General features: G+C 42.4%; 122 protein-coding genes, 1 riboswitch and 1 other annotated feature (1 of these 124 only partly in view). Of the genes, 2 read left to right on the top strand and 120 right to left on the bottom strand.

The annotated features are described in order from the left end of the window. From AC20OE_RS13195 to AC20OE_RS12880, 64 genes are all read right to left on the bottom strand, one after another. Window positions 1–157, bottom strand: partial view of a chemotaxis protein CheD gene (locus tag AC20OE_RS13195; RefSeq protein WP_039178568.1) — the 5' end (the start) only. 344 nt of this gene lie to the left of the window's left edge; 157 of the gene's 501 nt are visible here — the first part of the coding sequence; the start codon lies at window positions 155–157; the stop codon falls past the left edge of the window. Next, window positions 157–783, bottom strand: coding sequence for a chemotaxis protein CheC (locus tag AC20OE_RS13190; protein ID WP_024424156.1), 627 nt, complete (start codon window positions 781–783; stop codon window positions 157–159). The genes AC20OE_RS13195 and AC20OE_RS13190 overlap by 1 nt, the downstream gene beginning before the upstream one ends. Window positions 784–795: 12 nt before the next feature. Beyond that, window positions 796–1,257 (bottom strand): chemotaxis protein CheW, encoded by a 462-nt coding sequence (locus AC20OE_RS13185; protein WP_059375114.1) that lies wholly within the window; start codon window positions 1,255–1,257, stop codon window positions 796–798. Window positions 1,258–1,281: 24 nt separating this feature from the next. Then, window positions 1,282–3,309: a chemotaxis protein CheA gene (locus tag AC20OE_RS13180; RefSeq protein ID WP_039178565.1), complete on the bottom strand. Its 2,028-nt coding sequence runs from the start codon at window positions 3,307–3,309 to the stop codon at window positions 1,282–1,284. Window positions 3,310–3,314: 5 nt separating this feature from the next. After that, the gene (locus AC20OE_RS13175) at window positions 3,315–4,388 is read right to left on the bottom strand and encodes a protein-glutamate methylesterase/protein-glutamine glutaminase (RefSeq protein WP_039178562.1); all 1,074 of its coding nucleotides are present in this window, start codon (window positions 4,386–4,388) and stop codon (window positions 3,315–3,317) included. After that, complete coding sequence (locus AC20OE_RS13170) at window positions 4,385–5,290, bottom strand: MinD/ParA family protein (RefSeq protein ID WP_440601634.1); 906 nt, start codon at window positions 5,288–5,290, stop codon at window positions 4,385–4,387. Before AC20OE_RS13170 ends, AC20OE_RS13175 begins: the two co-directional genes overlap by 4 nt. Next, window positions 5,284–6,402 carry a flagellar biosynthesis GTPase FlhF gene (gene flhF / locus AC20OE_RS13165; protein ID WP_366204752.1) on the bottom strand — a complete coding sequence of 373 codons (1,119 nt, stop codon included), beginning with the start codon at window positions 6,400–6,402 and terminating at the stop codon, window positions 5,284–5,286. The genes AC20OE_RS13170 and flhF overlap by 7 nt, the downstream gene beginning before the upstream one ends. After that, window positions 6,402–8,435, bottom strand: a complete 2,034-nt coding sequence (flhA, locus tag AC20OE_RS13160) for a flagellar biosynthesis protein FlhA (protein WP_039178556.1) — start codon at window positions 8,433–8,435, stop codon at window positions 6,402–6,404. The genes flhF and flhA overlap by 1 nt, the downstream gene beginning before the upstream one ends. Window positions 8,436–8,464: 29 nt before the next feature. Beyond that, the gene (flhB, locus tag AC20OE_RS13155) at window positions 8,465–9,553 is read right to left on the bottom strand and encodes a flagellar biosynthesis protein FlhB (RefSeq protein WP_039178554.1); all 1,089 of its coding nucleotides are present in this window, start codon (window positions 9,551–9,553) and stop codon (window positions 8,465–8,467) included. Further along, the gene (gene fliR, locus AC20OE_RS13150) at window positions 9,550–10,329 is read right to left on the bottom strand and encodes a flagellar biosynthetic protein FliR (RefSeq protein WP_212042662.1); all 780 of its coding nucleotides are present in this window, start codon (window positions 10,327–10,329) and stop codon (window positions 9,550–9,552) included. Before fliR ends, flhB begins: the two co-directional genes overlap by 4 nt. Before the next feature lie 6 nt (window positions 10,330–10,335). After that, window positions 10,336–10,605, bottom strand: a complete 270-nt coding sequence (fliQ, locus tag AC20OE_RS13145) for a flagellar biosynthesis protein FliQ (RefSeq protein WP_003211206.1) — start codon at window positions 10,603–10,605, stop codon at window positions 10,336–10,338. A 16-nt stretch (window positions 10,606–10,621) separates the two neighbouring features. After that, window positions 10,622–11,287: a flagellar type III secretion system pore protein FliP gene (fliP, locus tag AC20OE_RS13140; protein WP_008354479.1), complete on the bottom strand. Its 666-nt coding sequence runs from the start codon at window positions 11,285–11,287 to the stop codon at window positions 10,622–10,624. Beyond that, the gene (gene fliZ / locus AC20OE_RS13135; RefSeq protein ID WP_212042664.1) at window positions 11,280–11,939 is read right to left on the bottom strand and encodes a flagella biosynthesis regulatory protein FliZ; all 660 of its coding nucleotides are present in this window, start codon (window positions 11,937–11,939) and stop codon (window positions 11,280–11,282) included. Before fliZ ends, fliP begins: the two co-directional genes overlap by 8 nt. 18 nt (window positions 11,940–11,957) lie before the next feature. Next, the gene (cheY, locus tag AC20OE_RS13130) at window positions 11,958–12,320 is read right to left on the bottom strand and encodes a chemotaxis protein CheY (protein WP_007499584.1); all 363 of its coding nucleotides are present in this window, start codon (window positions 12,318–12,320) and stop codon (window positions 11,958–11,960) included. A 27-nt stretch (window positions 12,321–12,347) separates the two neighbouring features. Further along, window positions 12,348–13,466: a flagellar motor switch phosphatase FliY gene (gene fliY, locus AC20OE_RS13125; protein WP_039178540.1), complete on the bottom strand. Its 1,119-nt coding sequence runs from the start codon at window positions 13,464–13,466 to the stop codon at window positions 12,348–12,350. Beyond that, on the bottom strand, window positions 13,456–14,454 hold the full coding sequence (gene fliM / locus AC20OE_RS13120) for a flagellar motor switch protein FliM (RefSeq protein ID WP_024424167.1): 999 nt from the start codon (window positions 14,452–14,454) through the stop codon (window positions 13,456–13,458). The genes fliY and fliM overlap by 11 nt, the downstream gene beginning before the upstream one ends. A gap of 32 nt (window positions 14,455–14,486) precedes the next feature. Next, on the bottom strand, window positions 14,487–14,915 hold the full coding sequence (gene fliL / locus AC20OE_RS13115; RefSeq protein WP_024424168.1) for a flagellar basal body-associated protein FliL: 429 nt from the start codon (window positions 14,913–14,915) through the stop codon (window positions 14,487–14,489). Then, window positions 14,912–15,127: a swarming motility protein SwrD gene (swrD, locus tag AC20OE_RS13110; protein WP_008344794.1), complete on the bottom strand. Its 216-nt coding sequence runs from the start codon at window positions 15,125–15,127 to the stop codon at window positions 14,912–14,914. Before swrD ends, fliL begins: the two co-directional genes overlap by 4 nt. A gap of 37 nt (window positions 15,128–15,164) precedes the next feature. Beyond that, window positions 15,165–15,956: a flagellar basal body rod protein FlgG gene (gene flgG, locus AC20OE_RS13105; RefSeq protein ID WP_041084857.1), complete on the bottom strand. Its 792-nt coding sequence runs from the start codon at window positions 15,954–15,956 to the stop codon at window positions 15,165–15,167. Window positions 15,957–15,973: 17 nt separating this feature from the next. Beyond that, complete coding sequence (flgD, locus tag AC20OE_RS13100) at window positions 15,974–16,420, bottom strand: flagellar hook assembly protein FlgD (RefSeq protein ID WP_039178531.1); 447 nt, start codon at window positions 16,418–16,420, stop codon at window positions 15,974–15,976. Next, window positions 16,420–17,745, bottom strand: coding sequence for a flagellar hook-length control protein FliK (locus tag AC20OE_RS13095; RefSeq protein ID WP_487268893.1), 1,326 nt, complete (start codon window positions 17,743–17,745; stop codon window positions 16,420–16,422). The genes flgD and AC20OE_RS13095 overlap by 1 nt, the downstream gene beginning before the upstream one ends. Beyond that, window positions 17,746–18,447, bottom strand: a complete 702-nt coding sequence (locus AC20OE_RS13090) for a MotE family protein (RefSeq protein WP_099663252.1) — start codon at window positions 18,445–18,447, stop codon at window positions 17,746–17,748. 12 nt (window positions 18,448–18,459) lie between these two features. Beyond that, entirely contained in the window at window positions 18,460–18,903 is a 444-nt protein-coding gene (fliJ, locus tag AC20OE_RS13085; protein ID WP_058837796.1) for a flagellar export protein FliJ, read from the bottom strand. 8 nt (window positions 18,904–18,911) lie between these two features. Continuing rightward, window positions 18,912–20,228 (bottom strand): flagellar protein export ATPase FliI, encoded by a 1,317-nt coding sequence (gene fliI / locus AC20OE_RS13080; protein ID WP_487268892.1) that lies wholly within the window; start codon window positions 20,226–20,228, stop codon window positions 18,912–18,914. After that, window positions 20,225–20,989 (bottom strand): flagellar assembly protein FliH, encoded by a 765-nt coding sequence (gene fliH / locus AC20OE_RS13075; protein WP_212042669.1) that lies wholly within the window; start codon window positions 20,987–20,989, stop codon window positions 20,225–20,227. The genes fliI and fliH overlap by 4 nt, the downstream gene beginning before the upstream one ends. Continuing rightward, window positions 20,982–21,998, bottom strand: coding sequence for a flagellar motor switch protein FliG (gene fliG / locus AC20OE_RS13070; RefSeq protein WP_058837706.1), 1,017 nt, complete (start codon window positions 21,996–21,998; stop codon window positions 20,982–20,984). Before fliG ends, fliH begins: the two co-directional genes overlap by 8 nt. 11 nt (window positions 21,999–22,009) lie before the next feature. Next, window positions 22,010–23,602, bottom strand: a complete 1,593-nt coding sequence (gene fliF, locus AC20OE_RS13065; protein ID WP_039178517.1) for a flagellar basal-body MS-ring/collar protein FliF — start codon at window positions 23,600–23,602, stop codon at window positions 22,010–22,012. Between the two features lie 49 nt (window positions 23,603–23,651). Further along, complete coding sequence (gene fliE / locus AC20OE_RS13060) at window positions 23,652–23,969, bottom strand: flagellar hook-basal body complex protein FliE (protein ID WP_039178515.1); 318 nt, start codon at window positions 23,967–23,969, stop codon at window positions 23,652–23,654. An 11-nt stretch (window positions 23,970–23,980) separates the two neighbouring features. Continuing rightward, window positions 23,981–24,433, bottom strand: coding sequence for a flagellar basal body rod protein FlgC (flgC, locus tag AC20OE_RS13055; protein WP_024424179.1), 453 nt, complete (start codon window positions 24,431–24,433; stop codon window positions 23,981–23,983). Then, window positions 24,433–24,822: a flagellar basal body rod protein FlgB gene (gene flgB, locus AC20OE_RS13050; protein ID WP_039178512.1), complete on the bottom strand. Its 390-nt coding sequence runs from the start codon at window positions 24,820–24,822 to the stop codon at window positions 24,433–24,435. Before flgB ends, flgC begins: the two co-directional genes overlap by 1 nt. Before the next feature lie 288 nt (window positions 24,823–25,110). Next, window positions 25,111–25,890: a GTP-sensing pleiotropic transcriptional regulator CodY gene (codY, locus tag AC20OE_RS13045; protein ID WP_007499612.1), complete on the bottom strand. Its 780-nt coding sequence runs from the start codon at window positions 25,888–25,890 to the stop codon at window positions 25,111–25,113. Between the two features lie 34 nt (window positions 25,891–25,924). After that, the gene (gene hslU / locus AC20OE_RS13040; protein WP_039178511.1) at window positions 25,925–27,325 is read right to left on the bottom strand and encodes an ATP-dependent protease ATPase subunit HslU; all 1,401 of its coding nucleotides are present in this window, start codon (window positions 27,323–27,325) and stop codon (window positions 25,925–25,927) included. 16 nt (window positions 27,326–27,341) lie between these two features. Continuing rightward, window positions 27,342–27,887 (bottom strand): ATP-dependent protease subunit HslV, encoded by a 546-nt coding sequence (gene hslV, locus AC20OE_RS13035; RefSeq protein ID WP_024424181.1) that lies wholly within the window; start codon window positions 27,885–27,887, stop codon window positions 27,342–27,344. A 14-nt stretch (window positions 27,888–27,901) separates the two neighbouring features. Beyond that, the gene (gene xerC / locus AC20OE_RS13030; RefSeq protein WP_099663251.1) at window positions 27,902–28,819 is read right to left on the bottom strand and encodes a tyrosine recombinase XerC; all 918 of its coding nucleotides are present in this window, start codon (window positions 28,817–28,819) and stop codon (window positions 27,902–27,904) included. A gap of 62 nt (window positions 28,820–28,881) precedes the next feature. Further along, window positions 28,882–30,186 (bottom strand): FADH(2)-oxidizing methylenetetrahydrofolate--tRNA-(uracil(54)-C(5))-methyltransferase TrmFO, encoded by a 1,305-nt coding sequence (gene trmFO, locus AC20OE_RS13025; protein WP_024424183.1) that lies wholly within the window; start codon window positions 30,184–30,186, stop codon window positions 28,882–28,884. A 70-nt stretch (window positions 30,187–30,256) separates the two neighbouring features. Further along, on the bottom strand, window positions 30,257–32,332 hold the full coding sequence (topA, locus tag AC20OE_RS13020) for a type I DNA topoisomerase (RefSeq protein WP_058837708.1): 2,076 nt from the start codon (window positions 32,330–32,332) through the stop codon (window positions 30,257–30,259). 193 nt (window positions 32,333–32,525) lie between these two features. Beyond that, window positions 32,526–33,428, bottom strand: coding sequence for a DNA-processing protein DprA (dprA, locus tag AC20OE_RS13015; RefSeq protein ID WP_487268891.1), 903 nt, complete (start codon window positions 33,426–33,428; stop codon window positions 32,526–32,528). A 63-nt stretch (window positions 33,429–33,491) separates the two neighbouring features. Then, on the bottom strand, window positions 33,492–34,394 hold the full coding sequence (sucD, locus tag AC20OE_RS13010) for a succinate--CoA ligase subunit alpha (protein ID WP_007499624.1): 903 nt from the start codon (window positions 34,392–34,394) through the stop codon (window positions 33,492–33,494). A gap of 22 nt (window positions 34,395–34,416) precedes the next feature. After that, a complete protein-coding gene (gene sucC / locus AC20OE_RS13005; protein WP_024426972.1) occupies window positions 34,417–35,577 on the bottom strand; it encodes an ADP-forming succinate--CoA ligase subunit beta in 1,161 nt (386 codons plus the stop codon). Between the two features lie 176 nt (window positions 35,578–35,753). Further along, window positions 35,754–36,029: a FlhB-like flagellar biosynthesis protein gene (locus AC20OE_RS13000; protein ID WP_003211418.1), complete on the bottom strand. Its 276-nt coding sequence runs from the start codon at window positions 36,027–36,029 to the stop codon at window positions 35,754–35,756. Beyond that, window positions 36,026–37,765 (bottom strand): glycosyltransferase, encoded by a 1,740-nt coding sequence (locus tag AC20OE_RS12995; RefSeq protein WP_099663249.1) that lies wholly within the window; start codon window positions 37,763–37,765, stop codon window positions 36,026–36,028. The genes AC20OE_RS13000 and AC20OE_RS12995 overlap by 4 nt, the downstream gene beginning before the upstream one ends. 26 nt (window positions 37,766–37,791) lie before the next feature. After that, window positions 37,792–38,556 carry a ribonuclease HII gene (gene rnhB / locus AC20OE_RS12990; protein WP_059375079.1) on the bottom strand — a complete coding sequence of 255 codons (765 nt, stop codon included), beginning with the start codon at window positions 38,554–38,556 and terminating at the stop codon, window positions 37,792–37,794. A gap of 76 nt (window positions 38,557–38,632) precedes the next feature. Next, a complete protein-coding gene (ylqF, locus tag AC20OE_RS12985) occupies window positions 38,633–39,481 on the bottom strand; it encodes a ribosome biogenesis GTPase YlqF (protein WP_024424188.1) in 849 nt (282 codons plus the stop codon). A 90-nt stretch (window positions 39,482–39,571) separates the two neighbouring features. After that, window positions 39,572–39,919, bottom strand: coding sequence for a 50S ribosomal protein L19 (gene rplS / locus AC20OE_RS12980; RefSeq protein ID WP_008354510.1), 348 nt, complete (start codon window positions 39,917–39,919; stop codon window positions 39,572–39,574). Between the two features lie 137 nt (window positions 39,920–40,056). Continuing rightward, entirely contained in the window at window positions 40,057–40,791 is a 735-nt protein-coding gene (gene trmD / locus AC20OE_RS12975; RefSeq protein WP_059375076.1) for a tRNA (guanosine(37)-N1)-methyltransferase TrmD, read from the bottom strand. Beyond that, window positions 40,788–41,312, bottom strand: coding sequence for a ribosome maturation factor RimM (gene rimM, locus AC20OE_RS12970; RefSeq protein ID WP_058837711.1), 525 nt, complete (start codon window positions 41,310–41,312; stop codon window positions 40,788–40,790). The genes trmD and rimM overlap by 4 nt, the downstream gene beginning before the upstream one ends. 8 nt (window positions 41,313–41,320) lie before the next feature. Continuing rightward, entirely contained in the window at window positions 41,321–41,707 is a 387-nt protein-coding gene (locus tag AC20OE_RS12965; RefSeq protein ID WP_024424191.1) for a YlqD family protein, read from the bottom strand. A 103-nt stretch (window positions 41,708–41,810) separates the two neighbouring features. Continuing rightward, a complete protein-coding gene (locus AC20OE_RS12960; protein WP_024424192.1) occupies window positions 41,811–42,056 on the bottom strand; it encodes a KH domain-containing protein in 246 nt (81 codons plus the stop codon). Further along, entirely contained in the window at window positions 42,056–42,328 is a 273-nt protein-coding gene (gene rpsP / locus AC20OE_RS12955) for a 30S ribosomal protein S16 (RefSeq protein ID WP_008344841.1), read from the bottom strand. The genes AC20OE_RS12960 and rpsP overlap by 1 nt, the downstream gene beginning before the upstream one ends. 105 nt (window positions 42,329–42,433) lie before the next feature. Continuing rightward, a complete protein-coding gene (gene ffh, locus AC20OE_RS12950; protein WP_024426967.1) occupies window positions 42,434–43,774 on the bottom strand; it encodes a signal recognition particle protein in 1,341 nt (446 codons plus the stop codon). Between the two features lie 13 nt (window positions 43,775–43,787). Continuing rightward, a complete protein-coding gene (locus AC20OE_RS12945; protein WP_012009935.1) occupies window positions 43,788–44,120 on the bottom strand; it encodes a putative DNA-binding protein in 333 nt (110 codons plus the stop codon). A gap of 143 nt (window positions 44,121–44,263) precedes the next feature. After that, complete coding sequence (ftsY, locus tag AC20OE_RS12940; RefSeq protein WP_024424194.1) at window positions 44,264–45,250, bottom strand: signal recognition particle-docking protein FtsY; 987 nt, start codon at window positions 45,248–45,250, stop codon at window positions 44,264–44,266. 21 nt (window positions 45,251–45,271) lie between these two features. Then, a complete protein-coding gene (smc, locus tag AC20OE_RS12935; RefSeq protein ID WP_372555900.1) occupies window positions 45,272–48,832 on the bottom strand; it encodes a chromosome segregation protein SMC in 3,561 nt (1,186 codons plus the stop codon). Between the two features lie 105 nt (window positions 48,833–48,937). Then, on the bottom strand, window positions 48,938–49,681 hold the full coding sequence (rnc, locus tag AC20OE_RS12930) for a ribonuclease III (RefSeq protein WP_008344850.1): 744 nt from the start codon (window positions 49,679–49,681) through the stop codon (window positions 48,938–48,940). A gap of 181 nt (window positions 49,682–49,862) precedes the next feature. After that, on the bottom strand, window positions 49,863–50,096 hold the full coding sequence (acpP, locus tag AC20OE_RS12925) for an acyl carrier protein (RefSeq protein ID WP_008344853.1): 234 nt from the start codon (window positions 50,094–50,096) through the stop codon (window positions 49,863–49,865). 81 nt (window positions 50,097–50,177) lie between these two features. Beyond that, window positions 50,178–50,921, bottom strand: coding sequence for a 3-oxoacyl-[acyl-carrier-protein] reductase (gene fabG, locus AC20OE_RS12920; protein WP_039178486.1), 744 nt, complete (start codon window positions 50,919–50,921; stop codon window positions 50,178–50,180). Then, complete coding sequence (gene fabD / locus AC20OE_RS12915; RefSeq protein ID WP_058837715.1) at window positions 50,921–51,865, bottom strand: ACP S-malonyltransferase; 945 nt, start codon at window positions 51,863–51,865, stop codon at window positions 50,921–50,923. The genes fabG and fabD overlap by 1 nt, the downstream gene beginning before the upstream one ends. A 15-nt stretch (window positions 51,866–51,880) precedes the next feature. After that, window positions 51,881–52,879 (bottom strand): phosphate acyltransferase PlsX, encoded by a 999-nt coding sequence (gene plsX, locus AC20OE_RS12910; protein ID WP_024426965.1) that lies wholly within the window; start codon window positions 52,877–52,879, stop codon window positions 51,881–51,883. Between the two features lie 15 nt (window positions 52,880–52,894). Then, the gene (gene fapR / locus AC20OE_RS12905; protein WP_024424199.1) at window positions 52,895–53,461 is read right to left on the bottom strand and encodes a transcription factor FapR; all 567 of its coding nucleotides are present in this window, start codon (window positions 53,459–53,461) and stop codon (window positions 52,895–52,897) included. Between the two features lie 112 nt (window positions 53,462–53,573). Then, on the bottom strand, window positions 53,574–55,622 hold the full coding sequence (recG, locus tag AC20OE_RS12900) for an ATP-dependent DNA helicase RecG (protein WP_058837716.1): 2,049 nt from the start codon (window positions 55,620–55,622) through the stop codon (window positions 53,574–53,576). Next, window positions 55,600–56,502, bottom strand: a complete 903-nt coding sequence (sdaAA, locus tag AC20OE_RS12895; RefSeq protein WP_024424200.1) for an L-serine ammonia-lyase, iron-sulfur-dependent, subunit alpha — start codon at window positions 56,500–56,502, stop codon at window positions 55,600–55,602. The genes recG and sdaAA overlap by 23 nt, the downstream gene beginning before the upstream one ends. Window positions 56,503–56,522: 20 nt before the next feature. Beyond that, complete coding sequence (sdaAB, locus tag AC20OE_RS12890; RefSeq protein ID WP_024424201.1) at window positions 56,523–57,185, bottom strand: L-serine ammonia-lyase, iron-sulfur-dependent subunit beta; 663 nt, start codon at window positions 57,183–57,185, stop codon at window positions 56,523–56,525. 148 nt (window positions 57,186–57,333) lie between these two features. Continuing rightward, the gene (locus tag AC20OE_RS12885) at window positions 57,334–59,007 is read right to left on the bottom strand and encodes a DAK2 domain-containing protein (protein WP_059375070.1); all 1,674 of its coding nucleotides are present in this window, start codon (window positions 59,005–59,007) and stop codon (window positions 57,334–57,336) included. A 15-nt stretch (window positions 59,008–59,022) separates the two neighbouring features. Beyond that, complete coding sequence (locus tag AC20OE_RS12880; RefSeq protein ID WP_008344871.1) at window positions 59,023–59,385, bottom strand: Asp23/Gls24 family envelope stress response protein; 363 nt, start codon at window positions 59,383–59,385, stop codon at window positions 59,023–59,025. 271 nt (window positions 59,386–59,656) lie between these two features. On the opposite strand from AC20OE_RS12880, the gene rpmB reads away from it, so the two are divergent. Further along, window positions 59,657–59,845 (top strand): 50S ribosomal protein L28, encoded by a 189-nt coding sequence (rpmB, locus tag AC20OE_RS12875; protein ID WP_003212514.1) that lies wholly within the window; start codon window positions 59,657–59,659, stop codon window positions 59,843–59,845. A gap of 69 nt (window positions 59,846–59,914) precedes the next feature. Here the strand turns inward: rpmB and spoVM are convergent, their stop codons facing one another. From spoVM to AC20OE_RS12790, 17 genes are all read right to left on the bottom strand, one after another. After that, window positions 59,915–59,995, bottom strand: a complete 81-nt coding sequence (gene spoVM / locus AC20OE_RS12870; protein WP_008354550.1) for a stage V sporulation protein SpoVM — start codon at window positions 59,993–59,995, stop codon at window positions 59,915–59,917. 71 nt (window positions 59,996–60,066) lie between these two features. Beyond that, complete coding sequence (locus tag AC20OE_RS12865; protein ID WP_058837717.1) at window positions 60,067–60,711, bottom strand: thiamine diphosphokinase; 645 nt, start codon at window positions 60,709–60,711, stop codon at window positions 60,067–60,069. Window positions 60,712–60,771: 60 nt separating this feature from the next. Next, a complete protein-coding gene (gene rpe, locus AC20OE_RS12860) occupies window positions 60,772–61,422 on the bottom strand; it encodes a ribulose-phosphate 3-epimerase (protein WP_058837718.1) in 651 nt (216 codons plus the stop codon). A gap of 3 nt (window positions 61,423–61,425) precedes the next feature. Next, entirely contained in the window at window positions 61,426–62,322 is an 897-nt protein-coding gene (gene rsgA / locus AC20OE_RS12855; protein WP_058837719.1) for a ribosome small subunit-dependent GTPase A, read from the bottom strand. Between the two features lie 12 nt (window positions 62,323–62,334). Continuing rightward, entirely contained in the window at window positions 62,335–64,290 is a 1,956-nt protein-coding gene (gene pknB / locus AC20OE_RS12850; protein WP_059375066.1) for a Stk1 family PASTA domain-containing Ser/Thr kinase, read from the bottom strand. After that, a complete protein-coding gene (locus AC20OE_RS12845; protein ID WP_029706534.1) occupies window positions 64,284–65,054 on the bottom strand; it encodes a Stp1/IreP family PP2C-type Ser/Thr phosphatase in 771 nt (256 codons plus the stop codon). Before AC20OE_RS12845 ends, pknB begins: the two co-directional genes overlap by 7 nt. A gap of 3 nt (window positions 65,055–65,057) precedes the next feature. After that, entirely contained in the window at window positions 65,058–66,140 is a 1,083-nt protein-coding gene (gene rlmN / locus AC20OE_RS12840) for a dual-specificity RNA methyltransferase RlmN (protein ID WP_024424208.1), read from the bottom strand. 3 nt (window positions 66,141–66,143) lie between these two features. Next, window positions 66,144–67,487, bottom strand: a complete 1,344-nt coding sequence (gene rsmB / locus AC20OE_RS12835) for a 16S rRNA (cytosine(967)-C(5))-methyltransferase RsmB (protein ID WP_058837721.1) — start codon at window positions 67,485–67,487, stop codon at window positions 66,144–66,146. Continuing rightward, entirely contained in the window at window positions 67,474–68,427 is a 954-nt protein-coding gene (gene fmt, locus AC20OE_RS12830) for a methionyl-tRNA formyltransferase (RefSeq protein ID WP_059375060.1), read from the bottom strand. Before fmt ends, rsmB begins: the two co-directional genes overlap by 14 nt. 5 nt (window positions 68,428–68,432) lie before the next feature. Next, window positions 68,433–68,915, bottom strand: coding sequence for a peptide deformylase (def, locus tag AC20OE_RS12825; protein ID WP_039178446.1), 483 nt, complete (start codon window positions 68,913–68,915; stop codon window positions 68,433–68,435). Between the two features lie 15 nt (window positions 68,916–68,930). Further along, on the bottom strand, window positions 68,931–71,339 hold the full coding sequence (gene priA, locus AC20OE_RS12820; protein ID WP_099663246.1) for a primosomal protein N': 2,409 nt from the start codon (window positions 71,337–71,339) through the stop codon (window positions 68,931–68,933). Continuing rightward, entirely contained in the window at window positions 71,336–72,553 is a 1,218-nt protein-coding gene (coaBC, locus tag AC20OE_RS12815; protein WP_059375053.1) for a bifunctional phosphopantothenoylcysteine decarboxylase/phosphopantothenate--cysteine ligase CoaBC, read from the bottom strand. The genes priA and coaBC overlap by 4 nt, the downstream gene beginning before the upstream one ends. A 117-nt stretch (window positions 72,554–72,670) precedes the next feature. Then, window positions 72,671–72,874 (bottom strand): DNA-directed RNA polymerase subunit omega, encoded by a 204-nt coding sequence (gene rpoZ, locus AC20OE_RS12810; protein WP_003211647.1) that lies wholly within the window; start codon window positions 72,872–72,874, stop codon window positions 72,671–72,673. 3 nt (window positions 72,875–72,877) lie between these two features. After that, window positions 72,878–73,492 (bottom strand): guanylate kinase, encoded by a 615-nt coding sequence (gene gmk / locus AC20OE_RS12805; protein ID WP_024424214.1) that lies wholly within the window; start codon window positions 73,490–73,492, stop codon window positions 72,878–72,880. 9 nt (window positions 73,493–73,501) lie between these two features. Beyond that, complete coding sequence (remA, locus tag AC20OE_RS12800; protein ID WP_008344898.1) at window positions 73,502–73,771, bottom strand: extracellular matrix/biofilm regulator RemA; 270 nt, start codon at window positions 73,769–73,771, stop codon at window positions 73,502–73,504. 76 nt (window positions 73,772–73,847) lie between these two features. After that, window positions 73,848–74,723: a YicC/YloC family endoribonuclease gene (locus AC20OE_RS12795; RefSeq protein ID WP_058837724.1), complete on the bottom strand. Its 876-nt coding sequence runs from the start codon at window positions 74,721–74,723 to the stop codon at window positions 73,848–73,850. Between the two features lie 83 nt (window positions 74,724–74,806). Beyond that, window positions 74,807–77,482: a calcium-translocating P-type ATPase, SERCA-type gene (locus AC20OE_RS12790; RefSeq protein ID WP_099663245.1), complete on the bottom strand. Its 2,676-nt coding sequence runs from the start codon at window positions 77,480–77,482 to the stop codon at window positions 74,807–74,809. A gap of 165 nt (window positions 77,483–77,647) precedes the next feature. Between AC20OE_RS12790 and AC20OE_RS12785 the strand changes: the two genes are divergently transcribed. Next, window positions 77,648–79,357 carry an Rqc2 family fibronectin-binding protein gene (locus AC20OE_RS12785; RefSeq protein ID WP_099663244.1) on the top strand — a complete coding sequence of 570 codons (1,710 nt, stop codon included), beginning with the start codon at window positions 77,648–77,650 and terminating at the stop codon, window positions 79,355–79,357. Window positions 79,358–79,392: 35 nt separating this feature from the next. Here AC20OE_RS12785 and AC20OE_RS12780 read toward each other — a convergent pair whose 3' ends face one another. The 39 genes from AC20OE_RS12780 to spoIIGA all read right to left on the bottom strand — a co-directional run bounded on the left by AC20OE_RS12780 (window position 79,393) and on the right by spoIIGA (window position 115,302). After that, window positions 79,393–79,896 (bottom strand): precorrin-2 dehydrogenase/sirohydrochlorin ferrochelatase family protein, encoded by a 504-nt coding sequence (locus AC20OE_RS12780; protein ID WP_099663243.1) that lies wholly within the window; start codon window positions 79,894–79,896, stop codon window positions 79,393–79,395. After that, the gene (locus AC20OE_RS12775) at window positions 79,877–80,662 is read right to left on the bottom strand and encodes a sirohydrochlorin chelatase (RefSeq protein ID WP_064498421.1); all 786 of its coding nucleotides are present in this window, start codon (window positions 80,660–80,662) and stop codon (window positions 79,877–79,879) included. The genes AC20OE_RS12780 and AC20OE_RS12775 overlap by 20 nt, the downstream gene beginning before the upstream one ends. 77 nt (window positions 80,663–80,739) lie before the next feature. Next, window positions 80,740–81,495, bottom strand: coding sequence for a uroporphyrinogen-III C-methyltransferase (gene cobA / locus AC20OE_RS12770; RefSeq protein ID WP_047202132.1), 756 nt, complete (start codon window positions 81,493–81,495; stop codon window positions 80,740–80,742). Window positions 81,496–81,524: 29 nt separating this feature from the next. Further along, window positions 81,525–82,118, bottom strand: coding sequence for an adenylyl-sulfate kinase (gene cysC, locus AC20OE_RS12765; protein WP_099663242.1), 594 nt, complete (start codon window positions 82,116–82,118; stop codon window positions 81,525–81,527). 14 nt (window positions 82,119–82,132) lie between these two features. Continuing rightward, on the bottom strand, window positions 82,133–83,269 hold the full coding sequence (gene sat / locus AC20OE_RS12760; RefSeq protein ID WP_039178416.1) for a sulfate adenylyltransferase: 1,137 nt from the start codon (window positions 83,267–83,269) through the stop codon (window positions 82,133–82,135). A gap of 57 nt (window positions 83,270–83,326) precedes the next feature. Then, window positions 83,327–84,391, bottom strand: a complete 1,065-nt coding sequence (gene cysP / locus AC20OE_RS12755; protein ID WP_047202130.1) for a sulfate permease — start codon at window positions 84,389–84,391, stop codon at window positions 83,327–83,329. A 13-nt stretch (window positions 84,392–84,404) separates the two neighbouring features. Next, window positions 84,405–85,106: a phosphoadenylyl-sulfate reductase gene (locus AC20OE_RS12750; protein WP_047202129.1), complete on the bottom strand. Its 702-nt coding sequence runs from the start codon at window positions 85,104–85,106 to the stop codon at window positions 84,405–84,407. 45 nt (window positions 85,107–85,151) lie between these two features. After that, on the bottom strand, window positions 85,152–85,256 hold the full coding sequence (locus AC20OE_RS12745) for a DUF2292 domain-containing protein (protein WP_369810469.1): 105 nt from the start codon (window positions 85,254–85,256) through the stop codon (window positions 85,152–85,154). Between the two features lie 116 nt (window positions 85,257–85,372). After that, a riboswitch (SAM riboswitch) is annotated at window positions 85,373–85,475 on the bottom strand. 161 nt (window positions 85,476–85,636) lie between these two features. Beyond that, the gene (gene pyrE, locus AC20OE_RS12740) at window positions 85,637–86,275 is read right to left on the bottom strand and encodes an orotate phosphoribosyltransferase (RefSeq protein WP_039178408.1); all 639 of its coding nucleotides are present in this window, start codon (window positions 86,273–86,275) and stop codon (window positions 85,637–85,639) included. A 7-nt stretch (window positions 86,276–86,282) separates the two neighbouring features. Next, window positions 86,283–86,987: an orotidine-5'-phosphate decarboxylase gene (gene pyrF, locus AC20OE_RS12735; RefSeq protein ID WP_099663241.1), complete on the bottom strand. Its 705-nt coding sequence runs from the start codon at window positions 86,985–86,987 to the stop codon at window positions 86,283–86,285. Next, complete coding sequence (locus AC20OE_RS12730; RefSeq protein ID WP_047202127.1) at window positions 86,959–87,891, bottom strand: dihydroorotate dehydrogenase; 933 nt, start codon at window positions 87,889–87,891, stop codon at window positions 86,959–86,961. Before AC20OE_RS12730 ends, pyrF begins: the two co-directional genes overlap by 29 nt. Then, window positions 87,885–88,661: a dihydroorotate dehydrogenase electron transfer subunit gene (locus tag AC20OE_RS12725; RefSeq protein ID WP_099663240.1), complete on the bottom strand. Its 777-nt coding sequence runs from the start codon at window positions 88,659–88,661 to the stop codon at window positions 87,885–87,887. The genes AC20OE_RS12730 and AC20OE_RS12725 overlap by 7 nt, the downstream gene beginning before the upstream one ends. Beyond that, window positions 88,658–91,873 carry a carbamoyl-phosphate synthase (glutamine-hydrolyzing) large subunit gene (carB, locus tag AC20OE_RS12720; RefSeq protein WP_099663239.1) on the bottom strand — a complete coding sequence of 1,072 codons (3,216 nt, stop codon included), beginning with the start codon at window positions 91,871–91,873 and terminating at the stop codon, window positions 88,658–88,660. The genes AC20OE_RS12725 and carB overlap by 4 nt, the downstream gene beginning before the upstream one ends. Next, window positions 91,858–92,952: a carbamoyl phosphate synthase small subunit gene (locus tag AC20OE_RS12715; RefSeq protein ID WP_047202124.1), complete on the bottom strand. Its 1,095-nt coding sequence runs from the start codon at window positions 92,950–92,952 to the stop codon at window positions 91,858–91,860. The genes carB and AC20OE_RS12715 overlap by 16 nt, the downstream gene beginning before the upstream one ends. Continuing rightward, window positions 92,949–94,235, bottom strand: coding sequence for a dihydroorotase (locus AC20OE_RS12710; protein WP_059377076.1), 1,287 nt, complete (start codon window positions 94,233–94,235; stop codon window positions 92,949–92,951). The genes AC20OE_RS12715 and AC20OE_RS12710 overlap by 4 nt, the downstream gene beginning before the upstream one ends. Next, window positions 94,219–95,142 carry an aspartate carbamoyltransferase catalytic subunit gene (locus AC20OE_RS12705; protein ID WP_047202122.1) on the bottom strand — a complete coding sequence of 308 codons (924 nt, stop codon included), beginning with the start codon at window positions 95,140–95,142 and terminating at the stop codon, window positions 94,219–94,221. The genes AC20OE_RS12710 and AC20OE_RS12705 overlap by 17 nt, the downstream gene beginning before the upstream one ends. 130 nt (window positions 95,143–95,272) lie before the next feature. Next, window positions 95,273–96,601, bottom strand: a complete 1,329-nt coding sequence (locus AC20OE_RS12700; RefSeq protein WP_039178389.1) for a solute carrier family 23 protein — start codon at window positions 96,599–96,601, stop codon at window positions 95,273–95,275. Between the two features lie 155 nt (window positions 96,602–96,756). Next, a complete protein-coding gene (gene pyrR, locus AC20OE_RS12695) occupies window positions 96,757–97,299 on the bottom strand; it encodes a bifunctional pyr operon transcriptional regulator/uracil phosphoribosyltransferase PyrR (protein WP_024424234.1) in 543 nt (180 codons plus the stop codon). A gap of 170 nt (window positions 97,300–97,469) precedes the next feature. Further along, window positions 97,470–98,384: an RluA family pseudouridine synthase gene (locus AC20OE_RS12690; protein ID WP_039178386.1), complete on the bottom strand. Its 915-nt coding sequence runs from the start codon at window positions 98,382–98,384 to the stop codon at window positions 97,470–97,472. Continuing rightward, window positions 98,381–98,848 (bottom strand): signal peptidase II, encoded by a 468-nt coding sequence (lspA, locus tag AC20OE_RS12685; protein ID WP_024424236.1) that lies wholly within the window; start codon window positions 98,846–98,848, stop codon window positions 98,381–98,383. Before lspA ends, AC20OE_RS12690 begins: the two co-directional genes overlap by 4 nt. Window positions 98,849–98,942: 94 nt before the next feature. Then, entirely contained in the window at window positions 98,943–99,317 is a 375-nt protein-coding gene (locus tag AC20OE_RS12680) for a TraR/DksA family transcriptional regulator (RefSeq protein ID WP_059377074.1), read from the bottom strand. 161 nt (window positions 99,318–99,478) lie between these two features. Continuing rightward, a complete protein-coding gene (gene ileS, locus AC20OE_RS12675; RefSeq protein WP_059377073.1) occupies window positions 99,479–102,244 on the bottom strand; it encodes an isoleucine--tRNA ligase in 2,766 nt (921 codons plus the stop codon). A gap of 59 nt (window positions 102,245–102,303) precedes the next feature. Continuing rightward, window positions 102,304–102,540, bottom strand: a binding site (T-box leader). Window positions 102,541–102,599: 59 nt separating this feature from the next. Beyond that, the gene (locus AC20OE_RS12670) at window positions 102,600–103,094 is read right to left on the bottom strand and encodes a DivIVA domain-containing protein (RefSeq protein ID WP_008344947.1); all 495 of its coding nucleotides are present in this window, start codon (window positions 103,092–103,094) and stop codon (window positions 102,600–102,602) included. 26 nt (window positions 103,095–103,120) lie between these two features. Beyond that, on the bottom strand, window positions 103,121–103,897 hold the full coding sequence (locus tag AC20OE_RS12665; RefSeq protein ID WP_059377071.1) for a YlmH family RNA-binding protein: 777 nt from the start codon (window positions 103,895–103,897) through the stop codon (window positions 103,121–103,123). Window positions 103,898–103,950: 53 nt separating this feature from the next. After that, window positions 103,951–104,232: a YggT family protein gene (locus tag AC20OE_RS12660; RefSeq protein WP_059377070.1), complete on the bottom strand. Its 282-nt coding sequence runs from the start codon at window positions 104,230–104,232 to the stop codon at window positions 103,951–103,953. Window positions 104,233–104,238: 6 nt separating this feature from the next. Further along, window positions 104,239–104,697 carry a cell division protein SepF gene (gene sepF / locus AC20OE_RS12655; protein ID WP_003212271.1) on the bottom strand — a complete coding sequence of 153 codons (459 nt, stop codon included), beginning with the start codon at window positions 104,695–104,697 and terminating at the stop codon, window positions 104,239–104,241. Window position 104,698: 1 nt separating this feature from the next. Further along, complete coding sequence (locus AC20OE_RS12650; RefSeq protein ID WP_039183105.1) at window positions 104,699–105,388, bottom strand: YggS family pyridoxal phosphate-dependent enzyme; 690 nt, start codon at window positions 105,386–105,388, stop codon at window positions 104,699–104,701. A gap of 6 nt (window positions 105,389–105,394) precedes the next feature. Next, window positions 105,395–106,258, bottom strand: a complete 864-nt coding sequence (gene pgeF, locus AC20OE_RS12645) for a peptidoglycan editing factor PgeF (RefSeq protein WP_039178375.1) — start codon at window positions 106,256–106,258, stop codon at window positions 105,395–105,397. 211 nt (window positions 106,259–106,469) lie between these two features. Next, window positions 106,470–106,706 carry a YlmC/YmxH family sporulation protein gene (locus AC20OE_RS12640; protein WP_008344958.1) on the bottom strand — a complete coding sequence of 79 codons (237 nt, stop codon included), beginning with the start codon at window positions 106,704–106,706 and terminating at the stop codon, window positions 106,470–106,472. Window positions 106,707–106,785: 79 nt separating this feature from the next. Continuing rightward, entirely contained in the window at window positions 106,786–107,562 is a 777-nt protein-coding gene (locus AC20OE_RS12635) for an ABC transporter ATP-binding protein (protein WP_039178373.1), read from the bottom strand. A 130-nt stretch (window positions 107,563–107,692) separates the two neighbouring features. Then, complete coding sequence (locus AC20OE_RS12630) at window positions 107,693–108,049, bottom strand: PTS glucitol/sorbitol transporter subunit IIA (protein ID WP_007499733.1); 357 nt, start codon at window positions 108,047–108,049, stop codon at window positions 107,693–107,695. 26 nt (window positions 108,050–108,075) lie between these two features. Then, a complete protein-coding gene (gene srlE, locus AC20OE_RS12625; RefSeq protein WP_024426936.1) occupies window positions 108,076–109,086 on the bottom strand; it encodes a PTS glucitol/sorbitol transporter subunit IIB in 1,011 nt (336 codons plus the stop codon). A 13-nt stretch (window positions 109,087–109,099) separates the two neighbouring features. Further along, window positions 109,100–109,630, bottom strand: a complete 531-nt coding sequence (gene srlA, locus AC20OE_RS12620) for a PTS glucitol/sorbitol transporter subunit IIC (protein ID WP_003210918.1) — start codon at window positions 109,628–109,630, stop codon at window positions 109,100–109,102. Window positions 109,631–109,648: 18 nt separating this feature from the next. Then, complete coding sequence (locus AC20OE_RS12615) at window positions 109,649–110,080, bottom strand: transcriptional regulator GutM (RefSeq protein WP_039178369.1); 432 nt, start codon at window positions 110,078–110,080, stop codon at window positions 109,649–109,651. 12 nt (window positions 110,081–110,092) lie between these two features. Continuing rightward, window positions 110,093–111,337, bottom strand: a complete 1,245-nt coding sequence (locus AC20OE_RS12610; RefSeq protein WP_039178366.1) for an NAD(P)H-dependent oxidoreductase — start codon at window positions 111,335–111,337, stop codon at window positions 110,093–110,095. Between the two features lie 244 nt (window positions 111,338–111,581). Next, window positions 111,582–112,520, bottom strand: coding sequence for a sugar-binding transcriptional regulator (locus tag AC20OE_RS12605; protein ID WP_039178363.1), 939 nt, complete (start codon window positions 112,518–112,520; stop codon window positions 111,582–111,584). A 151-nt stretch (window positions 112,521–112,671) separates the two neighbouring features. Then, entirely contained in the window at window positions 112,672–113,451 is a 780-nt protein-coding gene (sigG, locus tag AC20OE_RS12600) for an RNA polymerase sporulation sigma factor SigG (protein WP_024424250.1), read from the bottom strand. A 143-nt stretch (window positions 113,452–113,594) separates the two neighbouring features. Further along, window positions 113,595–114,314: an RNA polymerase sporulation sigma factor SigE gene (gene sigE, locus AC20OE_RS12595; protein ID WP_007499746.1), complete on the bottom strand. Its 720-nt coding sequence runs from the start codon at window positions 114,312–114,314 to the stop codon at window positions 113,595–113,597. Window positions 114,315–114,372: 58 nt separating this feature from the next. Further along, the gene (gene spoIIGA / locus AC20OE_RS12590) at window positions 114,373–115,302 is read right to left on the bottom strand and encodes a sigma-E processing peptidase SpoIIGA (RefSeq protein ID WP_039178359.1); all 930 of its coding nucleotides are present in this window, start codon (window positions 115,300–115,302) and stop codon (window positions 114,373–114,375) included. Window positions 115,303–115,343: the final 41 nt, after the last annotated feature.

Genomic DNA, 115,343 nt, shown 5'->3' with positions numbered 1-115,343 from the left:
GCATAACATGGACAAGGCCTGCCAGCTTTTTCTCTTGATCAAACAAGACAAGCCCTACGCAAGAACCAAGACCTGATGTCCGAATGCGGTCCGGTGTTTTGACAAGCTGAACATCCGCAATACCAACCTTTACAACTGCCGGAATTTGCACGTTCATTATAGGTTACCTAATGCTTTGAATAGTTTTTCAAACGATTCAAAGTCTGGTAATAGAAACATATTTCCTTTCAGCTCTTGTTTATTTTGATCATCAAAAATAGATGTATCAATCACAATTGCCTGATCACCAAGAGGACTGAATTGCATTAACCCTTCACTAATGACAGCTCCGAACATATCGAGCGTGACATCTGGAACACTTGGGTAAAGCTGCAATTTTGTTAAATCGGCAAGGGCTGATAAATAAGAGCCCGCTAAAATATTTCCCAGTTCATGAAGTGCTGACGTCCCCATCTCATGTTCATGAATCGTATCAATATCAAATGCCGGATCCTGGACAAGCTCTCTTACAAATTGCTCCGCTTGCTCAAACGGCATAATGAAAAAGATTGACCCGGTTAAATCCCCTTCCATTCGCAGGAAAATGCTTGCAACGGGAAGATCTGCACCGCCAAAGAAATCCATTAAATCTTCAAACGAGAGAACCTTGACAAAAGGAACAGCCATATCAATTTTGCGATCCAATAGGTTGGCAAGAGCAGACGCTGCGTGGCCTGCCCCGATATTACCAACCTCTCCTAAAATATCTAGCTGTTCATCTTTAATTTCGTTGAAAATGCTCATTTCACATCCCCCTTAATGAACAGGTGCACCTTGAACGCTCTTGTCGAGGACAGCACCGGCATGAATGATATTGAAAAGACGCTGATCATGCTTAATAATACCTGTCACCCATGACTGTCCTTCTTTTTCAGCTGATTCAGGAGAAGATTCTACTTCTTCCTGATGAACGGTTATGACATCATTTGCTTCATCAACAATCCAGCCGACTTCAATTTCACCAACTTGTACAATGATCATTCTTGTTTCATCTGTAATCTCGTTGTCAGTAGAACCAAGTCTGACTCTCAGGTCAATGACAGGTGTCACGACACCGCGTAAATTAATAACACCGCATATATAAGGGGCAACGCCAGGAACTCTTGTCGGCTGCTGCCATTTTTCAATGGACTTTACTTCTGATACTGAAATGGCGTATTCTTTTTTGTTTACGATAAACACAATCATCTTTTCGCCAGTTTTGATATCTGTACTCATTTCAGACCGCTCCTCTATTGTTTTTTACTTGATCAGTGCATTACAGTCAACGATGAGTGCAACTTGACCGTCACCTAGGATCGTTGCGCCGGATATCGCAAATACGTTTGGCAGATAATCTCCTAGTGATTTCAATACAACCTCTTGCTGACCAATAAATGAATCGACCACAAATGCTGTCAGCTTGTCTCCTTTACGAACAACAATGATGTGCAGCTCTTCCTCTAATTCATTCGCATTTGGTACGTGGAATTGTTTCTTCAAGTACACGACCGGTACGATAAATCCGCGGAAATCAATCACTTCACGATCATGCGTTTGCAGGATGTCACTTTTCTTAATGACAGCCGTTTCAATAATAGAAGAAATCGGAATCGCAAATGTTTCCTCTTCCAGTTTTACAAGAAGAACGGAAATAATCGATAGTGTCAGCGGAAGCTGGATCGAGAATAGGGAGCCCTGTCCCTCTGTTGAGTTAATACTCACAGATCCGCCAAGTGATTCCAGCTTGTTTTTCACAACGTCAAGACCTACACCGCGGCCTGAGATGTCAGAAATCGTGTCAGCTGTAGAGAATCCTGCTGCAAAGATCAATGAATCAATTTGATGATCTTCAAGCGTTTCTGCTTCTCTTTCTGTAATAACTCCGCGCTCTAATGCTTTTTCAAGCACCTTTTTACGGTTAATCCCGCCTCCATCATCCTCTACTTCAATGAAGACATGGTTTCCGCTATGATACGCTTTTAATAGAACCGTACCTTTTTCCGGCTTGCCTTTTTTCACACGTTCTTCTGGTGATTCAATCCCGTGATCTAGACTGTTTCTAAGTAAGTGCAAGAGCGGATCTCCAATCTCGTCGATCACTGTTCGATCAAGCTCTGTCTCAGCACCCTCAATAATAAGTTCAATTTTCTTATTAAGCTCTTTCGTCAATTGACGAATCATACGCGGGAATCTGTTAAAGACAGTTTCCACAGGTACCATTCTCATGTTCAGGATGATTGATTGCAGGTCTCCAGAAATACGTGTCATTCTTTCGACTGTGTCTGTGAGTTCGTTATTTTCTAGTTCTTTGGCAATCTGTTCTAATCGGCCTCTATCAATCACAAGTTCTTCAAATAGATTCATTAGAGAATCTAGACGGTCGATGTTGACACGAATTGTTTTTGTTCCGCCGGCAGCTGCACCGTTATTGCCATTTGCTTTTGGTGCATCATTTGCTGGCGCTTTCGCAGCAGGAACGGAGACTTCTTCTTTTTTCTGTTCAGGCTGCGCCTCTTGTTTTTCAGCCGGAGCTGCTTCATCAAATGCGGAGACTTCAGAGATCTCAACCTTCTCAACCTCTGAGATCGCCGTGACGATTTTCTGCACTTCGTCCATCGGCAGTTTAGAAAGATAAGAAATGCTGAATTCTGATTCGAAATCTTCTGATTCTAACAGCTCTGCATTCGGAACGGTTTTGACAACCTCGCCTGCTTCATTTAGTCTTTCAAAAATCATATAGACACGAACGGCTTTTAGTAAGCACGCTTCGCTTAATGTCACGTTGAGTTCATAGCATTTAAAGCCTTGCTCTCTCGCTTCATCAAGAACCGTTCGTTCAAATTCGTTATAATCTAAGTCATTAGCAGCTGCTGATGCATCTGCTGTTTCAACGCTAGAAGCTGCCTCAGCATGGCTTCCTGTCACATCTAGCTTTTTACTAATCTCAGTGACATCACGTTTCCCGTCTCCTCCTTCTGCAATCGATTGAACCATTGCTTCAAGATGATCGAGTGCTTCGAACATCGTATCCATTGACTCAGGAGTGACAATCATTTGTTCATTACGGATAGCATCAAACATGTTTTCTAAATGATGCGTTAAGTGAGCCATATCATCAAAGCCCATCGTTGCACTCATGCCTTTCAATGTATGAGCTGCTCTGAATATATCATTCACTAGCTGCAAGTCGGTTGGGTTCTTTTCTAAATCAAGAAGTTTTTCATTACAAGTTTGTAAGTGTTCTCTGCTTTCATCTAAAAAGATATCTAAGTATTGGTTTACATCCAACGTGTTCACGCCCTCTCTTTTTTCATGGAGCTTATAATTGCATGTGCGATGTCATCCACATGCCTTGTTTCATGTGCAAGGCCTGCTTTAATGACTGATTTAGGCATTCCGAAAACAACACATGATTCTTCTTTTTCTGCAATGACTTTCGTATGACCGCTTGCGACCATTTTTTTGACACCTTCCGTACCGTCACTGCCCATGCCTGTCATAATGACAGCGATTTTCTCGTAACCCTTTATATTGCTGATGGATTCAAATAAATAGTTAACAGATGGTTTGTGCCGGCTTTCCGTGTCTTCAGGGGACAGCCTGATAACAAGTGATCCCCCTTGGTCATGAAGTGACATATTCATTCCACCAGGAGCTATGTAAGCCACTCCATTTTTCGCGATGTCTCCATCTTGCGCTTCTTTAATCGTAATTTGTGATAAATGGTCTAACCTAGCAGCAAGTGATGCCGTAAATCCTGCCGGCATATGCTGCACAATCAATATAGGTGCCTCTATGTCCTTAGGCAGCTTCGTTACGACTCGTTGAAGTGCCCTTGGCCCTCCTGTAGATGTTCCGATAGAAATAATCTTTCGGAGTGAGGCGCCTTTTACTGTTTGCAGACGGGGTGCAGCCACTGGACTTGGCGGCTTTATCACCGGCTTAGGAGACACCTTCTCTTCAGTGCGTTTCCTTGACAGTCCTGCCGCAAGTACCCGCTCTACAATTTGCCCTCTCACTTTGTGCAAATCGAGCGAAATACTTCCCGAAGGTTTTGTCACAAAGTCGAAAGCACCGAGTTCTAAGCAATGGATGGTTAAATCTTTTCCTTGCTTTGTCTGGCTTGACACCATAATTACGGCAAGGTCGTGTTCAGCCAGAATTTGTTTTAATGCTTCTGTTCCATTTAAAACAGGCATTTCCACATCTAATGTGACAACATCTGGATTCAGTTCCTTGATCCGTTTTAAGGCATCTTCCCCATTTCGCGCCGTTCCGACGACTTCAATTTCTTGCTCAGCACTTAGAAAATCACTAATGAGTTTTCTCATAAAGGCCGAGTCATCTACTACTAGCACTCTAATCATGAGTCCACCTTCCTCCTTTTAAAAAAAGAGGACAACTTATCTATAAACGTATGCTGTTCTCTCCGTGCCTCTCTTATCTGCTGATGATATAGTGTTTCTGCCAGCATCTTAATGGTTTTACTCAGCCTTGAATGAGGCTGCTTCATATAAAATGGAATTTGTTCTGATACTGCTTTAGGAACCGCAGGATCATCAGGCACAGCGCCAGCGAATACAAGTTTTCTGTGAAGAAAACTTGTGACCACTCCTGCTAATTTCCGGTAGGTTTCAGACCCTTCTGACGGGGTTTTACACCGGTTGACAATGATTTGCACAGACCGTTCAAACTGATGAATGGCTAAGTGTTTAATTGCGCTGTAGGCATCCATGATGGATGTTGGCTCTGGCGTAGTCACAACGACTACTTCTCCTGCTGATAAGACAAATGGCAGCTGATCTTTTGACAGCCCGGCACCCATATCAAAGAATATACAATCGAAGCCCTGCATCATTTTTTCCATCTCTTCCAAAAAGAACGACCATTGATCTTTATCTAAAGAAAACAGCTGTTCAAGGCCGCTTCCGCCAGAAATGTAATATAGGTTATCCGTTCCTTTTGTCATAGCTGCTTGGAAGGATTTTTTTCTAACGAGAACATCTAATATAGAGCTAGTCGATGTTTTCCCTAGTAAAATATCAATATTCCCCATCCCAAAATCAAGATCGATTACTAACACTCTTTTGCCTGTGCTTGCGATAGACAGTGCCATATTCAGTGTCAAATTCGATTTACCTACCCCGCCTTTGCCGCTCATAACGGCAATGGTTTTTGCCTGTCCGCTGACGTTATGAGGAGCCGGTGTGATCATTTGACTCTGCTGAACTAGTTTTCTTAGCCCTTCTGCTTGGTCGGGCTTCATGATTGTAAAACCATCCTTGTAAGTTCACGAGGAGAACCTTCAAGAATATCCTCAGGCACATTTTGGCCATTTGTTAAAAAACCAAGTTTGATTTGAGAGTCAGCAATGATTTGAAAAATGGTTCCCATCGTGTCCGTTTCATCTACTTTTGTAAAAATGAATTGATCGATTGGAACGTGTTCAAAGCGCTTGACCATGGCTTTCATGTCTTGATATTTTGATGTAGCACTCATCACGAGAAAACTTTGAATGCTCTCATCAAATGGAATAATGTCGGTCAGCTCTTTGATATACGCTTCTTCTTTAAAGTTACGGCCTGCTGTATCGATGAAAATATGATCATACTCTTTAAAGGTCTCTTGAGCTTTTACAAAATCCTCTCTCGAATAACAAACCTCAAGCGGTGCATTCAGCAGTTCAGCATATGTTTTCAGCTGTTCGATCGCTGCAATCCGGTACGTATCAGTTGTAATAAAAGCGATCTTTTTTTGCTGCTGAATGGCCGTTTTAGCAGCCAGCTTTGCAATCGTTGTCGTTTTACCAGCTCCAGTTGAACCGAACAGTACAATGTATTTTGAAGAAATCATCGGCTCATCAGAGGTTTTAGCTGGTAGCATATCTGTCAGCAGTTGTTCAAGTTCTTTTTCTATGTGATCTTCTTTAACCGCGCCCTTTGTTAAAAGACCTTTCAGGCATTCGTCTCGAATAGCATCATCAAGACCTTGATCCTTTAGCTTTTGATCGATTGCTACGAGAGGTTCAGGCAGAATACCAGCATGCCGTTCATTCCTCACATATTCTAAAGGCTGAGTATGAGTAGGCGCTGGTTTCGCCGCTTTGGGAGCAAAGGATGGCTCTTCGGGCTGCTTTTGAACTTGTTCCTTTTTTGGTAACACTGGAAGAGGAGGCGCAGGGTTTAACCCTTTACCAGCTCTTTCTTCGAAATCTTGATCCAGCACTGCAATCACTTCGACCATTTGCTGTTTCTTTAAACCAAACAGTTTGCGTTTGACAACGGTTTTGGAATTTAAAATAACGGCATCTTTCCCAAGCTGCTGCCTGATTTGAATCGTTGCCTCCTGCATAGAATTTGCTGTGATTTTTTTCATTTTCATTAGATATCCACCACTCCGATGCTCTGTACTTCCACATTCGCTTCTAGTTCGTTATAAGATAGTACCGGTAAATCTGGGAAATATCTTTCTAACAACTGCTTCACGTACATTCTTATAGGAGGAGAGCATAATAGAACCGGCGTTTCCTGACGAAGCGAAAGCTGTTCAATTTCTCTCGCCACTGATTGAATCACACTTTCAGAGGATTCTGGATCTAACGATAAGTAGTTGCCATGCTCTGTTTGCTGAACGCTGTCTGCAATCACCTTTTCTACTCGGCCTGAACATGTCACGACTTTGAGTGATTCATCTTCTCTTGCATACTGTGCGGTAATCTGTCTTGCCAGCGCCTGTCTGACATACTCTGTTAATAAATCTGTATCAGTCGTTAATTTTCCGTAGTCTGCAAGCGTCTCAAAAATGGTGACAAGGTTTCGGATAGAGACCTTTTCTTTCAGCAGCTTCGCCAGTACTTTTTGAATATCACCGACTGCCAGCGGATTTGGCGTTACCTCATCCACTAAGACAGGATAACTTTCTTTCAGATGATCGATTAATTGCTTCGTTTCTTGGCGTCCGAGCAGTTCGTGTGTGTTTTGTCTAATCTTCTCTGTGATGTGAGTAGACACGACAGATGCTGGGTCCACAACCGTATAGCCTAGCATCTCAGCCTGATCTTTTTCTGCTTCGGATATCCATTTAGCCGGCAGTCCAAAGGATGGTTCGATTGTTTCAATCCCTTCAATTGGATCATCATCAGGCGTTGGGGACATCGCTAAGTAGTGATCAAGCAGCAGCTCCCCTTTTGCTACTTCGTTCCCTTTAATTTTCAATCGGTATTCATTTGGGTTCAGTGCAATATTGTCCCGGATCCGGACGACTGGAATGACAAGACCCAGTTCGAGGGCAAGCTGCCTTCGGATCATCACAATTCGGTCTAACAGGTCACCGCCCTGGTTTGCATCAGCGAGCGGGATGAGGCCGTAGCCAAATTCAAATTCAATGGCATCCATTTGCAGGAGATGAATAACGCTTTCTGGACTTTTCATCTCTTCTACCTCTGCCTGTTCCTCCAGTACCTCTTCAATTTCTTCTTGGTCTTGTTTGTTTTTCGACATCATGTATGCGCCAAGTGCAAGTAAACCTGCGATCGGCCCTGTCAAAAGTATGCCGATTGGCGTAAACAGCCCAAGAAGGAAGATCGTGCCCGCTGTCACATAAAGCATGGCTGGGAATGCGAAGAGCTGACCTGTAATGTCTGACCCAAGGTTTCCATTAGAAGCTGCTCTAGTCACAACAATCCCTGTCGCCGTTGAAATGAGGAGTGCCGGAATTTGCGAAACGATTCCGTCTCCTACCGTTAATAGGGTAAAGTGTGAAGCTGATTCTTGAATCGACATGCCTTGCTGAAGCATCCCGATAATGATTCCAAATATAATATTGATGATGACGATGATAATACCTGCGATGGCGTCCCCTTTTACGAACTTACTGGCACCATCCATTGCTCCATAAAAGTCTGCTTCTCTCGCTACTTTTTCACGGCGATTTCTTGCTTCACTTTCTGTCAGCATTCCTGCATTTAAATCTGCGTCAATACTCATTTGTTTACCTGGCATCGCATCGAGTGTAAATCTTGCCGCAACCTCTGATACACGCTCTGCCCCTTTTGTGATAACAATAAACTGAATGATGATCAGGATAAGGAAAACAACAAGACCAACGAGGATATTTCCTCCAACAACAAATGAACCGAACGTTTCAACAACTTTCCCAGCATCTCCTGTTGAAAGAATAGAACGTGTTGTAGAGATGTTAAGCCCTAAACGAAACAGCGTTAAGAGCAAAAGCAATGATGGAAAAATTGAAAATTGCAGTGGTTCTTGCATGTTCATTGTGGTGAGAAGCACGATAAGCGCAAGAGAAATATTAATAATGATTAAAATACTTAATAAAACGGGCGGAAACGGTATGACCAGCATCGCCACAATTAAAATAACACTGAATAAAACAGATAAATCTCTTGCTGACATGCCTGTTCTCTCCTTTTAAAACCAAAAATTCATAAAATCTTTTGTTTCGTTTTATAGACGTAAGCTAAAATTTCTGCGATGGCCTTAAAGTATTCTTCTGGCACCGCTTGGTCGATGTCGACCTGATCATAGAGCGCGCGGGCAAGCGGCCTGTTCTCTACAGTCATGACATCATGTTCTTTCGCAATCGTTCTAATTTTCAAAGCCAAAATATCCGTTCCCTTTGCTACAACATAGGGCGCGTCCATTTTTTCTTCGTCATACTTTAAAGCAATGGCATAGTGGGTTGGGTTTGTAATGATGACGTCCGCTTTTGGGACTTCCTGCATCATCCGTCTCATGGCCATTTCCCGCTGACGCTGTTTAATCTTCGATTTGATGAGCGGGTCACCCTCAGATTTTTTATACTCATCTTTGATGTCTTGTTTAGACATCCGCAAGTTTTTTTCATAATCAAATTTCTGATACATATAATCAAGCCCTGCCAAGATCAGAAGAGCACCAGCAGCATACAGCCCCATAATCAAGGTCATATTTGCGACGAAATGAAGGGTTTCCTCTGCTGTTAATAAAGGAAGCCGCAGAATTTCATCAAAGTGCATCCAAAGAGCAATAAATGTCGCAAAGCCAACAAAGCCAATTTTCAAAATGGATTTTAATAGCTCTACGAGGGCTCGAATACTGTATATTCGTTTAAATCCTTTGATTGGGTCAAGCTTTTCTAATTTCGGTTGAATCACTTCTGTCGAAAAGAGAAAGCCGACTTGTAAATAGTTACTGAGAACGCCTGCCAGCATACCAACACCAAGGATTGGCATAAGGAGGATCCCTGTTTCTTGAAGCAATTCCAAGAATAATTGATGAATATTAGATGTGCTAACCTTCATTAGCATGGTTGTTGAATAAAAACGTTCAATGAGCGCGATAATCCGCTCTTTCATAAAAGGCCCAATAAAAAAGAATGATAAAAAGATTAATAGAAATGAGATGGCTGTATTGACGTCGGTACTTTTGGCAACCTGTCCTTTTTTACGTGAATCCCGTCTTTTTTTCGGCGTTGCTTTTTCTGTTTTTTCACCTGCGAAAAATTGCAAGTCTAGTCTAAGCCTTGTCATCATGACGAACCACCGACCAATGCTAAGAAATTCCTCATGGTGAGTACAATCGTTTCAAATGTATTTTGGACAACACCGAAGATGACGCCCATACAGATGATAATCATAATAAAACTCACACCCATTTTAATAGGAAGTCCGACCACAAATACGTTCATTTGCGGAACTGTACGTGCCACAATTCCCAGTGCCAAATCGACTAAAAACAGACTTGCCACTACAGGTGCCGAGATTTGAAAGGCAATGATAAACATTTGGTTGAAGCTCTTTGCGATAAAGTAAGCAAAGGATTCACTGCCGAAATTCAGCGCGTATTGATCAACTGCAATGTATTGAAAGCTGTAATAGATTCCATCAAGCAGCAGGTGATGTGCGTTTGTTGCCAGCATCAACAGCAATGTGACCGTATAAAAAAACTGTCCCATCAGCGGCGTCTGCGCCCCTGTTTGCGGATCGATAATATTGGCAATCGCAAAACCCATTTGAAAATCAATGAATGAGCCGGCAATTTGAACAGCAGACACCATGATGTATGCAATCAGCCCAAGCAGCAGACCGACCATTGCTTCTTTCACCGCAAGCATCATATAAAGACCGTCTATGTCGAGTGCTGGCGGTTCTTTTATAGTGCTAAAACTAATGACAGCTAAAAACAGTGAGAATCCAACTCTGTGTACAGCTGGGATCGTTCTATGCGCTAAAAGCGGTACTGTCACAAAAAAAGCGGTGATCCGAATAAAAACTAATAGAAAAGTAGGAAATAATTCTATGATAGACATCGCTGGTTAACCTGCAAATCGATCTAAATTCGAGAACAGCTCTGTCGTAAAGGACACGATTGTTGAAAGCATCCATGGACCAAACACAACAAGTCCAATGAGTACTGCAACAATCTTAGGAATAAACGCAAGCGTTTGTTCTTGAATTTGGGTTGTCGCCTGAAACACACTGACAATCAGTCCCACAATGAGTGCGAGCGCTAGAAGCGGCCCACTCACAAGCAATACTACATACACTGATCTTTCAGCCATCGTAATGACAAATTCTGAACTCATGTTTTAAGCACCTACTCTAAAAGCTTTGCAGCAAAGATTTAACTATCAAATACCATCCATCGACTAAAACAAATAACAATATTTTGAAAGGGAGTGATATCATAACCGGCGGAAGCATCATCATCCCCATTGACATCAGAACACTTGCGACCACCATGTCAATAATTAAAAATGGAATAAAGATCATAAAACCAATTTGAAATGCCGTCTTTAATTCTGAGATGGCAAAAGCGGGAACCATCGCCGTTAATGGAATATCTTTAATCGATTCAGGTGTATCCATTTTTGCGTAGCTAAGAAATAAAGCCAAATCTTTCTGTCTTGTATGTTTACTCATAAACTCTTTAATCGGCACTTCGGCTTTTTCATATGCCTGATTTAACGTGATGTCATCATTTAAAAGCGGCGTGAGCGCCTCTTTATTAATCTGTGAGAACGTGGGTGCCATGATAAAAAATGTGAGAAACAAAGCAAGTCCAACAAGCACTTGGTTTGGCGGCATTGAGTTGGTTGCAAGTGATGTTCTGACAAATGAAAGAACAATCACAATCCGTGTAAAACACGTCATTAAAATGAGAATGCCCGGTGCAACCGAAAATACAGTTAAAAGTAATAGAAGACGGACAGATGTGCTAATATTTCCTGCACCGCTGGAATTAAATAAATCGATAAACTCATTCATTTTGTTTCGGGCCTTTCTTTCTGACTTCTGATTGGGTCTTTTTCAATTCGGCTAGCTGCGCCTTTAAATTGGCTGAAAAAGAAGAAGTGTTCGGCTGATCATGTTTCTTTACCTGCGAGGTGAATTTTTGAACCATTTTTGGTAAATCGGTCTTACTCTCCATCGCTTCTTCATATTGTTTTACGATTGCTTCACATTCTTGTTCATCATCAATTTCTTTTAGCAGCTGGATTGAATCTGCTACGCCGACAACTAATATTCGTTTGCCCACCTTGATCAGCTGGACTGAACGGTTTTGTCCGACTGTCGTTCCGCCAATATTTTCAACATAGCGAAATGGTTTGAGTAAGCGGTTTTGCTTACCAACAAATCTCACCAATCCATAAATAAGCAGGATGACAAATAGTAAGGCACCAATCATTTTGACAAAATCCATAATGGAGACAGAAGAAGAGGGAACTTCTTCTGCCGGATTCGTTTGATTGTCAGTGGTTTTCTTCTCTGTATCCTTTTTGCTTTCTTTCTCATCTTTGAGCCAGTCATTCACTGTGCCATTCTCAGGATCTTTCGTTTCAGCAAACAGTGAGGCAGGCTGCATCGTCAAGAAAAGCATAAAACTGATCATTGCTATACATATCAAACGTTTTTTCAACAAATCTTACACCCTTTTTTAGCCTAACGTTTTATTAATTGCTTCAAGTACACGGTCTGCCTGGAATGGCTTCACGATAAAGTCTTTTGCGCCTGCTTGGATCGCGTCAATAACCATTGACTGCTGTCCCATTGCAGAACACATGATGATTTTTGCAGAAGCATCGATTTGTTTAATTTCTTTTAGTGCAGTGATTCCGTCCATTTCTGGCATTGTGATATCCATTGTGACAAGATCAGGAGATGTTTCTTTGTATTTTTCAACTGCTTGTGCGCCGTTTTCTGCTTCTCCTACTACATCAAATCCGTTTTTTACAAGAATATCCTTGATCATCATTCTCATGAATGCTGCATCATCTACGATTAATACCTTAGTAGCCATTTACTTATTCTCTCCCTGTATGTTTGTTTATTTTAAATTAGAAAGTCTTTCTGACTGGCTTAGAATGTCAGTCACACGAACACCAAAGTTTTCATCAATGACAACGACTTCCCCTTTGGCGACGATTCGTTTGTTAACTAGAATGTCTACTGGCTCACCAGCAAGTTTGTCCAGTTCAATGATACTTCCAGCTGAAAGCTCAAGAACTTCTTTCACACTGCGCTGAGTTCTTCCAAGTTCCACCGTAATGGAAAGCGGAATGTCCATCAGCATATCAAGATTTCCAAGCTGGCTTGTTGTATGCTGAGGCTCACTGAACGCTTCAAATTCGACTGGCGCCACATTTACAGGTGCTGCCGGCTTCGCCTGTCTTTTCGGCGGTGCTGCTTGCTGCGCTGGGGCAGACTGCGTTTGCGTTGCTGCCGGCTGAGGTTCAGGTGTGCTCACTTGAGCTTCTTGAACAGGCTCTTCTTCTTGCGCAGGGACTGTTAATTCTGCGATTAAATCCTTCGCAAATGTAATAGGATAAAGCTGCATAATATTTGAATCGATCAGTTCACCTATTGTTAATCTGAAGGATACTTTGACAAGCATTTCTTCAGCTGGAATGCGGTCTGTCCCTTCTCCTTCTTTCACATCAAGTAATTCGACGCGCGGCGGAGAAATATCAATCTTTTTATTAAAGACTGTCGACATAGACGTCGCAGCAGAACCCATCATTTGGTTCATCGCTTCTTGCACTGCACTTAAATGAATTTCGCTTAAAGAAGGGTCAGCATTTGTCCCGTCTCCGCCCATCATTAAGTCCGCAATGACTGCTGCATCTGTTTGCTGGATAACAAGCAGGTTACTTGCGCTGAAGCCTTCCGTATAATTCACTTCAATAGCGACATACGGATGAGGAAATTCCTCATTCAGCTTACTTTTTTGAATCACTGTAACCGTTGGAGTTGTAATCTCCACTTTTTGATTTAATAGGGTTGAAAGTGCTGTTGCAGAGCTGCCAAATGAAATATTACCGATTTCTCCAATGGCATCTTGCTCCATTGCAGAAAGGATTGTATCAGGCTCTATATCGTCATTGCTGCCTCCTTTAAGGAGCGCATCGATTTCGTCTTGTGATAATTTACTTCCGTTATTCTCCATCTTCTTCACCTCTTATGTCGTGATCTAGAATTTGAATCGCCTGTTTCCGATTCACGCGGCCGGCCTGTCCCAAGAATTTCGGTTTATTTCCGACCATAACAGTAAGAGGCGCATTTACTGGTTTGTCCAAGGCAATACAATCACCAATTTCCAAATTCAAAAACTCTTCCACCGTCATTTCCGATTGTCCCAGCTCTGCGACTACCGGTATTTTTGCCTTCATAATCCGCTTTTCAATGGCCTTTGTCTCTTGCTGTTTTGGTTCATTTCGTTCAGACTGCATCCAGTAGTGTACAGACAGCTTCGGAATAATAGGCTCTAATACAACGTGAGGAATACATAGGTTAATAACCCCGCTTACCTCGCCAATCTGTGTATTAAGAGAAATGACGACAACTGTTTCGTTTGGTGACACCATTTGAACAAACTGGGGATTTACCTCGAAATCTGCCATTTCAGGCTCGATGTCGGTTATGGACTGCCACGCTTCTCTGTAATTTTCCAAAGCTCCCTCAAACATGTTTGAGATAATCTTTGTTTCAATTTCTGTAAGTGATTCTGTCTTATTATGACTAATGCCAATCCCGCCCATCAGCCTGTCCATCATCGCATAGCCGATTGTTGGGTTCACTTCAAGCATGATTCTTCCTTCAAGCGGGCTGACATAAAATAAGTTTAATAATGTCATATTAGGAATCGAACGAATAAATTCTTCGTATGGTACTTGGTCAACCGAGCTGACAGTAATTTGAATATATGATCTTAGCTGCGCTGAAAAGTGAGTGGTGAGCAGTCTAGCGAAGTTATCATGAATCCTTGTTAAACTTCGAATCTGGTCTTTTGAAAAGCGCAGTGCACGTTTAAAGTCATACACTTTCACTTTTTTCGTCGTTTCTTCTTTTTTCAGCTCTTCTGCATCCATTTCGCCTGTTGAGATGGCGGATAATAATGCGTCGATCTCATTCTGGGAAAGCACTTCTCCTGACATTTCTTCACCTCCGTCGCGTTAATTAATCGCCTCTATTGCAGATTAAAGGAGGTTATATATACTTCTTTCACCTTGCCATCTTGCAAATAGTTATTCACTTTGTTTTTGACTTGTGTTTTAAAATGTTCTCTGCCTTTTTTGCCATCAAGTTCATCTGCATTCGTGTCTGATAAAATGTCGATTACAGCATCTTTTACTTGGAAACTTCTTTTCTCAAGCTCTGATTTTGCTTTTTCAGAGTCCGTTTCAATATTCAGGACAAGTTTGACAGCATTTCCTTCAGATTTTAAATTGGTGATAATCTCAGGAATTTCAACAGAAGCTTTTACGACTTCATCTGCTGTTGGCTCTTTTTCAGCTTTTGCTTCGTCTGACCCATTCAGCAGAAAAAAGATGCCTGCTCCAATTCCGACGATGGCAATAATCATGATTAGCATTACTACGACTAATTTCTTCTTCATTCAAATTCCTCTATTCCTTGATTCAATGAAATGACTTGGATTTTTCTGTAGAAAGAAATGATTTTCTCTTGAAGCTGCTCTTCATCTTCTTTCACAACGAATTTCTTTCCATTGGCCAAAGTAATGGTCGTGTCTGGAAAACTTTCGATTTGCTCGATATGGAGAGCGTTCAGCATAAATCCTTTGCCATTTAATCTTGTCACTTCAATCATATTAAGCAGAGAAGCGATCATCCGCTCCCCCTACCTCCTATCGTTTCAGATTCACAAGCTCTTGCAGAATTTCATCAGAAGTTGTGATAGTCTTTGCATTCGATTGGAATCCGCGCTGCGCGATAATCATTTCGGTAAACTCGTCTGTTAAATCAACATTTGACATTTCAAGTTTCCCTGTTTGGATCACGCCAGTTCCTTGTTCACCAGGTACGATAGGGTTACTTGGTGCACCTGAGCTTAACGTTTGGCGGTAAAGATTGTCGCCAACTTTGTCTAATCCTGCTGCGTTACTAAAAGATACGAGTGAAATCTGTCCAACATTTCTAGATACGTTGTTTTCAACAACCGAAATGGTTCCATCTGGACCAACACTGACACTTGAAATGCCATCTGGAATCGTTATCTTTTGTCCATCCATTCCAAGAAGGTAATTTCCATCAGTAGTGGTTAAATTCCCCTCTGAATCACGTCTAAAGTTCCCTGTTCTTGTATAAAGAACTTCTCCTTGACTTTCAATACGGAAAAATCCATCTCCATTGATATAGAAGTCGTAAGGTTCATCTGTATTTTGAGAAGATCCCGCTGACATAACTTTATCAATAGAAGATAAAGCTGAGCCTAAACCAACTTGTTTTGAGTTGATTGAACCAGAGTTGTTTGTTGGTCCACCAGAGCTTGCAATTGTCTGACTGACCATATCTTTAAACGTGATACGGCTTTTTTTGTATCCGTGTGTATTGACGTTGGCTACGTTATTGGCTACCACATCTAATTTTGTTTGGAAGTTTTTCATTCCGCTAATTCCTGAGTAAAGTGAGCGTAACATTTATTTTCCTCCTCGAATTACTTCGTTTTTTCTCCAACTGCTGTAACGTCCCAAGGGCTGATTTTCGTTCCATCTTCCAAAATAAGCAAGTATTCATTGTCTATGTTTTTAACAGACTTCACAGTGCCCGATATCTCTTTATCATCCAGCTTGCCCGATACTTCTTTACCAATCCAGCCTACATACGTCGTAAACGGATCTTGGTGTGCAACAAATGTAGACATGAGCTGATTCAGCTTGGTGATCGAATCGTTCATATTGGTTTGCTGTTCTAAAGATGAAAAAGTGGCAAGCTGCGTGACAAACTCACGGTCATCAAGCGGGTTTGTCGGATCTTGGTTTTGAAGCTGTGTGAGCAAAATTTTCAAGAATTGATCTTTGCCGAGCGTATCTGTTTTCTTTTCTGCTTTTGAAGAAGTGTCTGTTTGTGCGGCTGTTCTATTCGTAGCATCAACTGTTGCCATTAGATCTCCTCCTCTTCTTCATCTGACCCAACAAGAGCATCCAGGACATCTTGGAATTCTGCTTCCTGTTCATCAGTCTGCTGGAAATTCTGTCCTTTTGGCTGCTGCTGCTTGTTTTCTTCACTAAACTGTCCAAATAACGGCTGCTCATTTGATTGAAGCGGTATATGGAAACGGTCCACTTGAACCGACATATTCGGAAGCGCCTGCTTGAGCTGCGGAAGGTGATGCTCTAACAGCTCTTTTGCTGCTTGCGTTGAGGCAGTAATTTTACTCGCATACATACCGTTTTGTTTCGTTAGCTGAATGGTAATAAATCCAAGATTTTCAGGATTTAATCGAACGGTAAACCGTCCGCTTGAATTGCCAAACGGCGTGAATTTCATTTGCTTCCACGTGTTTAGAATTTGCTGATCAACTGTTCCTGGCTTTTCATCAGTCGTTTGTGTCTGCTGAACAGGAGCCGCTGACTGCAGTTGGAAAAACTGCTTATGACCTGGCAGAAGCGAGTGGGTCATTATTTTTTCAGAAGCTGGCGCAGCAGTGCTTTGTCCTTTAACGACTTCTTTTTTGATGAGCCACTCAAGAGATGCATTCCCTTTTGCCGGAGAAGCGAGAGTAGATTCTTGTTTTGGAGAGACCAGATCCTTCAACTCTCCTAGTGAAATTTTCCACTCTTTGTCAGATCCTTTCGCACTCGCCATCATATGATCGATTAACTGATTAAAGTGCTTTAGCTCACTTTGAGTCATCGAATTCTGCTTTGGTGCTGAACCCTGCGAAAAGAACTGCTCTTTTACTTGCTGAACGAGTTTGTCATCTACCCCGTTTTTCGAAAGAAAGTCGATGAAGTCTTGACCTTTTCCTTCAATATCCTGCACAAGTTTCGCATCAAAGCTGAGCGGCTGTTGATTAAGCAATTGATAGATGAAAAAGTGGACTTGTATGAGCTGTTCACTATGTTCAGAACCTGGCTTTTCAGCTTGATCACCGTAAATGGAAGATTCCATTTTTTGAAATAATTCTTCAAGTGACTTGAGATCAGTTGCTTCAAGTGTTTGACCTTGTAGTGTTTGAAGCGCACTTAGTAGGTCTGCGCTCATTCCTTCTTCAGGTGATTGCATCCATTTTTCAATAATCTGCATCGCATCATTGATAGAAAGAGAGGCAGCAGCGGCTGTCTCAGTATTAACAGGACCGCTTTGGGCGCCTGCTCCGCTAAGTAATTGTTTAAACAAACCGCTGGCAGTTGCCGTGCCGCCTCCCTTTGTTCCCGAGAGACCTTGAGAAGATTGCTGTAAGGCTGCAATATCCAATAGCTTCACTTATTGTCCACCCCCATTTTCACGTTCTTCTTTTTTGGCAAGCTCTTTTGTAAACGTTGCTGCCTTCTGAGGTGTCAGTTTTGCTAATATGTCTGTCAGTTTATTTTTGCTCAGCTCTTCAAGGATTTTTAACGCCTCTTTATCACTTAGTTCTGATAAAATTTTGGCGGATTTCCCTGGGTCCATGCTTTCATAAATGCTAGCGATCTTTCCTTTTGTCTGCTGATTAGAGGATGCCGCTGCATCAGAGGACTCTGCTGCCGAGTTATTACCTGACGTATTATTTGATGAGCTGTTATTCGATGAACTGTCATTGGCTGACGTATTCTTTGCATCATTTTCAGATGTTTTTTCAAGTGAGTTGATTTTTTGATTCAGTCTTTTAATCTCTTCATCACTTGTTTTCAAATCTTTTTGTGCAATTTCGAGCTCATTTTTTTGCTCTTTAATGGTCTTTTTCAGTTCTTTCAACTCTGCATCGTTTTGATCATTAGGTGAAGATGACGTTTTTGAGGTGTCATCTGAACCAACTAAGCTGCTGATCACCGGAATGTTTTGGAGCGGCTTCTTTAGATCAAAACCTGCCATATAAAGGATCGTGCCAGTGACAATCACAAGCACAATCAATGGGATGATGACAATAAACAAGATCCATTGAAATTTCCCGCCGCCTGATTCCTTTGTTTTTTCCTTCTTAGGCATTCATCTCGACTCCTAATGTCCTTGAAACATGAATTGGCTGATAGAGATATCATCCATTTCTTTCATTTCAATTGCCTTATGTTCAAGGGAAAACTTTTCAAATTGCTTTTCTTTCATTTTTTCAAACTTTTTAAACTCAATGTTTTTTTCAGTTAAATCAGATTGTTTTTCATTCATTTGATGACGTTTCATGATCACAAGCTGCTGATAATGCTGAATGGTGTTATCTAAGTTGGTCACAAATTGCTGGTAATGACGCATTTCTTGAACACTCATTCCACTTTTCAGCTTTTCTTCTTTGCTTTTTTCCATTAGCTCTTTTTTACTCATATTTTCATAGAGTTTTTCAGCGACTTGCTCAAATGCCGAAACGGATTGTTGGTACGCTGCGAGTGACTTGTCTTTTTCACTTTCTTTCAGTTCTAAGAGCTTTTGAAATTTGTATTGATATCTCACTGTTTTTGTCAATCCTCTCTATTCATCAAACTGAGCAATAAACTCACACTGTCTTCAATAGATACAGCCTCTTCTACATCCTGCTTCAAAAATGAAATCAGATGAGGGTAAGCCTGCATGGCCTCATCAATATCTTTAGAGGAGCCTTTTTTATATGCTCCAATATTAATGAGGTCTTCAGCGTTTTGATAAGTGGATAAAAGCTGGCGGAACCGGTTAGCCGCTTCCTTGTGATCATGACTTGCGATATTGCTCATGACACGGCTGATACTTTTCAAAATATTAACAGCGGGAAATTGTCCTTTGTTGGCTAAAGCACGATCAAGTACAATGTGGCCATCCAGGATCCCCCTCACTGTATCAGCGATCGGTTCATTCATATCGTCCCCATCAACAAGAACTGTGTAAAACGCTGTGATCGAACCAAGCTGATTTGTCCCAGTTCGTTCGAGCAATTTTGGCAGTATAGCGAACACTGATGGTGTATATCCTTTTGTTGTTGGCGGCTCGCCAGTTGCAAGACCTATTTCCCTTTGCGCCATGGCAACCCTCGTAACAGAATCCATCATGAACATGACATTTTTGCCTCTGTCTCTGAAATATTCCGCAATGGCTGTTGCAGTATAGGCAGCTTTCAGTCTCGTCAGAGCAGGCTGGTCAGAAGTTGCGACGACAACAATTGATCGCTTCAGTCCTTCAGCACCTAAATCCTTTTCAATAAACTCACGAACTTCACGGCCACGCTCTCCAACAAGGGCAATCACATTGAGGTCTGCTTCTGTCTGCTTTGCAATCATCCCCATTAAGGTACTTTTTCCAACACCACTTCCGGCAAAAATCCCGATCCTTTGACCAGTGCCAACTGTGAGCAGACTATCAATGACTCTAACGCCGACACCCATCTTTTCTCGAATAGGCGGTCTGTCCATCGGATTTGGGGGTGATTGATCTGTCGAAACAGGTGCAAGTCCTTTCGGAAGCATACTGCCATCAAGCGGATCACCGAAGGCATCAACGACTTCACCAATTAATCCAGTCCCTACTTTGACCTTCAGCGACTCACCCGCCGCTTCCACAAGACTTCCTGGTGAAATATTGGATGCTTCTACATAAGGCATGAGCAGAATGTTTTCATCTCTAAACCCTACGACCTCTGCTTTGATCGGATGGTGCTTGCTCCCTTTTTTATGAATGAGGCACACGTCACCGATCGAACTCTCCGGCCCCTTAGATTCAATCATCAGCCCAACCACTCGGTTGACTTTTCCAAATCGTTTATAAGGATCAGCGGTTTCAATCGTTTCTTTTAACACATCCATTTTCATTTGTGATCACCTGAATCAATGACTTCTAATAATTTTTCTTTCAGCTGATTCAATTGGGTATCAACACTCGCTTCCACTTTTCCAAAACTTGTTTCTACGTAACAAGTTCCTTTTGGCGCTTTTTCATCCGAGTAAATGGCAAGATGTGTATCCTTTTGAAGGATTCTAATCAATTCGTCTTTATATTCCATCACATGCTCGTAATGTTCAGGGTCAACATAGATGGAAATATCGTCATATTCTTTCACTTCTGAAATGACCTGCTTCACAAGAGCCAAAAATTGATCTTTCGTCTCCTCAGCTGCATTCCAAACGCGTTTAGCGAGTTCAAAAGCAAGTTCCACAATTTGCTCAGCAGAGCTTTCAATTTTTTCTTCGTAGTCCTGCCTTGCAAGACCGGCGATGTCATTTGCTTGATCAAGAATAGCTTGGTACTGCATATTCGCATCTGCTTCGCCCTTTTGAAAGCCGTCTTGATAACCTGCTTGTTTCGCTTCTTCAATGAGCTGTATTCTTTCTTCTTCAAAATCAGTTCTGCGCTGATTGATCTCAGCCATTGTTTTTTCCAGCTCACTGTTTGCTTGTTCTAATATGCGGCTCGCCTGATCTTCTGCATCACTAAGTACAAGCTGCGATGCTTCGGTTTCATTGACAAGCTCTTCTTCGTGATGTTCTCTTTTAAACTCCACTTGCTGTAAAGGAATCGTTTGCCGTCCTTGTTCAGGAATAACAGATGTTTCATGTTTGATAATCCTAGACAATGATATCGTCTCCTCCGCCTCGAGCTATGACGATTTCTCCAGCTTCCTCAAGTCGTCTTACGATGCTGACAATACGGGTTTGTGCTTCCTCGACATCTCTAAGCCGGACAGGCCCCATAAACTCCATTTCTTCTTTGAATGTTTCGACCATCCGCTGTGACATGTTGCGGAAGACAATTTCTTTGACCTCTTCGCTTGCCACTTTGAGTGCGAGCAATAAGTCATCATTTTCAACATCTCTGATGACGCGCTGAATCGCTCTGCTGTCAAGAGTGACAATATCTTCAAAGACAAACATACGTTTCTTAATTTCATCAGCAAGTTCAGGATCTTGAATTTCAAGTGTGTCTAAAATGGTCTTCTCCGTAGCACGGTCTACACCATTTAGCACTTCCACAACCGCTTCGACTCCGCCTGTTTGCGTATAGTCCTGCGTAAAGGTTGAAGACAGCTTTTGTTCAAGAATGCGTTCCACCTCATTGATGATCTCTGGAGATGTGCGATCCATTAAGGCAATACGTCTTGCAACCTCAGTTTGTACTTCCTCGCCTAACTCAGATAAAATTTGCCCAGCCTGCACTGGATCCAGGTAGGAAAGGATGAGCGCAATCGTTTGTGGATGCTCATGCTGGATAAAGTTTAAAATTTGTTCTGGTTCAGCCTTTCGAGCAAAATCAAATGGTTTGACTTGAAGAGAGGATGTTAATCGGTTTAAGATACTGTCCGCTTTGTCCTCACCAAGCGCTTTTTCAAGCACTTGTCTTGCGTACAAAAGACCGCCCTGCGATATGTAGTCCTGCGCGATGGCAATGCTGTGAAACTCTTCGATGATTTCATCTTTTTTAGCAGTATCTACACTTCGTACATTGGAAATTTCTAATGTTAATTTTTCTATTTCGTCTTCAGACAGATGTTTGTATACAGATGCTGACACGTCTAGCCCTAAGGAAATCATTAGGATTGCTGCTTTTTGTCTGCCTGTTAGTCGATTTGGATCTTTTCTCGACATGTGTATTCCTCCTAATCCTCGGACAGCCAGCTGCGTAGCAATTTAGCAAAGTCTTCTGGTTTTTCTTTTGCCATTTTTTCAAGCTGATTTTTTCTCACCATTTCTTCTGTTTCTGGTTCAGTGTCGATATCAGGAACATCGATTGGTGTACGTTCATCAAACTCAAACTCTTCTTCCTCATCTCTTCTACGCTTACGTACAAGAAGAATGATAAGAGCGATAATTGCAAGTAGGAGCACACCGCCTACAATATAAACCCAGATTGGAATATTGTTTGAAGGGTTATCTGCCGCAGTTTGCTGTTTACCGTCTAATTTTGATACTGATAAAACGATTTTGTTATCTAAGTCTGCTTGAGTGAGCGCTTGACCATTTGTGTATTCTTTATCAATCGATGTGCTAATGATCGTTGAAAGAATCTTTTTGATATCATCTTGTCTTTCAGCTGTTAAAGAGTTTGCATCGTTTGCAGTTGGTGGTTCGACCAACGCTTGAATGCCAACATCTCTAATTTTATAAGGGCTTTCTTTGATATCTTTATGAATGCGGTTGACTTCATAATTGATACGATCTTCACTCTTTTCGTAATCTCCGCTTCCATTCGCTCCATCGGCACCTTGATAATTTGTGACATCATCGTCACCTGTTCCAGCGGTGCCTCCAGCTGCTGCTCCATTGCCTGAATATGTTTCAGCAATCTTTTCAGCGCTGACAGCAATCCCCTGCATGTTTTCTTTATCAACAGGTTCTACAAGGTCTTCTTTTCTTTTTTCTTCAGTAAAATCAATGTCTGTTGTGACCGATACAGCCACTTTATCTTGACCCATCATTGTTCCGAGCAGCTGCTGAATTTTTCTTTGAAGATTCTTTTCGATTTCTTCTTTTTTCTGCTGCTGTGCATCCATTCCACTTGCATAAGAATCGGAACTGGTGTTTAAGTCGTAGTAGTTGGAATCTTGGTCCATAATGACAATGTTTTCTGTTTTTAAATTCGGCACACTTTTTGAAATAAGATGATAAAGGCCTTTTACTTGCTGCGGCGTAAGCGTGTAGCCAGGCTCAACTTGCAGCACAATGGATGCTGATGCATTACTTTGCTCTTCTCCAACAAAAACGGAATCTTTTGGCAGGTTAATCATCACTTTTGAATCTTTAATCCCATCAATTGTATTGATCAGATTAGATAGTTCTGTCTGAGTTGCGTCTACTTTCAGAACATCAAATTCATTATCTGTTAAACCGAAGCCTGAATTGTTTGCAAAGAAGGAATAATCAATGTTGCCTGTCTTAGGAAGCCCTTCAGATGCGAGTGTTACTTTTAAAGAGTCTGCTTGCTTTTCTGGAACGAGAATCGTTGTTCCATTGTTTGCAAGTTCCGATTTAACGTTTTTGCCATCTAGTTCCTGTTTGATTTGTCCAGCTTCTGCCTCAGACAAGTCTCTAAAGAGCGGAACCATTTTTTCAGAAGAAGCAAAGATGCTAACAACCGTAATAATGATTGCTAGGGCAGCAACGCCGCCAATCATGAGTATTTTTTGTAATTTTGATCGATTTCGCCAAAACTCAACTGTTTTTGTTCTTAATTGCATTAAAGTACGATTCATCTTAACCCCCGGTCATTCCATTCAGTCTTTTTTTGTCCACCAGCACCTCCTACATCTGCATTCTCATAATCTCTTGGTACGCTTCGACTGCTTTATTTCGAAACTCTGTCGCAGCTGTGAGTGTGACACTCGCTTTTTGTGAAGCAATCATGACTTCATCGAGATTGACATCTTTTCCTTGTGCAAGCGCATTTGTATACTGGTCTGATTTCAGCTGTGATTGATTTAATGCCTCAATGGAATTCTTCAGCACATCAGAGAAATTCGTTTGACTTTTAGGTGCAGCCGCCTGCAAGGACGATGCATTCGTCAATTCACTTGCTTGCTGAGCGGTTTGAAGCTGGAAAGGAGATATTGCATTAACCAATTCTTTTCACCTTACTTTCCTATTTCTAAAGCTTTCATCAGCATGCTTTTGTTCGCATTTAGAGCAGTCACGTTTGCTTCATATGATCTTGAGCTGCTGATGAGGTCGACCATTTCTTTTAATGGATCGACATTTGGTGTTTGAACATATCCATTTTCATTGGCATCGGGATTTGTAGGATCATATTGAAGGTTGAATGGAGTTTCGTCTTCTGTAATCTTTGTTACTTTGACGCCGTTTCCTAATTTGCCGCTCGAATTCATACTTGAGTTCAATATAGATGAAAATGATTCACCTGACGGCTGTAATGTGACAAGTTTACGTCTATAAGGCTCCCAGTTGCCATCAACCTGTTTAGCTCTTGTTGTATCCATATTTGCAAGGTTTGAGGATACAACGTCCATTCTGAGCCTCTGTGCCGTTAATGCTGAGGCCGAAGCGTTCACTCCTGAAAAAATCGACATCACTTACCTCCTGTCAAAACTGTTTTAAGAGAATTAAATTTCCCGCTCATTCTTTCCACCAAAGCATTATACTGAATTTGGTTTTTAGCGAGTTCACTCATCTCTTGATCAATATCGACATTATTTCCGTTTTCTTGATATGAAGTACGGTTGCTAGAAACAACTGAATAATTAGACCCTGTTTTTGAAAAATCAATGTGACCTTGGTATGTTTTTTTAGCATCTAATTTGTTCGATGCATCATTTAGCATGTCATGGAATGCGACGTTTTTCGACTTGTAGTTCGGTGTGTCTATATTCGCGATATTATTGCTTATGACTTTTTGCTTAACATTCGCTCTGCCCAAGGCATTCTCAAGGTTGCTTATCGTTCCAGAAAATATATCCAAAACCATATACCTCCAATCATATGTATTTCATTCCATTTAATCATGTCGAGATTTGTAAAACCATATGTTCATTGTAAGAAATAATAGGATTAAAGTCTATGATGTATATGTAAAAAAAACTCGTAATATATATCTATTTTACGAATAGGTATAAAGGCCTAGATTCAAAGCACTACAGATTTGTAAGGGGTTTCTTGGAAAAAAGAGTGACATTTTTCGGACAAATCCTCATTTTTTCACATAAAAAAACCCTTTTCAGCATTTATTTCGGCCAAAAAGGGTTTTTGATTAATGAGATTTTAAATTTTCGAGTTCAATTAAAAATTTGTTGTTTAACACTTTGATGTACGTTCCCTTCATTCCAAGAGAACGAGATTCGATTACGCCTGCACTTTCTAACTTACGTAAGGCGTTTACGATCACTGAACGAGTGATCCCTACACGGTCTGCAATTTTACTTGCGACAAGTAGACCTTCGTTTCCATCAAGCTCTTCAAAAATGTGCTCAATCGCTTCAAGCTCACTGTATGATAGAGAGCTAATCGCCATTTGGACAACTGCTTTACTTCTTGCTTCTTCTTCGATTTCCTCTGCTTTCTCGCGAAGAATCTCCATTCCAACAACTGTTGCCCCGTATTCAGCAAGAATTAAATCATCATCTGTGAATGTATCTTGTAAGCGGGACAGGATTAACGTACCTAAACGATCTCCTCCGCCGATAATTGGAACAATTGTTGTTAAACCTGATTGGAATAAGTCACGGTTCTCAATCGGGAAAGCTGTATATTCACTGTTAATATCAAGGTTTGAAGACGTTTCTGGGACATTGAATAGACTCTTTGTATATTCTTCAGGGAACTGACGATCTTCAAGCATTTTTTTCATACGTGCATTTTCGATCTGTTGATTAATGGAGTAACCAAGAAGCTTTCCCCTTCTGCTTAATACGAAAATGTTTGAATCAATGACATCTCTCAGTGTTTCTGCCATTTCTTTGAAATTAACTGGTTTCCCCGCTGCATCTTGCAGCATTGAGTTAATAATCCTTGTTTTTTGTAGTAACGCCATAATAATGATCCTCCTAGATTACTTTATTCATTTGTTAAAGTATAAATTGACTTAAATCTTTGTTATTTGCAATCTTTCCTAGCTTCTCTTCAACATACTGAGGGGTAATGGTCACTGTCTCCATTGTAATATCAGGCGCCTCAAATGAAAGCTCTTCAAGCAGCTTCTCAAGTATGGTATGAAGCCTTCTTGCACCGATGTTATCTGTCTCCTGATTGACATGATAAGCCACTTCGGCAATCTTATGAATAGCATCGTCAGAAAATTCAAGAGATATACCTTCTGTTTCAAGTAAAGCTTTATATTGCTTTAATAATGCATTATCTGGTTCCGTTAAGATTTTCACAAAGTCTTCTATACTTAATTTATCTAATTCTACACGAATTGGGAAGCGTCCCTGAAGCTCAGGAATCAAATCTGATGGCTTTGCCATATGAAATGCACCTGCTGCAACAAAAAGCACATGATCTGTTTTAACGGCACCATATTTCGTCATCACAGTTGAACCTTCTACAATCGGTAAAATATCACGCTGAACCCCTTCACGAGAAACATCTGCAGATGATGCACCACCGCTTTTGGCGATTTTGTCGATTTCATCGATAAAAATAATTCCTTGCTGCTCTGCTTTGTAGACTGCTTCCTGACTGACTTCATCCATATCAATCAGTTTTGAAGCTTCCTCAGCCGTTAACGCCTTTCTTGCTTCTCTAACAGTCAACTTTCTGCGTTTTTTCTTTTTAGGCATGAGATTGCCAAGCGCATCCTGCATGTTCATACCCATTTGCTCCATACCCGAGCCTTGAAGCATATCAAACATGGAAGGCTGCTGTTCTTCTACTTCGATCGTGACGTAATGATCTTCAAGTTCTCCCATCGCCAGCTGATGAGCGATTCGCTTTCTTGTCGATTCGAGTTCCACTTCTTCATTTGAATGATCTCGATCACGGTCATCTTCATCAGAACCGCCAAACAGCATCTCAAAAGGATTTTTCACAGACTGGCTTTTTTTCTTACCAGGAACAAGTAAATGAACAAGACGTTTATTTGCTTGTTTTTCTGCTTCATCTTGAACATCTTTCATTTTTTCTTCTTTGACGAGTCTAATCGCTGTTTCAACTAAATCTCTCACCATTGACTCTACGTCACGGCCAACATAACCCACTTCAGTAAATTTCGTCGCTTCCACTTTAATAAAAGGCGCACCAGAAATTCGAGCAATTCTTCGGGCAATTTCTGTTTTCCCCACACCTGTAGGGCCGATCATTAAAATATTTTTAGGAACGACTTCATCCTTTAGCTTATCATGTAAAAGACTTCTTCTGTAACGGTTTCTTAAAGCCACCGCCACTGCTTTTTTCGCATCAAGCTGACCAATGATGTATTGATCAAGCTTTTCAACTATCTCTCTTGGGGTGAACGGCTTTTTCTCCATACGTCTCATGTCCTTTCTATTCAAGCTCTTCTAAAGTGATTTGATCGTTCGTGTAGACACAGATTTCTCCGGCCGTTTCAAGAGCGGCCTTTGCAATTTCTCTCGCTGAGAGATGATCACCTGCATGGGTTTTGAGTGCTCTCCCTGCGCTAAGGGCATAGTTGCCGCCTGAGCCAATGGCCAAAATCCCATCATCTGGTTCAATGACCTCTCCAGTTCCAGAGACGAGCAGGATGCTCTCTTTGTTCATGACGATGAGCATGGCCTCAAGCTGCCTTAGCATCTTGTCACTTCGCCATTCCTTCGCTAGTTCTACGGCTGCCCGCTTTAAGTTGCCACCATATTCTTCAAGCTTTGTTTCAAACTTTTCAAAGAGTGTAAACGCATCTGCTACTGAACCTGCAAAACCTGCAAGCACCTTGCCTCCGAAAAGACGGCGCACTTTTTTTGCTGTGTGTTTCATCACGACAGCCTGCCCGAAAGTAACTTGACCGTCGCCAGCCATTGCACTTTTTCCTTTATGTTGAACGGCAAAGATGGTTGTTGCATGAAATGATGACATGAAAAAACCTCCTTTTAGGATCGTTTAAAAGCCCTTGGGTGATGAGACATGTACGTGTTTCTTAAAGAATCTTTTGATACATGCGTGTACACCTGTGTAGATGATAAATTTGAATGACCGAGAAGTTCTTGAACACTTCTCAAATCCGCCCCCGCGTTTAAGAGATGCGTGGCAAAGGTGTGCCTTAACATGTGAGGATGGATATGTAATGTACCTGACGCCTTTTTCATTAATTCAGTGAGAATGAATCGAACACCTCGGTCTGTAAGAGGCGTCCCGCGCTGATTCAAAAACACATGTGCATCAGCGCGGTCTTTCCCCTTAGATTTCAGCTTCTGCCTTCCATCCTCTAAATAAGTAATGAGCGCTTCATGAGTATATGACCCGAAAGGAACATACCGCTGCTTGCTGCCTTTCCCATGAACGAGCACTGTATCCATCGATAAATCAAGATCAGATTCTTTTAATGAACATAACTCACTGACCCTCATACCTGTTGCATAAAGAAGTTCTAAAATGGCTTGATTTCTTTGCCCCAGCGGTGTGCTGACATCAGAAACTGTAAAAAGCTCTTTTAGTTCCTCCTCATACAAAAATGAAGGAATCCGCTTATCCTGTTTTGGTAAGCTAACGAGTAAAAAAGGATTTTCTTTCACAAGCTGTTCCCTTAATAAAAATTTATAAAAGCTGCGAAGCGCAGAGACTTTCTTACTAATCGTTCTTCTTGTCAGGCCTTTTTCATAAGCTTCTGTTAAATAAATTCTCGTATCTTGATAGGATACCTCTTCAAAACCGTCTATTCCTTGAATGTTCATAAATCTGACAAACTCTTCAATGGCTTCTGTATATCCTGAGATCGTTAAAGCTGAATAGTTTTTTTCAATTTGCAGATATTCAATGAATAAGTGGACAAGACGCTGTTTATTCGTCATTTTTACACCTCTTTAAGGCTTTTAAATGGTATCACATATCTTGCTTTCCGCGCAATGTTTTACTACAGAGATTTCGAAATAGTTTGAATAGTTTCGATTGCGCGCTTAGCGTACTCTGCATAACGTTCTTGTTTGTTTTTAATTCGAACACCTAGATCTTTCAGCAAACCAAAATTCGCATTCATCGGCTGGAAGCTTTTCTTGTTTGTCGACGTGATGTAGTGAGCCATACTGCCAATCGCCGTTTCCTCAGGAAGTGTCACAAGCTCTTCCCCTTTAACAAAACGAGCGGCGTTAATGCCAGCCACAAGTCCGGAAGCTGCAGACTCGACATACCCTTCAACGCCTGTCATTTGTCCGGCAAAGAATAGATCATCTCTATTTTTAAACTGATAAGTCGGTCTTAAAAGGCTTGGCGAGTTAATAAATGTATTACGGTGCATTACCCCGTAACGAACAATCTCTGCTTCTTCAAGGCCTGGAATCAAACGGAATACTTCCTTTTGATCGCCCCACTTTAGATGTGTCTGGAAGCCAACGATGTTATATAAAGTACCTGCTGCATCATCCTGTCTTAATTGAACAACAGCGTAAGGTCTTTTTCCTGTTTTCGGATCTTCCAGTCCTACTGGCTTCATCGGGCCAAACAGCATCGTTTTCTTTCCTCTTTTCGCCATGACTTCAATTGGCATACAGCCTTCAAAGAAGATTTCTTTTTCAAATTCTTTTAATGGCACAGTTTCAGCAGAAATGAGCGCCTCATAAAAACGATCGAATTCTTCTTCTGTCATTGGACAGTTTAAATAAGCGGCTTCTCCTTTGTCATAGCGTGATTTCAAATACACCTTATCCATATCAATGCTATCTTTCTCTAGAATAGGTGCCGCTGCATCGTAGAAATAGAGATATTCTTCTCCTGTTAACGATTTTAATTCTTTTGAAAGTGCTTCTGATGTCAGCGGGCCAGTTGCGATAATTGTCGGACCTTCTGGAATGCTTTGCACTTCTTCTTGAAAGACCGTAACATTCGGATGATTTTTCACGCGATCTGTCACGTTTGCTGCAAATTCATGACGGTCTACTGCAAGCGCGCCGCCCGCAGGAACTGAGCTTTCATCTGCCGCTGCGATAATGGCTGAATCTAAATGACGCATTTCTTCCTTTAATACACCTACTGCATTCGTCAAAGCGTTCGCACGCAGTGAGTTGCTGCATACAAGCTCCGCAAATTTATCTGTGTGGTGAGCCGGCGTTTGTTTCACAGGTCTCATTTCATATAAATTGACTTTAATTCCTCGTTTAGCGATTTGCCATGCAGCTTCACTTCCAGCTAAACCGGCTCCGATCACATTTACAAATTGACTCATTGGACAACTCTCCTATTTCGTAAGTTCTGTTTGATGACATAAAAAAGCAGGTGAACAAGGTTGCTCACCGCTATTTTTGTTGTTCCTCTTTATAATCACAGTTCACACATTGAACTTGAACGCCTTTTTTCAGCTTTTTCTCTACAAGCATATTTTCGCATTTTGGACACTTTCTTTCAATTGGTTTGTCCCAAGAAACGAATTCACACTCTGGAAAACGATCACAGCCGTAAAAAATGCGGCGTTTCTTCGATTTTCGTTCAACGATGTTTCCTTCATGACATGACGGGCATTTAACACCGATATCTTTGACAATTGGTTTTGTGTTACGGCAGTCAGGAAAGTTCGAGCACGCCATGAACTTGCCGTATCTACCCATTTTGTACACCATCGGATGTCCGCACTCTTCACAATCAACACCTGCGTATTCCGGCTCAATCTCAACTTCTTGCATCTCTGCTTCAGCTTTTTCTACCCGTTTTGCAAAGTCTTGATAGAAGCTGTCGATAATACGAACCCATTCGATCGTACCTTCTTCAACACTATCAAGTTCCTTTTCCATTTTCGCTGTAAATTCAACGTTAATGATTTCAGGAAAGAATTCGATGATTAAGTTGAGTACAATCTCTCCAAGCTCTGTCGGAGTAAATCGTTTATTATCAAGTGCGACATAACCGCGCTTTTGAATCGTATCTAATGTTGGTGCATACGTAGATGGACGGCCTATACCGAGCTCTTCAAGTGTTTTGACCAATCTTGCCTCTGTGTAGCGAGGAGGCGGCTGTGTGAAGTGCTGTTCAGGTTCGATATCTTTTGAAAGAACTGTATCCCCTTCTTTCAGATCAGGAAGCATTTTGTCCTTTTCCTCGAGCTGGTCGTCCTTTCCTTCTACATAAACCTTCATAAACCCAGGGAATTTCACTTTACTTCCATTCGCACGGAAAGTAAGACCATTATGATCAAGATCCACACTCATTGTATCAAGAACAGCCGGCGCCATTTGGCTTGCCACGAATCGTTCCCAAATCAATTTGTACAGGCGAAGCTGATCACGGCTTAGCACATGCTTGACATCTGCCGGTTTTCTTAACGTAGAAGTCGGACGGATGGCTTCGTGAGCATCTTGTGCGTTTTCATTCTTTTTAGCCGTTCGTTTTGTTGTATTTAAGAAATTCTTGCCGTACGTCTGATCAATGAAAGCAGATACTTCTTCAATCGCCGTATTTGAAATACGTGTTGAGTCCGTTCTCATATAAGTGATGAGACCGACTGTACCTTCTTTACCAAGATCAATTCCTTCATATAATTGCTGTGCAATCATCATCGTCTTTTTTGCACGGAAGTTTAATTTTCTTGCAGCCTCTTGCTGTAAAGTAGAAGTCGTAAACGGAACAGCTGGATTACGTTTACGTTCTTTTTTCGTTACTTTCTCTACAGAGAATTTGTTTCCTTTTAATTTCGAAAGGATTTCTTTTACATCTTCTTTTGTTTTCAATGGATGTTTTTTGCCATTGAGACCAAAGAAACTTGCTTCGAAGCTTTCTTTTCCTTTGAGGAATGTACCGTCAATTGTCCAGTATTCTTCTGGTTTAAATTCATTAATTTCATTCTCGCGATCAATAATGAGTCGGAGTGCAACTGATTGAACACGGCCAGCACTTAAGCCCTTTTTCACTTTCTTCCATAAAATCGGACTGATTTTATACCCAACGAGACGATCTAAAATTCGTCTTGCCTGCTGTGCATCAACTAAGTCCATATCGATCATACGAGGATGCTTAAAGGAATCTTTAATCGCATCTTTTGTAATCTCGTTAAAAACAACACGGCAGTCAGAAGAGAGGTCAAGGTCAAGGCTATGTGCTAAATGCCAAGCAATCGCTTCTCCCTCTCTATCGGGGTCAGCCGCGAGAAAGACTTTCTTTGCTTTTTTCGCCGCTGTTTTTAATTCCTTTAAAACTGGGCCTTTCCCGCGAATCGTAATATATCTCGGTTCGAAGTCATGCTCAGTGTCAACACCGAGCTGACTTTTCGGTAAATCCCTGACGTGTCCCATTGAAGCCTTTACTTTATACTTTTTTCCTAAATAACGCTCAATCGTTTTCGCCTTTGCTGGCGACTCAACGATGACTAAATAATCAGCCATACTCAAAATCCCCCTTAAGAGGTGTTCTCTCTTTATACATTTCACAATTCATATTTATGTTAATTGCACCTATCTAACAGGCAATCGTTAAAAATTCTTTATGATGAACATCATTATAAACACGAAAAACAAAGTGTAAACTTAAATCCTCACTATTATTAAATATTCCGATGTCTTTTGTCAAACGATATTTTTATGAGAGTTCAGTATATTGAACGCTGCGGAAGGAGAATTCCTCTAAAATATCCTTTGTAGAATGAACAAGCTTTGCTCCCTGCTGAATGAGTCTTGCCGGTCCTGTGGAATTAGGATCAAAGATGGAACCGGCAACCGCAAATACTTCTTTTCCTTGCTCAAGTGCTTGATAGGCTGTAATAAGAGAACCGCTCTTTTCTTTGCACTGAATGACAATGGTTCCTCTCGTCAACGCACTAATTAAACGATTTCTCATTGGAAAATGCCACTTTTCTGGTTTGGCATAAGGCGGATGCTCTGACAAAAGCAAATGATGCTCGCCCATGTATTGAGCCATTTGCGCATGCTCTTTTGGGTATAAATGCTGAAAGCCACCGGCTATAATGCCAATCGTTTTCCCTTTTTTCCTGATGCACTCTTTATGTGCCAGTCCATCGATTCCTTTAGCTAGCCCACTAACAATCATCCACTCTTCTTTGACAAGCTCACCAACAATTTTTTTCACACATGCTTCTCCATAAGATGATGGAAGTCGCGTGCCGACTACACCTAAACTTTTTTCTTCATTTAAATATGATACGTTTCCTTTTAGGAATAACACAGGGGGAGGATCATAAATATTTTTTAGAGTGCTTGGATATAAGGGTGATGTGATGGGAATCATGTGAATGTTTTGCTTTAAATAGGCTTGAACGATGTGTTGAAAAATGGGGAATTCATTTTCTTCAGCTTGTTTTAAGCGGGTAAAGTCGATCGTTTGTAATGCTCGATCCTGTTTAAAATGATGTGTTTCTTCATTTATATATAGCTCAGGATCGACTTTCCACCATTTTGTAAGTAATGAGGGTGAGATGAGGCCTTTTAAGCGGTGAAAAATCATTCTTTCGGACACGTTGTACATACCATTCCTCCAGTTTAAGATAGAAAGAAGAAGACTTGTCAAAGAACAAGTCTTCTTGTGTCATTAATGCGTTTTACAAGCTTCGAAGAGATTCTTCTCTTTTAATACTTTAATCAACGTTTCTCCCATGACAGATGGTGTTTCTGCCACTTCAATTCCACATTCACGCATTGTTTTTACTTTTTCATCAGCTGTTCCTTTACCACCAGAAATAATGGCACCAGCATGTCCCATACGTTTTCCTGGAGGCGCCGTTTTACCGCCAATAAAGCCTACGACTGGTTTAGTCATATTTGCTTTTACCCATTCAGCTGCTTCTTCTTCAGCCGTACCACCGATTTCACCGATCATAATCACAGCATGCGTTTCAGGATCTTCATTGAATGCTTTTAACACATCAATAAAGTTTGTCCCATTTACCGGGTCCCCCCCGATGCCTACAGCTGTCGATTGACCAACGCCAGCTTCTGAAAGCTGATGTACCGCTTCATATGTAAGCGTTCCAGAACGAGAAACAACACCCACATGACCTTTTTTATGAATGTAGCCAGGCATGATACCAATTTTACATTCTTCAGGTGTGATGACACCTGGGCAGTTTGGTCCAACAAGTCTTGTTTTCTTACCTTCCATGTAACGCTTCACTTTGACCATGTCCAGAACTGGAATATGTTCTGTGATACAAATGACGAGATCGACTTCTGCGTCAACAGCCTCTAAAATGGCATCTGCCGCAAATGGTGCTGGTACATAGATAACAGAAGCGTTCGCTCCAGTTGTCTGAACTGCTTCAGATACAGTATTAAATACAGGAACTCCTTCTACTTCAGTTCCACCTTTTCCAGGTGTGACACCGCCAACAATATTTGTTCCGTACTCAATCATTTGTTTTGTATGGAACAATGCGGTTGAACCGGTAATCCCCTGAACAATTACTCTCGTATTTTTATTAATAAATACACTCATTTAGGTTCCCTGCCTTTCTGCTCTACTTGACTAAAGATACAATCTTTTCTGCCCCGTCAGCCATAGACTCAGCAGAAGTGATATTTAAGCCTGAATCACTCAGGATTTTCTTCCCTAATTCAACGTTTGTTCCTTCCAGACGTACAACAAGTGGTAATGTTAAGCCGACTTGTTTCGTCGCTTCAACAACACCTTCTGCAATGACATCACATTTCATGATGCCGCCAAAAATGTTCACGAAAATCCCTTTTACATTTTGATCAGATAAGATGATTTTAAATGCTTCCGTTACTTTTTCAGCTGTTGCACCGCCGCCAACATCTAGGAAGTTTGCAGGGTCCCCGCCGTAATGCTTGATGATATCCATTGTAGACATCGCAAGACCTGCTCCATTGACCATACAGCCAATATTTCCATCTAGAGAAATGTAGCTTAAGTCATATTTAGATGCTTCAATTTCTTTTGGATCCTCTTCATCAAGGTCACGGTATTCTAATATATCTTTTTGTCTATATAAGGCATTGCTATCAAAGTTTAATTTTGCATCAAGTGCCATGACTTTTCCATCGCCTGTTACAACCAGTGGATTAATCTCAGCAATTGAACAATCTTTTTCAATAAACGCATTGTAAAGGCTTGTCATAAACTTAACAGCTTGGCCAACTAATTTTGTTGGAATATTAATTTTAAATGCTACTTCTCTCGCCTGATAGCCTTGCAGGCCAATCGCTGGATCGATAACAACTTTCACGATTTTTTCTGGCGTTTTTTCTGCTACTTCTTCAATTTCAGTACCGCCTTCTTCAGATGCCATCAATACAATTCTTGATGTCGCTCTGTCCAAAACTAGTCCAACATAGTATTCCTTTTGAATATCGCAGCCTTCTTCAATAAGTAAGCGTTTTATTTCGCGCCCTTCAGGCCCTGTTTGATGTGTGACAAGTGTCTTGCCGAGCAATTCCTCTGCAAACCCTTTCACTTCATCTTTCGTTTTTGCAATTTTTACCCCGCCTGCTTTACCACGGCCGCCTGCATGAATCTGTGCTTTTACGACATATACAGAGCTCCCTAGCTCTTCTGATGCTTTCACTGCTTCATCAGGTGTAAATGCTACTTTACCATTTGGAACTGAAACCCCATATTTTCTTAGGATTTCTTTTCCTTGGTACTCATGGATATTCATTTCCCATCCTCCCAACATATGTAGAAACAAAAATTATAAAATAGACTGCGCTTTCATTTTAAAGAATAAAAAAGAGAATGTCTAGGGTTCTATGTAAAATCGTAAAATCCTTCTAAACATTCAAACTTTTATTTTATTAAAAATATAAATTTTTCAGTCAAATCACTTATTTTACCTTATTTTTTCATTTTTTGATCTAACCTGTAGATAAACGAAAAAATTTCTGCTACAGTATCGTATAACGCTTCAGGGATCTCCTCATCTAACGTTAAGTGGCGCATGAGTTCGACTAAATTACGGTCTTCCTGGATAGGGACTCCCGACTTTTTTGCTTCTTCAATAATATGATCTGCCACATAGCCGCTGCCTGTTGCAACGACTTTTGGCGCCTTTTGTTTTTCTTCATCGTAATGCAGAGCGACCGCTCTTCTAAGCGGTTTTGAATCCTTCATACTCGTAAGTCCAGCCCTTTCTCGCTGATTTTATGAAAGTGTTCATCTAGAAATTGAGACGGATCTACCGACTCTTGTCTCTTTTTTGCTGTAATTCCCGTTAAACTGTATCCTAGAGCATTTAAATTCTCCCGAACAGCCGGAATCATCGGATTAATGGTTCCTTGCAGTTCATGAGCTGTCTCGACAGTAATGGACATGACCTTTTGCTGAATCGTACAGTCTATTAAGGTTTCTTCAAGGTTTTCCATGTTTAAATAAAACATCAGGCGGCACTGAGAAATATCAATAGAGCCATCTTTTTTCTTATGTCCCTTCAGTATAAAGGTTAAATCTTGAACACTATGTTTTGAGAAAAGAGGATAGGAAACCATCATTTGACTGACGGTTTGGTTCTCCTGCTGCACAAATAACTGTCCATTCAATCTATGAAATAATTGATCCACTTCTTTTTTAACGTGCTCTGGTAAATCAGCCTGTCTCACATCATTTAAGGTAAGCTTTAATTGGTGCAGCTCCTGACTTTTGACATCCTGGCTGCCTTTTTCAAGCAGTTTCAGCATACCAATTTCTTCACGCACACCGATTGCCTTTTTCATCGTCATTAGTAAATCGAGCACATCAGTTTTATTGCTTAATGTTGGTTCAGTCTGCTGCACCGCCTGAGCCAATGCTTTCGCCTCCGGTTTCGAAAGGAATGGGAACTCTTTTTGCACTACAGCTGCTTTTGCGTCAGGCTGAGTGCCTGCCTGCTGGAGTCCGTGCAGCAATGCTGTGAGCTGTTTTACGTTGGGTTCTTGCTGCCCATCTGCACCTTGTTTCATCAAGCTGGCCAGTATCCGCTCAATTTGCTGAAGCGGGATTTGCAGCTCTTTTGGACTTGTTGACTGCTGCTGCACGTTTGGCTGAAGAACTTGGGACGGCTGACGCTCTTGAACGATTGGGGCATGGCTATTTTCTTTTTGCTGAGACGGATTGAGCAGTGTCGTTACTGGTAAACTACCGCCTTGCTTCGCCTCGCCTTCTCTCGCTGCTAGAAGGACTGATAAGAGCTTTTCTGCATGGACGGCTGTCTCTGCATCTACAACTGACCGAACGGCTTGTGTAAGGGTCTGTGTAGCATCTGTGTGCTTCGGAAGCTGTGTTAATTGATTTAGCAGCGCTGTTATATCCTGATGAAGAGCAGAGGATGATTTTACGGCTAAAATAGATTGAAGCACCCCTTGCTGGATCGGTAAATCTTTCTTTAAAGCAAAGAGGAGTGCTTGGAGCCCTTTCTTCACATCAGCTCCTTGAAGCTGTTCGATCCATTTCACTGCCGTTTTTAACTCTCCTTCGTTAATGACGGACTTTTCCTTTAAAAAAGCTGTAGCTGTCAGCATGTTTTCAAGCCCATTTTTCAGTGAAAGTCCTTCTAATAGTTTAGCTGCTGCATCCTTTAACGTCTTAGGATCTTGATCAAATTGCTGAACGGATCTTAGTTTATTGAGGCTGCCTCCGCCCTCTTGTTCAAATTGGAACCAATAAAATGCGTCTGCTTTAAGCTGGGCCGCCAGCTGCGCTTTTATTTTCGTTGAGCCTATTTGAACAAGGGCTGTATCATCTCCAAGCATTTTTAGTACTTTACCGAGAATCAGCCGATGAACATTTTCCTTCCCTTCGGTGTTTAATGGAACAGATTCAGCCGTATTCAGCCGGCTATTCAGTGCTGTATGTATATCCTCAACTCTTGTCATCACAGGCAGCCTCCTTAGATTAAAATTTATGATATAACAGATTTCACTGGCGCAAACGATAATCGGTGGATTGGGGCCGCACCATGTGTTTTTATCGCAGCCAAGTGCTCTTTCGTTCCGTACCCTTTATGTTTTTCAAATTGATACTCAGGATACTTACGCCCATACTCTTCCATCATCTGATCCCTTGTCACCTTCGCAATACATGCACCTGCTGCAATGGATGCACTTTTTGCATCTCCTTTGATGATATTCTCTTGGTGAGTTGAAAGCGGGAGTGTCATGGCATCTATGAGTAGATAATCTGGTGTATGAGTTAACTGTTCCACAGCTCTCACCATCGCCAGTCTTGATGCTTCGTAAATATTGATTTCGTCAATCGTAGCCGCATCAACAATGCCGATTCCGATATCAAGTGCTTCTTTTTGAATTAAATCATAATAAGCCAATCTTTTTTTCTCAGATAATTGCTTTGAGTCGTTTAAACCGAGCAGGACTGTATCTTCCTTTAATATGACGGCTGCTGCCACAACTGGGCCGGCGAGCGGTCCTCTTCCTGCTTCATCTATTCCAGCAATACATGTGTATCCCTGCGCCTTTGCTTTGTTTTCAAATTGCAGCATATCATCCCATGCCACGCGAAGTGCTTGCTGCTTTTCTCTCTCTTTGTGCCACTTTTCTATGAGTTTTTGGACACTTTTTCTCGTATCATCTTTCACAAGCTCACGAATGTATGACTCATCGCCTGCATGCTTTTCTATTAGTTCTTTTATTTGTTTCACCGTGTACATAGGCTTTTTCGCAGCCTCCTTCTTTATATCGGCAGTTTTTCGCAAAAAATAAAGACCCGCATGAGCTGCGTGTCTTTTAGCTTTCAGGCTTCTCAAAAGTGAGGGGACCAAATTTTTCTGTTCGAATATCCCGAATAATGATTTCGGTGGTTTTGTCATAGTTTATGAATCCCCCGCTCATTAGACAGCCGCGCTTAGTGCCAATTGCATCAAACAGCTCAACCGTATCTTCAGGTATCTCCGCTAGGTCATAGCGTTTTTTTAATCGCTCTGGGTAGTTCTCTTCTAGAAAACGAAGTGCATACACAGCGACATCCTGTAAGTTGATGATCGAATCTTTGATCGCTCCGGTCACCGCAAGTCTGAGTCCTACTTGCTCATCTTCAAACTTCGGCCAGAGGATTCCAGGGGTATCGAGCAGCTCTAGTTCTTTCCCTACCTTTACCCATTGCTGTGATGTCGTAATACCAGGACGGTCTCCTGTTTTGGCAATGTTCTTTTTCGCTAAACGATTGATTAAGGTCGATTTTCCGACGTTGGGAATCCCGATAATCAGTGCTCGAATGGCACGTGGTTTGACGCCTTTCGCTTTCATGCGGTCGAACTTTTCTTTTAAAATTTCTTTTGAAGTTGTGATGATCTGATTTAACCCTTGTCCATCGACAGAGTTAATAGCCAGTGACCGAACGCCTTGCTGCTCAAAATGCGCCTGCCACTCCTTTGTCATACGAGGATCTGCTTTATCAGCTTTGTTTAATAGCATGATTTTGGGTTTATTTTGAAGGATTTCTTCGATCATTGGGTTTCTAGAGGACATCGGAATTCTTGCATCGGTTAATTCAAATACGATGTCGATGAGCTTTAATTTTTCTGTGACTTCACGTCTTGCTTTTGCCATATGGCCTGGAAACCATTGAATCGTCATATGTGCACCTTCTCTCTTCTACCTGTTATCTTTATACATTGTACAAAAAAAGAGCCTGTTACAGGTAACAAGCTCTTTCCTTTGATATCATTATCGTCTGATTTCTTTGATACGAGCCGCTTTACCGCGAAGTTCACGTAGGTAGTAAAGTTTCGCACGACGTACCTTACCGTGACGTACAACTTCGATCTTAGCGATTTTTGGTGTGTGTACAGGGAATGTACGCTCAACGCCTACACCGTAAGAGATCTTACGAACTGTGAAAGTTTCGCTGATTCCACCACCACGACGCTTAATTACAACACCTTCAAAGATCTGGATACGCTCACGAGTACCCTCGACAACTTTAACGTGTACACGTAAAGTGTCACCAGGACGGAACGCAGGAAGATCAGTGCGTAATTGTTCTTTTGTGATTTCTTCAATCAAATGTTGCATCGTTTTCAACTCCTTCCAACAGATGCTCATGTCCTCTTTCTTCATTGCAGCGGAACATCGTTTTCAAACTTGGATCAGCAAGCCGTCCAAGTCACAAGTAGTATCATACCATACCTCTATGCCGTGTGCAATACAATCTAGTCATTATGAAGCTGCCAAAGCCATCTTTTTTCATCATCCGTTAATGTTTTGCACGAATCGATCAAATCTGGCCGTCTTGTATAAGTTCGCTTCAATGATTCTTTGCGCCGCCACTCTTCTATTTTGGCATGATTTCCAGAGAGGAGCACATCCGGCACTTTTAGTCCTTTATAATCCGCTGGCCTTGTATAGTGCGGGTGCTCAAGCAGACCTGTACTGAATGAATCTTCGATGTGAGATGCTTCTTTTCCAAGCACATGAGGCAAAAGCCTGACCACACTGTCTGCAATCATCATCGCTGGCAGCTCTCCGCCTGTGAGGACGAAATCTCCGATTGAGATCTCATCTGTGACAAGATGCTCCCTGATGCGCTCATCGTAGCCTTCATAGTGGCCGCAAATGAACATAAGATGCTCTTCTTTTGCAAGTTCTTCTGCCTTCTTTTGTGTATATCTTTCCCCTTGAGGACAGACAAGAATAACTCGGGGCTTCTTGCTTGCTTTCTTCGTTAAATCTTCTACCGCATCAAATACGGGCTGTGCTTTCAGTACCATACCAGCACCGCCGCCATACGGATAGTCATCCACTGTTTTATGCTTATGATCCGAATACTCTCTAAAATTGACAACATGAAATGAAACAGCTTCTTTCTCCTGTGCTTTTTTTAAGATCGATGAGTGAAGCACACCTTCGAACATTTCAGGAAAAAGGGTTAAAAAGTCGATTTTCATTCGTCAATGAGTCCTTCCATCATTTCAATGCGAACAGTTTTGGATGAGATATCAATGTTTTTGACGACAGATGGAATATATGGAATGAGGGCATCTTTTTTGCCTTTTCTTCCAACCACCCACACATCATTTGCCCCTGGCGTAAGGATTTCTTTGATTTGGCCGATCAGCTTGTCCTCTTCATCGTATACTTCACAGCCAATGATTTGGTGAAAATAAAATTCTCCTTCGTCTAATGACCCAAGATGTTCTTTTTCTACCTTTAAGATTGACTCTTTCAGAAGCTCTGCTTCATTTAATGAGTTGATTTCTTCAAATGTGAGCAAATCAAACTGTTTGTGCTGGCGATGTGATGCGACAGTCACTTTCAGCGGCTCTTTTTGACCCTGTTTAAAAATATAGAGCACGCTTCCCTTTTTGTAACGCTCTTCTGGGAAATCCGTCTTTGACACGACGCGTACTTCTCCGCGCACTCCGTGTGTATTGACGATCTTTCCAACATTCAACCATTCTAGCTCCATGTTCTCAATCACCCCTGACGTATTTCCACAATGGTGCCGTCTTTCACGACGATGACATTATCTTGCATTTTGTCATCCCATTTATCACCTATTTTTACTTCAACCAGTGCATCCACTTCTGTTTCTTTCATCTCACTTCCAAGCGGCAAAATATGAAGCTGCTCTACTTGAAAATCAATCTGCCTAATTTTCTCTTGCCTTTTATCGATCGCTTTTTGAAATTGAGGGATGGCTTCTTGCTGATGTGGTTCTTTTTCATGTTTTTTTAGTTGAAAATATAATTGATTGCATTCACGTTCTAGTCTTTCTTTTTTCTCCAAAAAAGTCGTTAACAGTTTGTCCTTACTGCTTTCAGTTAATACTTGCATCACGGTGACATGTTGAATGATCTGCATCTTCCTTTTTGTCCCCCTATCCGAAGGCATTTGTCCTCTACAGTATAACGAAAAATAGATTTAAACGTGTAAAAAAAGGGGAGGTCCTAAGCCCTCTCCCTTTTTAGTCAGCAATCTCAAGTTGAACTTTCTTAGAAGACTCTGCACTTGCTGCAAAAATGACTGTTCGTATCGCTTTTGCTGTACGTCCCTGCTTTCCGATCACTTTTCCGGTATCTTCAGCATTGACAGACAGTGTGTAAATCACCTGCTCATCTTTTTCTAATGAAGATACGTGAATATCTTCAGGGAAATCAACAAGTGGCTCGACGATGGACACAATCAATTCTTCCAAGGACAGCTCATTCATTATTTGCTGTTTTTCGCATTATGAAATTTTTCAAGAATTCCTTGGCTTGAGAAAAGGTTGCGAACTGTATCAGATGGTTTCGCACCATTTTGAAGCCATTTAAGCGCTAATTCTTCGTTGATTTTCACCTCAGCTGGTGATACCACTGGGTTGTAAGTTCCAACTGTTTCGATGAAACGACCGTCACGTGGTGAACGAGAATCTGCTACAACAATACGATAGAAAGGAGATTTTTTTGCTCCCATACGTTTTAAACGAATTTTTACTGCCATTTTACTAGCACCTCCGAAAATATTTCAACAAGATAGTATATTAACAATGATAAAAGGGTTTGTAAAGTGTTTTTTCTTAACAACGGTTTTATCATGTATAACCAATTACATAAATGGTAATTTAAAGCCCTTTTTCTTTCCTTTGGACATGTTGGTCATTTGCTTCATCATCTTTTTCATTTCATCAAATTGCTTTAAAAGGCGATTGACTTCCTGTACAGATGTTCCGCTTCCTTTTGCAATCCGTTTTCTTCGGCTTGCATTGATGACCTCTGGCTGTTCTTTTTCCTGAGTCGTCATTGATTTAATGATCGCTTCGATGTGATTGAGCTGCTTTTCGTCCACTTGGACGTTTTTGAGCCCTTTCATTTTACCGGCTCCCGGCATCATTTGGATCAGTTCATCAAGAGGACCCATATTTCGAACTTGGCCAAGCTGCTCGAGGAAATCATCGAGCGTGAAGCTCATTGTCCGCATTTTTTGCTCAAGCTCTTTCGCTTTATCTTGGTCGACGTTTGCCTGTGCTTTTTCGATAAGGGTCAGCACATCTCCCATGCCAAGAATTCTTGATGCCATCCGCTCCGGATGGAATGGTTCAATTGCATCAAGCTTTTCTCCTAGTGCAGCGAATTTAATCGGAGTATTGGTGACAGCTCGAATAGAAAGGGCTGCACCGCCTCTTGTATCACCGTCTAGTTTTGTGAGAACAACACCTGTTAAACCAAGCTGTTCATTAAAGCTTTTTGCGACATTGACAGCATCTTGACCAGTCATAGAGTCAACAACTAGGAAAATTTCTTCTGGATTCGCTACTTCTTTTACTTTTTGAAGTTCATCCATTAATTCTTCATCGATATGAAGACGTCCTGCTGTATCTAAAATGACATAATCATGGTGTTCTTCTTTCGCTTTTTCAATTGCCTGTTTGGCAATTTCGACAGGGCTGACTTGATCACCTAATGAAAACACCGGCATATCAAGCTGTTTCCCAAGCGTTTGAAGCTGCTGGATCGCTGCTGGTCTATAAATATCAGCAGCCACCATCATCGGCTTGCGATTATGTTTTTTGCGAAGTAAATTGGCAAGCTTCCCAGTTGTGGTTGTTTTACCTGCCCCTTGAAGACCAACCATCATAATGACTGTTGGAGATTTTTTCGCTACAGCGATCTTACTCTCTTCTCCGCCCATTAATTCAGTGAGTTCTTCTTTTACAACTTTAATGACCTGTTGTCCAGGGGTAAGGCTTTTCATGACCTCTTGTCCAACTGCCCGCTCACTTACTTTTTTCACAAAGTCTTTGACTACTTTAAAATTGACGTCAGCTTCAAGAAGGGCAAGGCGTACCTCGCGCATCATTTCTTTTACATCTTGCTCTGACACTTTTCCTTTGCCGCGGATTTTTGAAATCGTCTGCTGCAGTCGGTCGGCTAATCCTTCAAATGCCATACTGTGCCGCCTCCTAATCTAATTTCTCAAGCGATTCAATTAAAGCTTCTGCTTCTTCCGTTTGCGCAGAATCAGCTACAAGCTCTCTCATTTTTTTGAGAAGTTCTTTACGCTCTTTAAATTTCTTAAACAAGAGCAGCTTTTCTTCATATTGTTCAAGCATCGCTTCAGTCCGTTTAATATTATCATAAACAGCCTGTCTTGATACTTCATATTCATCCGCAATTTCACCGAGGGAAAAATCGTCTAGGTAGTAAAGCGACATGTAGCTCTTTTGCTTTGCGGTCAACAACGATTGATAGAAGTCAAACAAGTAATTCATTCTCGTTGTTTTTTCAAGCGTCATGGGCTCTCTCCCCTTTGTTAAGTTCATTCCCTTTACATCAACTAAGTTTACACGGTTCTCTGCTGTGTGTCAAGTTTTTATCTTGTCACTTCATGAAGCTACGTATAAATAAAAATGCCAGCAGTTTTGCCGGCATTTTTTTGTTAGTCTTGTTGATCAATTACGTCTGAGAATAATCCATACACATACGATTCTGCATCAAACTCTTGCAAATCGTCCACCTTTTCACCTAAACCGACAAGCTTTACTGGAATGTTCAGCTCATTTCGAATCGCAAGAACAATTCCGCCTTTTGCAGTACCGTCAAGCTTTGTTAAAGCAATCCCTGTCACATTTGTCGCTTTAGAAAATTCCTTGGCTTGTGCCATGGCGTTTTGACCTGTTGTCGCATCAAGAGCGAGCAATACTTCATGAGGTGCATCTGGAACCTCGCGTTCAATGACTCTCTTGACTTTCTCCAGCTCTTTCATCAAGTTGACTTTGTTTTGAAGTCTTCCTGCTGTATCGCAGATGAGGACATCTGCATTTTTCGCTTTTGCTGATTGGACGGCATCATAGATCACCGCTGCTGGATCAGAGCCTGCTGTTTGTTTGACGACAGGAACACCTGAACGCTCTCCCCAAACTTCAAGCTGCTCGATCGCACCGGCACGGAACGTATCACCTGCTGCTAAAATAACGGATTTCCCTTCATTTTTCAGCTTGTTTGCAAGCTTACCGATAGTCGTTGTTTTCCCAACACCGTTGACGCCTACAAACAAAATGATATTCAAACGCCCGTCTTCAATGTTCAGCGCAGAAATTTGTTCCTCTCCGCTATTGTAGATGTCAACCAGTTTTTCAGAAATCACCGCTTGTACTTCACTTGGGTCTTGAATGTTTCTTAATTTCACTTCTTTTTTCAGCTCATCAATCAGTTCCATCACAGTTGTGAAACCGACATCAGCACCGATTAGAACCTCTTCCAGCTCTTCAAAAAAGTCTTCATCGACTTTGCGGTAGCGAGAAATCAGTTCATTTACTTTTCCTTGGAAGGAGTTTCTCGTTTTTTCGAGTCCATCTTTAAACTTTTCTGATACTGAATCGGTTTGCTGCGTAAATTTTTCTTTTAATTTCTTAAAAAAGCTCATTGGTTCAAAAACCTCCTTTAATTACTGGACAAGCTCTTTCGTTTCTTCTAATTTGACAGATACAAGCTTAGAAACACCTGATTCCTGCATGGTCACACCGTAGAGCACATCGGCTTCTTCCATTGTTCCCTTGCGGTGCGTAATGACAATGAACTGTGTTTCCTGGCTGTATTTCTTTAAATATTGCGCAAAACGGAAAACATTCGCTTCATCAAGCGCCGCTTCTACCTCATCTAATACGCAGAATGGAACAGGTCTCACTTTTAAAATAGAGAATAGTAAAGCGATCGCTGTTAAGGCTCTCTCTCCGCCTGAAAGCAGGCTTAAGTTTTGCAGTTTTTTCCCTGGCGGCTGCGCGACAATATCAACGCCAGAGTTGAGCAAATCATTTGGATCTGTCAGCTTAAGATCAGCTCTTCCGCCGCCAAATAATGCTTGGAATACAGATTCAAAGTGCCCGCGAATTTGAGAGAATGTCTCAGAGAAGCGCTTTGTCATCTCTTGATCCATTTCTTCGATGACTTGGAATAATGTATTTTTCGCTTCTGTCAGATCATTTCGCTGCTCTGTTAAGAAGAGATAGCGTTCATTGACACGTTCATACTCGTCAATGCTGCCTAGATTTACTGTTCCAAGCTCTTCAATCGCTAGTTTGATCAGCTTCACTCGTTTTCTTGCTTCATCTGGCGATAACGTCAACTGATACATCTCTTTTGCTCCTTCAAACGAAAGAGAATATTCATCGTTCAGATAAGCAATCAGGTTATCAAGCTCGACTTCCATACGGCCTAGCTTAATCTCTTCATCTTTTAAGCTTGTGGTGAGCTGCTTGTACAAACGCTTTTGTTCTTTAAGTTCACGTTCAGCGAATTCTAATGTTTCAGAAAGAGCAAGACGCTGCTTACGACGCTCTGAAATGAGTGCGGTTGTTTTGTTTTTGTTTTCCAGCTTCTCTTTCGCCGCTTCTTCCAGTTGTTCGGCTCCGCTTGAACTAGATGACATTTCACTTGTTAAGAGTGACAGATCTTCTTTTGTTTCCATCAGCGTCTGTTCAGCCTCTTCTAATTCAGCCATTAAGCTCGAAAGCTTTTCTTGTTCATTGGCTAAGGACTGATCTTTTTTGGCAAGCGAGATTTTCAGCTCTGTTAATTCGGCAGAAATGGTTTCTTTCGTTGAGCTTTGCGTCTGCTTACGCTTTGTTAATGTATTGATCTCTTGATCAAGAGCCGTCAATTTTTCACCTATAGAGGCTTCAAGAGTAACCTGCTTTTTGTCCTTATCCGCAAGTTCAGTAGAACGCTGCTGCAATTCTTCTTTTTCTTGATCATAGAGCTCAAGATGAGCATTGATATTTTTTTCTGCAACTTGCAGTTCGTATAGCTTTCCTTTGAGTTCTTGCTGCTTTTCACGAAGCGTTTCGCCGCGCTGGCGCAGTTCGTTTAATTGGCTTTCGTTTGCTCCGATCAATTGCTTCGTTTCTTTTGTTTCTTTTTCAAGGATCGTTGTTTTCTCTTCCATTTCAACGAGCTGCTTTGTTAACGTTTCGATCTCCCGGTTTCTTGAAAGAAGAGAGTTGTTCTTTTTCTTTACGCCGCCACCGGTCATTGAACCGCCGGGGTTTACGACATCTCCATCAAGAGTCACGATACGGTAACGATGTCCAAGCATTTTTGCCAATTCATTGGCGCCTTTTAAGTCTCTAACGATCAGCACAGTTCCAAGTAAATTCTGAATCACCTTTTGATACTTTTCGTCAAAGGAAACGAGGTGACTCGCTACACCGATAAATGCAGCGTGCTGCTCTGCTGTTTGGACATCTCTGAGCTGAATGGTTCTTTCTTTGATGACGTTCATTGGCAGGAAGGTTGCACGTCCAAAGGAATGCTGCTTTAAGTATCCAATCGCTTGTCTCGCAGCTGCTTCATTTTCTGTGACGACGTGCTGCGTTGCTGCACCTAGCGCAATTTCAATCGCTGTCTCATACTGCTGATCCGTTTGAATCAGCTCTGCAATAGCACCGTGAATACCGCCTAACCGTTCTTTTGCCTTTAAGACCTCTTTCACTCCTTGGAAAAAGCCTGAGAAGTCTTCCTGCATGGATTCAAGCATCTCTTTTTTGGATTTTGCCTGCTGTACGTATTGATAGGCTTGGTAAAGAGCCGTTTCTTTTTTCTCGTATTGACGTTTCATTTGCTCAAGCTTTTGTTCTGCTTCTCTAAAACGTTTGACTTGTGCCAGAATGTCTTCTTCCAGTGCTGAAAGCTGCTGCTCAGCCTCTGTTTTCTTTTCTTTGACAGACACTCTTTCTTCGATATGTTTTTGGTTATTTTGCGTCAGTCGCTCTAGCTGCATCGCCGCTTGGCGCTGCTGTTCTTCTAGTAATTTACGTTCATTACGGATGGAAGCCTGTTCATTGAGCAGATCAAAATAATCGCTTTTCAGCTGTTCAATTTGAGCTTCCACATCTTCACTATGAAGCGACAGTTGATGCTGCTTTGTGCTCACTTCATCTTTTAGCTGCTGCACTTCTTTTTGCAGGCTGTCCCGCGTGATTTTCTGCTTTTCAATCTTTTCGGTTAACAGTGCCTGCTTTTCAGTTAAGCGAACGAGCGTTTCTTCTAGCTGCCCTTGGTTTGCGGCAGCATTTTTTTTCCGTTCTTTTAGCACTTCTTTTTTTCCTTCAAGTTTTTCTAACTCTTCACTTGTGAAAAGAAGAACTTCTTGCAGGTCATTAATTGATTCGTCAAGCGCTTGAATGCGGTCTCTCGATTCTTCAATTTTGGCTTCTTTTGCTTGGATATCTGTAGACTGCTTCATTTCATCTTGTTTGAAGCGCTCGACTGCTTCACCAAGTGTTGTCCATTTTTCATGAAGTGCTTCGATGTCATGGACAGTGAGGGCGATTTCGACATTTTCAAGCTCTTCTTTTTTTTGCAAATAGTCTTTTGCAATAGAGGCTTGCATTCTTAATGGTTCTACTTGATCTTCTAGTTCATGCAGAATATCTTCTACTCGGTTTAAGTTGTCCTGCGTTTCAAACAGTTTATTCTCGGCTTTTTTCTTTCTTGTTTTATATTTCAAAACACCAGCCGCTTCTTCAAAGATGCTTCTTCTCTCTTCTGCCTTACTTGATAGAATTTCTTCTACCTTTCCTTGACTGATGATTGAAAAAGCTTCTTTTCCAAGACCTGAATCCATGAAAAGATCAATAATATCCTTTAAGCGGACAGATTGATTGTTGATGAGAAATTCACTTTCTCCTGAACGATAAACCCTTCTTGTCACACTGACTTCGTGAAAATCGATCGGTAAAAAGTGGTCTTCGTTATCTAATGTTAAAGTCACTTCTGCTAGATTGACTCTTTTCCTTGAGTCACTGCCTGCAAAAATGATATCTTCCATTTTTCCTCCGCGGAGGCTTTTCGCTGATTGTTCTCCAAGTACCCAGCGGATGGCATCGGTAATATTGCTTTTGCCGCTTCCGTTTGGTCCAACAACAGCTGTGACCCCTTTGACAAAGTCCACGGTCACTCGCTGTGCAAATGATTTGAATCCTATCACGTCTAAACGTTTGAGGAACATGAGAGTGATCCTCCTTATGTATTTAAAGTACTATCATCTTACCATATGAAGTGTAAAAAGATGATGGAAAACAGAGTGAAATCCCCCTGAATAACGAGGGGGATTTTATTGGTTCATATGATGTTTCTGCAATTTAGCAAGTGCTTCCTGTGCAGCGTGCTGTTCTGCTTCTTTTTTAGAGCGTCCATTTCCGATTCCGAGCACTTCACCTCGAAGGGATACATTTGCTTCAAATTCCCGGTTATGTGCAGGGCCTTTTTCATGCAGGATACGGTATTCAAGCACACCTTTTCCATCGCGCTGCACAAATTCTTGCAGTTGGCTTTTAAAGTCCATGACGTGCGAGAACGCTCCATCATTAATTTTCGGATAAACGTACGCTTCTAGGAACCGTTCAACTGGCTCCAGTCCTTGATCTAAATAAAGTGCGCCGATAAACGCCTCGAATACATCCGCTAAGAGTGCTGGACGTTTTCTACCGCCTGTCATTTCTTCGCCTTTTCCTAAAAGAACAAGGTCTCCGAAGGATAGCTCATGTGCTAGTGATACAAGTGACGGTTCACATACGATCGCCGCTCTTAGTTTCGTTAAATCTCCCTCGCTCATCGCTGGATATTTTGCAAATAAGAATTGAGAGATGGTCAATTCTAAAACAGCATCTCCTAAAAATTCAAGTCTTTCATTGTCCTCGTATGGCTTTTTCCGGTGTTCATTCACATAAGAGGAATGGGTAAAAGCTTGATATAGAAGCTTTTCATTTTTAAAGTGTACAGAAATGCGCTGCTGGAATTCTCTAAATTGCTCTAGTTTTTTGCTCTGTTTCTGTTTGTCTTTATATTGTTTTGGCATAGCAACCTCCAGGTAGGCGTAATCGCCTTTAAGGATACTGATTATATGGAGTCTCTCTTTCTACATGCAGGGAAACATTGCTCCCAGCATCTGAAAAAGGCTGACAATTGATCAGCTGAATGTGTTGAAACTAACATAAATTTTCAAAGTCCCGTCGAAAGTAGACGGGACTTTGTTACGCTTATTGCTGGTTATTTATGTAGTTCACAGCGTCACCGACTGTTGCAATTTTTTCAGCATCTTCGTCAGAAATTTCCATATCGAACTCATCTTCAAGTTCCATAACTAGCTCAACTACATCAAGGGAATCAGCGCCTAAATCTTCTTTAAATGAAGCTTCCATTTTCACGTCAGCCTCATCAACGCCAAGGCGGTCTACAATAATTTTTGATACACGCTCTAATACGTCTGCCATTGCCTTTCACCTCCCCTCAAAGTATTATAGTTGATTCGTTTTTAAAAAACTAGAGAAAACCTAATGAAATTTTGATATTTCTTAGGACATGACCATTCCGCCATCTACTTGGATGGTTTGGCCTGTAATATAACCTGCTCCTTCTGAAGCTAAAAAGACAACAACATTGCTAATATCTTCAGGTGCACCAAAGCGTGCGAGCGGGATTTGTTTAAGCATTTCCGTCTGTACATTGTCATCAAGCTTGTCTGTCATATCTGTTGAAATAAAGCCTGGTGCTACTGCATTCACTGTAATGTGACGAGTTGCCAGCTCTTTAGCTGTTGTTTTCGTTAATCCGATGACGCCAGCTTTTGCTGCAACATAGTTTGCTTGTCCAGGGTTTCCACACACACCAACGACTGAAGCCAAATTGATAATTCTTCCGCTTCTTTGCTTCATCATTTGACGTGTCACGGCTTTTGTACAGTTAAAGACACCCTTTAAGTTTATGTTAATGACATCATCCCATTCATTCTCTTTCATTCTCATAAGCAGGTTGTCCTTTGTGATGCCTGCATTATTCACAAGAATGTCAATTGAACCAAAGGTATCAATCGCTTGTTTCATCATGGCTTGTACTTCTTCAGCATTTGAGACATCAGCTTTCACAGCAAATGCCTGCTGGCCGAGTGCTTTGATTTCATCGACGACTTCATTTGCTTTTGCTTCGTTTCCAGAATAGTTCACGACAACATTTGCACCACTTTTCGCTAGATCGATCGCGATGGAACGGCCAATCCCGCGTGATGCTCCTGTTACAACGGCTGTTTTATTTGTAAGCATCAAGAATCCCCCTTGAGTGTTTGAATGGCTGCTTCAATTGTTTCTTGATCTGAAACGGAAATCGTCGTCAGGCGGCGATTCACTTTTTTCACAAGACCTGAAAGCACTTTGCCAGGACCAATTTCAATAAATGTTGTGACGCCTAGATCAATGAGGCGTTCCACACTTTCTTCAAAACGAACTGGAGAATACAGTTGTTCAATGAGCTTTGTCTCAATGTCATCACGAGATGTCACGATGTCTGCTGTTACATTTGAGATGACTGGAGTTTTGGCATCCGCAATATCTAGCTTTGACAAAACATCTGTAAATTTTTCAGCAGCTGGTTTCATTAATGCAGAATGGAAAGGTCCGCTCACTTCAAGAGCAATTGCACGTTTAGCGCCTTTTTCTTTCGCTTTCTCTGAAGCAAGTTCTACCCCTTTTGCTGTACCAGAGATGACGATTTGACCAGGACAGTTTAAGTTAGCGAGCTCTACAAGGTGACCGCTCTCTGTCACTTCTTTTGTCACTTCGACAAGTGCCGCTTTGTCTAAGCCGAGAATCGCTGCCATGGCGCCTTCTCCTGCTGGAACAGCTTCATTCATTAATTCTCCGCGCTTTCTGACTGCATAAACAGCATCTTTAAACGAAAGTGCGCCTGCTGCAACGAGGGCAGTGTATTCGCCAAGACTGTGTCCTGCTGCATAATCGGCTTTGATTCCGCTCTCTTCAAATTTCTTTAAGATGGCGATACTTGTCGTTAAAAGAGCTGGCTGCGCGTTATAAGTGAGCGTCAGTTCTTCTGCATCCCCTTCAAAAATCATAGAAGATAAATCAAACCCGAGGGTATTGTCTGCTTCTTCAAATACAGCTTTAGATACTGTTTCTTGGTCAAATAAATCTTTTCCCATGCCAATTTTTTGAGAGCCTTGGCCAGGGAATAAAAATGCAATTTTAGTCATGCTGCTTTACCTCCATTAAGACTCTTTCGTCGTTTCTTTTTGGACTTCTTGATGAATGATAGCTGAAACGTCTTTTTCTACGATATCACGCGCCTGACGAATTGCATGGAAAATGGCATTTTCATCAGAGGAGCCGTGCGCTTTAATAACAGGTGCCTTTAAACCAAATAAAGCGGCACCGCCATATTCGGAGTAATCCATTTTAGATTTCATCTGCATCAATTTCGGCTTCATCATGCCTGCTGCTATTTTTGCTGTGAAACTGGATGTTAATGTTTCTTTCAGCATTTTAAAGACAGAAAGGGCTGTGCCTTCAATTGTTTTAAGCGCAATATTTCCTGTGAAACCATCTGTGACAACAACGTCAGCAACACCTTCTAATAAGTCACGGGACTCTACATTTCCTACGAAATTCAAGTCTGATGCTTTTAATAATTCAAAGGTTTTTTTCGTTAAATCGTTGCCTTTTTTATCTTCTGTTCCTACATTTAACAGTCCAACACGCGGATTGCTCTTTGGGAAGACACGCTCTGCGTAGATGGATCCCATCATGGCATATTGCACGAGATGTTCTGGTTTTGCATCAACGTTGGCACCAACATCTAGTAATAAGAAGCCGCTGCCATCCAGTGTTGGCAAAGTTGGGGCAAGGGCTGGTCTGTCAATACCGTCAATTCTGCCTACGATAAACAGCCCAGCTGTCATGAGGGCACCGGTATTTCCTGCTGAGATGCAAGCATCTGCTCGTCCCTCGGAAACTTCCTGCGCCATTTTCACCATGGATGAATCCTTTTTACGTCTAACTGCACGCACTGGTTCATCCGTCGGTTCAATGACTTCTTTTGCATCTAAAATCGTGATGCGATCGTTGTTTGTTATGTATGGTTTGATTTTGTTTTCATCGCCGACAAGTGTAATCTCGATATCTGAAAATGCTGTTAAGCTTTTTTGCACACCGTCAATAATGGCTTTAGGGGCATGATCTCCCCCCATTGCATCGACTGCAATTCTCATATTACGTGCCACCTTTTACTTTTGTTTTGAGCGATACATGACGAAGTCACCTGAGAAGACAACTTCCTCACCAACATAGCTGTTTACTTCAACTACGGTTCTTCCTTTTTCTTTATCATGTGAGGCTACTTTGGCTTTAGAGACGACTCTTTCGCCTTGTTTCACCTGCCTTGTAAACCTGATATTCGCTTTTGCTGTCAAAGCCAGTTCATCGTCGATGACGGCAACTGCCAGCGAATTTGCCTGGGCGAAGAGATGATGTCCCCTGGCAATTTGGTTGCGGCTGAATACATGCTCTTTTCTCACTTCTAAAATGGAAATGGCTTGGTCATCAAGTTCTACATCAATCATTTCTCCAATCACTTCATCCAGTGGAAGTGATTTTACTTCATCCTCTAATGTCTTTTCGGCCACATGCTTAATTCTTTCGCGTAATTCAGGGATCGACAGCTCTAAACGATCAAGACGAACCGTTTGTATGCTGACACCGAATTTACTTGCCAATTCTTCATCAGTAATGAATGGAGTCGAGCTGATCGTTTGCTGGAGGAGCTTTTGACGTTCTTTTTTATTTAGTTTCATATGCAGACACCATCCGTACATTTATGACTAGGTACTAATAGTAGTATATAATCTCATAGATGATAAATCAATCCTTGTTTCAAAAAGACAAGAAAATTCCTCCAGCGTTTGATCAGCTTAATTTATCTCCTCCCAGCACACCGCTGTCTATCAGCGTTTGCCGGAGTTCTTTGTATTCGGGATCAGTCCAAAAGACGTCCGATTGGACAAGGTCTGCCGCATCTTTTCTAGCCGTTTCCAGCGCTCTATAGTCGTGAACCATATCTGCTACCTTAAATTCGGGCATACCGCTCTGTTTTTTACCGAAGAAGTCGCCGGGTCCTCTTAGTTCTAAGTCCTTTTCAGACAGCTCAAAGCCATCGGTTGTTTCGGACATGATCCGCATCCGCTCTTTTCCCGTTTCTGACTTTGGATCAGCCATTAAAATACAAAATGATTGATGCTCTCCTCGGCCGACCCGCCCTCTTAGCTGATGAAGCTGAGACAATCCGAAGCGGTCTGCATCATAAATAACCATGATGGTTGCATTCGGCACGTTGACCCCGACTTCAACGACTGTGGTCGAAACGAGAATTTGCACTTCATTTGCGGTAAAGGCTCTCATGACCTGATCTTTTTCATCACTTGCCAGCTTCCCATGCATTAAGCCAATCGACCACTTACCGCGGTATGCTTCAGTCAGCATGCTATGGACATCAAGCGCATTTTGGACATCCAGCTTGTCTGATTCTTCAATGAGCGGACAAATAATATATGCCTGTCTGCCTTTTCTCAGCTCTTTATCCACAAAAGCAAGAATTCTCTCAAGCATGTCATGCTTCACCCAATACGTTTCGATTTGTTTTCTGCCAGCTGGCAATTCATCAATGACGGATACGTCCATTTCTCCAAAGACAGTGATCGCAAGTGTTCGCGGAATAGGTGTAGCAGTCATAAACAAGACATCCGGATCCTGCCCTTTACTTCGCAGTTTTTTCCGCTGCTCTACGCCAAACCGGTGCTGCTCATCTGTGATGACTAGACCGAGCTGCTGAAATTCGACTTCGTCTTGAATGAGTGCGTGCGTGCCGACTAAAATGTCAATCTCACCTTCTTTTAGACGTTCCAGCAATTCTCTGCGGCGCTTTCCTTTCACAGAGCTTGTCAAAAGGGCGATATTCAGTCCCCATTTTTCAAACAGCTGGTAAAGCGAATCCGCATGCTGTTCTGCCAAAATTTCTGTTGGGACCATTAATGCACCTTGAAAACCTGATAAATGAGCGGCATAAAGCGCAATGGCTGCAACAGCTGTTTTCCCTGAACCTACATCTCCTTGGAGCAGCCGGTTCATTCGATATGGAGACGCCATGTCTGACATGATTTCATCAAGCACTCTTGATTGTGCCTTTGTCAGTGGAAATGGCAGACTGTGAACAAACTCAAAAACAGCTTCTTTGGAAAACGGATGCTGGATGCCTGATGTTCTCTCTCGTTCTTTCTTTCTAATCGCCTGCATCTTCAGCTGAAAGATGAGAAATTCCTCGTACACAAAACGTCGTCTTGCTTGCTTGAGCGAGTCTCTTGTCTCTGGGAGATGAATGGTTTTTAACGCTTCCTGATAGGACATGAGCTTATAAGCAGAGACAAGCTGCTTTGGCAATGGATCTTCAGCTTTGTCTGCATAAAGTGACAAAGCTTGTTTCACAAAGCGTCTCATCATTTTCACGGTCACATTTTCTTTTACTGAATAAACGGGTTCTATACTGCCATCTTGCTCGTGTGTCCCTTTTTTAAATTCCTGTACCATGATAGATTGGCGGTTTTTATCCCATTTTCCTGTGACGGAAACTGTATCACCTAACACAAGGTTTCGTTTTAAATATGGACGATTGAAACAAATCGCTGTAATGAGAAAACGCCCGACAAGCAGCCTGAATGTCAGCCTGCTTCGTTTTTTTCCATAATAGGTGAGAACGGGCTCACTATGTACTTTCCCTTCAACTGTGACACGCTCGTCATGCCTTACTTCTTCTAAGTTACGAAGCTCATAGTCGTCATATCGATAAGGAAAGTAGCCGAGTAAATCGGCTACTGTGTAGATTCCAAGTTCATTGAGTGTTTTTTCGGTTTCCTCTCCAATCCCCTTCAGGACAGAGACATTATCTTGCAGTTTCTGTATCACGAGATGAGGTCACACCTCCGAAAATCTTCTTTTCAAGCTCTCTTGCTGTCGGTGTCGCAGCGAGTCCGCCTTGGGCTGTTTCGCGAAGAGCTGTTGGCATCGTTTGACCGATTTTGTACATCGCATCAATGACTTCATCACAAGGAATGCGGCTTGTGATGCCGGCAAGCGCCATGTCTGCTGCGATCATGGCGTTAGATGCACCCATTGCGTTTCGTTTCACGCAAGGTACCTCGACAAGTCCCGCTACTGGATCGCAAACAAGTCCAAGCATATTTTTCAGTGTAATCGCCATTGCTTCTGCAGATTGCTGCGGTGTACCGCCTGCCATCTCGACAATCGCTGCTGCCGCCATACCTGATGCAGAACCTACCTCTGCCTGACAGCCGCCTGCTGCACCAGAAATGCTGGCGTTATTCGCCACAACAAAACCAAATGCACCAGAAGTAAACAGGAATCTGACCATTTGTTCCTTTGTTGGCTTTAATGTTTCTTTCACTGCAAATAACGTACCTGGTACAACACCTGCTGAGCCTGCTGTAGGCGTTGCACAAATGGTTCCCATTGCGGCATTGACTTCATTTGTTGCAACAGCCTTACTAACAGCATCTAATATCGTATGACCAGACAGCGTTTTGCCTGATGCGATATAGGCTTGAAGTTTGACTGCATCTCCGCCTGTTAACCCTGATAATGATTTCACACCCTTCAGCCCGTTTTCAACAGCCTGCTCCATCACTTCTAGGTTGCGGTACATCTGGGAGAAAATTTCTTCACGTGACTTCCCTGTCACTTCCATTTCTTGCACAATCATAATTTCTGAAATGGAGGTATTCCGTTCTTCTGTTAGCTGCACGAGTTCTTTGACGTTTTTAAACATCATTCATAACCTCCTTGTTGTTACTCTGCAATTTGTGTGACTTGAATAATGTTTGGCAATGTTTCAAGCTCTGATAGGACCGCTGGGTCAATATTTTGATCTACTTCAATCGTCATCAGTGCCTCTTGCCCGACATCTTTACGTGCCACTTCCATATGACCGATGTTGATGGCGAATTTCGCTAAGACATTGGCAACTGCCGCAATCGTCCCGTAGCGATCGTTATGAACCACAAGAATGGCAGGATGATTCCCTGAAAGCCTGAGCTCAAAGCCATTTAATTCTGTGATTTCAATTTTACCTCCGCCGATAGAAATGCCAATTAATTCAAGGCTTCCGTTCGCATCTGAAATCTCTACTTTTGCTGTATTTGGATGCGCCGGCACTGCCTCTTCTTCTTTAAATTCAATATCGATCTCTTTGCTTTTAGCAATATCGATCGCTGTTTTGATTCGTTCATCAAATGTATCAAAATCAAGAACACCGCCGATAATGGCGACATCTGTACCGTGTCCTTTATACGTATCTTTAAAGGAACCATAAAATGAAACGACAATTCGTTTCGGCTCTCTTCCAAATAAGCTGCGAGCTACTCTCCCGATACGAGCCGCACCCGCTGTGTGCGAACTTGATGGCCCAATCATGACAGGTCCAATAATATCAAACACACTTCTAAATTTCATAGGTCTTCCCCTCTCATCACCACTCACGTATGGTTTGGTTCTTTCTTTAGACTAATGGATTCATTCGTTTCCCGCAACTCATTTCACCGTGGAATGGCTAGTAAAAAATTGCAAAAGAAGAAGAAGGGCTTTATTTGCCCTTCTTTCGTTATTCAACCGCCAAAATATATGAATAAAGCGGCTGTTTTCCATCGTGGACTTCAACTTCTACATCTTCAAATGTTTCTTCAATAAAGGCTTGTAACGCATCCAGCTCATCAGTTGATGCATCTTCCCCTTTAATGATGGTGACAATCTCATCATCTTCTGTCACCATTTTGGCGAGAAGTTCTTTTGCTGCATCTAATTGATTTTTCGATGTTAAGGTGATTTTCCCGTTGAACAGACCCATATAGTCACCTTTCGCAATGTCGATTCCATCAATTTGAGTATCTCTTACTGCAAAGGTAATTTGCCCGCTTTTCACATGGTCAATCGCTTCTAGCATCGCTCTTTCGTTATCTTCATTTGAAGCTGCTTCATTGAGAGAAAGAAGTGCCGACATTCCTTGAGGAACGGTCTTCGTCGGAATGACAACGACCTCACGGTTTGAGACAGTTGCCGCCTGTTTAGCTGCCATGACAATATTAGAATTATTAGGTAAGATAAAGACGGTTTCGGCATGTACGCTTTCTATTGCTGTGACAATGTCTTCTGTGCTCGGATTCATCGTCTGCCCGCCTTCAATGACGACGGAAGCTCCGATGCTTTTGAACAAGTCAGCAATTCCTTCTCCCATTGCGACACTGACGACGCCAAAGCGCTGTTTTTCAGCAGCAGGTGCTTTTGGTGCAGCAGGTGCATGTTCTCTTTCTTCGTTTACGATTGAGCTATGCTGCTCTCTCATGTTTTCAATTTTCATATTAATCAAGCTGCCGTAGCGCTGGGCATATGATAAAACATCTCCCGGCTGCTCTGCATGAATATGAACTTTCGCAAGTGTATCGTCAGACACTACAAGAAGTGAATCTCCGAATTCACTTAAGTCTTCTCTGAAGGCATTCTCATCAAAGGACTGTTTGTCTTCTTCAAATTTCACCATAAATTCAGTACAATAGCCAAATTCGATATCTTCTGTGTTCATATGGCTTTGCGCACTTTTATGATGCTCTGCACTGACAAGTTCTTTTAGCGTCGGTAAAGAAGCCGCTTTAGGAGGAAGCTCTTCTCCTCTTAATGAAGCAAGGAAACCTTCATATACGCATAGAAGTCCTTTACCTCCACTATCGACAACACCCACTTCTTTTAAGACAGGAAGCAGATCTGGCGTTCGATCAAGTGATGCTCTTGCTTCCTCAATCGTCAACTCTAGAACGCGGTCAATTTGATCTTCTGCCGCTGAAACAGCAACCGCTTTCTTTGCTGCATCCTTTGCAACCGTTAAGATGGTTCCTTCAATCGGTTTCATCACGGCTTTATATGCTGTATCAACACCCGCCTGTAAGGCAAGAGCAAATTCTTTTGCATCAATCGTTTCTTTTTGTTCAATATGTTTACTGAAACCTCTAAAGAGCTGTGACAGGATCACGCCTGAGTTTCCTCTTGCGCCCATCAATAACCCTTTCGAGAGAGCCACGCCGACCTTCCCAATATGATCGGTATTTGTTTCTTCAACTGCTTTTGCCCCTGAAGTCATCGACAAATTCATATTTGTCCCCGTGTCTCCGTCTGGCACTGGAAAAACATTTAACGCATCCACAATTTGTGCGTTTTGAGAAAGATGGTGAGCACCTGCAAGAATCATTTTTGCAAATGAGCGGCCATCAAGATTTCTAATAGACAATATATTTCCTCCTTACTACGGGTTCGTAACTTTTACTCCTTGTACATAAATGTTGACCGAGTCAACAGAAAGTCCAATTGTGTGATGAATCGTGTATTTGACTTTCGTTTGAACATTATGTGCGACTTCTGATATTTTTGTACCGTAGCTGACGATGATGTACATATCAATATGAATGCGGTCTTCTTTTTGACGCACAAGAACACCCCGGCTGAAGTTCTCTTTGCGGAGAATATCCGTCAAACCGTCCTTGATTTGATTTTTGGACGCCATGCCAACAATACCATAGCAATCGATCGCAGCGCCTCCTGCCACCATTGCAATGACTTCATTTGATATATCAATTTGTCCGTATTTCGTTCTAAGTTCAATGGACACATTGGTTCCCCCTTTTTGAGAAATTGCCCTGAGTTATCACTATTTTACTATAAGACCCTTCTTTTTAAAAGAAATCATTCAATCCGACCCAATCCTACTTATACTATAGCCTTGATTTTTTATCAAGATGTCAAGGTATTTTTCTTGAAAGAGGAGTAAACAATCCTTGCAAACCCCTTGAAGCTGTGGTAAATTATTAAAGTATCTTGAGGCATCTCTAAGTACGTATATGAAGAATATGATGATGTTTTCGCAGTTAGGAGGGAAACAAATGGCACGTAAATGCGTTATTACAGGCAGAAAAACAAAAGCTGGGAACAACCGTTCTCACGCAATGAACTCTACAAAACGTACATGGGGCGCGAACCTTCAAAAAGTTCGTATTCTAGTGGACGGTAAGCCTAAAAGAGTATATGTATCAGCTCGAGCTTTGAAATCTGGTAAAGTTGAGCGTGTATAAGCAAGAGTAAACGCCTGCTACAATAAACTGTAGCAGGCGTTTTTATGTGGAAATAAAGGAGATTACTCATTAATCTTTTTTAAATGAACCAAGCATCGCACGGACAATGCCGCCAAGAAATCTAGGCAGTTTGATTGTATAAAATTTCATTTTGTCCCCCTCCTAAAAGTACCGCTTGCAGCACAATTGAGCTTAATCAGCCATCCACATTGATAGGTTGGTCAATCTTTGCTTCTTACCATTATTAATATGCCTTCATGAAAAGAAAAAGTACCATTTGAGTGGATGAGTTCGTTACTAATACATAGTGTGGAACCAGGCTCAATATGACAATTTTTCAGAGGATATTTGAAACCTTTTAATGTCAGCTTTTCAACCGATGTACCAAAGGGCAGAAACGACACATATTTTTTATCAGGGTCTTCTTTGATTTCGTATGTACCAGGCCCAAACATTTGAATGATATTTTGTTTATCTACAAGAGTCATGTTCTGCTTGTGCTGAATGCCTTGATATAGAAGGTGAATATTTCCTAGAAAATGATCAGCCCTTCCTCCTGTAATGCCGTAGATGTAAATATGCGCTGGATGCTGGCGCATGGCCCAGTTCAGCGCAAGCTCTAAATCGGTTTCATCCTTTTCAGCCTGAAATACATTCAAGGCAGGCAATTTCTTTTTCAGCTCGCAAAGCTCTTCTTCTGTCACACTGTCAAAATCACCAAAAGCCTTGGCAGGCATGATGCCATGCTCTAGTAAAAAGAGCGTTCCCCGGTCTACACCAACCCAGAGAATATCATCCTGTGATGCTTCATGTTCAAGGGGCGGAATGTATTCAAAAGGACCGCCGGCTACGATATGTATGTGCATGATATACGCTCCTCTCCATGTAAAAAGAACCAAAGATCAGAGTGACTTTGGTTCCTTTTTTTACGCTTCTCGAATGGCCTGAATAGCAGCTGCACGGTTGTCTTTACCGTATACCGCTGAGCCGGCCACAAGTAAATTAGCGCCCGCCTCTTTACAGCTCTTTGCAGTCTCTACATTGACACCGCCGTCTATTTCTATGAGTAAGTCTGATAAGCCCTTTTGTTTACTAAGGGACTTCACTTCTTTTACCTTCGTGAGGACAGAAGGAATAAACGCCTGTCCGCCAAAACCAGGATTCACCGTCATGAATAAGACAAGGTCTACATCCTCTAATACATGCTCAATCTGAGAAACAGGTGTGTGCGGGTTCAAGACGACACCTGCTTTTACACCTTGTTCTTTTATGTGCTGTATCGTTCGGTGCAAGTGCGGACAAGCCTCAACATGGACAGAAATAATGTCAGCACCTGCTTTGGCGAATGCAGGAATATACCGGTCTGGCTGCTCAATCATTAAGTGAACATCAAGCGGCAGCTTTGTATGCGGTCTGATTGCTTCCACAACATTCGGCCCAAATGTGATATTCGGTACAAAATGGCCGTCCATCACATCGATATGAATGTAATCCGCTCCGCCTTGTTCCACATCACGGATATCTTTCTCCAAATTGGCGAAATCTGCTGATAAAATGGAAGGGGCAATATAAACCATGATTTAGTACCTCGGCTTTCTGTCTTTGATTTCAGTTAAAAACTCTAAATAATGCTGATAGCGATACTCTTTGATTTGCTCTTGTTCGACCGCATCTTTTACCGCACAGCCTGGCTCTTTCACGTGCAGGCAGCCTCTAAACTTACAATCTGCACTCCGCTCTTTGATTTCTAAAAAGTAAAGACCTAAATCTTCCGCTTCGATGCCGGTAAATTCAAGTGAGCTAAAGCCAGGTGTATCTGCAATAAGCCCTTCTGCTGTACGAATGAGTTCGACATGTCTAGTCGTATGCTTCCCTCTTCCAAGATGGGAGGAAATATCATTGGTTTTCAGCGCCAGATCAGGACTCATCGCATTTAAAAGGGAGGACTTGCCTACACCAGACTGACCAGCAAATACAGTGATCTTATTGTGAAAATGCGGGGTCAGCTTTTCAATTCCGTCTCCCTCGATCGTGGATGTTAAATGAACATCATATCCAATTTGCCGATAGTCCTCTGCATAGCCTTGAATACTTTCACGCTCTTCATCTGTTTTCAATAAATCCACTTTTGTGATACAGATAATCGGCTCAATATCATTTGCTTCTACAAGCACTAGAAATCTGTCTAAAAGCGATGTGCTGAAGGTTGGTTCTGTCGCAGAGAAAACGAGCACCGCTTGATCGACGTTACTAATAGGCGGACGAACAAGTTCATTTGTCCGCTCTTTTACTTCTAATAAGTAGCCTTCTTTATCGTTGTCTGCTTGATACACAACATAATCTCCAACAAGAGGTGTGATTTTGTTTTTACGAAAAATGCCTCTTGCTCTGCACTGAATCACTTTTCCACTTTCTAAAGACTCATCAAGCACATAATAAAATCCGCTTAATGCTTTAATAATTTTGCCCTCAGGCATAAAGTCCCTCCTTTATTCATCTTCAGGGTATTCAATTGTTTTAGAGCTTACGACTTTATCATCAACCGTCACTTGATAGTATCCTTTTTGACCTGGTTCAATCTTAAATTTAATGGTCCGTTCGGTTGGTGCAGTGATGTTAAAGGTTTCATATGAATCAGAAATGCTATGCTCAGCATCGTCAATGGAAATCTGAACGGTCATCTCTTGCCCTTCTGTTACTGGTTCATACGGGATGGCAATCTTCTCAGTCACTGTTTTAGCCGGTTTTTTCTTCGGTCCGAGTGAGAAGGTGATCTTAACCGTATCACCTGGTTTCACAGCAGTACCAGCTCCTGGCTCCTGTTTCATCACTTCACCTTTTGGCACATCATCAGAATACGCTTCTTTTTCATCAAGCTTTAATCCGTTATCCTCTAAATAATTCGATGCAGCCTGTTTACTATATGTCGTTAAATCCCGCAAAGTAATATCGGCAGGACCTATGCTGACCGTCAACGTCACTTCTTCATCTGCTGCCACAAGCTCAGTACTCGCTGAAGGTTTCTGTTCCATGACAATCCCAGATTCGGTGTCATTATCATTTACTTCCTCCACAACAACTTGCTTAAACCCTTTTTTCGCTAATAATTCTTTTGCTTTATCGACCTTTTCACCTGTTACATCAGGTAATTCGGTCTTTTCCTTGCCCGTACTTTGGTAAAGCTGAATCTCGGTTCCTTCTTTTACCTTTGTGCCGATTTTCGGGTCTGTTTTGACGACAAGCCCTTTTTCAATTTTTTCATCAGCGATCTCAATTGGATCAGAGGCGACGGTAAAGCCGGCGTTCTTCAAGGTGTCCTCGGCTTTATCAATCGTCATGCCAGATACATCAGTGACCTCCACATCTTTTGGAAAAAGCAGTCCCGGAAACACAGTGATGGCTAAAATAGTCGCAGCAGTCAGAATAAATAGGATGGATGCCACAATCCAAGGCCATTTTTTCCGTTTCTTTTTCGTCTTTTGTTTCTCTTTTTTCTTCGGTTTTTGCACTGGATGGACAGCTGTTTTTTCATTGTCTTGATCGACTTGATGATCTTGAATGATTGGGATCGCTTTCGTTGCTTCATGATCTTCTTCGATCACAAAGCGTTTTTCTTTTAGCCTTGAAGGGTCGAAAGCAGTTTGTAAATCTTTTTGCATTTCAGATGCATCTTCATATCGATAAAAAGGATCTTTGGCCATCGCCTTTAAAATGATGTTTTCCACGCTTTGTGGAACAGAAGGATTCCACCTTCTCACAGATGGCGGCTCTGATTGCAAATGCTTCAGCGCAACACTGACAGCTGATTCCCCTTCAAATGGCATGCGGCCAGAAATGAGTTCATAGAGCACAATGCCAAGTGAATAGATGTCTGATTTTTTCGTCGCAAGACCTCCGCGTGCTTGTTCTGGAGACAAATAGTGCACGGATCCTAGGACCGAATTTGTGTGGGTGATGGTCGCTGAGCTGAGTGCTATGGCAATCCCGAAATCAGTGACTTTAATATTCCCCATGTTGTCTATTAATATATTGTGAGGCTTAATGTCCCGGTGGACGAGCTGTTTCGCATGGGCTTCTTCCATCGCCGCAACGACTTGCTCCATAATGCGAACGGCTTCTTTCGGATGAAGCGGGCCATTGGCGTGTATGTATTCTTTTAGCGTCATCCCCTCGACATATTCCATGACAATATAATAAATGTCATCTTCTTCCCCTACATCGTAGATGCTGACAATATTTGAATGATCTAAGCTTGCGGCTGATTGCGCCTCGCGCCGGAAACGTCTAATAAAATCATCATCGCTTGCAAAGTCAAAGCGCAAAATTTTAATCGCGACTTCGCGATCTAAAATCATATCCTCCGCCAAATAAACGTTTGCCATTCCGCCTCCGCCTATGACGCGAAGAATCTGATAACGGCCGCTGATCCGTTTTCCGATCAACACTTGCTGTCACCCTCCTCTGGCTGGGAGGAGATTTCTAACAATACTGCTGTAATGTTATCTTCACCGCCGTTGTCATTCGCTGTTTGGATTAATGCTGTTACTTTTTCATCTGGTGCGGTCGTTTGGTTTAAAATATGAATCAAATTCTCTTCTTCTACTTTATTTGATAATCCATCTGAGCAAAGCAGGATTTGATCTCCTGGGTCCACTTCAAAAGTATGTGCATCGATTTGAACGTGTTTATCTGTTCCCAATGCTTTTGTAAGCACATTTTTTCTTGGATGATATTCTGCATCCTCTTTAGAAATTTCACCTGTTTTCACAAGCTCATTTACAAGTGAATGGTCATCTGTTAGCTGGGTCAGTGCTCCTTCTCTTAGCAAGTAGCAGCGGCTGTCTCCAATATGGGCAATTGTGACCGTTTGCAAATGAACGAGCGCACAAACAATGGTTGTCCCCATTCCTTGGCACTCCTCATTGTTTTTCGCATGTTCATATACTTGATCATTAATGTCACTAATTTTTGAGATTAACCAGCTTTCTTGCTCTGCTGGTTTTGCTGGGATTGAAGATGTTTCTTCCCAGTATTCTTTTAAAGAAGAGACGGCCATCCTGCTGGCGACATCACCAGCAAGATGACCTCCCATTCCATCAGCTACAACAGCTAGAAGGGTGTCTTCTTTTGCTTCAAAAATACCTGCATCATCTTCATTATGCTGACGGACTTTTCCTGTATCGGTTTGAAAGGCTGCCCTTATCAACATTCGTCACCTCGTCTCTTCCTGACGCTCCTTCGCTCTTAGCTGACCGCAAGCAGCATCAATATCATGGCCTTGCTCTCGTCTAATCGTTACGTTTACGCCGCGTTCTTTCAGCGTTTTTTCAAATAGGAAGATTTGTTCTCTCGGTGTTCTTACATAATCCCTTTCCGGTACATAGTTCACCGGAATGAGGTTCACGTGGCACTTGATTCCTTTTAATAAGTCTGCAAGCTCTTCTGCATGATGAACTTGATCATTTACTCCGCCAAACAGGCCGTATTCAAAGCTGACACGTCTTCCTGTTTTTTGAATGTAGTATTCAATGGCTTCCATTAATTTCGGCAGCTTATATGCCTTATTGATCGGCATTAGACGGCTTCTGATTTCTGTGTTTGGTGCATGCAGGGAGACAGCAAAATTGATTTGCATTTGCTCATCAGCGAATTGATAGATCTTTGGAATGATTCCGCTTGTCGACACTGTAATATGACGCGCGCCAATATTTAAGCCGTTGTCATGGTTGATGATTTTAAGGAAAGCAAGCATTTCGTCAAAGTTATCAAATGGTTCTCCAATTCCCATGATAACAACCGAGCTGACTCTCTCATCTGTTTCGTCAAGTGCCTGTTGCACTTTCAATACTTGAGCAACGATTTCTCCTGCTTCAAGGTTTCGTTTTAACCCGCCAAGTGTAGATGCACAGAATGTACAGCCAATTCGGCAGCCAACCTGAGTTGTAACACAGACAGAGTTTCCGTATTCGTGGCGCATCAACACTGTTTCAATGGTATAACCATCATGTAATTCAAATAAAAACTTGATCGTTCCGTCTTGAGACGTTTGTTTGATCACGGTTTTTAATGTGGTGATCGCAAATTGATTTTTTAATTTTTCTCTTAAATCCTTTGAAAGGTTAGACATATCGTCAAAGGATGTCACACGTTTCTCATAAAGCCACTCGAAAATTTGAGCTGCGCGGAAAGGCTTTTCGCCTTGTTCTTTTAACCATTCTTTCATTTCGTGAAGCTCAAATGAGTAGATCGACGGCATTTCTGTCTTCAGTTCTTTTCTTACTTTTTGTTCTGTCATTTTTTATCCCTTCTTTCTCATGCTGCAAATAAAGAAACCATCTGTTCCGAAATAATGAGGAAGAATTTGTACACTTCCGTTTTGAACAAACGGAGCAACCTGCTCAGGCAGCCGTTCATTAAGAGATAGATCGGGTTCGAAGTCTTGGTGTTCTTGTAAAAACGCATGAATCACTTGTTGATTTTCTGTTGGATCCATTGTACATGTACTGTATACAAGGGTTCCGCCCGGTTTTAAAAGCGGGGCCGCTTCCTTTAAAATGGCCTGCTGGATAGCTGCAAGCCTTGCTGAGTCTTCTTGTGACTTTGTATATTTCATATCTGGTTTTCGTCTAATGACGCCAAAACCGGAACACGGCGCATCAATGAGAATACGGTCAAACGAAGCTTCGCTGTAATAGTCTGCCGCTTTCCTTGCATCAAGTGCTTTTGCCTCAATGTGAGTAAGGTTCAGACGTTTTGCTGCTTGTTTGATGAGTTTCACTTTATGTTCATGTAAGTCGAGTGAAACAATTTTCCCCTCATCATTCATACGTTCTGCAATATGAGTTGATTTTCCGCCAGGAGCCGCACAGGCGTCAAGCACCGTTTCTCCTGGCTGAGGGTCAAGCGCTCTTGCAACAAGCATCGAGCTTTCATCTTGAATCGTAACATAGCCTTCTTGAAAAGAAGGGGTTGAGACGATGGACCCTTTCATGAGCTTAAGTGCATCTTCAGATAAGTCGCCAAGCTCCGTTTCGATGCCTGCATCCATTAGTTTTTGCTGCAGTGCCGTCCGGTCAGTTTTCATTCGGTTGACGCGAAGGGTTTGCTTTGGCGGGACTAAATGAATGCGGCACATGTTTTCTGCCGCTTCAAATCCGTACGCCTGAACCCATTCCTGCACAAGCCATAATGGGTGGCTTGTCTCAATGGACAGCCGCTTTACTGGATCTTTGATCACATCAAATGACGGAATGCCTTCTCTTTGTACGGAACGAAGAACACCGTTCACAAGTGAAGAAATGCCTTTGTGCCCGCGCTTTTTCGTTAGCTCGACAGCTTCATGAATGGCTGCACGATCTGGGATTTTTTCAAGGTACACCATTTGATAAAGTGACATCCGTAAAAGCTGCATCACCCACGGAGCCACCTTTTGCGGTTTTTTCACAAAGGGCGCAAGCATATAATCTAATGCCAGCTTATTTTGCAGTGTACCATACACAAGCTCTGTTAACAGCGGTTTGTCTTGATCAGCTAAGTCTTTATCTTTCATGACTGACTGCAAAAGCAAATTACTGTAAGCTTGGTTTTGTTCGAGTTTGATTAAAGCGTCCAGCGCTACTTCTCTCACATTACTTTTCTTCATTCATTAACCCTAATTTCTGCCCAATTTCGATATTTGCGCCTCTTAAGAAGTCTTCGCCGCTCATTTTTTTCTTACCAGCTGGCTGCACACCTGTTAACAAGAGGCCTTGCTTATTACCCGTTCCAATGACCGGACCTTCTTTTTGAAGCTCAATCACTTTCCCAGGTTCTTCTTGCGCTTGTAGCGGAACCTTTTTCGCTTCCCATACTTTTAGATGAGCGCCGTTCCATTCAGTATAGGCAACTGGCCATGGATTTAGCCCGCGAACTTGGTTGTAAAGCTCTTCACCGGTTTTTGTCCAGTCTAACCTTTCTTGCTCCCGCTTAATATTTGGTGCGTATGTGGCCGCTTCTTCATTTTGCGGAATCGGAGAAATAGACCCGCTCAGAACATTTGGCACCGTATCTTTTAGAAGTGCGGCACCAGCTGTACTTAATTTGTCATGCAGTGTTCCAACATTGTCTAATTCATCGATTTCCACTTCTACTTTACTGATCATGTCACCTGCATCGAGCCTTTCCACCATGTACATGATCGTAACGCCTGTTTTCTTTTTGCCTTGAAGGATCGCATAATGAATCGGCGCGCCGCCTCTTAGTTCTGGCAGGAGCGAGGCATGAACATTGATACAGCCAAACTTAGGTTCATCGAGTAACCGTTTAGGTAGAATTTGTCCAAATGCCGCTGTGACGATTAAATCCGGCTCTAATGCAAGCACTTTATCAATTTCTTCATCTAGGCGTACCTTTTCAGGCTGCAACACAGGAATGCCGTGTTTTAAGGCTTCCACTTTCACAGGAGGCGGTGTGAGCACTCGCTTTCTTCCTTTCGGGCGGTCTGGCTGCGTGACGACCCCTACCACTTCGTATCCTTCTGTTATCAGTGTTTGCAGCACAGGTACTGAGAAATCAGGGGTTCCCATAAATACGATACGTGCCATTTTCTTCACCCTTCCATTTCCGCAAGTTCTTTTTCTGTATAGGTTTCAATGATTTTTGACGTAAATAAAATGCCGTCTAAATGATCAATTTCGTGCAATAAAGCTCTTGCTAAAAATCCATCTGCTTCTATTGTAAATGGTTTGCCTTTCTTATCAAAGGCTTTTACCTTCACATAGTTCGGTCTCTCTACAGTACCGTATAAAGATGGAAAGCTCAGGCAGCCTTCAATATCTGTTTGGCTTCCTTCAACTTCAAGCACCTCGGGGTTCACTAAATCAATTCTGCCAGATTCTTCTCCAATATCTACAACAGCGATTCTTTTTGAAACACCGATTTGTGGTGCTGCTAGTCCAACTCCATCCAGCTCAAGCATTGTATCATACATATCATCCAGCAGTTTTTTAAGCTTTTTATCGAACGTATCGACACGCTCTGTCTTTTGTTCAAGCACTTCTGCCGGATGTATGACTATTGGTTTTACTGCCACTTATAGCCCTCCGTTTTACATCATCATATATGGATTCATATCTATTGAAATCATCAATTGTTTTTGTTCCATTTCCTTTTGATAATGGTCTTGTATTTTCCGTAGTAAACTTGCCAGTTCATTTTCCCTTTTGTATTTTATCACGCATTGATAGCGATATCTATCTTTGATCTTAGCGATTGGTGATGCAGCCGGACCAAGGATTCGAGTATTCGGTGCACAATTCATTTTTAGGAACTGGACAATTTGATCAGTCACATGTGCTGCCTTCGTCACTTCTTCGTGTGACACTGTCACCATCGCCAAAAAGTAATACGGCGGATAGGACTGGTGGCGGCGATGCAGCATCTCCTGTTCATAAAAGGCTTCGTAGTCATGCTGCTTCGTTAATTCAATACTATAGTGAGAAGGCGTATACGATTGAATAATGACCGAGCCCGCTTTTTCATGTCGCCCTGCCCTGCCGCTGACCTGCGTGAGAAGCTGAAATGTTTTTTCACTTGAACGGAAATCAGGGATGTGAAGGGATGTATCCGCACTGAGAACACCAACAAGTGTGACATCTGGGAAATCCAGTCCCTTTGCAATCATTTGCGTCCCGAGCAAAATGTCCGCTTCTTTATTGCCAAAAGAGGTAAGAAGCTTTTCATGAGCACCTTTACGAGACGTTGTATCCACATCCATTCGGATGACTCTTGCCTCTGGCAGTACTTTTGTCAGCTCTTCTTCTACACGCTGCGTCCCCGTACCAAAATAGCGAATATGCTCACTGTGGCATTCTGGACATTCAGCAGGTACTGGTGCTTCGTGACCACAATAATGGCACTTCAGCCGTTTTTGATAGCGGTGATAGGTGAGAGAAATTTCGCAATGAGGACATTGCTCTACATATCCACAATCACGGCACATGACAAAGGATGAATAGCCTCTTTTGTTCAGAAATAAAACGGCTTGCTCTTTTCTTTCAAGCACTTCCTTTAACCTGAGCATTAATTCCTCTGAAAACATGGAGCGGTTGCCATTTCTTAGTTCTTCTCTCATATCAATTAACGAAACGTGCGGCAGCTGCTGCTGGTTGACGCGATGTTTGAGCGACAGCAATGTATAGACGCCTTTTTTCGCACGTGCATAGGTTTCAAGTGAAGGTGTTGCACTGCCTAATACGACTGGACATTGATGCCGCCCTGCTCGTTCAATGGCGACATCCTTGGCATGGTAACGAGGCATTTCTTCTTGTTTATAAGAGGATTCGTGCTCTTCATCTATAATAATCATGCCTAGATTTTCAAATGGAGCGAAAACAGCAGATCTTGCGCCAACGACAAGCTTGACTTCCTTGCGATGGATTTTCCGCCATTCATCATATTTTTCTCCTGTCGATAAGCCGCTGTGAAGAACGGCCACATTTGAGCCAAATCGTTCTTTAAATCGCTGCACCATTTGAGGGGTTAACGAGATTTCAGGAACTAAAACGATCGCTTCTTTTCCTTTTTGAAGAACATGATCGATTGTCTGCAAGTAAATCTCCGTTTTGCCGCTTCCTGTCACTCCGTGCAAAAGAAAAGTTTCGTGCTGATCATCACTCACTGCTTGATGAATATGCTTGGCCGCCTCTCTTTGCTCTGGCGTGAGATCTAGTGGAGCAGATGGTGTAAACTCCCGATCACGATAAGGATCTCGATAGATCTCTTCATAGCTTTCTGTTAACAGCCCTTCTTGAATAAAGGTTTTAAGCGTTTGAGAACTTGCGCCTGTTTGCTGCTGCAAGTCTTTCGCTAAAAAGGTTGTCTCTCCCGCTTCAAGCAGATAGGAGATCAGTGCTTTTTGTTTTACCGCATTTTTCTTTAGCTGCTGCTGTTTTTCTGCAAGTTTTTCTTTCGATACAGCCACCTGGAGCATGCGGACCTTTTTCTTTCCAGATTTTTGCGAGACATGGTATCTCACCTCTAGATGACCTTTTTGGACATGCTTTTGAATTTGTTTTAATTGTTCAGCCGGGATGTCAGCATAAAGAATGCTTTCTCGCTGACCGAAAAGCTCTTTCAATGACTGCGGAAGTTCTTCCTCTGAAAGCACTTGAATTTCTTTTTCATACTTTGCCTTCATGGCTGCGGGCAGCATCGATTGAAGTGCCGTGATATGATAGGACAATGTTTTTTCCGTCAGCCAGTGGGAAAGCTCCAATAGCTCATCTGTCAGAACAGGTGATAAATCAAATAAATCGACAATCTCTTTGATGTTTCCTGTCTTGATGTCTGTTTCATCTTTGACTTTTGTCACAAACCCTTGAATCTTCCTCGGGCCAAAAGGAACGACCACCCTCATTCCCGCTTTGACGAGATCTTTGAATCGATCTGGTACACGGTAATCAAATGGCCGGTCAATGGCTTTCGTTGTGACATCTACGATGACTTCAGCAATCATGCTCGATCACGCTCTTCTGGAAGCAGCTGTATTGCCTCCTTTAAAATTTCAAAAGCGAGATCTTTTTTGCTCATCATCGGCAGCTCTTTTTTCGTTCCATCTGCTTTGATCATCGCTGCCACATTGGTATCTGTGCCAAAGCCTGCACCCTCTTTTGTGACGTTATTGGCAACAATCATATCTAAATGCTTGGATTCAATTTTCTTTTTCGCATAATATTCTACATCCTGCGTTTCAGCTGCAAAGCCGACCAGCACTTGATGCTCTTTTCTTTTCCCCAGCTCTTTTAAAATATCTTTTGTCCGGGTGAATTCAATGTCCAGAGCGCCGTCCTGTTTTTTCATTTTATGAGCATAGGTCGTGACAGGGGTGTAATCGGCGACAGCTGCTGATTTAATAACAAGATCAGCTTCCCCATATACCTCTAGCACAGCTTGATACATCTCTTCAGCTGATTCAACGTGCACTACATGTACATGATCAGGTTCAGTTAAAGAAACAGGTCCAGAAATCAGCGTAACATCTGCCCCCATTTGCTGAGCAGCCTCTGCAATCGCATAGCCCATTTTTCCACTAGAACGATTTGTAAAGAACCGGACAGGATCGATGACTTCACGTGTAGGACCTGCTGTCACCACGACTTTCTTTCCTGAGAGCGGTAAGCTTTTTGGCTCTTCAAAAAAAGCACGGATGTGTTCCACAATTTTTTCAGGCTCTTCTAATCGCCCTTTTCCAATGTACCCGCAGGCTAAATAACCTTCACTTGGCTCAATAAAGCGGTAGCCGTCTTCATATAATGTGCGAATGTTCCGTTTCACAGCCGGGTGATCGTACATATGCACATTCATCGCTGGAGCGATCCATACAGGCGCTGTTGAAGCAAGCAAAGTCGTCGTCAGCATATCATCTGCAAGTCCAGCGGCCATTTTACCAATTGTATGTGCTGTTGCAGGGGCAACAAGAATGAGATCGGCCCAGTCAGCTACGTCAATATGCGCAATGACTCTTGGATTGTTTTCTTTGAATGTATCCACATATACCTCATGCCTAGACAGAGCTTGGAAGGTAAGCGGAGACACAAACTCACGAGCAGATTCCGTCATAATCACTCTGACATTTGCGCCTGCTTGTACGAGTTTACTAGTAAGTGCTGCTGCTTTATATACGGCGATTCCTCCGCTGACACCGAGCAAAATATTTTTTGACTGTAACATTTGTTTGTCCCCCTTAACGGCCTTTTTCACAAATTCGTCTACAATTCAAAAAAGTCAAAACCAATCATAGTTTTGACTTTTTTGAACGTATCGTATCTGCATTGCAGAAGCGATGTGTTATTCTTGATCCTCTTTTTCAAATGTCAAAAGACCAGCGTCGATTTCTTCTAGTGCTTTGCCTACAAATTTGTAAGACTTTGTGTTTTCAATCTGCTGATCTTGGTGGATCTGCATTTCACGTGCACGGCGTGCAGACACTGTTACAAGTGTATATTTTGAATCAAGTTTGTTCATCAATGAGTCAATTGAAGGATCTAACATGGTTTATTCTACCCCCAGCATTTTTTTATATCTCGGTGCGACTCTGTCTCTGCGCAGGTGTTCTGCAAGGACGATCGCTTTGATTCTTTCACAAGCAAGCTCGACATCATCGTTTTCAACGACATAGTCGTAAGCATCCATCATTTCAATTTCTTCTTTCGCAGCGGCCATTCGGTTTCGAATGAGCTCCTCAGATTCTGTACCGCGTGTAATGATGCGGTTTTGAAGTTCTGAAAGACTAGGCGGTGCAAGGAAAATAAAAAGACCTTCCGGGAATGCTTCTCTTACTTGAAGTGCACCTTGCACTTCAATTTCAAGGAAAACATCTTTTCCTTCGCTTAATGTCTGTTCAACATAGTCAACAGGCGTGCCGTAGTAATTCCCGACGTACTCTGCCCATTCTAACAGCTTTTTGTTTTCAATCATATGTTCAAATTCTTCCCTGGTTTTAAAGAAATAATCGACACCATTTCTTTCACCTTCACGCGGTTTGCGTGTCGTCACAGAAATAGAGTATTCAAATTTCGTATCTTCCTGGGAGAAAATGGCTTGTCTGACCGTTCCTTTTCCAACTCCCGAAGGTCCAGAGAGAACGATTAAAAGTCCTCTTTCTTTCATAATGGCGTATTACCCCTGCCCTTCATCTATGATTTCTTCTTTTACAGAAAGTCTTTGCGCGACAGTCTCAGGCTGAACGGCAGATAAGATGACATGGTCACTGTCCATAATGACAACAGCACGGGTTCTTCTTCCGTATGTAGCATCTATGAGCATGCCTCGATCTCTTGCGTCTTGTATCATTCGTTTAATCGGTGCTGATTCCGGACTGACGATCGAAATCATCCGATTCGCTGAAATGATGTTTCCAAATCCGATATTGATCAACTTTATGGTCATCTTCTTTCGTCCCCCTGTAATATAAACGTCTCTAGTCTCGCCGAAAGAGACGCACTGTAAACAGCATACACAATGACTATTCTATATTTTGCACTTGTTCTTTTATTTTTTCAATAGCACTTTTCATTTCAACCACCAGCTTTGTTAAATGGTGATGGTTCGCTTTTGATCCAATGGTGTTCACTTCACGGTTGAGCTCCTGTACAAGGAAGTCAAGTTTTCGGCCGGCAGCACCGCCTTGCAGCAAGATTTGCTGAAATTGCTGAAAGTGACTTTTTAATCTCGTAATCTCTTCTGTAATGTCGCAGCGGTCAGCAAAGATGGCAGCCTCTGTTGTCAGTCTGCTCTCGTCAAGCGCCTCACCGATCCATTCTTGCAATCGCTGATTCAATCGTTCTTTGTACTGACTCACAACCTCTGGTGCAAAGACTTTGATTTCTTCTGTATAGGCCTCTAGTTCAGAAAGCCTTAGTTCACAGTCTTTTTGAAGTGATGCTCCCTCTTGCTCTCTCATGAAGCAAAGCTCCTTGACAGCATCCTCGCAAGCTTCCATCAGCAGCTGCTCTAGCTGTTCATTTCGGCTGGCTGACTCTTCCACCTGAACGGCAAGCTCAAGCCCCAATAAGTCATGTGCATGCTGAATGCCTGAAATGTGATAGCGTTCCTCGAGGTCTTTTGCGGCTTTCATGTATTCATCAAGCAGCGGCCAGTCGATCTGTAAGGACCGGCTTGCTAGTTTACCGCCTTCAATCGTGACAAACAGCTCAATTCTACCGCGCTGCACGTGACGAAGAATGATCTTTTTTAATGTATCTTCGAAATATAAAAGCGGCCTCGGCAAACGGGCATGAACCTCTTTAAAACGGTGATTGACCGATTTTAGCTCAACTGACACTGTCAGTTCTCCATCCGTTTTACTCGCTTGGCCGAATCCCGTCATACTGCGTATCATGTTAAAACACCCAATTCTTTCATATTAATAAAATGAAAAAGGTAATAGCAGACACTATTACCTCAAAATTATACCATAATGAATTATTTTTTTCTTGTCAAAAGTGATCCTGCCAGTAAAAAAGTTGGCAGTGCAGACATCCCGATAATCAGCAGCCAATCAATTGGTGCAATCGCGACCGTTTTGAAAATTGGCTGAAGCGGCGGGTAATAAATGACCACAAGCATGAGTAAAAGTGATGACAAAACCGCACCGATCAAATAAAGGTTCCCAAATGGATTACGTTCAAAAATGGACCGTTCACTGCGGCAGTCAAATACATGAATGAGCTGCGCCAAAACAAGCGTACTAAATGCGACAGTCTGTGCATATTGCAGGTTGTTTGGATCGCGGTGATACACAAATATAAATGCCAAAAGGGTCGCAAGCCCGATGAGGAATCCTCTTGAGATGACCTTCCAGCCAAGCCCCCTTGCAAAAATGCCCTCTTTCACATTCCGCGGCTTTCTCTTCATGACATCGCCTTCTGGCTTATCCATGCCAAGTGCCATAGCCGGTAGACCATCTGTGACAAGGTTTACCCATAAGATTTGTATAGGAACGAGCGGAAGCGGAAGCGCGAGGAGCATCGCAAACAGCATGACCAAAATTTCTCCGACATTTGATGCCAGCAAATAGCGGACAAACTTACGAATGTTTTCATAAATATTTCGGCCTTCTTTAATGGCGGATTTAATGGTCGCAAAGTTGTCGTCAAGTAAAATAAGAGAAGACGCTTCCTTGGCTACGTCTGTACCAGTGATGCCCATGGAGATGCCGATATCTGCTTGTTTAATGGCAGGCGCATCATTGACCCCGTCACCTGTCATCGCTACAACATGACCATTTTTTTGATAGGCTTTGACAATTCTCAGCTTATGCTCAGGAGAAACCCGGGCAAAGACATATACATTTTCAGCCGTTTGCTCAAGCTCTTTGTCGCTCATTTGATCAAGCGCTTTTCCGTCGAGCACCTGTCCTTGCTTCGGTAAAAGGCTTAAGTCTTTTGCGATCGCTTTGGCCGTTTCCACGTGGTCCCCTGTAATCATGACCGTTTTAATGCCAGCATCCCGGCACTCTTTAATCGCTCGTCTGACTTCAGGACGCGGCGGATCGATCATGCCCTCTAATCCGATAAATGTTAAATCAGCTTCAGCCTGCTGGACAGAGGTGATTTTCTCTGTCAAACCGACTTTTTTATACGCAATAGCAATGGTTCTAAGCGCCTGTCTTGCTAAACCTTGAATCGCAGCTTCTGTTTCTTGCCTGTGAGTGGCTGAAAAAGAAGCTGTGCGTCCGCCGTGCATGATATGACTTGAACGGTTCATTAGTACATCCGGCGCACCTTTTGCAATAACATACCGCTCTTTTTGATTTGTTTCAACGACGACTGACATCATCTTTCTTTCTGAGTCAAAAGGAAACTCCTCGATAACATGAAATCCAGCTTCGATGAATTGCTCTGTAAAACCCGCTTTACGTGCTGCGGTAAGGAGCGCTCCCTCTGTCGGATCTCCATCAAGCCTCATCTCCCCGTCTTTTTCAACGATGGTTGATGTATTACAAAGCGCCCCGTATAATAACACCTTTTGCAGGCTTGGATGCTTGTCGGCATGGACGATTTCCCCGTTTAAGGTAAAGTCACCGGATGGCTCGTAGCCTGTGCCAGAAATATTCCACGTTTTTCCCTCTGCCCACACATGGGTCACAGTCATTTTATTTTGCGTCATGGTTCCTGTTTTATCAGAGCAAATGATTGACGCGCAGCCGAGTGTTTCCACTGCCGGGAGCTTTCTGACAATCGATTTTTGTTTGATCATCCGCTGTACCCCTAGGGAAAGGGCGACAGTGACGATCGCCGGCAGTCCTTCTGGAATCGCCGCCACAGCAAGAGATACACCCGCTAGGAACATATGATACAATTCATGTCCTTGCACTACACCAAGAACAACAACGAGCACCGTTAAAAATAAAGCAGCCACAATCAGAATTTTTCCAAGCTGCTCGAGACGCCTTTGCAGCGGCGTTTCCATATTACCTGCTGCATCCAGCATGCCGGCAATTTGTCCCATCGCTGTATTCATTCCTGTACCAATGACAACCCCTACGCCGCTGCCTCTAGTAACAAGCGTCCCCATAAAGGCCATGTTCGTCAAATCCCCGAGCGAAACATGGCCGCTTGAAAGTGGACTTGCGTGTTTGACCGCTGGGATAGACTCACCAGTGAGAGCGGACTCCTCAATTTCTAAGCTCTTTGTATCTAGTAACCTAATATCTGCCCCAATCCGGTCTCCGCTTGAAAATTTCACAATATCCCCTGGCACGAGATGTTTAGACGGGATCTTGACCCATTCATTATTTCTCCTTGCATACACGTGCGGAGTTGATAATTCCTTTAACGCTTGAAGGGATTTTTCCGCCCGGCGTTCTTGATAAAAGCCGAGTACACCATTAATCAAAACAATGGCCACAATCGCAACAGCATCAATGTATTCTCCTAAAAAGGCAGAAATGATTGTTGCAGCAAGCAAGATTAACACCATGAAATCTTTAAACTGTGCTAAAAAAATGATCAGAGCCGACGCCTTTTTTCCTTCCTGCAATTCATTTGATCCATGTTTTTCAAGCCGCTTTTGTACATCTTTTTCTGACAGTCCGTCACCTATCGATGTATTCATTGTTTTTAATAAATCGGTTTGGTTCAGTTCATGCCAATTCATTTGACCTCGTCCACTCCTCTTTTGTTCTCTCTCATATGCAGTGTTCTATAAGCCAGTTTATTCAGACTCGTCCTAAATCATGCTATAATAATAAGACTGCCTAAAGAACGAGAAAACGGAAGGTTCTTTCAGTAGATTTGTGTGAAAGAAGAGGGTGTATCCAACATGTCATTTGACGGCATTTTTACATATGGTATGACTAATGAATTGCAAAAGGCATTAACTGGCGGAAGGATTTCAAAAATCCATCAGCCATATAAACACGAGCTGATTTTTCATATTCGAGCAAACGGGAAAAATCATAAGCTCCTTTTATCGGCTCATCCGAGCTATGCAAGAGTGCAGCTCACCGAGCATCAATACGACAATCCAAGTGAGCCGCCAATGTTTTGTATGCTTCTCAGAAAGCATCTTGAGGGCGGCTTCATTGAACGTTTTGAACAGATTGGATTTGACCGGGTGATCGTGCTTCATGTGCGAAGCCGAAATGAAATCGGCGATGAGCAGACGCGTAAGCTTTACATTGAAATCATGGGACGTCATAGCAACTTCATTCTTGTAGAGGATGGAACGCAGCAGATCATTGATGGTCTGAAACACCTTTCTCCATCTGTAAACAGCTATCGAACGGTGCTTCCTGGTTATGAATACCTACTGCCGCCTGCGCAGCAAAAATTGAATCCTTTTGACGTGACAAAGGATGATATTTTGAAGCATTTACGCTTTCAAGAAGGAAAGATCGCCAATCAAATTGTCGATACCTTCTCTGGGGTTTCCCCGCTGTTTGCAAAGGAAGCAGTACACCGGGCCGGTCTTGCCAATCAAGAAACGATCCCAAATACACTGCTCGACATGTTTCAGCTCATTCGCATGCATTCTTTTACACCGCAGCTTACAAGAAAAGACGGGAAAGAGTATTTCTATTTATTAGAACTTCAGCATGTCCAAGGCGAGATGAAGACATTCGACTCACTCAGCCAGCTGCTTGACCGCTTTTATTTTGGAAAAGCTGAGAGAGACAGAGTCAAACAGCAGGCGGCTGACCTTGAACGGTTTGTCGTCAATGAAAAAAAGAAAAATGAAAACAAGCTAAAAAAGCTAAAAAGAACCCTTGAAGAATCTCAAGATGCACACAAATATCAGCTCTATGGTGAATTGTTAACAGCCAATTTATATGCGATCAAAAAAGGAGATAAAGAAGCGACTGTCATCAATTATTACGATGAAGACGGCGGAGAAATCACGATCCCGCTTAAAACAAACAAAACCCCTTCTGAAAATGCACAAGCATACTTTACAAAATATCAAAAGGCAAAAAATGCAGTAGAAGCTGTAAATGAACAAATTAAGCGGACACATGAAGAAATTACTTATTTTGAAGAGCTGATTCAGCAGCTGTCCTCTGCTTCGCCGAAGGATTTAGAGGAAATGAGAGAAGAGCTTGTTGAAGGAAAATATTTGCGCGCCAAACAAAAGCGTCACGCCAAAAAGAAAAAACCGACGGCCATTCAGCTCGAAACGTACGAGTCGTCCCAAGGCATTCCAATTTTAGTCGGAAAAAACAACAAACAAAACGAGTATTTGACTACAAAGGCAGCTGCTCGTGATGATATTTGGCTGCATACAAAGGATATTCCTGGATCACATGTCGTCATTCGTCACCAAGCACCTGATGAACAAACGCTGCTTGAAGCGGCTCAAATCGCCGCCTACTTTTCGAAAGCAAAAGAGTCCGGTTCCGTTCCTGTCGACTATACAAAAATCCGGCATGTGAAAAAACCGAACGGAGCAAAGCCTGGCTTTGTTACGTATGATCAGCAGCAAACATTATTTGTCACGCCTGACGAAGATCTTGTGCTCAAGCTGAGAAAATAAATAAGAAAAAGCCGATAAAATCCTGACATGAGGATTTATCGGCTTTTTCTTTGTCGTTTTTTTCTTTCGATATAAAGGGCATCAAGTGCGTCAATATCCTCTTGTTCAAGCAAGGATTCAATTGCCGCCGCCAGCTGTTTTGTCCGGGCGGGGCTTGCACCGCTTGTAGAGACTGAAATCGTCACTTTTCCTGCTTTGACAACCTTCGGCACCATCACATTGCCTAGCTCTGATTGGCTCACACAATTCACGAGTTGGTGAGGCTGTGCTGTTTGTGCAATCCATTCATTTACCGAAGGGTCATTTGTCGCAGCTACAATGAAAAATGCATCCTTCAAATCTTCAGCATCTACCTTCTTTTCCTTCCAATTCAATTGATATGTATCAATGAGGTGTGCCATCTCTTCAGAAAGATTAGGACTGACAACGATTATATGGCAAGGCTCCGTGCACAGCGCCTTTGCTCGTCTTAACGCCACCGATCCGCCGCCGGCAATGACCACTTGTTTATTGGTTAAATCAAGATGGACTGGAAGCATGGCTTTCTCCTTGGAAACGAAACGCATCGTCTTTGTTTAACATGGTTTCTTGCACGCGTTCAATATAAGCCGCTTTAACATGCGGATGAAAGCCAATATACCGGCATACCCGGACATCTTTCAGCTGATTTCTCGCCTGAGCGGCTTCACTTTCAATTTCTTTCATTAAAATTCCGGTAAACAGCAAGTAAGGAACGATATAGACAGGCCCATCGTCATCTGCTGATAACTGCGCGAGAACATCTCGATAATTGGGCTCACATGCTGTAATAAAACACGGAAAAACCTCTGCATGTGGAAGCAGACTTCTGACATCGTCTGCAATGCCAAACACATCTCGCTTCACATCCGGATCAGAGCTCCCGCGGCCAATTAAAAGAATCCGCGCCCGCTCGCCTTGATATCCTGCTTCTTCAATTCTCGCGGCAACCGCTTTTGTTACTTCTTGATTCACCCCGATTGGCTTTCCATATGTGACCTTCACTTGCGGAAATCGCACGCGCACTTTATCAATTTCGACCGGTATATCCGATTTGGCATGCATGGCAGTTAAAAGGAGGAGCGGGACGATGGCAATGTGTGTCGCTCCTTTTTTCACACAGGCCTCAAATCCTTCTTCTATAGAAGGATCCGTCAGCTCTAAAAAACAAATTTCTTGTATATCTGCTTTCACTAACGGCATACAGCTTTTCATAAAAGAAATGGCCTTATCTTGCGCCTCTTTTACTCGGCTTCCATGCCCAACATAAAGGACAGCTTGTTTCATGCGGCTCCTCCCTCTCACTTATTTCATCAGACGAAAAGACACGATGTATGTACGTACGTGTCTTTTCTCTATCATTCTCATTTCTCGATTAATGCGGGTTCAAACCAGTTCAGTTTTTGATGAAAATGAACGACATCTCCAACAACAATTAAACTTGGATGCTCGATCCCTTCTTTTTCAACGGTTTCAGACAGTGTCGCCACAGTGCAGCAAGTTGTCTTTTGCCTCGTCGTGGTTCCCCAGTGTATAAATGCAGCGGGTGTTTCTGGATCCCGTCCATTTTTTAAAAGCAGGCGCTGCACTCTTTCCACGTTTTTGACACCCATGTAAATCACAAGAGTATCAATCCCTGTAGCCAGCGCCTCCCACTTTTCTTCAAAATGTTCATCCTTTTGATAGTGACCCGTGACAAAAGCAACATTTGAGCTGAATTCACGGTGTGTCACAGGGATGCCCGCATAAGCAGCCGCTGCAATACCAGAAGTAATTCCTGGGACAACCTCATACGGAATTCCGTGCTCAGCTAAGCATTCGATTTCTTCACCGCCGCGGCCAAAGACAAAGGGGTCGCCGCCTTTCAGCCGAACGACAACGTTCCCTTCCTTTGCATGAGCCACAAGCGCTTCATTGATGGCTTCCTGTCTCATTGTATGATGATTTGGCAGTTTTCCGCAATAAATCAATTCCGCCTCTGGTTTGGCGTGGGCGAGAATGTCTTGATTGACAAGACGATCATATAAGATGACATCTGCCTGCTGTATCGCCTTATGGGCCTTTAATGTGATTAAATCTGGGTCTCCGGGTCCAGCACCCACAATGTATACTTTCCCCATCTTGCTTTTCTCCCCCTGCCATCAGGCGATTATTTCGTTGTTGCTTTTACATAATCAACAAGACGCTGTTTGGATTCCTCACGGGATAATTCCCCTGTATCTAAGACGAGCTCAGGCTCAGCTGGCTCTTCATATGGTGAATCGATTCCAGTGAAAAATGGAATTTCGCCGTTTCTCGCTTTTTTATATAACCCTTTTGGATCACGCTCTTCACACACGTTCAGATCACATTTGACAAACACTTCGTGAAATTCCCCATCTTCGACTAACTGTCTGACAATGTGGCGGTCTTCTTGAAATGGAGAAATAAAAGCAGTGATGACAATCGTACCTTGTTCCACAAATAATTTTGCCACTTCTCCGATTCGGCGGATGTTTTCTTTTCTGTCGTCATCTGAAAACCCTAGATCTTTATTGAGTCCGTGCCGCACGTTATCGCCGTCAAGAACGGTGACTTGATAGCCTTGTTCAAACAGCTCTCTTGCAGCTGCATTTGCAATCGTTGATTTACCTGATCCGCTTAAACCTGTAAGCCAGATAATGCCGCTCGTATGATTGTTTTTCTGTTGATATTCTTTTTTTGTAATAGATGCATCATGCCACACGATATGTTCGTTGCTCATGTCATACCCTCCCTTTAAGATACCGTCGTTTTTAATCCTTCGATTAATGTTTCAATGACTTCTTTTCGGCTGAACGTGCTTGGTGGTAATTCACCGTTTCTCAGCATCGTTCGAACTTTTGTACCTGAAAGAATGACATGCTCGCTTTTGTCGTGAGGACACGTTTTTGGTGTGGCCATCGCTTCACATGTATTACAGTAGAAGCTGTGTTCAAATTTTAATGGCGTAATACCGATTTCTTCGCTTGTAAATTGATCAAATAGTTCCTGCGCCTCGTATGTGCCGTAATAGTCACCAACACCTGCATGATCTCTTCCGACAATAAAATGGGTGCAGCCATAATTTTTACGAACAAGCGCGTGAAATATCGCTTCTTTTGGTCCAGCATAACGCATTGCAGCAGGAAAAACACCTAAAAAGACGCGGTCTTTTGGATAATAACCATTCAATAACACTTGATAGCTTTTCATTCTCACATCTGCCGGGATATCGTCAGATTTTGTTTCACCGACAAGCGGATTTAAAAATAAACCATCGACCGTTTCTAATGCTGTTTTTTGAATATATTCATGCGCACGATGAACCGGGTTTCTCGTTTGGAAACCAACAATGGTTTTCCAGCCATTTTCTTTAAAATGGCGTCTTGTTTCTTCTGGCTCATACGTAAATTGAGGGAATGGTTTTTCACTGCGTTTCGTCAGTGTAATTTTCCCGCCAATGTAAGTATCACCGCGTTCAAATAATTTTTTCACGCCTGGATGATTGCGGTCATCAGTTTTATAGATATTTACCGCTTCTTTTTCCTTATCTGGTGTGTATTGATCCTCTACTTCAATGACCCCATATACAGTTCCATTATAGGATAAGCGTACGATATCGCCTTGATGGATTTCCGCCGCCTTTTCTTTTGTCACTGGCAGTGTAATAGGAAGAGACCAAACGACACCACTTGCTAGCCGCATACTGCTCACAACTGCTTCATAATCAGCTTTTGTTAAAAACCCTTCAATTGGACTATATCCGCCAATTGCAATGAGTTCAAGGTCTGCAAAGGAGATCGCATCTAGTTCAATTTCCTTTGCAGCTGTGCTGAGATCATATTCTTCATTTACTCGATTAATTAATACGCCACCATGTGGTGTTAAACTCATTTGTTCATCTTCCTCTCAATGTTCATATTTATTAGATGTTAATAGTCGGATTTGTGATTAAATCCCGCCGCCCTGTTCATGAATAGAGCTGCTCTCATTTTTGACTGCCTTCATCAGACTCAGCGCACCAAGTGAGGCAAGCAGTACACTCATCATGATAAAGATAGAGTAATAGTCTCCTTTTAAGAAAAGGCTCACCAGCAAATACGATAGGCTGAGTGATAAGAAGGGTGACACCACCCACACTTTCAGCATTTTTTTCACAACATGTTTGTGAAAAATGTTTGGCCCGCCTTTTGCCATTCCAAGCCCGATAATAGACGAGGAGGTGATTTGCGTAAGCGGAACAGGCAGCCCAAAAATAGAGCTGACGATGACAAGCCCAGCACCGGTACTCGAAAGTAAAATCCCTTCGCCTGTTTGATAGCGGGTGATTTTCTTTCCGTTTGTTTCTAGTACCCTTCTCCCAAGCAAAAGGGCACCAAGTGCAACAAAGATCCCGCCGTAAAGAGTTCCTTGCCCGACTGACAAAACGCCTGACGCGACAAGCGGGCCGACCGCATTTGCGACATTGTTCATACCAGCTGAAAACGCCTCTAGAAATCCGCTGAGGATTAATACGACAGATAAAATAGCTGTGCCTTTTTTAGACAGCTTCCGTTTAGGGAACATTCTGATGATTTTGACGACAGCAAAGGTAAAAAGAAAGGCGAAAATCGGGATGATCACCCAAAATGCCACAATCACTAAAATGGATTTCACAAACAATACTTTATACGCGACTGCCACACCAACCACAGCCCCTACTGTGACCTCACTTGTTGATAAAGGGATCGCCATCAGATTCGCTATAAAAAGTGATAGTGCAGCAGAACCAATGATAATACAAACGATTTCAAGTGTAATGACTGATTCTGGCATAATACCAGAGCTGATCGTTTTGACGACCTCACCGCCGCCAATCACTGAACCTGCTAAAATCCCAACTGCACAAACGCTGAGCGCATAAATGGGCTTTTGAATCGCACCTGACCCGTACGCAATGCCCATAGAAGCAGCTGCTCCGCTTGCGCCTATGTTTAAAGCAAAGAATAGACTAAATAAAATTGCGGCGATTTCCATACATTATGCTCCCTTACTCATGTAATCCGCACTCTGTCTTTGCTGTGCCTGACCATCTGCCAGAACGCAGATCATCTGCAGTAAATGCTGGCTGTGTACACGGTGCACAGCCGATACTTGGATATCCTTGGTCATGCAGCGGATTATAAGTAAGTTCCTCTCTAGATGCATATCTCCATATGTCCTTCCACGTCCAATGGATAAGCGGACATACTTTCACTGATTTGAATTTTTCATCCTTATTTAAGAAATTCGTCCCTGCTCGTTTTGGTGACTGCTCTCTTCTTAAACCGGAAAGCCATGCTGGATAACCAGATAGGGCTTCTTGCAAAGGAATGACCTTACGCATATGGCAGCAGCTTTGAGGATTTGTTTTCCATAATTGTTCACCGTGCTGCTCATTTTGCTGTTCAACCGTCAGCTCAGGCGTTTTCAGTTCAATGTCTAAGCCCGGGTATCTTTCCTTTACCGCATCAATTGTGTCGTATGTTTCTTTAAAATGCAGACCTGTATCTAAAAAGACAATTTTCGCATCTTTTTTTACTTTTGCAATCAGATCAATCAGAACGATGCCCTCAATCCCAAAGCTGCACGCATATACGAGCTGGTCACCATAATGACCGTACGCCCATTTCAGTACAGACAGGGCTCCTTTATACAAATCATCTTCTTGAAATGTAATGGACGGCTCTTGCCAATTTTCATAAGTTAACATGATTTCTCCCCTTCCGGAGTACAGCTCATATTGCTTTTATCCGCACTACTTCAATCTAATTTTTTCGTTCTTTTCCACTTGAATCACTTGACCGTCCTGAACAATTAACGTTATTGAACCGAATTTCATATCCCCAATCAGTTCTTGCATATGCTTTACTAAGTCCTCATCCTGATTTTGTTTCACTTCCATCTCCTCTTCCTCCTCACCGTTAAAATAAAAAAACTTTCTTTCAGTCCGAAAGAAAGATGAGGAAGCTCACGATTTCCTTATCTTTCAAAATAGAATCATTTTGCAGGAAGTAGCACCTTGCGAATCGCAGGTTGCCGGGTTTCATCGGGCCAGTCCCTCCACCTCTCTGGATAAGAGTTTCAATTTGTCTTAAATATTAACACAATTCAAACAAAAGTCAACCCGACTTTATTGATAGGATTAGTTTTTATTAAAATTTGAGTCTATTTTACTATTTTTACCTAAATAAAAAACTGTGCGGGCAGGCACAGTTTTTGTTAACGATGGGCTTTCACTTTTCAGACCGTTTCTTCCATCCAAGATTCTGAGGAAGGATCTTGTCTCCAGCGTTTTAGTTTGTTCATCGCAGCAGGCTCAATCGCTTTCAGTTCAAGTGCCACGTCTGTCAATGTGTCATAGTCTGTTAGGGTGACATATGGAATATTTTTTTCTTGAAAGGCTGCCGCTGCTTTTGGCAGTCCGTATGTGAAGATCGCGGCAACTCCTAGTACCTCGCAGCCCTCATCTTGAAGAGCAGCGACCACTTCAAGCACACTGCCTCCTGTGGAAATAAGGTCTTCTACGACGACAACCTTTTGGCCTTTTGATACGGCCCCTTCAATTTGATTTCCTTTTCCATGTGCTTTCGGCTTACTTCTGACATAACACATCGGGATGTTCAAGCGGTCTGCTGCTAATGCCGCATGAGGAATGCCTGCTGTTGCAGTACCCGCGACAACCTCTGCTCCCTTGAAATGAGTGAGAATTAAATCTTTTAGACCTTCAGCAATGTCGTGTCTCACTTCTGGATATGACAATGTCAGGCGGTTATCACAATAGATCGGTGATTTTATACCGCTCGCCCATGTAAACGGTTCGTCTGGTTTTAATGAGACCGCTTTGATTTGTAATAGATGTTTCGCGATTTTTGATTTCATCTGGCAGTCACTCCCACTCTTTCAAAATTTGATGATAGGCTTCTATTGGTTTATCAGCTTTTGTGATTGATCTTCCGACAACGATTTGTGAAACACCTTGCTCTTTTGCATAGGCCGGTGTCGCTACGCGCTGTTGGTCATCGGTTTGATCATTCGGTAAGCGAATTCCTGGCGTTACAGTGAGAAAGGATGGTGAAATATGTTCATGAAGTGCTTTAGATTCATGAACAGAGCAAACAACCCCGTCTAGCCCACTTTCATATGCTAATTGTCCGTACCGGATAACAGTCTCTTGCAACGGATGGTCAATGAGTAATTCGTTTCTCATCATGTCTTCTGACGTACTAGTCAGCTGGGTCACTGCAATAATGCCCGGGCGGCTTTGTCCAGCAGGAGTCCCGCTTTCAAGTCCCTCTAACGCAGCCTGCATCATCCGTTTCCCGCCAGCAGCATGCACATTGACCAAATCAACACCAAGTGCAGCAAGCCGGTTCATCGCTTTTTGCACAGTAGTTGGAATGTCATGTAATTTTAGATCAAGAAAAATGCGGCAATTTTTTTCTTTCAGCGCATCAAGGATGGCAGGTCCTTCTTGGTAAAACAGCTCCATGCCAACCTTTACGAATAATGGAGTGCTTTCAAAACGATCTAAAAAGGCGTGGGCCTCCTGTCCTGATGGAAAATCAAGCGCGATGATGGGCAAGTGCTTCATGTTTCCAGCTCCTTCCGATGCATTCCTCTACAGATGAATAACCATATGCTGCTAACACATTTGGCAGCTCTTCAATAATTTCTGGGCAAATAAATGGATTCACAAAATTGGCTGTGCCGACAGCTACTGCACTTGCACCTGCTAGTAAAAATTCAAGTACATCTTCAGCACTTTGCACTCCGCCCATCCCGATAATCGGAATAGAAACCGCTTGACTCACCTCGTGTACCATGCGCACAGCGACCGGTTTGACAGCTGGTCCTGATAATCCACCTGTTTTATTGGCAAGGATGGGTTTCCCAGTTTTTAAATCTAAACGCATACCGATTAATGTGTTAATCATGGTGAGTCCATCCGCTCCAGCAGCTTCAATCGCTTGAGCAATCTCCACAATATTGGCTACGTTAGGTGACAGCTTGACATAGACAGGTACAGAAGAGACTTCCTTGACCGCTTTTGTCAATGACGCCGCCATATTTGGATCTGTACCGAAGGCAATTCCGCCTGTTTTCACATTTGGGCAAGAAATATTCAGTTCAAGGGCATGAACATTTTTTGCTTGGCTGATTTGCTTGGCTACTTCCACATAATCATCAACCTGTGAGCCAGCAACATTCGCAATAATAGGTGTATCAAATTGTTCAAGCCAAGGCAGCTCATTTTCAAGCACGCCTTTTAGACCCGGATTTTGAAGGCCGATTGCATTAAGCATACCAGCTCCTGTCTCGGCTACCCTTGGCGTGGGATTGCCAAATCTCGGTTCAAGGGTTGTGGCTTTGATCATGATACCGCCTAGCAATGATAGGTCATATAAGGATGCAAATTCTCTCCCGAACCCGAAGCAGCCTGATGCAGGGATGATTGGATTCTTTAAAGATAATCCGGGTAACTCAACGTTTAGCATGACAATGCCACCTCCTCTGCTTTAAAAACAGGTCCATCAAGACAGACTTTGACGTAAGGTTTGTCGAGCTGATCTGTATGACAGACACATGCAAAGCACGCACCAATCCCGCAGCCCATTCGTTCTTCCATCGAAATGTAGACGGGCTTATCAGGATACGTGTCTTTCAGTGCTTTGAGCATAGGTGTTGGACCGCAGGAAAGCAGCACATCAAAGCCCAGGTTTTGCTCTTTTATCACATCTGTTACAAAGCCTTTAGCACCGTATGTGCCATCAACCGATGCAATAAACGTATCACCGAGTGCTTGAAATTTCTCCTCGTAAAATACATCCTTTTTCGATTGAAAGCCGAGGACATGCTTCACGATGACGCCTTTTTTCGTTAAACGCTTGGACAGTTCATATAGAGGCGGTACGCCAATTCCGCCGCCGACTAGTAATGCCGTCTCTCCGGGCTGGACGACTGAAGGATCATACCCGTTTCCAAGCGGCCCTAATACATCGACTGATTCTCCCTCCCGCTTTTGGGAGAGGAGCTTTGTGCCCTCTCCCTCTGTGCGGTAAATGATGGTTGCTTCTTTTTGCTCGGCATGAATGTTGGCAATACTGATCGGTCTTCTCAGCAGCGGTGTCATGGATTCACTGACCTTTAGATGAAGAAATTGTCCAGCCGTTTGAAAGGAGTCCACAAGGTCACCTTTTAATGTCATTTCGTAAATATGATCAGCGATCTCTCGGTTCGAGACGACCGTCAAGTATGCTTTTTTCATATCGTTACTGTCACCTCAGCATTCGTTTTCACTTCTGGCATTTCATCCGCTCTAAATGTCATGCTCTCAAGCACTCTTAAAATGGCTTCTGCAGTATCTAAGGACGTTAAGCAGGCCACTCCGTTTTCAACAGATTCACGTCTAATTCTAAAGCCGTCTCTTGCCGGCTGTTTTCCTTTTGTTAAGGTATTGATGACAAATTGCGCTTCCCCGTTTCGAATGACATCGAGAAGGTTTTTGCCTTCCTCTCCGATTTTGCCGACCACACTTGATGGAATGGAGGCTTGTTTTAAATAATTCGCCGTTCCTTCTGTCGCTAAAATATGATAGCCGATTGAATGGAATCTTCTTGCGATCTCAAGTCCTTCTTCTTTATCCTTATCAGCCACTGTCAGAAGTACTGTTCCATCATTAGGAATTTGAATACCTGAGGCAATCAATCCTTTATATAGGGCTTTTTCGATCGTGACATCTTTCCCCATGACTTCACCTGTTGATTTCATTTCAGGTCCGAGTGTAATATCGACTCTTCTTAATTTAGCAAAAGAGAAGACTGGGACTTTAACGTACACTCCTTCTTGCTCTGTGTGAAGCCCTTCTTCGTAGCCATAATTTTTGAGCTTGTCTCCTAAGATGACTTTTGTCGCAAGGTTGGCCATCGGGATGCCTGTGATTTTACTTAAGAAAGGAACCGTCCGGCTTGATCGCGGGTTCACTTCAAGTACATACACTTCGCCTTTTGATAGGACAAACTGGATGTTTAAAAGCCCAATAATGTTGAGTCCTTTTGCAAGCTTGATCGTGTATTCTGCGATCTTCGCTTTGATGTCCTCAGACAATGTTTGTGGCGGATAGACTGCAATCGAGTCACCAGAGTGAACTCCGGCTCTTTCAATGTGTTCCATAATGCCTGGGATCACGACAGTTTCGCCATCAGACACGGCATCTACTTCAATTTCTTTTCCTGTCAAGTACTTGTCAATTAACACTGGATGCTGCGGATTGACCTTCACCGCATTCTCCATGTAGTGAAGAAGCTCGGCTTCTTGATACACAATTTCCATCGCGCGGCCGCCTAATACATAGGAAGGACGGACAAGGACTGGGTAGCCAATTTGATTGGCAATCGCTACTGCTTCAAGCACAGACGTTGCTGTTTTTCCTTTAGGCTGGGGCACGCCAAGTGTTTCTAACGTTTGTTCAAACTTGTCCCGGTTTTCTGCGCGGTCTAGGTCTTCTAGAGAAGTTCCAAGAATTTTAACCCCTCTATTTGATAATTCATCTGCTAAGTTGATCGCTGTTTGCCCGCCGAACTGAACGACAACTCCTTCAGGCTGTTCAAGGTCAATGATATGCATCACGTCTTCTACAGTGAGTGGTTCAAAGTAGAGCTTATCTGAAATACTAAAGTCTGTTGAGACCGTTTCAGGGTTGTTGTTAATAATGATCGCTTCATAGCCTGCTTGTTTAATTGCCCACACAGAGTGAACGGTCGCATAATCAAATTCTACCCCTTGTCCAATTCGGATAGGACCTGAACCTAATACGATAACGCTTTTCTTGTCTGTACGTTCTGATTCATTTTCATCTTCATACGTGCTGTAGAAATAAGGTGTCTCTGATTCAAATTCTGCCGCACATGTATCTACCATTTTGTATACAGGTACAATGCCTGCTTCTTGTCTTAGCTTGTAGACATCCGCTTCGTTCATATTCCACTCGCGGCTAATGTAGATATCTGAGAAGCCTTTTTCTTTCGCTTCTTTTAATACGTCTGTATTGCCTTTGTTTTCTTTTAATGTCTTCTCAAAGGCGATGATGCCTTCCAGTTTATGAAGGAAGAAGTAATCAATTTTTGAGAATTCGTGTATTTGTTCGACTGTATAGCCTCTTCTAAGCGCCTCAGCGATATAAAATAATCGTTCGTCTCCCGCTTTGATAATCCGTTTTTCAAGCACTTCATTTGTGATGTCTGCTTCATCTTTTAATTCAATGTGATGCACATCAGCTTCAAGTGAGCGTACAGCCTTTAGAAGAGACTCTTCTAATGTGCGGCCGATCGCCATGACTTCACCAGTTGCCTTCATTTGCGTACCAAGACGTCTGTTGGCAGATTCAAATTTATCGAACGGCCAGCGCGGTATTTTTGAAACGATATAGTCAAGTGCAGGCTCGAAGGCTGCATAGGTTTTACCTGTGACTGGGTTCATCATTTCATCAAGCGTTAAGCCGACTGCAATTTTCGCTGCCAATTTGGCAATTGGATAGCCTGTCGCTTTTGACGCAAGCGCAGAGGAACGGCTCACACGCGGGTTTACTTCGATGATATAGTATTGAAAACTGTTTGGATCAAGTGCCAGCTGAACGTTACAGCCGCCTTCTATGCCAAGTGCGCGGATCAGCTTAAGCGACACATTGCGAAGCAGCTGATATTCACGATCACTTAACGTTTGGCTTGGTGCTACAACAATACTGTCACCTGTATGGATACCGACAGGGTCAAAGTTTTCCATGTTACAAACAACGATTGCATGGTCACCGCTGTCTCGCATGACTTCATATTCAATTTCTTTAAAGCCTGCAATGCTTTTTTCAAGTAAGCATTGTGTAACTGGGCTTAGCTTCAGGCCGTTTTCAACGATTTCCTTCAGTTCTTGCTCGTTTGTACAAATTCCGCCGCCCGTTCCACCTAATGTATAGGCTGGTCTGACGATGACAGGGAAACCGATTTGATCCGTAAACGCCATTGCTTCTTCCAGGTTATGAATGATTTCACTTTCTGGTACAGGCTCATTTAGTTCATTCATCAAATTACGGAATAAATCTCTATCCTCTGCTTTTTGGATGGCTGACAGCTTTGTACCGAGTACTTCAACGCCGCATTCAGCTAATACACCAAGGTCTGACAATTCAACAGCAAGGTTTAATCCAGTTTGCCCGCCAAGTGTTGGCAAGATCGCATCAGGGCGTTCTTTTCGAATGATTCGTGTTAAAAATTCTGGTGTCAGTGGTTCGATGTATACCTTATCAGCCATTTCTGTATCTGTCATGATGGTCGCAGGGTTAGAGTTCACAAGAACGACTTCATAGCCCTCTTCTTTTAGTGCTAAGCAAGCCTGTGTACCTGCATAGTCAAACTCCGCTGCCTGACCGATGATGATAGGACCTGATCCGATTACTAAAATCTTTTTGATGTCTACGCGTTTTGGCATACTTCTTCCCCTTCTTTCTCAGTCGTATGAATCATTTCCATGAACTGGTCAAATAAGTAGTTTGCATCTTCTGGACCCGGTGATGCTTCTGGGTGGTACTGAACAGTGAACGCTGGTGCTTCTTTATGTTTTAATCCTTCAATCGTATTGTCGTTTAAGGCAATATGTGTGACTTCGAGCACGTCTTCGTTAATCTTGCTAACCGTGTAGCCATGGTTTTGAGACGTGAGTGTCACCTTGCCAGTTGCTAGTTCTTTCACCGGATGGTTCGACCCTCTGTGACCAAATTTCATTTTTTCTGTGCTTGCACCGCACGCTAGAGCAAATAACTGATGTCCGAGGCAAATACCAAAGAGCGGCACCTTTCCAATCAATTGCTGAATCATCTCAACGGCTTCTGGTACATCCACAGGATCTCCAGGTCCGTTTGAAAGCATGATGCCATCAGGCTTTAGCTGCAGCACTTCATCTGCAGTGATGTTGTATGGCACCACAATAACGTCGCAATCACGTTTATTGAGCTCGCGCAAAATGCCGTGCTTCATGCCGAAATCGACAAGGACAATTCTTTTTCCTCTGCCTGGGCTTGGGTACGCATTTTTCACAGATACTTGACTCACCTGATCAGTTGGCAGCTGCAATGTTTGAAGGCGGCGGACAACGTCTTCCACTTGTTCATCAGGTCCTGCAAACGCCCCTCTTAAAGTCCCTGCACTTCGAATCATTCTAGTCAGCTTCCGTGTATCGATTCCGCTCAGCCCCGGAATGTTTTTCATTTTTAAATATTCATCGAGTGAGTATGAAGAGCGCCAGTTTGAGGGCTTTTCACAAAGCTCTTTCACAATCAGCCCTTTCACAAACGGTGTGATCGATTCAAAATCGTCACGGTTAATGCCGTAGTTGCCGATAAGCGGGTAAGTGAGTGTGACAATTTGTCCGCAGTATGATGGATCAGATAAAATTTCTTGATAGCCCGTCATCCCTGTATTAAAGACGACTTCTCCGACTGATGGTTCTAAGCTGCCAAAGCCTGTTCCTTCGAATACTGTTCCGTTTTCTAGCACTAAGCGTCTCTTCATTTTACTAGTCTCCCCTCTTCATAAACGACTTTCCCAGATGCAAGTGTCATGACTGGCCATCCTGATACAGTCAATTTGTCAAACGGTGTATTTTGTCCTTTTGATAAGAAGCTTGTTTTATCGATTGCCATTTCTTTGTTTAAATCAATGAGTGTAATATCAGCTATGTGTCCTTCTTCAAGCTTTCCGTATGGAAGGGAAAAGGCTTCTGCTGGTTTGATTGTCATATAATCAACGAGTTCTTTTAATGTCCATTCGCCTGTTTTGACAAATCGTGTATACAGAAGCGGGAACGCTGTTTCAAGTCCCACAATTCCAAACGGGGCACGCTGCATGGTTTCGTTCTTTTCTTCTTCTGTATGCGGCGCATGGTCTGTGGCGATGAAATCAATCGTTCCATCTAACAGTCCCTCGATCAATGCCTCGCGATCCTCTTTCCCTCTGAGCGGCGGGTTCATTTTATAGTTTGTATCAAGACCTGGAATGTCCGTATCACACAACAGCAGGTGATGCGGTGACACCTCAGCCGTCACACGGATGCCTGCTTTTTTTGCATCGCGTACGACTCGCACAGATTCTTTCGTACTGATATGACATACATGATAATGACAGTTCGCTGCTTCTGCTAAAAGAACATCTCTTGCAATATGCACCGATTCACAGATTGACGGTATTCCGTTTAACCCATTTGCTTTTGAAAATTCTCCTTCATGAACGCACCCGCCGTAAATGAGCGAGTTATCTTCACAGTGCGCCACAATCGCTTGATCAAGACTTGCTGCCTGTTTCATCGCTTCGTACATCATGCCTGCTGTTTGGATACCGACACCGTCATCTGTAAAAGCAAAGGCTCCTGCTTCTTTTAGTGCTGCAAAATTCGTCATCTCTTCCCCAATTTGTCTCGTTGTGATGGAGGCGTATGGCAGTACTCTAACAGATGAGGTTTCTTCGATTCGATTCATGAGCCATTCCATTTGCTCTTTTGTATCTGGAACCGGTCTTGTATTCGGCATCGCTGCAATGGTCGTATATCCACCTCTTGCGGCTGCTTTAGAGCCTGTTTCAATTGTTTCCTTTTTCTCTCCGCCTGGCTCTCTTAAATGCACATGCAGATCGATCAAGCCTGGTGACACAAATAGCCCTGCTGCATCAATAACCTCTTCTCCGTCTTCTCTTTCTAGGTGACCCATCGCTTGAATCACTTTTCCTTTTACCCTAATATCCTGCTGCACTCTTTCACCTGTGCTTGTTAAGATAAAACCGTTTTTAATGAGATATGACATAGACAGAATCTCTCCCTTTTTGATGTAGTGTGCTATTTTGAAAAGCTCTTTTTAATACGGCCATTCGGATATAAACACCATTTTCCATTTGCTTGAAAATCCTTGACTGCTTGGACTCTACTAATGAATCATCTATTTCAACACCTCTGTTTACTGGTGCTGGATGCATAATAATCGCGCGTTCTTTCATTTTGCTGGCTCTATCTACTGTTAATCCATAAGTTGATAAGTAATCATCACTGCCCATTTTTTCAGCGTGCCGCTCATGCTGGATTCTGAGCAGCATCACCACATCAGATTGTGCGATGGCTTCATCTACTTGGACGTACGTTCCGTGAGGGTTTTGTTCATCCTGGAAGGAAGCAGGTCCTGAAAAGAGGACTGTCGCTCCCAGTCTTGAGAGAACCTCAGCATTTGACCTTGCTACCCTGCTATGTTTGATATCTCCATGAATCGAAATCGTTAAGCCTTCAAAGCCGCCAAACTCTTCAAATATGGTCATGAGGTCAAGCAGTGATTGGGTTGGATGCTGTCCGCAGCCATCTCCTGCATTGATGATGGGAATTCCAACCTTCCCGATCAGCTCGTTATAATATTCATCGGTGCTGTCTCTGATCACACATGCCTTTACTCCGATTGATTCCAGTGTTTTTACCGTATCGTAAAGTGTTTCGCCCTTTTGAACGGAGGTGCTTGCCGCATCTAAGCTCAGGACATTCATCCCTAGTTTCTTCTCGGCTACTTCAAAGCTAAAACGTGTTCTTGTGCTTGGTTCAAAGAAGAGGTTTGCCACAAATTCTCCGGCTAGTCCATGTTCTTGTTTCCCCTTTTTGAGTGCCGCTGCTTCTTCAATCAGCTGTAAAATCTCTTCTTTAGACAAGCTGCTCATTGTCGATAAATCATTCATTTTTTCTTCCCCCTCTAGTTTTTCATCACTTTCAGGTTCAAAAAAACCCTAAGCCTCGGCAGCTTAGGGTTCTCCAAAAGAAGCAGCGGCACTTTCGTGCATTCTGCTCCATTTAGAACCCTTGTCAGCCTCACTGGACTTCTTTTAAAAGGTTTTCTGTATTTGATTCATTTGACTCGTCATCTTCCGCTTTTTGATGCGGCAGGATCAGGTTTAACAGGACACCCGTAATCGCAGCAAGTGCCATTCCAGATAGAGTGAGATTGATTTGTTTCACCTCAATAAATGCCCCGCCAATTCCGATGACTAGGATGACTGATGCGATAATGAGATTACGCTTTTCTTCAAAATTCACTTTATGATCAATCAGGATTCTCAGGCCGCTTGAGGCAATGATTCCAAAGAGCAGGAACGAAACGCCTCCCATCACCGCGGACGGCACTGTACTGATTAATGCTGAAATTTTTCCTACAAAACCGAAGCAGATCGCAAACACTGCTGCTCCGCCGATGACGAAGATACTGAACACTCTTGTGATGGCAAGTACGCCAATGTTCTCTCCATAAGTTGTTGTTGGTGGTCCGCCAATAAGTGAAGCGAAGATGGTCGCCGCACTGTCTCCTAAAATGGAGCGGTGAAGACCTGGTTTTTTAATAAAATCTTGTCCTACGACCTTACTTAACACCACTTGATGGCCGATATGCTCAGACATTGTGACAAAGGCAACCGGCACCATCACTGTGAGAATGCTTAAGGTCACAGCAGGTGTATAGTCGACAAATGGTACGACGAAGTCTGGTACGGCAAACCATTTTGCGTCAATGACCGGCTGGAAGTTCACAATGCCTTGAGTTAAGGCAAAGAGATAGCCGCTGATTATGCCGATTAATACTGGGATTAAGCTAAGGAATCCTCTTAGGAAAATCATACTGATAATCGTGACAGCCAGTGTGAAGCCAGCGACCATTAAATGCTTGAGGCTGTAAACTAACTCAGTAGCATTCGGATCAACATACATCGCCATGTTGACTGCTGTTCCAGCGAGTCCAAGTCCAATGACCATAATGACTGGTCCTACAACAACCGGCGGCAGAAGCTTCATCAGCCAGCCTGTGCCGAGCCATTTAATGAACAGGGCGATAAGCGCATACGCAACACCCGCCATGAAGGCGCCAACCATTGCGGCTCCAGGGCCGCCCGTTGCTTTCACATTCAGTATGGGGGCGATGAAGGCAAAGGACGATCCAAGATACGCCGGAATTTGTCCTCTTGTGATGATTAAGTAAACAATCGTTCCCACACCGCTTGAGATGAGCGCGACGGCTGGACTCATATCAATGATTTTTGGTACAAGAATGGTTGCACCAAACATCGCAAACAAATGCTGCAGGCTAAGTGATAGCCATGTGAATGGTTTTGGGATATCTCGAATGCCTAAATTGGCTTTTTGCTGACTCATGATTTTCCTCCTAGATGTGTCCTTTTTCATTAAAAAAGCCTCTTTGCGAGTATGCGCAAAGAGGCCTAGAAAAACCAGACACGTCATGTTAGCCGTGTGCTCGGTGTCTCTGTTATTGCCCTCTTTGCAAACTCTCTGGAATGCATTTAAAAAGGTTATTTTTCGTATATAGCGACAAGGTCGTTTTGATCTACTTCATTCAGTTGAACCATAACGGTCTCTGCTTTTGATGTCGGAATGTTTTTCCCGATATAATCCGCTCGAATTGGCAGCTCCCGGTGTCCCCGGTCGACGAGCACAGCCAGCTGAATGGAAGATGGTCTTCCTACATCCACAAGGGCATCCATAGCTGCTCTGACGGTTCTGCCTGTAAACAGGACATCGTCAACGACAATGAGTGTTTTGTCATTAATGTCAGCTGGGATGTCTGCTCCCTTTACAAGCGGGTCTTGATTGTCTGTCTTTTTTGTCAGGTCATCACGGTATAGCGTAATATCAAGTTCACCCACAGTGACTGGATTTCCTTCAATTTGCTCGATGCGCTCTGCAAGGCGCTTTGCAAGATGTATGCCTCTTGTCTTGATCCCGGCAAGGATGACATCCTTCATCCCTTTGTTGCGCTCAATCATTTCATGTGCAATTCGGGTAAGCGCTCGTCTGATCGCTTGTTCATCAAGAATGACTGCTTTTTGTTCCATCTTTTACACCTCTTTTTGACAAATAAAAAGCCCCTTCTGCAAAGGGCAGAGAGGGGCGTTCATTTGTGCATACTCGTGCACAAATTGATCCGTTATCCTTCTCAGCCTCTCTGGACTGTTTTAAAGAATCTCAATTTCTTCGTTTATTATTTCAAAAAAAGAACGGCCTGTCAATCGTTATTTCTTAATGAATCGATAAAGCCCCGCATATCAGCTGGAATTGGTGCTGTGAACTCGATATATTCTCCTGTTCTAGGATGATCGAATCCTAAAACACCTGCATGCAGCAGCTGTCCATTAAAATCGACTGTTTTTCTCGGCCCATATTTCGGATCTCCTGCAAGAGGGTAGCCGATATATTTCATATGAACACGAATTTGGTGTGTTCTTCCTGTTTCAAGACGGCATTCGACAACCGTGAAGTCTTTAAAGCGTTCAATCACATCAAAGTGAGTGACGGCCTGTTTTGCATTTTCTTTTGTGACCGTCATGCTTTGGCGGTCTTTTTTGTCTCTGCCAATTGGTGCATCAATTGTGCCTGTATCATGCTGGATAATACCGTGGACAACCGCCGTATACTTTCTTGTGACGGTTTTAGCCACCAGCTGATTGACGAGTGACTCATGTGCGATATCGTTTTTTGCAACCATTAACAGCCCAGACGTATCTTTATCAATTCGGTGGACAATTCCAGGACGCATCACACCGTTAATCCCTGATAAATCGGTACAATGTGCCATCAGACCATTTACAAGTGTACCTGACACATGACCTGGCGCTGGATGAACGACCATTCCTCGTGGTTTATTTACGACTAACACATCTGCATCCTCATAATAAATATCAAGATCCATTGGTTCTGCTTCTACATCTAGCGCTTCCGGATCTGGAATCTCCACTTTGATTTGATCCCCAGCTTGTACTTTGTAATTGGCCTTTACTTGTTTCCCGTTTACTTCGATCAGCCCATCTTTAACCCATTGCTGGACTTGGGTTCTTGACCATTCTGGTTCTGTTGTGCTTAGAAATTTATCTAGCCGTTCACTCGTTTGTTCTTCTGAAACGGCAATATTTACTTGATTCATGTAGTTGACTCCTTATTTTTCTTTCCATCTAACAGCATTTGAATGAAGAGCAGAATAACCCCTACACAGAGAGAAGAATCTGCAATATTAAAGATTGGGTAGTGATAATCCCCAAATACGAAATGAGCAAAATCAACCACTTCCTGACGGAAAATACGGTCGATAAAGTTTCCGATCGCTCCGCCAAGCATTAAGGCCAGCGCTACTCCAAGCAGCTTGTCCTTTTGTCCATGTTTTTGTAAGTAATAAACAATTCCCGCAATAACAACGAGTGTGATCACATAGAAAAACCACATTTGCCCTTGGAGAATTCCCCATGCGGCTCCTGAATTTCGGTGAGACGTGATATAAAAGAATCCATCAATAACTGGAACAGAATCTCCGAGCATCATATTTTTGACAATGAGCCATTTTGTTAATTGGTCTAAACAAATGATAACGAATGCGATTATGTAATAGAACACACACGTTCCTCCATCTTCATACTTTGATCTTTAAGCATTTTATCAAGAAAACAGGAAGGAGTAAAGAAACTTTAGTTGACAGACAAAAACCTCCCTACATGTGGAAGGCTTCAAAATGAGGATCATTTGATTCGGAAGGATAAGGAGTGAATGCTTTTTTCTCGTATTGCTTATGATATAAAAAGTCGTCAGCCGTGCGGGCGGTAGGAAGAATGCTCATTTGTTCAAGCGGAATCATATTACCTGTCGCCTCACATATGCCATAGGTCCCTTGTTCGATCTTTGCAATAGCGAGAGACACATCTTGCAGCTCTTCTTTGATGTGATAAAGAAGTGTGGTCGTTTTAACGTCATTCAACGAGACATGCTCAGCGGGTGAACGAAATGATGCGTATTCAAACAGTTTAGATTGCAGCTCTTCTTTTATTTGAAGGAGTTCCGTGTAAATCGTCTCTAAATCGCCATTCATGTCGCTATTTCAACTCCTGCCCTGTCGTGATAATCATATTGTTGCCCTGCCTGGTTACTTTAAAGCCATAAGATTTTTCCTTTCGTTCTAAACGCTGTCATTTTCTCAAAAAAGAAAACGCCCCGCATATGACGGGGCGCCAGCTTGTGATTATCGCACTGTTAATTTTGGTAATATTTCTCCACGATTTCAGCATTTTTCAGCGACAATGTTGGGTATTTCGGATTTGCACCAACATCTTTTGAAATAATGCGGGAACGTTCGCACAGTTCTCCTTCTGCTTTTTGAACCACAATTCTTCCTGATGTATATTCAGGCGCCGATGTATCTGCATGCTGCTTATCCTCTACCGTTAATTCAGAGATGATAAAGAGCTGCTTCACATCTTCTTTAATGGATGCAAGAAGGTTTTTCACTTCGTCTGTCGCATAAAGCGTCACACTTGCTTCAAGTGAACGTCCGATGACTTTCTCGTTACGCGCAATCTCCAGCGCTTTTAGCACATCGTCACGTACCTCCATAAAGTGGTCAAACTTCGCTTCTGTCGCTTCAGCTTGAGGAACTGCCACACCTTCTGGCATATCTGTTAACTGAACACTTGGCTCTTCAACAAAGCTTAAGTGGCTCCATAATTCATCTGCTGTATGCGGAAGAATTGGTGCAGTCAGCTTCACCAATGCCATTAATGTTTCGTAGAAGACAGTCTGCATGCTGCGGCGGTCTGGATGATCCGCATGCTCAATGTAGACGACATCCTTTGCAAAATCGAGATAGAAAGAGCTGAGCTCAATCGTACAGAAATTGTGAATCGCATGATAGACGACCGCAAATTCGTAATCATCATAAGCTTTTTTCACTTTATCAATCAATTTGTTTAATTTGATCAAGATGTATTGATCCACTTCGCGAAGCTCTTCTACTGGCACAGCATTTACTGCTGGATCAAAGTCAAATAGGTTTCCATGCAGGAAGCGGAAGGTGTTACGAATTTTACGATAGACTTCTGCTACTTGTTTCAAAATATCATCAGACACTGGATGATCGGCTTGATAGTTGACAGAAGATACCCAAAGTCTAAGAATTTCTGCACCGAGCTGCTTCGCAACCTTCGTTGGGTCAATCGTGTTACCTAATGATTTACTCATCTTACGTCCTTCTTTATCAAGCGTAAAGCCGTGGCTTAGGACACCTTTATACGGCGCTTTTCCAGTGACAGCAACTGCTGTTGATAAAGAGGAGTTAAACCAGCCGCGATATTGGTCAGAGCCTTCAAGGTATAGATCTGCCGGACGGACTAGGTCATCTCTTTCTTCTAAAACGGCTTGGTGAGAAGAACCGGAATCAAACCATACATCCATGATGTCCTGCTCTTTAGTGAATTCACCATTCGGGCTGCCTGGATGTGTAAAGCCTTCTGGCAATAGCTCTTTCGCTTCTTTTTCAAACCAAATATTCGAGCCATGCTCTCTAAATAATTGAGATACATGCTGGATGGTTTCGTCTGTGATGATCGGCTCACCATTTTCTGCATAAAACACCGGAATTGGAACGCCCCATACACGCTGTCTTGAAATGCACCAGTCACCTCTGTCACGCACCATATTGAACAGGCGTGTTTCACCCCATGCTGGAACCCATTTCGTTTCTTTAATATTGTCTAATAACGCTTCTCTAAAATCTTTAATGGATGCAAACCACTGAGCTGTCGCACGATAAATCGTTGGTTTTTTCGTTCTCCAGTCATGCGGATAGGAGTGCGTGATAAAGTCGAGCTTTTTCAGCGCGCCTTTTGCTTCAAGCTGTTCTGTGATGGCTTTATTGGCATCCTCGTAGAATAGTCCTTCAAAACCAGGTGCCTCATCTGTCATCACACCTTTTTCATCTACTGGACAGAGCACATCAAGACCGTATTTCATACCGACAATAAAGTCATCTTCCCCGTGGCCTGGTGCAGTGTGAACACAGCCTGTTCCCGCATCAGTTGTCACGTGATCGCCAAGCATCACAAGAGAATCTCTACCATAGATTGGATGCTCTGCAACGATGTTGTCTAATTCTTTTCCTTTTAGCGTTTTGACCACTTCATACTCTTCAAAGCCGAGTGTTTTTACTACTTGTTCAACAAGTTCAGATGCAACGACATAACGCTCATCACCGACTTGAAGAACACTGTACTCTAAGTTCGGATGAACACAAATGCCAAGGTTTGCAGGAAGCGTCCAAGGTGTTGTTGTCCAGATAATGAATTGTTCGCCGTTTTCAAGAACGCCTTTTCCATCTTTTACTTTAAACGAAACGTAAATCGATGGTGAACGTTTGTCTTTATATTCAATTTCGGCTTCAGCAAGAGCTGATTCACTTGAAGGAGACCAGTTAACTGGCTTTAATCCTTTATAGATATAGCCTCTCTTCGCCATTTCACCAAAGACAAGAATTTGCTGCGCTTCATATTCAGGCTTTAATGTGACATATGGATTGTCCCAGTCTGCTCTGACGCCTAAGCGTTTAAACTGGCTGCGCTGACCTTCAATTTGCTTCCAAGCATACTCCTCGCATAGTTTGCGGAATTCTGCTGTAGACATTTCTTTGCGCTTTACTTTTTTATTTTTAGTAAGAGCTGTTTCAATTGGCAGCCCGTGTGTATCCCAGCCTGGTACGTACGGAGCATGGTATCCGTTCATTGATTTAAAACGGACGATAAAATCTTTTAGGATTTTATTGAGTGCATGCCCCATATGAATGTCACCATTCGCATATGGAGGCCCATCATGCAAAATAAACGTTGGGCGTCCTTTTGTCCGCTCTAAAACCATTTGATAGATGTCTTTCTCTGCCCACTCCTCTTGGATTTCAGGCTCTTTGTTCGGCAAATTCCCTCTCATCGGGAATTCTGTTTTCGGCATTAATAAGGTGTCTTTGTAGTTCATACCCATTCCTCCACATGCAAATTCTGATTAAAAAACAATAAAAAAAGCCCTCTCATCCCATAAGGGACGAGAAGGCTTGTCTCGCGGTACCACCCTTTTAGACAAGCGCTATTTAAGCAGCCGCTTATCCACTCTAAAATCGTAACGTGATCAGACGCCTTTTCTTACTGTTTTTTCAGAAAAGGAACTAAAGGGGTGATCTCATTGCAGCGTCTCGTAATGTCAGGCTTCCACCATCCCTGATTCGCTTAATTACGCATGTGACAGCTGCGAGTGTCCCTTTCAAACGTTTATCTCTTGTTAATTTATGATGGTATTATATGCAACATGAGCACGTCATGTCAAGATGATGCGCTTATTCTTTTTCGTCAAAGACAGCGTCCACTTCATATTCCAGTAAATGATCCCAATCGTCATTTTTCAGAAGATCAAGCTGCGCTTCGATGAGCATTTGGAAACGAGTTCTAAAGACCTTCGATTGTTTCTTCAGCTCTTCAATTTCCATTGCAATCTTTCTTGATTTTGACAGCGCTTCGTTGATAATTCGGTCAGCATTTTTCTCTGCTTCACGAATAATCAATTTTGCTTCTTTATCAGAATGACGCTTAACGTCTTCTGCTGCTTCCTGCGCCACAAGAATCGATTTGTTTAATGTCTCTTCAATTGTGGCAAAATGACCTAGTCTTTCGTCAAGCTCGTTTACTTTGTCTTCAAGCTCGTTCTTTTTACGGAGTACGATCTCGTAGTCTTTACGTACTTGGCTTAAAAACTCGTTTACTTCGTCTTCGTCATAGCCGCGAAAGCTTTTTGTGAACGTTTTATTATGAATATCATTAGGTGTTAATGGCAACCTCGCCACCTCCAGATTCAAGTTCGTTATGTCATAAGCTCAAATGTTACTTTGAATTTATCTTTTTTGGTCTTCCCATCAATCGTTTTGAGGCTAAAGCGGCCAAATCCCCGAACAGAGAGCTGATCGCCTTCACCGATTGTAAAGGAAGGGTCCTCAGTGACTTTCCAATTGACTTTGACAAGTCCATTTTTGACTAAAAGCTGTGCTTTTTGCCGAGACTGACGGCTGACAGCAGCACATACAGCATCAAGCCGAAGTGAAGAGATGGTATCTTCTTTGATATCAGTCTTCGTCATCACTGGCTTTATTTCTGCCTGCGTGATTTCCTCTAATGAAACGGAGGCTCTGCCGACATGTGTCAGCTGCGCCCGCACAAAATCAGCGACATCACTTGTACAAATAAACTGCACATCTTCCTCTGAAAATAATAGATCTCCGAATTTTTGACGCTTCAAGCCTGTCCCAATCAATGAGCCGAGAAGCTTCGGGTGTTCTAGTGAAATAAACTTTTTCGCATAGTTCACCTGAAAAAATGACAGCTCAACATCTTCAATAGAAGGTTCTAAATAATCAGGATAAATGAGAGCTCTTTTGCGCTCCGCTCCCGCATACCCGCCAAAAAACATGATCCCAAGTTCTTCAGCATGCTGTATGACGGACTCGGTAATAAATTGCTCACGCGGATCAAGGAAGTCTGTTAATTTCATTCGATATTGGTCGAGTGCGATTTTTTTCCAGCCTAACACTTGGTCGACAAATGGCTGTTCGTCTTTTCTAAAATGCTGATAGATATCGCTCATTTTGTTCCCCTCTTATGTAAAAGAGCCTGGCAGTGCCAAGCCCGGCAGCCTGTTTACATGAAGCGCACAATCATATTGTAAAGACCAGTTAGTCCATATGATGATGCAAAACGAATTACAAGCAATGCCACAATCGGCGAGATGTCAATCATACCGATTGGCGGAATAATTTTACGAAATGGTTCTAAATACGGTTCGCATATATTTGTCAGAAAACGGCCAACTACAGTTTCTCTTGCAGATGGCACCCATGACATAAAGATGTAAATAATAATCGCGAATGAGTAAATCGTTAATACAGTCTGTAAAAGCTGGAAAATGTAATATAGAATCACTATAATTTACCACCTCTGAGGTTCTTCCTCTGTCAATAGCTCTGATATTGTGCCAGATACATCTACATTATCAGGTGTGCAGAGGAATATATTCGAGCCAATACGCTGAATGTCTCCACCGATTGCATAAACGGTTCCGCTTAAGAAGTCAATGATTCGCTTTGCTTGATCATGCTGAATGCGCTGCAAATTCACGACGACTGCACGTCTGTTTTTAATATGGTCTGCAATCTCCTGCGCTTCTGCATAAACACGCGGCTCACTTAACACCACTTTAGAGGATTTCTGCACGCTTTGCAAGCTGACAACATTTTGTTTTCCTGTCTGCGGGCGCTCTTGAAATGCTGCTTTGTCCTTCGTTCCTTTTTCTTCTTGAACGGGTTCTCTTTCTTCATCAATATATTCGTACTCATACTCTTCATCGTCGAGAGTGAAAAAGCTTTTAAACTTATTTTTTATGCTCATGTCACGCACCTCCTGTTTCATTTCCAACAAGTGAAGAGCCAATCCGAACGAATGTCGCACCTTCTTCAATTGCGATTTCAAAATCATTTGACATGCCCATCGATAAATGCTGACAAGGTGCATTTACTTGGTTAAGATGTTTTACTTCTTCTTGAAGGTTTTTTAATGCTTTAAAACAGTTGCGAATCACAGTGTGATCCTCTGTAAATGGAGCCATCGTCATCAGTCCTGCAATTTCAATCTGTTTGAAATCAGCGAGCTGCTTCACAAATGGAATGACGTCTTCACTTTTCAAGCCGTGTTTTGACTCCTCAAGTGATGTGTTCACTTGTACAAAACAGCGAACTGTGTGATCCGCTCTTTTTTCAATTTCATTCGCAAGAGACATCCTGTCGAGCGAATGTAAGTAGTCAATTGTCTGAATGACTGATTTCACTTTTCGTGTTTGTAAACTGCCGATAAAGTGCCAGTTAATGTTTTCATCGGTTATGGCCGCCTGCTTTTCAAGTAACCCTTGGTCTCGATTTTCACCAAAGTGCACAATCCCTGCTTCCTTGGCTTCTAGTGCTCGTTCAATCGAGACATATTTTGTCACAGCGACGACTGATACATCTGCTGGTTGTCTACCGGCTCTTTTACATGCTTCGTTTATTTGTTCATTTATTTGTCTGAGATTCTCTCGTACATTCAATTGCACTTATGCCTCCTTAAACCCGACAAAAGACATCATACGTCCTGTTTTCCCTTGATCACGCCGGTGTGAGAAGAAAAGCTGATCATTGCAGCTTGTGCACATCGAACTGACATGTATGTTTTCTTCTTTTATTCCTGCATGAAGCAATACGTTTTTGTTTAGTGTTTTCAAATCAATTTTATATTGTCCTTGTGAAATCTCGGAATACACATCCTCTGTTGAAAAAGGAAGCTGTTTCACTTGATCCATGACGACGTCATCGACTATGTAGCAGCAGCTGCCAATGGATGGTCCAATGACGACTTGAATCTGATCGACCTTGGCACCTTCTTGGCTGACCCATACATCAACCATCTTTGCACCAATTTGCTTGACGGTTCCTTTCCAGCCGGCATGAGCCGTTCCAATTAATCCGTTTTGCGGAGCTAGAAAATAAAGCGGAACACAATCAGCGAAACAAAGAGCGAGCATCATGTTCGTCTCAGACGTATATAAACCGTCTGTACCTGGCAGTGCCTCATCATAATGAAGACTTCCTCTTCCTCTTTGCTCCTTGGTGACTTTCAGGATGCGATCCTCGTGTGTTTGGTCTGCAAACACCCAATCAGAGAGCGGCACAGCAGCAGCATCTGCTATGACTTGACGATTCATTTGAACACTAGAAGCATCATCTCCTACATGGAGTCCAGTGTTCAATGATTGATATGGAGTAAGGCTGAAGCCGCCATTTTTTGTTGTAAATCCGGCCAATACCTCTTTACCAGAACATGTCATGTTCGTCCAATCATGAATGGTCATTGCATATGGTGATTTCTGCTGAAAGGGGTCATATTTGTGTGTCAAAGCTGCCTCCCACCTTTCATTCATCTCTCTTTATTTCGCTCCTATTTTACCACAAGACATACATAGACAGTTAGTGGGATTCATTAAATATTACACTCAAATGTGCCCTTTCTGCAGGTTTTTTTTCAAATTGATATGAAAACGTAATCTTTTTACCCGAAAAAGACATTGTTTGCTAAGAATGAAGAGTTTATTTTAAGGAAAAATTGAATGATTCATTGAGGAGTTATACGAATTAAGAAGACAAGCGGACAAGTATCACATCTTCGCCAATTTTTACTATATTTCGCCATGGGACAATCATTTCCTCTTCTTTTCCGAAAAATCCCATCATTTTACCTGTGCCGCCAATAATAATCGCTTGGATTTTGCCGCTTGTGACATTAATATCAATGTCCCCAATGGTACCTAGTTTTTTCCCGCTGGATACATCGACGACATCCTTGATTTGGAATTCAGAAATGCTGATCATCTGTCCTTCCCCGCCTTTCGTTTTCTACTATAATATGTATGATGGAAAAGCAGGGACGCAGACCAATAGTTTCTTTCATCTACAATTTACTTAAATGCGGACGGCCATTTCTCCACATGACATCTACCGGACATTCAAAAAAAGAAGAAAGCAGGCCGCTTGTCATCATCTCTTTTGTTTCTCCTTGATCAAAAACAGATCCATTTTTTAATAATAAGGTATGCTGAAAAACAGGCAGAATCTCCTCTGCATGATGGGTCGTATAGAGCAAAGTAGGCGCATCAGGTTTTGCTGCAATCAATGAGATGGTCTCGAGCACTTGCTCTCTTGCTAGAAAATCAAGACCCGTCACAGGTTCATCTAAAATCAAGAGCTGCGGATCATTCATTAAAGCCCTCGCAATCAAGACTTTTTGCTTCTCTCCCTGTGAGAGTGTTTCATAAGTTCTGTTGGCATATTTGAATGAACCGAATGCTTTTAATAGATCAATGGCTTTCTCTCTCATTTCATCTGTCGGGGTTTCATAAAGCCCGATAGAAGCAAATGCGCCGCTCAGCACAATTTCAAAAGCATTGTCGTCTCTGTGCAATTTCTTTTCAAGTCCTGCTGAGATGAGTCCAATTTTCCTCCTGAGCTTTTCACCAAGAGCCTCCTTGCCAAAGACATGTCCCAGCACTGTCATTTCGCCTGACGTGGGGAAATAATAAGAGCAAAGCATATTTAATAAAGCGGTTTTCCCCGCACCATTTAAACCGTAAAGTACCCAGTGTTCCTGCTTGTTCACCTGCCAGTCAATAGACTCAAGCAGCCATTTCCCATTTCGTTTTAATGAAACATTCTTCAATTCAAGTGACACGATAACTTCCTCCTGAGTAAAAATTCTGAATATACAAATAATGAATGTTTACAGCATATCGCAAATGCTCTTTCTGGTAAACCTCATGTAAAAAAGCTGCTCCTTTTTAGGAACAGCTTTTTTTACATGGTTACGAAATTTCAATTCGTACGCCTTCTTTTATATCAGGAAACGTGTGCGGGGATGCAAATACAGCTCCTGGTAATACATCATCAAACGGCTCTTGGAAGTAAATCGAAATATGACCGAGCTCTTTAAAGTTGTCATTTGCTTTATTGCCGAGGGCTGTGATCGTGTACGTTTGATCGCCCACTTGAATGGTTCCGCCCAGCTTCAGCGGCTCTTCTTCTAGATGTTCGAACTCATGAATGACAGACATATCTCTTAATTCCTGCGGCGCTGCGGGTCCAAATAATACAATCAGCTTATCTTCTTTAAATTGCGGGACTAAGATCCCAATTTCTTTTACGACAGATTGTGTTACCATGTATCTCGATTCCTCCTTTAATACGTTTAATACATACCGAAGCTAGCAACGTATGCGATCACAACAGATAGAACCCCTGTAATGAGACGACTATACAATACAGCTGGTACCCCATATTGTACCGTTTCCGGCTTCGCTTCACCAAGTGACAGCCCCACTGGAATAAAATCACACCCTACTTGACCGTTGATGGCAAATAGTGCAGGAAGTGCAAATTGAGGCGGAATGTTTCCTAGTGCGATTTGACTACCAATCAGTACACCGATGACTTGGGCAATGACTGCTCCAGGTCCTAAGACAGGTGATAGGAACGGCAATGTACAGACCACTACGAGCAGTAAGAGCCCCCAAAGAGATCCTGCCAAAGGTGATAGAAAATGGGCAATCAGGTCACCAATTTTTGTATAATTGATAATTCCAATTAACATACTGACAAATGCCATGAATGGAATAATGTTTTTCAAAAGCATATCAACAGAATCACGGCCAGCCTGGTAGAACGTACCGGTGACTTTCCCAATTCCACGCGAGAATCTCATCAGGAAATTGCCTTTTTCCTGCCGCTCGATATTTTCCTCTTTCAGCTTTGCATACGTCTCTTTGAAATTCTCTTTGTCAATCGACTCACTGTTTTCCTGACCTTCTGCTTTTGCCTCACCATCAGATGCTTCTGCATAGGAAATATCTTTTTCTGTTACGCCTGATACGAAGATATCTTCTGTAATATGTTTAGCAAGCGGTCCAGAAGGAGAGGATGCCAAAACGTCTACAGTAGGAATGCGTTTCATTGGATAAAGTCCGATTCGCGCTGTTCCTCCGCAGTCAATGACAACACACATCATTTCATCTTCTGGTATGGAGTTTTTAAAGCCGTCACATGCTTCTGTCCCTGTCATTTCTGCAATTTTACGTGCAACTGGGTGAATGCCTCCACCTGTAATGGAAACAACCTTTCTTCTTTTACCAGTTGGTTCAAGCTCTAAGCCTTCTCCCCATCCGCCAGCACCTTTTGCAACAAATACTTTGTGGTTTGTCATGTCTAACCCTCCCCTATTGTGAATTCGCTTTCATTTTTCCTGCTAAATATTTTGTAATCCATTCAGTAATGATTCCGCGTAGTAAAATGACGACGATCCCGACTAAGAAGTAACGAACAGCAAGCTCTGACATTGAATATCCAGCTTCTTTAATCCCGTTCGCAATTCCTAAGTAGACAAATAGTTCTCCTGCATTGGCATACGGGAACAGTGATGTCACCGGATGAACAAATGAAACAGCTGAATCATAGAATGCTGGTTTTTGTTTTTCAGGTAAGAAGCGGCCAAACGTATAAGCCATTGGGTTTGTCAAAATAAGAACGGATAAGATCGGCATTAACGTGTAGCGCAAAATGGTATACTTCGCTGCAAACTGAATGGCTCTATTCACTCGCTCTTCTCCAATAAATTTCATGACAGCATAAGTGAAAGTAAGTAACACAACAAGCGTTGGAACGATACCTGTAACAAGACCCATGAATTGCTTTCCGCCGGCTTCAAACATTCCGATAAAGTGCTCTCCAAACCATTGAATCCATTCCATGTTTCATCTCCCCTTTCTTTAGTTCACATTTGTTATATTTTTTTTCGAAATCGAGACAAGTGCCTGCTCAGCCGCCATGGATAGTGCTTGCATGACAGCTGGCGTCTTTTTACGTTTTTTCAATGTTTTCTTCATCATGTGGTGCTCGTCCAGCACAGCCCCTACATGCTTTCCTTCATATGAAGGAACTTCTTTAAATTTAGATAAGATCGACACGCCGCCAAGCACATGACATTTTTGAATGATATACGATTCATCCACAATGATGAGCGCAATGGCCCCAGGGCCAACTTTGCGCCGTTCCATTCCTGAAAATAAGTGATATCCCTGTTTCCCTCTGTAGTCATCAATTAGTGAGTCCATGCTTTTGCGGTAATACTTGATCTGAATAAAAGATAATCCATACTGCACGATGAGAATGATACAAAGTACGATTGCTAATTTTTCCATAGCTTCACGTCCTTATGATTGAAATAAGTGATCTTGTAATGAACGCAGCTTCCAAACGGTTGTGTTTGAATCAAGCTCTACATCATCATGAGTGAGGAACTGTCCTAATTTGATGTCTTTTTTCGCTACGACTTTTCCGCTGATTAAGCCAATCGGAATATGACCGTTCGATTTCATGTCTTGATGCGTTTCAAGTACACCTCTTACGGAGTATCCGCCAATTCCGTCAAGTGATTCTCCTGCTTGAATATCTCTTTTCGCTACAGCAACTGTTTCTGACACTGGTACACCAATCGGGTGGATCGATGAGTCATGCTGTAAGACCGCTTTTGCGATGGTAACAGGTGTTTCAAGACTTGCTAAGTGGAAAGGACGGTAAAGTGTGTAGTGTGGACCTTTTCCAACTTTTAAGTAACGAAGCTCTTCATCTACTGGCTCAAGATCACTCTTGACGATAACGAATACGCCTGGTGCTAGCCCATTTACATATTCAACGACTCCGAAGTTATCGAGCACGCCGCCTTGTTGTTTTTGATTCAATTTATCTGCTACATTCTCTAAATTTGCTTCGACTCCGTGCATACCGACTTTATCTGGCAAAAGCCCTGTCGCGTTACTTAATAAGTTCATTTCTGCCATTGTTTTTGTTCCGTCTTGGAAGGCAGCGAGCATATGTGCACTCATATGTTTACTATCTGCTTCTGCTTTACACGTATCTGGATTTGCTTCTGGGAAGAATGGGTTGTTCTTGCCTTTCCCAGCAACGAGCACCTCAAGTCCCATTGTTTTCGCAAATTCATATAATTCTAGTGTTGCTGCCGGTTCGTCACCAGCTGATCCAGAGTAAACAAGTCCTGCATTTGTGAATAATTTATGCATCACCAAACCGATGGTAATATCAACTTCTACATTTAAAAGAACGAGATGTTTTTTTGAATTAAGCGCTTCCAAAGAAATGTTTGCTCCGACTTCTGGAACACCTGTTGCATCTACAACTACTTCCACAAAATCTGATTGAATCACTTCTCTATAATCATTTGTGACGACCATTTGATGCGGCTTCGCATGCTGCTTGTAAAAATTCGCTGCCTTCTCTGCTGCACTAAGGTGAATATCACAAACACCTGCTACAATCATGCCTGGAATTTTAGAAATTTGTGAAATGAGTCCAAAGCCCATTTGGCCTGCCCCAATAATTCCTACTTTGATTGGATCTCCACTGCGTTCTCGAGCTAACAATTGTTGATAGATTGACATCTAAATCATCCTTTCAGGTTTTCTTGCTTCTCGGGTAGATTGCTAGAAAAATAATCTGAAACTTTTAACAAATGTTATAAAAATTAACAAAAATCTGTTTCTTGTAACATTTGTTATTTTATTTATCATTTGTTATGAACTTAGTTTATATGATGTGTCAACTTTGTGTCAAGCTAAAATCGATAAAATTTTCAATCTTTTTGAGTCTAAAGACTCAAAAAAACTACCTAATATGATTAGGTAGTTACTTTAACAAGGCATCTCCTGTTCGTTCATCCGTAATTAATACATGAATTAATCCACCTTCTAATGCTGCCCGGATCGCTTCAATTTTCTCTTCGCCTCCAGCGACACCAATGACTAGCGGGATTTCCTTCAGCTTTTGCGGGCTTATGCCCATTACCCGGTCGTTCCACGGGTGGGGATACACTTCCCCTTGATGATCAATAAAGTTATAGCAAATGTCACCCGCCACATCCTTCGCTTGAAGAATATCCTCCTCACCGCTTGTCATATAAGATTTCACCATCGTTGAATGCTGCGGAACCCCGCCAATTCCGACAACCGCAATATTTGATGATTCTCCTAGTTTAATCACTTTTTTGATTGATGGCTGCCGGATTAGTACGTCCTTCGCTTCTTTCGTATCAAGCATAACAGGCACATGTAAAAACTCACATTTAGATTTGAGTGCTTCTGTGCACCTTGCAATAATATAGTTGGCGTGGATATCAACATCTTCGTTTCCCACACCCCCGACAAGCGGAACAAATGTCACGGATGGAAAGTGCTGAACTGACGTAAGCGCTTTCGCCATTTCATGCAAAGTGGTTCCTGAGGAAAAACCGATAACTTGTCCATCCTTTATTACTTTTAACAAAAAGCCTGCCGCTGCAGCGCCGATTCGGCTTTTGGTTGTTTCTTGGCTGAGCGTTTCCACACAGACGACTTCTCGCAGCCCATATTTCCGCTCTATTTTTCTTTCTAATGATCCATATTGTTGATTCACTTCATCATGAATAATGATTTCCACGATTCCTGCTTCACGTGCTTTTGCCAAATATTTCGATATGAGCGAACGGCTAACCCCAACAGCTTCTGCTATTTTAGATTGAGTGGCGCCTTCTTCATAATACATATGCGCAACCTTTATGAGCAGCCTTCTTTCATCATGGAATGTCATAATAACCCTTCTTTCCGCTTAAGTGTTCCCTAACAAATGATATCTAAAATAACATTTGTTAAAAACAGATTAAATGAAAAAAATAACAGAGTCAATACTAGAGACGTGCTCTCTCACAAGAATGAAAAAAGCCGCACATGAAGCGGCGGCTTTAAAAGATATTTTTATTCATTTGTTTGATGGCTGCTTTTTCAAGTCTTGAGACTTGTGCTTGAGAAATCCCGATCTCTTCAGCGACTTCCATTTGCGTTTTTCCCTGGAAGAAACGTTTGCGGAGAATCATTTTTTCTCGATCATTCAATCGGCGCATTCCCTCTTTTAAGGCTAATTCCTCTACCCATTGTGTGTCTTTGTTCCGATCATCACTAATTTGATCCATCACATAAATCGGATCTCCTCCGTCATTATAAATCGGTTCAAACAAAGAAACAGGATCTTGAATCGCATCTAGGGCAAAGACAATTTCCTCATGAGGCACTTCCAGCACTTTGGCAATGTCTTCTGCCGTTGGCTCCTTGCTTGTCTCACTAATCAGCCTCTCACGGACCTGAAGCGCTTTATAGGCAATATCTCTTAGTGAACGAGACACCCGAATCGGGTTGTTATCACGCAAGTATCGACGGATTTCTCCTATGATCATAGGGACCGCATAAGTTGAAAATCTGACATTGTGGCTTAAATCAAAATTATCAATTGATTTCATTAATCCGATACAGCCTACTTGGAAGAGATCATCCACATACTCGCCTCTGTTGTTAAAACGCTGAATCACACTTAAAACCAACCGCAAATTGCCATTGACTAGCTTTTCTCTTGCTGTATCGTCACCTTCATCTTGCAGCTGTCTGAACAATTTTCTCATCTCTTCGTTTTTCAGAACAGGCAGTTTGGAGGTGTCGACTCCGCAGATTTCCACTTTATTTCTGGACACTTTTTTCCCTCCCTACAGGAGCTGTTGTACAAAGTTCAGTATCTCCTTGGGATGGAAAAATATGCACGAGTGATGATGAGAATCATGAGAAAAGAAGTTGATTCCTTTGACAGCAAAGGGACAGAGCTTTCAAAAAAATTTTTTTAGACCATTTTGTTAAATTCTTTTTGTAATCGTTTAATAATTCTTTTTTCAAGCCTCGAAATATACGATTGAGAAATTCCTAGCATGTCAGCGACATCTTTTTGGGTTTTTTCTTCGCCGCCGACCAAACCGAACCTGAGCTCCATGATCTGCTTTTCGCGGTCATTTAATTGCTCCAGCGCTTTTTTCAAAAGTTTTTTATCTACATTTGCTTCAATATCCCGCGTGATAATATCATCATCTGTTCCAAGGACGTCTGATAAAAGCAGTTCATTTCCGTCCCAATCAATATTGAGCGGCTCATCAAACGACACTTCTGAACGAATTTTATTATTCCGGCGCAAATACATCAAAATCTCATTTTCAATACATCTCGAAGCATATGTCGCGAGCTTGATCTTTTTTTCTGGGTTAAATGTATTGACCGCCTTAATCAGGCCAATGGTTCCAATACTAATTAAATCCTCTATATTAATCCCTGTGTTTTCAAATTTTCTTGCGATGTAGACCACCAACCGCAAATTTCTTTCGATCAGGATGGCTCTTGCTGTTTGATCACCTTTTGGTAATTTGACAAGCAGTTCCTGCTCTTCATCCTTTGATAATGGCGGCGGCAGCGCCTCACTACCACCAATATAATAAATCTCATCACTCTTTAGACCTAGCTTCATGAGGAGTTTATACCAGTAGTAAGTGAGTTTAAATTTTAATTTTTTCATCTTCTTCTCCCTTCTAAATGTCAAGTTGACCTCGTAAGATAAAAGACATCACCAAAACTTAAGACACCCCTTGGATGATTTTTCCGTCTAACATATCTGGATGAATGATGGATTGAAATTCCTGATCTGCTGATAAACCGCTTAGACTCATGCCTACAAAACACTTGGCTGGCTGGATCATATGTGTTTTTGAATAAATGATGACCGTATCTGGTTTTAAGCATAGAAGAAACCCGTGATCATGACCGACCGCTCGATATGGAACAAGTCTTAAACGATCAAGAAGCGGAAATCGATCATCTAGCTTTTGCATCACTTCAACAGGATGAGACTGCTTCATAAGCTCTATAAAAGGCTCTCCGCAAATGGACATGAGCTGATCGGCCTGAACAATCATCACAGGTGTTTTCGTCATAGGATCATACAGCTGATTGCCAGAATCGACGAGTCCCTTTAGCCGGATGGTCTCTCCGTGAATGTGTATCTCCACAAGTACTTGTTCATCAAACTGTCTTTTTTTCGCACCGACCTCTCCTAATCTTTTCTTTGAAAAGAGCCAAATCGCAGGAAAGCCAGTTAAAACGAAAAGCCAGCTAATGGGATCACCAAATCCATCATTTTGTGAAATCAGCAGCCCGTTTTGAATAACAGTATTGGTTTGTAAAAACGAATGAACCCCGATCATGCCTCCTCCCATCAAAAATGTGACAAAGTAAAAAGCAAACAGGTTTTGAAAAAAGGAACGAAATCTTTGAAATCCAAAAGTTGCAAGCACGATCAAGACAGAAAAAAGCAGTTTGCCTAGAGGGTGTGACACAAACATTGCAAATGGTGTAAAGAGCAAGAGAACAATGCTCGATCCAATCAGAGCTCCTAACATATATCGCCTTTTTTTTACTTGTCGTTTGAGAATAAATGCAGTGAGTAAGAGAAGCAATAGATCAAAACAAAAGTTTAACAGCCAAATCACATCTAAATAAATGACCACCTTCTGCTCCTTTCATCTGAAACAAAGAATCAAAAGCAGTA

It is taken from the genome of Bacillus sp. SRI_025, from assembly GCF_057592095.1.
This window is presented reverse-complemented; position numbering and strand designations above follow the sequence as displayed.

What these genes read in the sequence shown, in the direction of transcription:
- rimM (WP_058837711.1), bottom strand. Translation starts at nt 41,312, where the DNA reads ATGGAGCTAGAATGGTTGAATGTTGGAAAGATCGTCAATACACACGGA.
- codY (WP_007499612.1), bottom strand. Translation starts at nt 25,890, where the DNA reads ATGGCGTTACTACAAAAAACAAGGATTATTAACTCAATGCTGCAAGAT.
- rpmB (WP_003212514.1), top strand. Translation starts at nt 59,657, where the DNA reads ATGGCACGTAAATGCGTTATTACAGGCAGAAAAACAAAAGCTGGGAAC.
- AC20OE_RS12615 (WP_039178369.1), bottom strand. Translation starts at nt 110,080, where the DNA reads ATGGAAAAATTAGCAATCGTACTTTGTATCATTCTCATCGTGCAGTAT.
- sucD (WP_007499624.1), bottom strand. Translation starts at nt 34,394, where the DNA reads ATGAGTGTATTTATTAATAAAAATACGAGAGTAATTGTTCAGGGGATT.
- AC20OE_RS12610 (WP_039178366.1), bottom strand. Translation starts at nt 111,337, where the DNA reads ATGTCAATCTATCAACAATTGTTAGCTCGAGAACGCAGTGGAGATCCA.
- flgC (WP_024424179.1), bottom strand. Translation starts at nt 24,433, where the DNA reads ATGTCGATTTTTTCAGGAGTGAACGCTTCGGCCTCAGCATTAACGGCA.
- AC20OE_RS13190 (WP_024424156.1), bottom strand. Translation starts at nt 783, where the DNA reads ATGAGCATTTTCAACGAAATTAAAGATGAACAGCTAGATATTTTAGGA.
- AC20OE_RS12945 (WP_012009935.1), bottom strand. Translation starts at nt 44,120, where the DNA reads ATGACGCTTGAAAAAACAACGAGAATGAATTACTTGTTTGACTTCTAT.
- rnc (WP_008344850.1), bottom strand. Translation starts at nt 49,681, where the DNA reads ATGCCAAAACAATATAAAGACAAACAGAAACAGAGCAAAAAACTAGAG.
- ileS (WP_059377073.1), bottom strand. Translation starts at nt 102,244, where the DNA reads ATGAACTACAAAGACACCTTATTAATGCCGAAAACAGAATTCCCGATG.
- fliI (WP_487268892.1), bottom strand. Translation starts at nt 20,228, where the DNA reads ATGAAAATGGATGTGTTAAAAGAAACGATTGAAACCGCTGATCCTTAT.
- AC20OE_RS12865 (WP_058837717.1), bottom strand. Translation starts at nt 60,711, where the DNA reads ATGCACATACATATCGTAGCCGGCGGTCCTTTTGAATACATTCCGCCC.
- acpP (WP_008344853.1), bottom strand. Translation starts at nt 50,096, where the DNA reads ATGGCAGACGTATTAGAGCGTGTATCAAAAATTATTGTAGACCGCCTT.
- sucC (WP_024426972.1), bottom strand. Translation starts at nt 35,577, where the DNA reads ATGAATATCCATGAGTACCAAGGAAAAGAAATCCTAAGAAAATATGGG.
- sdaAA (WP_024424200.1), bottom strand. Translation starts at nt 56,502, where the DNA reads ATGTTTAAAAACGTCAAAGAACTCGTGCAGCTAACAGAAGAACGGAAT.
- trmFO (WP_024424183.1), bottom strand. Translation starts at nt 30,186, where the DNA reads ATGAGTCAATTTGTAAATGTGATCGGAGCCGGTTTAGCTGGAAGTGAA.
- srlA (WP_003210918.1), bottom strand. Translation starts at nt 109,630, where the DNA reads ATGGAATGGATTCAATGGTTTGGAGAGCACTTTATCGGAATGTTTGAA.
- fliM (WP_024424167.1), bottom strand. Translation starts at nt 14,454, where the DNA reads ATGTCAGGAGAAGTGCTTTCCCAGAATGAGATCGACGCATTATTATCC.
- swrD (WP_008344794.1), bottom strand. Translation starts at nt 15,127, where the DNA reads ATGATTGAAGTGACAAGATTAAATGGCAAAGGATTTATGCTGAACGCT.
- fliL (WP_024424168.1), bottom strand. Translation starts at nt 14,915, where the DNA reads ATGAAGAAGAAATTAGTCGTAGTAATGCTAATCATGATTATTGCCATC.
- cysP (WP_047202130.1), bottom strand. Translation starts at nt 84,391, where the DNA reads ATGGAAATCGCCGCAATTTTATTTAGTCTATTCTTTGCTTTAAACATA.
- rsgA (WP_058837719.1), bottom strand. Translation starts at nt 62,322, where the DNA reads ATGCCTGAGGGCAAAATTATTAAAGCATTAAGCGGATTTTATTATGTG.
- AC20OE_RS12730 (WP_047202127.1), bottom strand. Translation starts at nt 87,891, where the DNA reads ATGCTAAACGTTGAGTTACCCGGATTATCTTTAAAGAATCCAATCATC.
- rpsP (WP_008344841.1), bottom strand. Translation starts at nt 42,328, where the DNA reads ATGGCAGTAAAAATTCGTTTAAAACGTATGGGAGCAAAAAAATCTCCT.
- sdaAB (WP_024424201.1), bottom strand. Translation starts at nt 57,185, where the DNA reads ATGAAATTTAGAAGTGTGTTTGATATTATTGGACCTGTCATGATTGGG.
- fliQ (WP_003211206.1), bottom strand. Translation starts at nt 10,605, where the DNA reads ATGAGTTCAGAATTTGTCATTACGATGGCTGAAAGATCAGTGTATGTA.
- AC20OE_RS12790 (WP_099663245.1), bottom strand. Translation starts at nt 77,482, where the DNA reads ATGAATTGGCATGAACTGAACCAAACCGATTTATTAAAAACAATGAAT.
- gmk (WP_024424214.1), bottom strand. Translation starts at nt 73,492, where the DNA reads ATGAAAGAAAGAGGACTTTTAATCGTTCTCTCTGGACCTTCGGGAGTT.
- sigE (WP_007499746.1), bottom strand. Translation starts at nt 114,314, where the DNA reads ATGAAAAAATTAAAATTTAAACTCACTTACTACTGGTATAAACTCCTC.
- rpoZ (WP_003211647.1), bottom strand. Translation starts at nt 72,874, where the DNA reads ATGTTAGATCCTTCAATTGACTCATTGATGAACAAACTTGATTCAAAA.
- AC20OE_RS12705 (WP_047202122.1), bottom strand. Translation starts at nt 95,142, where the DNA reads ATGAATGATTTATCGACAATGAGCAGCTTGTCTAAAGAAGAGATTTTA.
- fmt (WP_059375060.1), bottom strand. Translation starts at nt 68,427, where the DNA reads ATGGCACGTATCGTATTTATGGGAACCCCTGATTTCTCAGTACCTGTG.
- spoVM (WP_008354550.1), bottom strand. Translation starts at nt 59,995, where the DNA reads ATGAAATTTTATACAATCAAACTGCCTAGATTTCTTGGCGGCATTGTC.
- trmD (WP_059375076.1), bottom strand. Translation starts at nt 40,791, where the DNA reads ATGAAAATCGACTTTTTAACCCTTTTTCCTGAAATGTTCGAAGGTGTG.
- sepF (WP_003212271.1), bottom strand. Translation starts at nt 104,697, where the DNA reads ATGAGCATAAAAAATAAGTTTAAAAGCTTTTTCACTCTCGACGATGAA.
- ylqF (WP_024424188.1), bottom strand. Translation starts at nt 39,481, where the DNA reads ATGACGATTCAATGGTTTCCAGGCCATATGGCAAAAGCAAGACGTGAA.
- smc (WP_372555900.1), bottom strand. Translation starts at nt 48,832, where the DNA reads ATGTTCCTCAAACGTTTAGACGTGATAGGATTCAAATCATTTGCACAG.
- AC20OE_RS12700 (WP_039178389.1), bottom strand. Translation starts at nt 96,601, where the DNA reads ATGAGTCAGCAAAAAGCCAATTTAGGCATTCGAGATATCCCAAAACCA.
- flgD (WP_039178531.1), bottom strand. Translation starts at nt 16,420, where the DNA reads ATGGCAACAGTTGATGCTACGAATAGAACAGCCGCACAAACAGACACT.
- fliY (WP_039178540.1), bottom strand. Translation starts at nt 13,466, where the DNA reads ATGGAGAATAACGGAAGTAAATTATCACAAGACGAAATCGATGCGCTC.
- AC20OE_RS13185 (WP_059375114.1), bottom strand. Translation starts at nt 1,257, where the DNA reads ATGAGTACAGATATCAAAACTGGCGAAAAGATGATTGTGTTTATCGTA.
- AC20OE_RS12715 (WP_047202124.1), bottom strand. Translation starts at nt 92,952, where the DNA reads ATGAAGAGACGCTTAGTGCTAGAAAACGGAACAGTATTCGAAGGAACA.
- pyrE (WP_039178408.1), bottom strand. Translation starts at nt 86,275, where the DNA reads ATGAAATCAAAAATCGCGAAACATCTATTACAAATCAAAGCGGTCTCA.
- srlE (WP_024426936.1), bottom strand. Translation starts at nt 109,086, where the DNA reads ATGACAAACCACAAAGTATTTGTTGCAAAAGGTGCTGGCGGATGGGGA.
- fabD (WP_058837715.1), bottom strand. Translation starts at nt 51,865, where the DNA reads ATGACTAAAATTGCATTTTTATTCCCTGGCCAAGGCTCTCAAAAAATT.
- AC20OE_RS12960 (WP_024424192.1), bottom strand. Translation starts at nt 42,056, where the DNA reads ATGAATGAGCTGTCCTTGGAAGAATTGATTGTGTCCATCGTCGAGCCA.
- AC20OE_RS12710 (WP_059377076.1), bottom strand. Translation starts at nt 94,235, where the DNA reads ATGTCATATCTCATTAAAAACGGTTTTATCTTAACAAGCACAGGTGAA.
- AC20OE_RS12680 (WP_059377074.1), bottom strand. Translation starts at nt 99,317, where the DNA reads ATGAATGGCGATTTAGAGACGATTTACACGGAACTCCTTCAAATAAAA.
- hslV (WP_024424181.1), bottom strand. Translation starts at nt 27,887, where the DNA reads ATGTCATCATTTCATGCAACAACCATCTTTGCCGTTCAACATAAAGGA.
- cysC (WP_099663242.1), bottom strand. Translation starts at nt 82,118, where the DNA reads ATGAGCAACGAACATATCGTGTGGCATGATGCATCTATTACAAAAAAA.
- fliF (WP_039178517.1), bottom strand. Translation starts at nt 23,602, where the DNA reads ATGAATCGTACTTTAATGCAATTAAGAACAAAAACAGTTGAGTTTTGG.
- AC20OE_RS12780 (WP_099663243.1), bottom strand. Translation starts at nt 79,896, where the DNA reads ATGCTTCCAGTCCATCTTGATTTAACCAATAAACAAGTGGTCATTGCC.
- pgeF (WP_039178375.1), bottom strand. Translation starts at nt 106,258, where the DNA reads ATGAATGAAAGGTGGGAGGCAGCTTTGACACACAAATATGACCCCTTT.
- AC20OE_RS12630 (WP_007499733.1), bottom strand. Translation starts at nt 108,049, where the DNA reads ATGGTAACACAATCTGTCGTAAAAGAAATTGGGATCTTAGTCCCGCAA.
- AC20OE_RS12605 (WP_039178363.1), bottom strand. Translation starts at nt 112,520, where the DNA reads ATGACATTCCATGATGAAAGAAGGCTGCTCATAAAGGTTGCGCATATG.
- flhF (WP_366204752.1), bottom strand. Translation starts at nt 6,402, where the DNA reads ATGAAAATGAAAAAAATCACAGCAAATTCTATGCAGGAGGCAACGATT.
- rlmN (WP_024424208.1), bottom strand. Translation starts at nt 66,140, where the DNA reads ATGACAGAACAAAAAGTAAGAAAAGAACTGAAGACAGAAATGCCGTCG.
- flhA (WP_039178556.1), bottom strand. Translation starts at nt 8,435, where the DNA reads ATGTCAGCAAGAGATTTATCTGTTTTATTCAGTGTTATTTTAATTGTG.
- carB (WP_099663239.1), bottom strand. Translation starts at nt 91,873, where the DNA reads ATGCCAAAACGCGTAGACATCAAAAAGATTTTAGTAATCGGATCAGGT.
- AC20OE_RS12690 (WP_039178386.1), bottom strand. Translation starts at nt 98,384, where the DNA reads ATGAATCAAGTAAATATTGCCGTTTCAGAAGAACAAACGAGTGAACGG.
- xerC (WP_099663251.1), bottom strand. Translation starts at nt 28,819, where the DNA reads ATGACGAATAAACAGCGTCTTGTCCACTTATTCATTGAATATCTGCAA.
- AC20OE_RS12785 (WP_099663244.1), top strand. Translation starts at nt 77,648, where the DNA reads ATGTCATTTGACGGCATTTTTACATATGGTATGACTAATGAATTGCAA.
- sat (WP_039178416.1), bottom strand. Translation starts at nt 83,269, where the DNA reads ATGAGTTTAACACCACATGGTGGCGTATTAATTAATCGAGTAAATGAA.
- AC20OE_RS12965 (WP_024424191.1), bottom strand. Translation starts at nt 41,707, where the DNA reads ATGCAGATCATTCAACATGTCACCGTGATGCAAGTATTAACTGAAAGC.
- cheY (WP_007499584.1), bottom strand. Translation starts at nt 12,320, where the DNA reads ATGGCTACTAAGGTATTAATCGTAGATGATGCAGCATTCATGAGAATG.
- ffh (WP_024426967.1), bottom strand. Translation starts at nt 43,774, where the DNA reads ATGGCATTTGAAGGATTAGCCGACCGACTGCAGCAGACGATTTCAAAA.
- AC20OE_RS12665 (WP_059377071.1), bottom strand. Translation starts at nt 103,897, where the DNA reads ATGAGCGATATCTATCAGCATTTTAGAAAAGACGAACAGCCATTTGTC.
- rpe (WP_058837718.1), bottom strand. Translation starts at nt 61,422, where the DNA reads ATGGTTTATATTGCCCCTTCCATTTTATCAGCAGATTTCGCCAATTTG.
- hslU (WP_039178511.1), bottom strand. Translation starts at nt 27,325, where the DNA reads ATGGAGAAAAAGCCGTTCACCCCAAGAGAGATAGTTGAAAAGCTTGAT.
- dprA (WP_487268891.1), bottom strand. Translation starts at nt 33,428, where the DNA reads ATGTACAACGTGTCCGAAAGAATGATTTTTCACCGCTTAAAAGGCCTC.
- fliR (WP_212042662.1), bottom strand. Translation starts at nt 10,329, where the DNA reads ATGTCTATCATAGAATTATTTCCTACTTTTCTATTAGTTTTTATTCGG.
- priA (WP_099663246.1), bottom strand. Translation starts at nt 71,339, where the DNA reads ATGATTGCTGAAGTCATCGTAGATGTCACAACGAAAGCCATTGACCGG.
- AC20OE_RS12845 (WP_029706534.1), bottom strand. Translation starts at nt 65,054, where the DNA reads ATGTTGATAAGGGCAGCCTTTCAAACCGATACAGGAAAAGTCCGTCAG.
- AC20OE_RS12995 (WP_099663249.1), bottom strand. Translation starts at nt 37,765, where the DNA reads ATGACAAGAGTTGAGGATATACATACAGCACTGAATAGCCGGCTGAAT.
- plsX (WP_024426965.1), bottom strand. Translation starts at nt 52,879, where the DNA reads ATGAGAATTGCAGTCGATGCAATGGGGGGAGATCATGCCCCTAAAGCC.
- AC20OE_RS12745 (WP_369810469.1), bottom strand. Translation starts at nt 85,256, where the DNA reads ATGCAAGAACTGATTGGGGATATGAAATTCGGTTCAATAACGTTAATT.
- AC20OE_RS13000 (WP_003211418.1), bottom strand. Translation starts at nt 36,029, where the DNA reads ATGAAGGATTCAAAACCGCTTAGAAGAGCGGTCGCTCTGCATTACGAT.
- pyrF (WP_099663241.1), bottom strand. Translation starts at nt 86,987, where the DNA reads ATGAAGCACTTGCCCATCATCGCGCTTGATTTTCCATCAGGACAGGAG.
- flhB (WP_039178554.1), bottom strand. Translation starts at nt 9,553, where the DNA reads ATGATGACAAGGCTTAGACTAGACTTGCAATTTTTCGCAGGTGAAAAA.
- cobA (WP_047202132.1), bottom strand. Translation starts at nt 81,495, where the DNA reads ATGGGGAAAGTATACATTGTGGGTGCTGGACCCGGAGACCCAGATTTA.
- rnhB (WP_059375079.1), bottom strand. Translation starts at nt 38,556, where the DNA reads ATGTACACGGTGAAACAAATAAAAGAACTAATAGAAAAGCATGCAGGC.
- remA (WP_008344898.1), bottom strand. Translation starts at nt 73,771, where the DNA reads ATGACCATAAAGTTGATCAATATCGGATTTGGAAACATCATTTCAGCG.
- AC20OE_RS12775 (WP_064498421.1), bottom strand. Translation starts at nt 80,662, where the DNA reads ATGAAACAAGCTGTCCTTTATGTTGGGCATGGAAGCCGAGTAAAAGAG.
- fapR (WP_024424199.1), bottom strand. Translation starts at nt 53,461, where the DNA reads ATGAAACTAAATAAAAAAGAACGTCAAAAGCTCCTCCAGCAAACGATC.
- fliG (WP_058837706.1), bottom strand. Translation starts at nt 21,998, where the DNA reads ATGTCGAGAAAAGATCCAAATCGACTAACAGGCAGACAAAAAGCAGCA.
- pyrR (WP_024424234.1), bottom strand. Translation starts at nt 97,299, where the DNA reads ATGGAACAAAAAGCAGTCATTCTTGATGAACAAGCGATCAGACGAGCG.
- ftsY (WP_024424194.1), bottom strand. Translation starts at nt 45,250, where the DNA reads ATGAGCTTTTTTAAGAAATTAAAAGAAAAATTTACGCAGCAAACCGAT.
- AC20OE_RS12750 (WP_047202129.1), bottom strand. Translation starts at nt 85,106, where the DNA reads ATGTTAACTTATGAAAATTGGCAAGAGCCGTCCATTACATTTCAAGAA.
- fabG (WP_039178486.1), bottom strand. Translation starts at nt 50,921, where the DNA reads ATGCTTACAAATAAAACAGCCGTTGTAACAGGAGCATCACGCGGGATT.
- rplS (WP_008354510.1), bottom strand. Translation starts at nt 39,919, where the DNA reads ATGCAACATTTGATTGAAGAAATCACAAAAGAACAATTACGCACTGAT.
- topA (WP_058837708.1), bottom strand. Translation starts at nt 32,332, where the DNA reads ATGGCTGATTATTTAGTCATCGTTGAGTCGCCAGCAAAGGCGAAAACG.
- AC20OE_RS13090 (WP_099663252.1), bottom strand. Translation starts at nt 18,447, where the DNA reads ATGCCTAAGAAGGAAAAAACAAAGGAATCAGGCGGCGGGAAATTTCAA.
- flgG (WP_041084857.1), bottom strand. Translation starts at nt 15,956, where the DNA reads ATGTTACGCTCACTTTACTCAGGAATTAGCGGAATGAAAAACTTCCAA.
- AC20OE_RS13175 (WP_039178562.1), bottom strand. Translation starts at nt 4,388, where the DNA reads ATGATTAGAGTGCTAGTAGTAGATGACTCGGCCTTTATGAGAAAACTC.
- coaBC (WP_059375053.1), bottom strand. Translation starts at nt 72,553, where the DNA reads ATGTTACAGTCAAAAAATATTTTGCTCGGTGTCAGCGGAGGAATCGCC.
- AC20OE_RS12640 (WP_008344958.1), bottom strand. Translation starts at nt 106,706, where the DNA reads ATGATCAGCATTTCTGAATTCCAAATCAAGGATGTCGTCGATGTATCC.
- rsmB (WP_058837721.1), bottom strand. Translation starts at nt 67,487, where the DNA reads ATGAAGAAAAGTAATGTGAGAGAAGTAGCGCTGGACGCTTTAATCAAA.
- fliP (WP_008354479.1), bottom strand. Translation starts at nt 11,287, where the DNA reads ATGAATGAGTTTATCGATTTATTTAATTCCAGCGGTGCAGGAAATATT.
- AC20OE_RS12795 (WP_058837724.1), bottom strand. Translation starts at nt 74,723, where the DNA reads ATGATACGCAGTATGACGGGATTCGGCCAAGCGAGTAAAACGGATGGA.
- AC20OE_RS12725 (WP_099663240.1), bottom strand. Translation starts at nt 88,661, where the DNA reads ATGAAAAAAGCATACTTGACGGTCGTCTCGAACCGAGAGATCGCTGAT.